General features: G+C 45.1%; 93 protein-coding genes (2 of these 93 running past the window's edge). 25 read left to right on the forward strand and 68 right to left on the reverse strand.

Annotation, left to right across the window (positions count from 1 at the left end):
- The 4 genes from AY633_RS09495 to AY633_RS09510 all read right to left on the reverse strand — a co-directional run.
- On the reverse strand, nt 1-829 hold the 5' portion of the coding sequence (locus AY633_RS09495; protein ID WP_068488139.1) for an aldo/keto reductase. Its footprint begins 158 nt before the window's first position; only the first 829 of its 987 coding nucleotides appear in the window; the start codon lies at nt 827-829; its stop codon lies beyond the left edge, outside the window.
- Between the two features lie 118 nt (nt 830-947).
- Nucleotides 948-1,469, reverse strand: coding sequence for a VOC family protein (locus tag AY633_RS09500; protein WP_068488140.1), 522 nt, complete (start codon nt 1,467-1,469; stop codon nt 948-950).
- 49 nt (nt 1,470-1,518) lie between these two features.
- The gene (locus AY633_RS09505; protein WP_068488141.1) at nt 1,519-2,490 is read right to left on the reverse strand and encodes a Gfo/Idh/MocA family protein; all 972 of its coding nucleotides are present in this window, start codon (nt 2,488-2,490) and stop codon (nt 1,519-1,521) included.
- Nucleotides 2,487-3,461, reverse strand: coding sequence for a sugar-binding transcriptional regulator (locus AY633_RS09510; RefSeq protein ID WP_260804552.1), 975 nt, complete (start codon nt 3,459-3,461; stop codon nt 2,487-2,489). The genes AY633_RS09505 and AY633_RS09510 overlap by 4 nt, the downstream gene beginning before the upstream one ends.
- 179 nt (nt 3,462-3,640) lie before the next feature.
- On the opposite strand from AY633_RS09510, the gene arr reads away from it, so the two are divergent.
- The gene (gene arr / locus AY633_RS09515; RefSeq protein ID WP_068488142.1) at nt 3,641-4,057 is read left to right on the forward strand and encodes an NAD(+)--rifampin ADP-ribosyltransferase; all 417 of its coding nucleotides are present in this window, start codon (nt 3,641-3,643) and stop codon (nt 4,055-4,057) included.
- 91 nt (nt 4,058-4,148) lie between these two features.
- Here arr and AY633_RS09520 read toward each other — a convergent pair whose 3' ends face one another.
- Nucleotides 4,149-5,138, reverse strand: coding sequence for a bile acid:sodium symporter family protein (locus AY633_RS09520; RefSeq protein ID WP_068488143.1), 990 nt, complete (start codon nt 5,136-5,138; stop codon nt 4,149-4,151).
- Nucleotides 5,135-6,538 (reverse strand): FAD-binding oxidoreductase, encoded by a 1,404-nt coding sequence (locus AY633_RS09525; RefSeq protein WP_068488144.1) that lies wholly within the window; start codon nt 6,536-6,538, stop codon nt 5,135-5,137. Before AY633_RS09525 ends, AY633_RS09520 begins: the two co-directional genes overlap by 4 nt.
- A gap of 566 nt (nt 6,539-7,104) precedes the next feature.
- Between AY633_RS09525 and AY633_RS09530 the strand changes: the two genes are divergently transcribed.
- A complete protein-coding gene (locus tag AY633_RS09530; protein ID WP_082799227.1) occupies nt 7,105-7,821 on the forward strand; it encodes a FadR/GntR family transcriptional regulator in 717 nt (238 codons plus the stop codon).
- Nucleotides 7,822-7,963: 142 nt separating this feature from the next.
- Here the strand turns inward: AY633_RS09530 and AY633_RS09535 are convergent, their stop codons facing one another.
- A complete protein-coding gene (locus AY633_RS09535) occupies nt 7,964-8,410 on the reverse strand; it encodes an SRPBCC family protein (protein ID WP_068488145.1) in 447 nt (148 codons plus the stop codon).
- Between the two features lie 201 nt (nt 8,411-8,611).
- On the opposite strand from AY633_RS09535, the gene AY633_RS09540 reads away from it, so the two are divergent.
- On the forward strand, nt 8,612-9,451 hold the full coding sequence (locus tag AY633_RS09540; protein WP_068488146.1) for a DUF4097 family beta strand repeat-containing protein: 840 nt from the start codon (nt 8,612-8,614) through the stop codon (nt 9,449-9,451).
- 67 nt (nt 9,452-9,518) lie between these two features.
- Nucleotides 9,519-10,715: a cytochrome P450 family protein gene (locus tag AY633_RS09545; protein ID WP_068488147.1), complete on the forward strand. Its 1,197-nt coding sequence runs from the start codon at nt 9,519-9,521 to the stop codon at nt 10,713-10,715.
- Nucleotides 10,716-10,804: 89 nt separating this feature from the next.
- Here the strand turns inward: AY633_RS09545 and AY633_RS09550 are convergent, their stop codons facing one another.
- A complete protein-coding gene (locus AY633_RS09550) occupies nt 10,805-12,307 on the reverse strand; it encodes a phytoene desaturase family protein (protein WP_068488148.1) in 1,503 nt (500 codons plus the stop codon).
- A 231-nt stretch (nt 12,308-12,538) separates the two neighbouring features.
- Here AY633_RS09550 and AY633_RS09555 point away from each other — a divergent pair, with 231 nt between their 5' ends.
- Entirely contained in the window at nt 12,539-13,132 is a 594-nt protein-coding gene (locus AY633_RS09555; protein WP_068488149.1) for a class I SAM-dependent methyltransferase, read from the forward strand.
- A gap of 113 nt (nt 13,133-13,245) precedes the next feature.
- Here the strand turns inward: AY633_RS09555 and AY633_RS09560 are convergent, their stop codons facing one another.
- From AY633_RS09560 to AY633_RS09580, 5 genes are all read right to left on the reverse strand, one after another.
- The gene (locus AY633_RS09560) at nt 13,246-15,072 is read right to left on the reverse strand and encodes an ABC transporter ATP-binding protein (RefSeq protein WP_068488150.1); all 1,827 of its coding nucleotides are present in this window, start codon (nt 15,070-15,072) and stop codon (nt 13,246-13,248) included.
- The gene (locus AY633_RS09565) at nt 15,069-16,793 is read right to left on the reverse strand and encodes an ABC transporter ATP-binding protein (RefSeq protein WP_068488151.1); all 1,725 of its coding nucleotides are present in this window, start codon (nt 16,791-16,793) and stop codon (nt 15,069-15,071) included. The genes AY633_RS09560 and AY633_RS09565 overlap by 4 nt, the downstream gene beginning before the upstream one ends.
- The gene (locus tag AY633_RS09570) at nt 16,778-17,263 is read right to left on the reverse strand and encodes a MarR family winged helix-turn-helix transcriptional regulator (protein WP_068488152.1); all 486 of its coding nucleotides are present in this window, start codon (nt 17,261-17,263) and stop codon (nt 16,778-16,780) included. Before AY633_RS09570 ends, AY633_RS09565 begins: the two co-directional genes overlap by 16 nt.
- A 175-nt stretch (nt 17,264-17,438) precedes the next feature.
- Nucleotides 17,439-20,234 carry an EAL domain-containing protein gene (locus AY633_RS09575; protein WP_068488307.1) on the reverse strand — a complete coding sequence of 932 codons (2,796 nt, stop codon included), beginning with the start codon at nt 20,232-20,234 and terminating at the stop codon, nt 17,439-17,441.
- Between the two features lie 355 nt (nt 20,235-20,589).
- Nucleotides 20,590-21,486: a hypothetical protein gene (locus AY633_RS09580; protein WP_260804553.1), complete on the reverse strand. Its 897-nt coding sequence runs from the start codon at nt 21,484-21,486 to the stop codon at nt 20,590-20,592.
- 387 nt (nt 21,487-21,873) lie between these two features.
- Between AY633_RS09580 and ade the strand changes: the two genes are divergently transcribed.
- Complete coding sequence (ade, locus tag AY633_RS09585; protein WP_068488153.1) at nt 21,874-23,601, forward strand: adenine deaminase; 1,728 nt, start codon at nt 21,874-21,876, stop codon at nt 23,599-23,601.
- A gap of 289 nt (nt 23,602-23,890) precedes the next feature.
- Here the strand turns inward: ade and AY633_RS09590 are convergent, their stop codons facing one another.
- From AY633_RS09590 to nagE, 6 genes are all read right to left on the reverse strand, one after another.
- Nucleotides 23,891-24,859, reverse strand: a complete 969-nt coding sequence (locus AY633_RS09590; protein ID WP_068488154.1) for an NAD(P)-dependent alcohol dehydrogenase — start codon at nt 24,857-24,859, stop codon at nt 23,891-23,893.
- A 237-nt stretch (nt 24,860-25,096) separates the two neighbouring features.
- A complete protein-coding gene (locus tag AY633_RS09595) occupies nt 25,097-25,831 on the reverse strand; it encodes an SIS domain-containing protein (RefSeq protein WP_068488155.1) in 735 nt (244 codons plus the stop codon).
- A gap of 74 nt (nt 25,832-25,905) precedes the next feature.
- The gene (locus AY633_RS09600) at nt 25,906-26,628 is read right to left on the reverse strand and encodes a GntR family transcriptional regulator (RefSeq protein WP_068460708.1); all 723 of its coding nucleotides are present in this window, start codon (nt 26,626-26,628) and stop codon (nt 25,906-25,908) included.
- Between the two features lie 5 nt (nt 26,629-26,633).
- Nucleotides 26,634-27,374 (reverse strand): glucosamine-6-phosphate deaminase, encoded by a 741-nt coding sequence (gene nagB / locus AY633_RS09605; protein WP_068488156.1) that lies wholly within the window; start codon nt 27,372-27,374, stop codon nt 26,634-26,636.
- Nucleotides 27,371-28,540, reverse strand: coding sequence for an N-acetylglucosamine-6-phosphate deacetylase (gene nagA / locus AY633_RS09610; RefSeq protein ID WP_068488157.1), 1,170 nt, complete (start codon nt 28,538-28,540; stop codon nt 27,371-27,373). The genes nagB and nagA overlap by 4 nt, the downstream gene beginning before the upstream one ends.
- A 63-nt stretch (nt 28,541-28,603) precedes the next feature.
- A complete protein-coding gene (nagE, locus tag AY633_RS09615; RefSeq protein ID WP_068488158.1) occupies nt 28,604-30,511 on the reverse strand; it encodes an N-acetylglucosamine-specific PTS transporter subunit IIBC in 1,908 nt (635 codons plus the stop codon).
- A gap of 295 nt (nt 30,512-30,806) precedes the next feature.
- Here nagE and glcT point away from each other — a divergent pair, with 295 nt between their 5' ends.
- From glcT to AY633_RS09630, 3 genes are all read left to right on the forward strand, one after another.
- Nucleotides 30,807-31,649, forward strand: coding sequence for a glucose PTS transporter transcription antiterminator GlcT (glcT, locus tag AY633_RS09620; RefSeq protein WP_068488159.1), 843 nt, complete (start codon nt 30,807-30,809; stop codon nt 31,647-31,649).
- 185 nt (nt 31,650-31,834) lie between these two features.
- Complete coding sequence (gene ptsG, locus AY633_RS09625; protein ID WP_068488160.1) at nt 31,835-33,886, forward strand: glucose-specific PTS transporter subunit IIBC; 2,052 nt, start codon at nt 31,835-31,837, stop codon at nt 33,884-33,886.
- A gap of 108 nt (nt 33,887-33,994) precedes the next feature.
- The gene (locus AY633_RS09630; protein WP_068488161.1) at nt 33,995-34,786 is read left to right on the forward strand and encodes an endonuclease/exonuclease/phosphatase family protein; all 792 of its coding nucleotides are present in this window, start codon (nt 33,995-33,997) and stop codon (nt 34,784-34,786) included.
- Nucleotides 34,787-35,164: 378 nt separating this feature from the next.
- On the opposite strand, the gene AY633_RS09635 is transcribed toward AY633_RS09630, so the two are convergent.
- Nucleotides 35,165-36,103 carry a Gfo/Idh/MocA family protein gene (locus AY633_RS09635; protein WP_068488162.1) on the reverse strand — a complete coding sequence of 313 codons (939 nt, stop codon included), beginning with the start codon at nt 36,101-36,103 and terminating at the stop codon, nt 35,165-35,167.
- A 317-nt stretch (nt 36,104-36,420) separates the two neighbouring features.
- Here AY633_RS09635 and AY633_RS09640 point away from each other — a divergent pair, with 317 nt between their 5' ends.
- The 3 genes from AY633_RS09640 (at nt 36,421) to AY633_RS09650 (ending at nt 40,282) form a co-directional block, all read left to right on the forward strand.
- Nucleotides 36,421-37,857, forward strand: coding sequence for a carbon starvation CstA family protein (locus tag AY633_RS09640; protein WP_068488163.1), 1,437 nt, complete (start codon nt 36,421-36,423; stop codon nt 37,855-37,857).
- Nucleotides 37,858-37,993: 136 nt separating this feature from the next.
- Nucleotides 37,994-38,611 carry an SDR family oxidoreductase gene (locus tag AY633_RS09645; RefSeq protein ID WP_068488164.1) on the forward strand — a complete coding sequence of 206 codons (618 nt, stop codon included), beginning with the start codon at nt 37,994-37,996 and terminating at the stop codon, nt 38,609-38,611.
- Between the two features lie 39 nt (nt 38,612-38,650).
- Nucleotides 38,651-40,282 (forward strand): FMN-binding glutamate synthase family protein, encoded by a 1,632-nt coding sequence (locus AY633_RS09650; RefSeq protein WP_068488165.1) that lies wholly within the window; start codon nt 38,651-38,653, stop codon nt 40,280-40,282.
- 122 nt (nt 40,283-40,404) lie between these two features.
- On the opposite strand, the gene AY633_RS09655 is transcribed toward AY633_RS09650, so the two are convergent.
- From AY633_RS09655 to AY633_RS09700, 10 genes are all read right to left on the reverse strand, one after another.
- Nucleotides 40,405-41,052, reverse strand: coding sequence for a vWA domain-containing protein (locus AY633_RS09655; protein ID WP_068488166.1), 648 nt, complete (start codon nt 41,050-41,052; stop codon nt 40,405-40,407).
- Nucleotides 41,053-41,401: 349 nt separating this feature from the next.
- On the reverse strand, nt 41,402-42,388 hold the full coding sequence (locus tag AY633_RS09660; protein ID WP_068488167.1) for a macro domain-containing protein: 987 nt from the start codon (nt 42,386-42,388) through the stop codon (nt 41,402-41,404).
- A gap of 226 nt (nt 42,389-42,614) precedes the next feature.
- The gene (locus AY633_RS09665; protein ID WP_068460688.1) at nt 42,615-43,391 is read right to left on the reverse strand and encodes a 3-hydroxybutyrate dehydrogenase; all 777 of its coding nucleotides are present in this window, start codon (nt 43,389-43,391) and stop codon (nt 42,615-42,617) included.
- Between the two features lie 32 nt (nt 43,392-43,423).
- Nucleotides 43,424-44,707 (reverse strand): GntP family permease, encoded by a 1,284-nt coding sequence (locus tag AY633_RS09670; RefSeq protein ID WP_068488168.1) that lies wholly within the window; start codon nt 44,705-44,707, stop codon nt 43,424-43,426.
- Between the two features lie 424 nt (nt 44,708-45,131).
- Entirely contained in the window at nt 45,132-46,625 is a 1,494-nt protein-coding gene (glpK, locus tag AY633_RS09675) for a glycerol kinase GlpK (RefSeq protein ID WP_068488169.1), read from the reverse strand.
- Between the two features lie 35 nt (nt 46,626-46,660).
- Nucleotides 46,661-47,500, reverse strand: coding sequence for an MIP/aquaporin family protein (locus AY633_RS09680; protein ID WP_068488170.1), 840 nt, complete (start codon nt 47,498-47,500; stop codon nt 46,661-46,663).
- Nucleotides 47,501-47,816: 316 nt separating this feature from the next.
- A complete protein-coding gene (locus tag AY633_RS09685; RefSeq protein WP_068488171.1) occupies nt 47,817-48,101 on the reverse strand; it encodes a putative quinol monooxygenase in 285 nt (94 codons plus the stop codon).
- Nucleotides 48,102-48,104: 3 nt separating this feature from the next.
- Nucleotides 48,105-48,782 carry a type 1 glutamine amidotransferase domain-containing protein gene (locus AY633_RS09690; protein ID WP_068488172.1) on the reverse strand — a complete coding sequence of 226 codons (678 nt, stop codon included), beginning with the start codon at nt 48,780-48,782 and terminating at the stop codon, nt 48,105-48,107.
- A gap of 96 nt (nt 48,783-48,878) precedes the next feature.
- Nucleotides 48,879-49,688, reverse strand: coding sequence for a TspO/MBR family protein (locus AY633_RS09695; protein ID WP_068488173.1), 810 nt, complete (start codon nt 49,686-49,688; stop codon nt 48,879-48,881).
- 143 nt (nt 49,689-49,831) lie between these two features.
- The gene (locus tag AY633_RS09700; protein WP_068488174.1) at nt 49,832-52,102 is read right to left on the reverse strand and encodes an excinuclease ABC subunit UvrA; all 2,271 of its coding nucleotides are present in this window, start codon (nt 52,100-52,102) and stop codon (nt 49,832-49,834) included.
- Between the two features lie 294 nt (nt 52,103-52,396).
- On the opposite strand from AY633_RS09700, the gene AY633_RS09705 reads away from it, so the two are divergent.
- The gene (locus AY633_RS09705; RefSeq protein ID WP_068488309.1) at nt 52,397-53,443 is read left to right on the forward strand and encodes an aromatic acid exporter family protein; all 1,047 of its coding nucleotides are present in this window, start codon (nt 52,397-52,399) and stop codon (nt 53,441-53,443) included.
- Nucleotides 53,444-53,517: 74 nt separating this feature from the next.
- Here AY633_RS09705 and AY633_RS09710 read toward each other — a convergent pair whose 3' ends face one another.
- From AY633_RS09710 to AY633_RS09720, 3 genes are all read right to left on the reverse strand, one after another.
- The gene (locus tag AY633_RS09710) at nt 53,518-53,796 is read right to left on the reverse strand and encodes a toxin-antitoxin system YwqK family antitoxin (protein WP_068488175.1); all 279 of its coding nucleotides are present in this window, start codon (nt 53,794-53,796) and stop codon (nt 53,518-53,520) included.
- Between the two features lie 134 nt (nt 53,797-53,930).
- Nucleotides 53,931-54,437: a YfiT family bacillithiol transferase gene (locus tag AY633_RS09715; protein ID WP_068488176.1), complete on the reverse strand. Its 507-nt coding sequence runs from the start codon at nt 54,435-54,437 to the stop codon at nt 53,931-53,933.
- Between the two features lie 107 nt (nt 54,438-54,544).
- Nucleotides 54,545-55,219, reverse strand: a complete 675-nt coding sequence (locus tag AY633_RS09720; RefSeq protein WP_068488177.1) for a metallophosphoesterase family protein — start codon at nt 55,217-55,219, stop codon at nt 54,545-54,547.
- Between the two features lie 219 nt (nt 55,220-55,438).
- On the opposite strand from AY633_RS09720, the gene AY633_RS09725 reads away from it, so the two are divergent.
- Entirely contained in the window at nt 55,439-55,861 is a 423-nt protein-coding gene (locus tag AY633_RS09725) for a GNAT family N-acetyltransferase (RefSeq protein WP_186008763.1), read from the forward strand.
- A 75-nt stretch (nt 55,862-55,936) separates the two neighbouring features.
- Here the strand turns inward: AY633_RS09725 and AY633_RS09730 are convergent, their stop codons facing one another.
- The 3 genes from AY633_RS09730 to AY633_RS09740 form a co-directional block, all read right to left on the reverse strand.
- Nucleotides 55,937-56,791: an SDR family oxidoreductase gene (locus AY633_RS09730; protein WP_068488179.1), complete on the reverse strand. Its 855-nt coding sequence runs from the start codon at nt 56,789-56,791 to the stop codon at nt 55,937-55,939.
- An 87-nt stretch (nt 56,792-56,878) separates the two neighbouring features.
- Nucleotides 56,879-57,721: an aldo/keto reductase gene (locus tag AY633_RS09735; RefSeq protein ID WP_068488180.1), complete on the reverse strand. Its 843-nt coding sequence runs from the start codon at nt 57,719-57,721 to the stop codon at nt 56,879-56,881.
- A gap of 221 nt (nt 57,722-57,942) precedes the next feature.
- Nucleotides 57,943-60,696 (reverse strand): M14 family metallopeptidase, encoded by a 2,754-nt coding sequence (locus AY633_RS09740; protein ID WP_068488181.1) that lies wholly within the window; start codon nt 60,694-60,696, stop codon nt 57,943-57,945.
- Between the two features lie 413 nt (nt 60,697-61,109).
- Here AY633_RS09740 and AY633_RS09745 point away from each other — a divergent pair, with 413 nt between their 5' ends.
- Both AY633_RS09745 and AY633_RS16730 read left to right on the forward strand, forming a co-directional pair.
- Entirely contained in the window at nt 61,110-62,567 is a 1,458-nt protein-coding gene (locus AY633_RS09745) for an amidase family protein (protein ID WP_068488182.1), read from the forward strand.
- 355 nt (nt 62,568-62,922) lie between these two features.
- Nucleotides 62,923-63,033 carry a putative holin-like toxin gene (locus AY633_RS16730; protein WP_222101831.1) on the forward strand — a complete coding sequence of 37 codons (111 nt, stop codon included), beginning with the start codon at nt 62,923-62,925 and terminating at the stop codon, nt 63,031-63,033.
- Between the two features lie 195 nt (nt 63,034-63,228).
- Here AY633_RS16730 and AY633_RS16625 read toward each other — a convergent pair whose 3' ends face one another.
- The 7 genes from AY633_RS16625 to AY633_RS09775 form a co-directional block, all read right to left on the reverse strand.
- Nucleotides 63,229-63,381, reverse strand: a complete 153-nt coding sequence (locus AY633_RS16625) for a hypothetical protein (protein ID WP_186008764.1) — start codon at nt 63,379-63,381, stop codon at nt 63,229-63,231.
- 152 nt (nt 63,382-63,533) lie between these two features.
- On the reverse strand, nt 63,534-65,192 hold the full coding sequence (locus AY633_RS09750; protein WP_068488183.1) for an SWIM zinc finger family protein: 1,659 nt from the start codon (nt 65,190-65,192) through the stop codon (nt 63,534-63,536).
- Between the two features lie 170 nt (nt 65,193-65,362).
- Nucleotides 65,363-66,700, reverse strand: a complete 1,338-nt coding sequence (locus AY633_RS09755; RefSeq protein WP_068488184.1) for a uracil-xanthine permease family protein — start codon at nt 66,698-66,700, stop codon at nt 65,363-65,365.
- 248 nt (nt 66,701-66,948) lie between these two features.
- The gene (locus AY633_RS09760; protein ID WP_068488185.1) at nt 66,949-68,256 is read right to left on the reverse strand and encodes a glycosyltransferase; all 1,308 of its coding nucleotides are present in this window, start codon (nt 68,254-68,256) and stop codon (nt 66,949-66,951) included.
- A complete protein-coding gene (locus AY633_RS09765) occupies nt 68,246-70,285 on the reverse strand; it encodes a glycosyltransferase family 4 protein (RefSeq protein WP_068488186.1) in 2,040 nt (679 codons plus the stop codon). Before AY633_RS09765 ends, AY633_RS09760 begins: the two co-directional genes overlap by 11 nt.
- A 290-nt stretch (nt 70,286-70,575) precedes the next feature.
- A complete protein-coding gene (locus tag AY633_RS09770; protein ID WP_068488187.1) occupies nt 70,576-71,031 on the reverse strand; it encodes a hypothetical protein in 456 nt (151 codons plus the stop codon).
- 146 nt (nt 71,032-71,177) lie between these two features.
- A complete protein-coding gene (locus tag AY633_RS09775; RefSeq protein WP_068488188.1) occupies nt 71,178-72,497 on the reverse strand; it encodes a short-chain fatty acid transporter in 1,320 nt (439 codons plus the stop codon).
- Between the two features lie 303 nt (nt 72,498-72,800).
- Here AY633_RS09775 and AY633_RS09780 point away from each other — a divergent pair, with 303 nt between their 5' ends.
- Together AY633_RS09780 and AY633_RS09785 are read left to right on the forward strand one after the other, a co-directional pair.
- The gene (locus AY633_RS09780) at nt 72,801-73,700 is read left to right on the forward strand and encodes an oxidoreductase (RefSeq protein ID WP_068488189.1); all 900 of its coding nucleotides are present in this window, start codon (nt 72,801-72,803) and stop codon (nt 73,698-73,700) included.
- 259 nt (nt 73,701-73,959) lie between these two features.
- On the forward strand, nt 73,960-75,489 hold the full coding sequence (locus tag AY633_RS09785; protein ID WP_068488190.1) for an FAD-dependent monooxygenase: 1,530 nt from the start codon (nt 73,960-73,962) through the stop codon (nt 75,487-75,489).
- A gap of 94 nt (nt 75,490-75,583) precedes the next feature.
- Here AY633_RS09785 and AY633_RS09790 read toward each other — a convergent pair whose 3' ends face one another.
- The 3 genes from AY633_RS09790 to AY633_RS09800 form a co-directional block, all read right to left on the reverse strand.
- Complete coding sequence (locus AY633_RS09790) at nt 75,584-76,141, reverse strand: hypothetical protein (protein ID WP_068488191.1); 558 nt, start codon at nt 76,139-76,141, stop codon at nt 75,584-75,586.
- A 296-nt stretch (nt 76,142-76,437) separates the two neighbouring features.
- Nucleotides 76,438-77,742 (reverse strand): PQQ-dependent sugar dehydrogenase, encoded by a 1,305-nt coding sequence (locus AY633_RS09795; RefSeq protein ID WP_068488192.1) that lies wholly within the window; start codon nt 77,740-77,742, stop codon nt 76,438-76,440.
- A 384-nt stretch (nt 77,743-78,126) separates the two neighbouring features.
- A complete protein-coding gene (locus AY633_RS09800; RefSeq protein ID WP_068460628.1) occupies nt 78,127-78,453 on the reverse strand; it encodes a hypothetical protein in 327 nt (108 codons plus the stop codon).
- A gap of 222 nt (nt 78,454-78,675) precedes the next feature.
- Here AY633_RS09800 and yfkAB point away from each other — a divergent pair, with 222 nt between their 5' ends.
- On the forward strand, nt 78,676-79,806 hold the full coding sequence (yfkAB, locus tag AY633_RS09805; protein ID WP_068488193.1) for a radical SAM/CxCxxxxC motif protein YfkAB: 1,131 nt from the start codon (nt 78,676-78,678) through the stop codon (nt 79,804-79,806).
- A 194-nt stretch (nt 79,807-80,000) separates the two neighbouring features.
- Here the strand turns inward: yfkAB and AY633_RS09810 are convergent, their stop codons facing one another.
- Complete coding sequence (locus tag AY633_RS09810; RefSeq protein ID WP_068488194.1) at nt 80,001-81,182, reverse strand: DUF3800 domain-containing protein; 1,182 nt, start codon at nt 81,180-81,182, stop codon at nt 80,001-80,003.
- A gap of 110 nt (nt 81,183-81,292) precedes the next feature.
- Nucleotides 81,293-83,323: a Piwi domain-containing protein gene (locus AY633_RS09815; RefSeq protein ID WP_068488195.1), complete on the reverse strand. Its 2,031-nt coding sequence runs from the start codon at nt 83,321-83,323 to the stop codon at nt 81,293-81,295.
- A gap of 500 nt (nt 83,324-83,823) precedes the next feature.
- Between AY633_RS09815 and AY633_RS16870 the strand changes: the two genes are divergently transcribed.
- Both AY633_RS16870 and AY633_RS16875 read left to right on the forward strand, forming a co-directional pair.
- Nucleotides 83,824-83,982: an OsmC family protein gene (locus AY633_RS16870; protein ID WP_313903507.1), complete on the forward strand. Its 159-nt coding sequence runs from the start codon at nt 83,824-83,826 to the stop codon at nt 83,980-83,982.
- A gap of 26 nt (nt 83,983-84,008) precedes the next feature.
- Nucleotides 84,009-84,275, forward strand: coding sequence for an OsmC family protein (locus AY633_RS16875; protein ID WP_313903508.1), 267 nt, complete (start codon nt 84,009-84,011; stop codon nt 84,273-84,275).
- Between the two features lie 90 nt (nt 84,276-84,365).
- Here the strand turns inward: AY633_RS16875 and AY633_RS09825 are convergent, their stop codons facing one another.
- The 9 genes from AY633_RS09825 to AY633_RS16465 form a co-directional block, all read right to left on the reverse strand.
- On the reverse strand, nt 84,366-84,695 hold the full coding sequence (locus AY633_RS09825; RefSeq protein ID WP_068488196.1) for a hypothetical protein: 330 nt from the start codon (nt 84,693-84,695) through the stop codon (nt 84,366-84,368).
- Entirely contained in the window at nt 84,665-84,799 is a 135-nt protein-coding gene (locus AY633_RS16825; RefSeq protein ID WP_260804554.1) for a hypothetical protein, read from the reverse strand. The genes AY633_RS09825 and AY633_RS16825 overlap by 31 nt, the downstream gene beginning before the upstream one ends.
- A gap of 291 nt (nt 84,800-85,090) precedes the next feature.
- Entirely contained in the window at nt 85,091-85,870 is a 780-nt protein-coding gene (locus AY633_RS09835) for a hypothetical protein (protein ID WP_068488198.1), read from the reverse strand.
- A 12-nt stretch (nt 85,871-85,882) separates the two neighbouring features.
- Complete coding sequence (locus AY633_RS09840; protein ID WP_068488199.1) at nt 85,883-86,251, reverse strand: hypothetical protein; 369 nt, start codon at nt 86,249-86,251, stop codon at nt 85,883-85,885.
- A gap of 237 nt (nt 86,252-86,488) precedes the next feature.
- Complete coding sequence (locus tag AY633_RS16735) at nt 86,489-86,869, reverse strand: DUF6998 domain-containing protein (protein ID WP_222101832.1); 381 nt, start codon at nt 86,867-86,869, stop codon at nt 86,489-86,491.
- A gap of 106 nt (nt 86,870-86,975) precedes the next feature.
- On the reverse strand, nt 86,976-88,847 hold the full coding sequence (locus tag AY633_RS09850) for a PDDEXK-like family protein (RefSeq protein ID WP_068488200.1): 1,872 nt from the start codon (nt 88,845-88,847) through the stop codon (nt 86,976-86,978).
- Between the two features lie 168 nt (nt 88,848-89,015).
- Complete coding sequence (locus AY633_RS09855) at nt 89,016-89,921, reverse strand: restriction endonuclease (protein WP_068488201.1); 906 nt, start codon at nt 89,919-89,921, stop codon at nt 89,016-89,018.
- A gap of 108 nt (nt 89,922-90,029) precedes the next feature.
- Nucleotides 90,030-91,298, reverse strand: coding sequence for a hypothetical protein (locus tag AY633_RS09860; protein WP_068488202.1), 1,269 nt, complete (start codon nt 91,296-91,298; stop codon nt 90,030-90,032).
- A gap of 18 nt (nt 91,299-91,316) precedes the next feature.
- A complete protein-coding gene (locus AY633_RS16465; protein ID WP_068488203.1) occupies nt 91,317-92,363 on the reverse strand; it encodes a hypothetical protein in 1,047 nt (348 codons plus the stop codon).
- A gap of 599 nt (nt 92,364-92,962) precedes the next feature.
- Here AY633_RS16465 and AY633_RS09870 point away from each other — a divergent pair.
- Both AY633_RS09870 and AY633_RS09875 read left to right on the forward strand, forming a co-directional pair.
- The gene (locus AY633_RS09870) at nt 92,963-93,457 is read left to right on the forward strand and encodes a hypothetical protein (RefSeq protein ID WP_068488204.1); all 495 of its coding nucleotides are present in this window, start codon (nt 92,963-92,965) and stop codon (nt 93,455-93,457) included.
- Nucleotides 93,458-93,656: 199 nt separating this feature from the next.
- Nucleotides 93,657-95,039 carry a hypothetical protein gene (locus tag AY633_RS09875; protein ID WP_068488205.1) on the forward strand — a complete coding sequence of 461 codons (1,383 nt, stop codon included), beginning with the start codon at nt 93,657-93,659 and terminating at the stop codon, nt 95,037-95,039.
- A 113-nt stretch (nt 95,040-95,152) separates the two neighbouring features.
- Here the strand turns inward: AY633_RS09875 and brxL are convergent, their stop codons facing one another.
- From brxL to AY633_RS09925, 10 genes are all read right to left on the reverse strand, one after another.
- On the reverse strand, nt 95,153-97,210 hold the full coding sequence (gene brxL / locus AY633_RS09880; RefSeq protein ID WP_068488206.1) for a protease Lon-related BREX system protein BrxL: 2,058 nt from the start codon (nt 97,208-97,210) through the stop codon (nt 95,153-95,155).
- A 16-nt stretch (nt 97,211-97,226) separates the two neighbouring features.
- Nucleotides 97,227-99,785 (reverse strand): BREX-1 system phosphatase PglZ type A, encoded by a 2,559-nt coding sequence (pglZ, locus tag AY633_RS09885; RefSeq protein WP_068488207.1) that lies wholly within the window; start codon nt 99,783-99,785, stop codon nt 97,227-97,229.
- Nucleotides 99,786-99,859: 74 nt separating this feature from the next.
- Entirely contained in the window at nt 99,860-103,390 is a 3,531-nt protein-coding gene (pglX, locus tag AY633_RS09890; protein WP_068488208.1) for a BREX-1 system adenine-specific DNA-methyltransferase PglX, read from the reverse strand.
- A 13-nt stretch (nt 103,391-103,403) separates the two neighbouring features.
- Nucleotides 103,404-106,976 carry a BREX system P-loop protein BrxC gene (brxC, locus tag AY633_RS09895; RefSeq protein ID WP_068488209.1) on the reverse strand — a complete coding sequence of 1,191 codons (3,573 nt, stop codon included), beginning with the start codon at nt 106,974-106,976 and terminating at the stop codon, nt 103,404-103,406.
- A gap of 20 nt (nt 106,977-106,996) precedes the next feature.
- Nucleotides 106,997-107,563 carry a DUF1788 domain-containing protein gene (locus AY633_RS09900; RefSeq protein ID WP_068488210.1) on the reverse strand — a complete coding sequence of 189 codons (567 nt, stop codon included), beginning with the start codon at nt 107,561-107,563 and terminating at the stop codon, nt 106,997-106,999.
- A 12-nt stretch (nt 107,564-107,575) separates the two neighbouring features.
- A complete protein-coding gene (locus AY633_RS09905) occupies nt 107,576-108,166 on the reverse strand; it encodes a DUF1819 family protein (RefSeq protein WP_068488211.1) in 591 nt (196 codons plus the stop codon).
- Nucleotides 108,167-108,202: 36 nt separating this feature from the next.
- On the reverse strand, nt 108,203-108,436 hold the full coding sequence (locus AY633_RS09910) for a TIGR04540 family protein (RefSeq protein ID WP_068488212.1): 234 nt from the start codon (nt 108,434-108,436) through the stop codon (nt 108,203-108,205).
- 163 nt (nt 108,437-108,599) lie between these two features.
- Nucleotides 108,600-109,214: a hypothetical protein gene (locus AY633_RS09915; RefSeq protein WP_068488213.1), complete on the reverse strand. Its 615-nt coding sequence runs from the start codon at nt 109,212-109,214 to the stop codon at nt 108,600-108,602.
- Between the two features lie 66 nt (nt 109,215-109,280).
- Complete coding sequence (locus AY633_RS09920; protein WP_068488214.1) at nt 109,281-109,565, reverse strand: hypothetical protein; 285 nt, start codon at nt 109,563-109,565, stop codon at nt 109,281-109,283.
- A gap of 228 nt (nt 109,566-109,793) precedes the next feature.
- Complete coding sequence (locus tag AY633_RS09925) at nt 109,794-114,125, reverse strand: AAA domain-containing protein (RefSeq protein ID WP_068488215.1); 4,332 nt, start codon at nt 114,123-114,125, stop codon at nt 109,794-109,796.
- 298 nt (nt 114,126-114,423) lie between these two features.
- Between AY633_RS09925 and AY633_RS09930 the strand changes: the two genes are divergently transcribed.
- Nucleotides 114,424-114,783: a type II toxin-antitoxin system Phd/YefM family antitoxin gene (locus AY633_RS09930; RefSeq protein ID WP_068488216.1), complete on the forward strand. Its 360-nt coding sequence runs from the start codon at nt 114,424-114,426 to the stop codon at nt 114,781-114,783.
- A 1-nt stretch (nt 114,784) separates the two neighbouring features.
- A complete protein-coding gene (locus AY633_RS09935) occupies nt 114,785-115,129 on the forward strand; it encodes a type II toxin-antitoxin system RelE family toxin (RefSeq protein ID WP_082799231.1) in 345 nt (114 codons plus the stop codon).
- A 56-nt stretch (nt 115,130-115,185) separates the two neighbouring features.
- Here the strand turns inward: AY633_RS09935 and AY633_RS16630 are convergent, their stop codons facing one another.
- Nucleotides 115,186-115,343, reverse strand: the 3' portion of a protein-coding gene (locus AY633_RS16630) for a hypothetical protein (RefSeq protein WP_186008765.1). It continues 4 nt past the right edge of the window; the window shows 158 of its 162 coding nt (coding positions 5-162); its start codon lies beyond the right edge, outside the window; the stop codon is at nt 115,186-115,188.

Raw genomic sequence — 115,343 nt, forward strand, 5'->3', positions numbered from 1 at the left:
CCGTTGAAAATTGCAGCGCGGCATCTTTTAATTGCACGCCGTGGTTTTGAGCGACGTCGTTAAAGCGCGCCACCCGCTCTTTGATTTCCGGTGTGATTTCTGCGTAATCGAAATGGTCGCCGCCAAGTAAGGCACCGGAGTTGAATGCCGAACCGATGACCAGGCCGCCCTCTGTTTTCTCAGCTAGCGGCATCATACGCTCTAACGCTCGCTCATGCTGCAAAAGCGTATACTGCGTCGCAGACAAACTCAAATCAGGATGTGCGTGTTCTAATTCGAGTGCGACTTCGATTGGTGTCGTCGTATTGACGCCGAGCCCCCATGCTTTAATGACGCCTTCGTCTCTTAGGCGGTCGAGCACTTTGAAGGCGCCTGTCCGTGCTTCATCGAATTTCGTGACCCATTCATCACCAAGAAAGTCCGGCGAGATATCGTGCACATAGACCATGTCTAAGCGGTCTGTTTTCAGCCGCTTCAAGCTGTCTTCAATTGAGCGCAGCGTGCCTGATTCCGTGTAATCGGTCAGGATTTTATTCTTGCGGCCGAATTCAAATAGCCCTTCTTTGTCTTCTTCCTCATCCAGTACGATGCGCCCGACTTTCGTGCTGATTAAATAGTCGTCTCGCTCATAAGAAGACAAGATATCGCCGAGCCGCAGTTCTGCAAGTCCCGCCCCGTAAAATGGCGCCGTGTCGAAATAACGTATGCCTTCGTTCCAGGCCGATTCGATCGTCGCCATCGCTTCGTCTTCCGGTACTTCACGGAACATATTGCCAAGCGGCGCTGTCCCGAGGCCGAGTTTATGTTTGATTGTCACGCCGTTTTTCATCAGTGAACACCTCTTCTAATATGTATTGTTTTATTTGTCTACCCGCTGGACAAAGGGGTAAACGAAAGCAACCCGCTTTAGGCACTTGCTATTAAATATTTATATGCGTCTACGGGTGTCAATTTGATTGATCTGGCGTCCATCTTGTCGCCTCACTGTCTTTGGGATAATCGATTCCACTTGGATAAACGATCAACTCCACTAAACTTCCCCAAGGCGTTTTCCCGTAAACTCCACGGTTCCCTTTCCCATCTTCCACTCCTGCAAGCGGATGCGGTTCAGATAGCAAGCTTCCTCCAGCTTGCTGGATGCGCTCGGACGCTTCTTCGATATCATCTACATATAGGGCGAAGTGATGCAAGCCCATGTCTGCAATTCCAGCAGCCGGCTGGTTTGGGCTCGCTGCCAGTTCGAACAATTCGATAGATGGGCCATTGCCAAGGCGCAACAAGCGCATGTGAACGATTTTTCTACCGGAAGGCAGATCGAGTTGTTGTTCCACTTCTTCGCCTTCCATCGGCTGCTGCTCTGGCCGTTGCACATCATAACTAACCTGTGCTTCAAAGGCCTCCTTGAAAAAACGCGTGGCCTCCTCGATTGATGGCACCGTCATTCCGATATGGTCAATTCCTCTTGTCATGTTCTGTCATCCCTTCCGTTCAAATTTTTAATTACGCGCACAAGAGCTGTCATTCAAGCTCGTAACTTAAATTCCAATTTTCGCGTGTTTTATCCATCAAATGCATCACATCCACAGAAAGCGCCATGGCCCAATTAGTTTGTGGCTGAGCGATTAGTTCTGTCATTCTTTCGATTTCATATTGAAGGGCTTTTGAGCTATCGCCTGCTTCAATGGTTTCTACTTCCCCAGTAGCGGTGTACGTAATGGTGGCACGGTCTGCACGCGGAAAGTCATCCACTGTTATAAAACCGAGATCTCCAGCAACAATCCCGCGTTTCGGCATTTTCGCGCGCATCGCCAGACTGATAACCGCCAGTTCCTGCTGTTCAGTTTTCAATATAATCCCGGACTGTTCATCTACACCCGTTTCGTGCTTCTTGACTGTCGTATGTAATTCCTCTGGTTGAGAAGAAAGGAAAAACCGGGCGAAAGACAAGGCATATGTGCCAATATCCAATAGTCCGCCGCCTCCAAGATCGGGATTGAAAAACCGATTTTGCGAATCATTTTCTTTACAGCTGCCGAATGTCACATTGATGGTTTTCACTGTACCGATTGTTCCCTGTTGAATGAGTTCCTCCAACTTCTGATAAATCGGCATATAGAAGAGGGTCATGGCTTCGGCTAACACAACACCTTTGGCAGTCGCCAACCCGATGAGTTCATCTAATTGCCGCGCATTCATCGTGATCGCTTTTTCGCATAGCACGTGTTTTCCATGTTCTAAGGCGGACTTGATAAATTGGTAATGCAGCGGATGAGGCGTTGAAATGTAAACGACATCTACCCGTTCATCTTGAAGCATGTCGTCCAGTTTTTCGTAAACATTTTGCACATTTGAACGAGCCGCAAAAGCATTAGCTTTCTCTAAGTTCCTCCCCCAAACACCAAATATACTGCCATTCACTTCTTGTAATGCATCCGCGAATTCTTCAGCAATGCTTCCTGGACCGATTAATCCCCAATTGAGTGATTTCATTTACTGTCTCTCCTTTCGGTTTCTTGAACCTTCATCAATTCCTTAGCTGTCTGTTCGGTCGTCACCAATACGTCCAAAAATCCGGCTTCAAGTGCGACACGAATCGCCTCTTTTTTCCGCAAAGAATGGGCGATACCAATCGTACAGTCTGCCTGCTGCAGGTGCTGCATACTGACTGAAATTGTTCTCTTGGACAATTCCGTATGTAACACTTCTCCTGAAAACGTGTAGAAATTAGAGCAAATGTCTCCCGCAACTTCAGGTTTGGTGCCTTTTCCTTCAAAAGCTGGCCCGTAAAAGGCGCGCCAGTTGGTTCCATCGCTGATAAGCGGCGATCCTATCCCAACCACAGCAATGCTCAGTCTTTTCCATAGATCTTCAATTTCCTTGAAATGCTCACTGGCAGTTAAAGATTTCCTAATGTCAGCGTTCTCGACGATAGCCGGAACATCGATCAGCTTGGAGAAACCTTTCCATTTTCTTGCTGCATCATACACGATGCTATTTGCATGATAACGGCTTTCCATTTCCCCATCAGGCCCGCCGATCAACGGCACGCACATCACATTTCCCATTGAAGCGCTCGAATCCAATGCTTCCACCGTAGCCGCAAGAGCGGTTCCCCATGAAAATCCGACAGTATCTTCCGGCTTCACCCGTTCAGCCAAATACTTGGCACCAGCTTGGCCCAGCTCTTTCAGTTGATTCTCTTCAGAATGGCCTGGCCAATCGGGGACAATCACCACGTCTTGAAGTTGATAGGCTTCTTTCAACTTATGGGCTAATCCTGAATTCTGATAGGCATCATAATTGATGTGAATTTGGACAATGCCTTTGTCACGGATTTTCTTCAACATCCGACTGACCGTCACCCGGTTGATTTCTAGTTCCGTGGCAATTTGCCCTTGCGTTAAATTATCTTCGTAATACATGCGGGCGACTTGGTACAGCATCTTCAACTCGTCTGTCATTTGAATCTCACCACCTTTTGAACAAATGTTCAGTTGTAAGTACAAATGTACATTAATGATTTTAAATGTTCAAATGATTCTGCTTGCTACGTTTAATTTTACATTCATTCATCGAGTTTTTTCGGCTATGCCTGTCAATATCGTTTATACTCAAGAAAAACGCTGAGGAGGAAAATGTTTTGGACAACCATTCTGCTGCATTAGACCCCGGCCCCTTTTTCCACGGAACGAAAGCACAACTCGCAGTCGGAGATTTGCTGGAAGTGCACAAGCCTTCCAATTTCCAGGACAAGAAATCCAATTATATCTATTTCACCGCGACGCTTGAAGCCGCAAAATGGGGTGCTGAACTCGCTATCTCGGATTTTCCGGAGCGGATCTACGTCGTCGAGCCGACAGGCGAATTCGAAAATGATCCGAATTTGACCGACAAGCGTTTTCCTGGAAACCCGACACGTTCCTATCGTTCCAAAGAGCCTTTGAAGATCGTCGCCGAACTCGCTTCCTGGGAACGCCATAGCGACGAGCAGATCCAGCATATGTTCGACTCCTTAACGTCGCTTCGCCAACAAGGCAAAGCGATCATCATCGACTAAAACCAAAAATCGCCACAGATGAACTGGCACAGCTTGTCCTTTACGACGAACAAGCGGTGCCAGGTCTGTGGCGATTTTGCGTATGCGTTATTTAGTCAGAATCGACTACTGGCTTGATCCTTGAGGCGAGTTCCGGGTTTTCTTTATTAGGTGCTGCAGCTGGTTTTTTCGACCAGATTGTCGCCAGTATGGGTCCTGAAATATTGTGCCAGATGGCGCCCCATACACTTGGCAGCGCAGCGAGCGGACTGAAGTGGGCAGTTGCTAAAGCCACCCCCAGTCCCGAGTTCTGCATGCCGACTTCGAGTGAAATTGCACGGCGGTCTGTTTCGCTGAGGCCCATGAGCATCGCGATCACATAGCCGAGCGTCAAGCCGAAGCTATTATGCAAAAATACCGCGAGGAAGACGATAAAGCCGGAACTGATAACGTTTTGCGCATTGGCGGCAGTAACGGCCGTGACAATAATGAGAATCGCGGCCACCGAAATGAGCGGCACGACCGAAATGCTTTTCGCGACCACTTTCGGAAATAAGCGCTGGACAAGAATCCCGAGCGCAATCGGCAAGATGATCACTTGGATGATAGAAGTGAACATCGATACAGGATCGACCGGCAGCCATTGTCCTGCGAGCAATAGCAATAATAGCGGTGTCATGATCGGCGCCATCAAAGTCGACAAGGAAGTCATCGCGACCGACAAAGCCAAATTGCCTTTTGCTAAATACACCATGACGTTCGATGCCGTACCGCCTGGCACACAGCCGAGAAGTACAAGGCCTGCCGCAAGTTCAGGAGGCAAATTCAACACATATGCGATAGCAAACGCCGCCAGGGGCATGACAAGAAACTGCGCCGCTACCCCTACGAATACCGGCAGTGGGCTTTTGGCGATGATTTTAAAATCCACTGGCTTAAGTGTCAAGCCCATCCCGAACATGACGACGCCTAGCAGAATCGTAATATAGGCGCCAAATCCGATAAACACTTCAGGCAGGAAAAATGCCAGCAAGGCCGCCAGGATGACCCACACCGCAAAATACTTTCCAGCGATCGCACTCAATGATTGCAATACGTTCATTTCATCGTCTCCTTTGTCTCTATTTTTATGTTTTTGCCGGGATTCAATAGATTATGAGGATCGAGCGCTTGTTTGATTTTTTCCATGACCCCAAGCGCCGCTCCGTGTTCTTGTTGCTGATACTTTTGTTTGCCAAGACCGACGCCGTGCTCGCCTGTGCATGTGCCGCCGCGTTCGAGTGCATACTCGACGATGCGTCCGTTGAATTCCTGGGCACGCGCTACTTCATCAACGTCTTCCATATTCATCATGATCAGCGCGTGGAAATTGCCATCGCCGACATGGCCAACAATGCCGCCCGGAAGCCCGAGCGCTTGCAGGTTTTCCCGTGCATGGCCCACTGCACCTGCGAGTTCTGAAATCGGCAAGCAGACATCGGTGACCATCATCTTTTTGCCAGGGTAGCTGTGGATATAGGCATAGGCCAAAGTATGGCGCGCTTCCCATAATTGATTGCGCGCTGCGGTATCGGTCTCAAAAGCGATGTCTTCGCACGCATGCCCTTGAACGATTTCTTCCATGAACTCCACATCTTGCTGGAGTCCCGCTTCATTGCCATGGAACTCCAAGAACAAAGTCGGTTTTTCCAAGTAAGCGGTCTCATTGTAGTCATTCACTTGCCTCATCGACTGCTCATCAACAAGTTCCACGCGGGCGATCGGGATGCCTGCCTGCAAAATCGAGACGACCGCTTCGACCGCATCTGTCACGCTCGGGAAAGAAGCACGTGCTGCCGTAATGAATTCAGGAACGCCATATACTTTCAAGGTCAGTTCCGTAAAGCAGCCAAGCGTCCCTTCGGAGCCGACGAACAAGCCGTTCAAATGAAGCCCGGAAGATGATTTCGCCGCTTTATTGCCGGTATGGAGGATGGTGCCGTCCGCCATGACCACTTCCAAGTCGCGCACCTGGTCGCGCATGACACCGTATTTGACGGACGTCGTGCCGCTCGCATTGGTCGCCGCCATGCCGCCTAGTGTCGCATCCGCACCTGGGTCGACAGTAAAGAACAAACCGTGTTTTTTTAATTCCTTATTCAATTGCGTTCTCGTGACACCGGGCTGGACCGTGACAAGAAAATCCTCCGCATCCACATGCAGCACTTTATTCATTAAAGAAAAGTCAATGGTAATGCCGCCCTGTTCCGGAATGACATGGCCTTCGAGGCTGGAGCCAAGTCCGAATGGTATGATGGGAATCGCGTGTTGTTGTGACAGCTTCATGATACTCGATACTTGTTCTGCTGTTTCGGGAAATACGACGATGTCCGGCAATTGCATAGCATGGTAGGATTCATCCCTGCCGTGCAGTTCCTTGATTGTCTCATTGACACTGATTTGTTCGCTTGTTAGAAATTCCGCTAAATTGTGCAGGATCTTCTCCTGTTGAAGAATTGCCATTGCATTCCGCTCCTTTTTGGTTATTCACACGATATAAACTTAATTTCAAAATTATAATAGGGAAAAGCTTATTGAATCGTTCCAGGCGGACGCTTTCGGGCCCACAGGATGTGGGTCATGCAGCTGGCGCGACAGGACGTCGCGCAGCCAGCTGCCAGGGCACAGACTCATGTCGCTCCGTCGCTGTGCTCCGTTACTGCTCCCGCAGGAGTCACCGCCTTCCACTCTTAATAAATACTAATTATTAGATATGGAGCAAAACAGCGCAGACTCCTTGGGGAGCAGAAACGGAGAGGGCTTTCCAACTCCGTTTTGACAAAGTGCTGAACTAATCCCTGGGAAAGCTAGCTGCTTTGTGGAATATCGATTGCGATGCCTTACCAAAAGTCTTACACCAGCATGCATACACACCGATGCATCTTAACACCCCTGGAAATTGGTCCTACCAATTAAACCAATTATACATAATAATCTGAAAAGTTCAATGTGCATTTTCAGACATTTTGGATTTCTTTCGGTATGATAGAAAGAGACCCCATTAAACCAGTCAGCAGGGAGAGAGTTCTGTGTTAGTAAATCCGAAAAAACGCACCTATGAATTAGTCATCGAACAAATCCAAACATTGTGCTTGGAGAACAACATCCCCCCAGGCGGCCGGCTTCCTTCTGAGCGTGATTTGGCGAGCTTGTTCGGCGTCAGCCGCAATTCTGTCCGTGAGGCATTAAAGGGATTGGAAAGCAAAGGCTTTCTCGAAATCCGGCAAGGCGGCGGCAGCTTTCTCGCCGAGACCAAGCGCGATATACTCGGCAACGAGCTCGGCAGCCGCATCGATGCGGCAGAAATTCAATACATCGATGATATGCTCGAGCTCCGGCGGGCGTTCGAAGTCGAAGCCGCTTCTCTCGCAGCACAGCGAGCGACGCCTGAGAACTTGCTGGCGATCCGCGAAGTGCTCGGGCAAATGGCCTTGGCGGCGACTGATCCCGAACTCGGCGTCCAGGCTGATGTAGATTTCCACTTGCACGTCGCGAACGCGACCCAAAATCAATTATTGATCGACTTGATGGAAACTCTTGCAAAACGATTGGAAGAAAATATCCGGGCTACACGGCGTCATCGTTTTACCGAGGCTGAACGGCATCAGGAAACTTATCATGAACACGAAGAGATTTATTTGGCGATTGAAAGTGGCAATCGCGAGCGAGCTAGTCAATTAATGAATGAACATATCTCTCGCATCCGCTCGGAATTGCACCGCTCGATGGGACTTCCTCCCAAATAGAAAAGGCGCGGAGAAACGAATTCGTCTCTCCACGCCTTTTTATTTGCCAAGCAAGCTGCATAATCGTCCCAACGCACCTTCTTGCCACTTCGCTATCTCTTTCCCCAACCGATTGCCGCCGTTTCTTTTCCGCGAACGCCACTCAATCGCTCTCGCTAATATCCTTTAAATTCCGCAAAGTCTGCTCAACGGAGTTGTACATCAGTTTCTTGATGTAAATCGTATTCGCCAGTATTCCGAGTATGCTGCCGGGCAACTCGTAATCCATTTCAAACTGGACTTCTGTGCCACCGTCTTTGGGAATGTAGCGCCACGTTTGAGTGCCATCAAAAGCGCCGCTGAAAATGCAGCGCCAGATATAGCCATCTCCACTTGGAGCATTTTCCACGACCAATACGTGCAAAGCCAGGCTTCTCCCGAAAAAATAATATTTCAAATTCATACTGGTGCCTTTTTTGCCGATACCAATCAAGTCTTCCGCCTCGGACAATCCGGCATACCATTGATACCAGAGTTTTGGATTCGTGCCAAAGGTGTAAACTTCTCGGACCCGGCGATCGATGAAAATCGTATTGCTCACATTCCACATATCGGCATCCTCCCTTGCCATCTGCTTTCCGTTTAGCCAGCAACAGCTATTCTTTTTCCAGGTTCTTATATGTATAATATAGCACGTTTTACGCTAAATTAACTGACTTTTCTGATATTTATAGTAAAATAAATGCAACTGTCGTTCCATACATAAAACTGCCCTCCCTCATGGATATCCAATTGAAAGGAGACGCTCATCATGAAAGTTTTTTTAAGGGTATTGCTGATCATCGCCAGCTTGTTTTTATTAGGGATAGGCATTGTGCTATACCTTGTCTACAATTCGGGACCTGAAAGCCTGGAGGTGCTAGAAGAACGAAACTACGATGAAACCATTGATGCAATCGAAGTCCAATTGGAAAATGCACGGCTGGACATTAGGCCAAGCGAGGACGCTACCACCCACTTCGTACTTTCTGGCAACAGTGATAACTACAAGATGAATGAAGAAGTTACAGGTGGCCTATTAACGATCGAAGTGGAAGATCGCTCCCCGCTTTTCCATTTCGACTTTAATCGCTCTTTCGTGGTGGAAGTTTTCGTACCGGCTAGCGGCCTTTCCTCATTAACGGCAAATAGCGACAACGGGCGCATCGTTGTCAATGGCATCCAGACCGACGAACTGTGGCTCAGCACAAACAACGGGCGCCTTGTTTTGGATTCTGTAGACAGCGAGACAATTGAAGCAGAAACTGACAATGGCCGTATCGAAATAACAGCGACACAAGCCGATATAAACGCCCGTTCATCCAATGGCCGCCTTGTCTTCAGTGAAGTAGCTGGAGAACTGACTGCCCGCACAAATAACGGGCGCATTGAGTTGACTGCAGAGACGCTCGACTTGCCTATTGATTTCGAGACAGACAATGGGCGCATTGAAATCCAGACAGAGACAGAACCCGCAAACGCCCTCATCGAAGCACGTGTCGATAATGGCAGCATCGATATTTACGGACGTGACAACGAAGCAACTATATTCGGCGATGGCGATGTACTGATTCAACTGCTATCGAGTAACGGCAGGATTACGGTGGAATGAAAAGAATCGCGAATCGGCGAGTAAAAGCTGTCCGTCCAGGGGTATAGACTACAAAGGAGGCTTTTCAATGAACTTGCATGATCAAGACGAACAGAAATTATTCAGCCCCGAGTTCACCAAAAACCCTTACCCTGCCTACGAACGGCTGCGCGAAGAAGACCCCGTGCACCAGGTACGCTTTCCGGACGGGCAGCTCGGATGGCTCGTGACGCGCTACGCGGATGCAGAAGCCATACTGAAAGACCCGCGCTTTATCAAAGATTTTTCGAAGCTCTTTGGCGGCAGCATGGACGAGATGAGTGTATTCGCACAGAATATGCTGTTTTCTGACCCACCGGACCATAAGCGGCTTCGGGGACTCGCCCAAAAAGCCTTTACGCCGAAAATGATCGAAGGCATGAAGCCGCGCATCCAGGAAATCACCGACGAACTGCTCGATGGATTCGAAGGCCAATCGACTGTGAATTTGATCGACGAATTTGCTTTTCCGCTGCCGATCATTGTCATTTGCGAGATTTTAGGCGTGCCATCACAAGACCGCGATAAATTCCGCATTTGGTCGAACTCGCTTATCGAAGGAACGAGCGGCGAAGCGGGCGTTAGCGTCTATGAACATATGAATGAATTTATCCACTACCTCGGCGAATGGTTCGCCAAAGTTCGGAAGGAACCGGGCGACGACTTGATCAGCCGTTTGATCGAGGCAGAAGAAGCGGGCGACCGGCTGACGGAAAAAGAATTATACGGTTTGGTCTCCCTACTCATCATTGCGGGGCATGAAACGACCGTCAACCTGATCGGCAACACCGTGCTTACGCTTTTGAAGCATCCCGAACAGCAGCACGAATTATGCGTTCAGCCTGAGCTGATCGGCCCTGCCATTGAAGAGTCGCTGCGCTTGAACGGACCAGTCGAATTCAGTACGTCGAGATGGGCCGCAGAAGAAATCGAATACGGCGGGAAAACCATCCATCGCGGCGATTTGGTGATTGTGGCCTTGAACGCTGCGAATCACGATCCCGAACAATTCGACCATCCCGAACTGTTCGATATTCACCGCGAAAAAAGTGCTCATTTGGCGTTTGGCAAAGGCATCCATTTTTGTCTGGGCGCCCCGCTCGCACGTCTGGAAGGGCAGACGGCCATCGACGGGCTGTTGAAACGCTTCCCTGAAATGACACTTGCCGTTCCGGAAGATGAACTCGAATGGCGTCCGGGCATGATTGTCCGCGGCGTTCGTGAACTTCCAGTGAAACTGGTATAACCATAAACAGGCGGTGCCGAGGACTTTTGAAGGTCATCGGCACCGCTTGTCTTATGATCGTTCAATTTATGCGTATAAGCGACTTTCTTTTATTTGCTGGCGTTGTCACGTTTAATAATCTTGTCGCTTACTTGCTGGCCGCTCAATGTGACCATCGGCATGCCGCCGCCTGGATTGACGGTGCCTCCGACAAAATACAGATTGTCGTAGAGTTCGCTTTGCTTTTTGTGTTTGAATCCGCCGTTTTGATTCTTATCGGAAACTGTGCCGTAAATGGCGCCACGGTCCGAACCGTAAATACGCTCAATGTCATGCGGCGTCCAGACATCGCGCACCACGATGTTTTCACGCAACCCCTCAAGCCCCATGCGTTCGAGCTTGTCGATGACGCGGTCTTCAAATTCCCGGTATTGTTCCGGAGTGAACGGATTATCTTGGATATACGGAATATGCGGCAGGATTTTGATGTTCTCATGTCCTTCTGGTGCTTGCGTCGGGTCGGTTTTATTGACGTTAACGAGGTAGATCGTTGGGTCATCCGGCAACTCGTGGCGCTCGAACACTTTGTCCATCTGCTCTTTCAAATTGTCCGAAAAGAAGAAATTATGGTGGTTCAACTGCGGATAGGTTTTCTTGACGCCGAGATGCAAGACGAGCCCAGAACTTGCCGGTTCGTATTTCTTCTCGAGCCCCTCGACAAACTCATGCTCTGCCTTGACCATTTTCCGGTAGAACGGGATAACTTCCATATTCGATACGTAATAATCCGCTTTTTGGAAAGAGCCGTCTTCAAGTTCGACCCCTGTAATTCGGCCTTCAGCACTCGTTAAAGCACGGATGACGCCCATGCCGGTATGGATGTCGACGCCGATTTCACGGGCGAGCTTTTCCATGCCGCCTGCCAAATTGTGCATGCCGCCCGGTACGTACCAGCAGCCTTGCGCATGCTGCATGTAAATCATCATATTGAGGACAGCAGGCGCGCTGTACGGCGATGAGCCGACGTATTTGACATAATACGACAGCATATCGCGCAAATGAGGATTGCTGATGCGTTTCGAAATGGCGCTGTACATCGTCGAGGTCAAATCGAAGCCAGTCAAGGTCGCGAGGATGCCGTTTTGTGCGACCGCCTCTTTTGGCGACTCGAAACCTTCTTTCAAATAGCTGCGCTCAGTCGTCTCGTAAATTTTCTTCGCGTACTTGAGCAATGCGTAATACTCTTTCATGTCCTTTTTCGACAAAGCCGGATTTGCCCGCTCCATCAAATGAAGGTCATGGTACAAATCGATCACCGTGCTGTCCGGGAAAAACGAACGCCATTCGCGTTCCAAGCGCTGCATGGGCACATAATCCGCCATGTTCTTCCCGCTGCCTTTGAATAAGCGGTCGAAAATATGCGGCATCGTCAAAATCGACGGGCCCAGGTCAAAGCCGAAACCGTCCCGCTCCAGACGGTTCACTTTTCCGCCGATATGGTCGTTCTTTTCATACAATGCTACCTCATAGCCTTGTTGCTGCAGTGAAATCGCTGCCGACAAGCCACCCAGGCCGCCACCGATTACGATCACGGATTTTTTCGCCTTCCCCATATATGTACCGCCCCTTTTTCTTAGATATGTATCCTGATCCATACGAAAATGGTTCTATAGAGCTTTCTTCGCTCTCCCGCCATTATCCTTGTTATTCCCTTCATCATAAGCTTAAAAACACTACTTGTATAGTTTTTGTATAATCGTTTATTCCAGGAATAAGTTACACCTTAAACAGGAAAAGAGTATGGTATAGAAAGACGCCATCCAGTAAGAGAGGAGATGATCACAATGGCTGGATTTTTGCCCCATATATACGACACCGCCATGAAACCTTTGGAAAAAACCCGCTTTGAGAAGATACGCAAAAATCTCGTCCAGCAAGCACAAGGGCATGTGCTCGAAGTCGGCTTCGGTACCGGTGCGAACTTCCGCTATTATCAAGGGGCCGACCGAGTCGACGCCATTGAGCCGAATCCCGACATGAGCAAACACGCCTACAAGCGCATCCGAAAATCAAAGACGCCGATCCGCACTTACGAGGCCGTCGCCGAAAAACTGCCCTTTGCCGATAGTTGCTTTGATACGGTCGTTGCGACTTTGGTATTCTGCACGATACCAGACCCGGTAAAAGCACTCGAGGAAATCTATCGCGTCAGTAAACCCGGTGCCAAGATCCTGATGTTCGAGCATGTCAAAATGGACCAGCCGCTCATGGGCAAAACCCAACAATCCTTGACGCCTGTTTGGAAAAGACTATGCGACGGTTGCCACCTAGACCGCGATACACTCGATTTAGTGAACCGGTCGCCGCTCGAGATTCTCAAAGTCGACTCTTATTATGGGGGGTTGTTTTTGACCATCGAAAGCCAAAAACCTTTCTAGATTGAATGTTGGATATAGAAAAGGTTCTCTCTTTTATAGTTGAGAGCGAAATGTGGACTTCTTCAACACTCTGAAAAGCCCCTGTGCATGATGCACAGGGGCTTTTTTTAAAATTAGATGGCCACTTTTGCCGAAAACTGGCTGCGGTACAAATCCGCGTAAAACCCGTCTTCGTCAAGCAGCTGTTGATGCGTGCCTTGTTCAATAACTTTCCCTTGATCCATCACGAGGATCAAATCGGCATGCTTGATCGTCGACAACCGGTGCGCAATGACAAAGCTCGTACGCCCAGCCATTAAACGGTTCATTGCCTGCTGGATCAAGATTTCTGTCCGCGTATCCACACTGGATGTCGCTTCATCCAGAATCATGATCGGTGGATCGGCGAGAATTGCGCGGGCAATGGTCAATAATTGCTTTTGCCCTTGTGAAATATTCGATACTTCCTGATTCAGCACCGTGTCGTAGCCATCCGGCAAAGTTCGGATAAAATGATCGGCGTGCGCCGCTTTAGCCGCTGCCTGGATTTCCTCTTCAGAAGCCCCGATCTTGCCATAGCTGATATTGTTGCGAATTGTACCGTTAAAAAGCCATGTATCTTGTAATACCATGCCGAAATTATGGCGCAGCTCACGGCGCGACATCTCCCGCGAGTCCAGGCCGTCTATGGTGATGCGGCCGCCTTTTAATTCGTAGAAACGCATCAATAAATTGATCAATGTCGTCTTGCCGGCACCCGTCGGACCGACAATTGCCACCGTTTGCCCTGGCTGGACGTCAATATTCATCCCTTCAATCAACAAACTGTCGTCATAACCGAAGTCGACATCCTCGAATGCCACGGCACCTTTTGCCCGCGCCAATTCGGATGTGGCGACTTCTTCGACCTCTTCTTTCTCGTCCAATAATTCAAACACGCGTTCCGCCGCCGCCACTGTCGACTGGATAATATTGGCGATATTCGCCGTCTGGGTAATCGGTTGGGTGAATTGCTTGGAATAGGTGATGAATGCCTGGATGTCCCCAATCGAAATAGCACGCTGGATAACCAGCACACCGCCGACGATGCTGATCAACACATAGCTCAAATTCCCAATCAAGCTCATCATCGGCATGATAATACCGGAGATGAATTGCGCTTTGCGCCCGGCGTCATAGAGTTCAGCGTTGACCGCATCGAATTGCTCGTTCGATTTGGCTTCATGGCCGAACGCTTTGACGACTTGGTGGCCGGTATACATTTCCTCGACATGGCCATTGAGTCGGCCGAGATTTTTTTGCTGGCTGCTGAAGTATTTCTGCGACCGTTTCAAAATCGGCCCGATGACAAACAGCGACAATGGCAAAGACACGACCGCGATCAAGGTCAATAACGGGCTGATCGTCAGCATCATAGCCAGAATCCCGACAAGCGTCACGATCGAAGTGATAAATTGCGTCAAGCTTTGCTGCAAGGTGCTGCCGATCGTGTCGATGTCATTGGTCATGCGGCTCAAGGTTTCGCCATTCGGACGGCCGTCAAAATACTCAAGCGGCAATTTCTCCAGCTTTTTATTGACGTCTTGGCGCAAATCATAGACGGTATCTTGTGCTACGGTCGACATCATGTATTGCTGGAGGTAGCTGAACAAGCTACTGAATACATAAAGCCCAGCGAGCACGCTAAGAATTTGCCCAATCACGCCGAAGTCGATGCCGCCACCCGGTACGCCTTGCAATTGGCCATAGGCACCTTCGAATAATTCTGTGATGGCCATCCCCATAATTTTCGGTCCGACGATGGCGAAGACCGTACTGAGAATTGCGACGACGAAGACCGCCGCTAGTTTTTTCCAGCGCGGCTTTAAATAAGAGACAAGACGGCGGAATGTGCCTTTAAAATCTTTCGCTTTTTCCACCGGCATACTGGCTCCGGGGCGTGGAGGTCCCATTTGGCTCATGCGATCTCCTCCTCTGACAATTGGGATAGGGCAATTTCACGATAGACTTCGTTTGATTCCAAAAGTTCATCATGGGTCCCCATGCCGACCACTTGCCCATTTTCTAACACCAGGATGCGGTCCGCGTCGACCACTGTACTGACGCGCTGTGCCACCAATAGCACCGTGGCGTTTTTCGTCTCGTCTTTCAACGCTTTGCGTAGCTTGGCGTCGGTTTTGTAATCAAGCGCTGAAAAACTGTCATCGAAAATGTATAAGTCTGGTTTACGAATCAAGGCGCGGGCAATCGACAAGCGCTGTTTCTGTCCGCCTGACAAATTCGAACCCCCTTGTTCGATTTCCGCTTCGTAACCGCCGGCCATTCTGTGGATAAATTCCTCAGCTTGCGCGGTGCGCGCCGCCTGAGCCAGCTCTGCTTGACTCGCATCCTGCTTGCCGAAACGAATATTGTCGGCGATTGTTCCTGTAAACAGGACGGATTTCTGCGGCACAAATCCGATTTTCGAACGGATTTCTTGTTGGGGAGCTTCCCGAATATCAACTCCATTGACACGAATCGTGCCGCTTGTCGCTTCGTAAAAACGTGGCACCAAATTGACCAGCGTCGACTTGCCGGAACCAGTCCCGCCGATCAAGGCAGTAATTTCACCAGGCTTTGCGGTAAAGCTGATATTTGATAATGCCGGCTCAGACGCCCCTGGGTAATAAAACGACACATCGTCGAACTCTAAGGTGCCGCGTTCCCGGTCGGCTTTTTTTATGCCGTCATCTTGGAATGCTGGCTGCATCTCCAGGACCTCATTGATGCGTTTCGCTGACACTGCAGCTCGCGGAATCATGACGAACATAAAGGATGCCATGACAAGTGCAAACATAATCATCATGACGTATTGAATAAACGCCATTAAATCCCCGATTTGCATAGCTCCGTTATTAATGCGAATGCCGCCAAACCAAATGACGGCAACAACAGTCATGTTCATGACCAGCATCATGACCGGCATTAAAAACGCCATGACTTTATTGACTTTGATGGAGACATCCGCAAGCTCCCGGTTGGCTTTTTGCATCCGCGCTTTTTCTTCCGTTTCGCGGTTGAACGCGCGGATGACCCGTATGCCTGTCAGATTTTCACGCACCACCAAGTTTAAGCCGTCCAGCTGCTTCTGTACTTGCTGGAATAACGGCATGCCGTATTTCAAGATCAGCAGAATCGACACGGCCAAAATCGGCATCGCGCCGACAATGACTAAGGATAGCTGCGCATCTTTCGAAATCGCCAGGATTAAGCCCCCCACCAACATGATAGGCGCACTGATGACCATGCGCAGCATCATGATGACGACTTGCTGGACTTGTGTAATGTCATTTGTCGTCCGGGTAATGAGCGAGGCAGTCCCTACTTCATCAAACTCCTGCAGCGAAAATTGCCCAACGTGCTTAAAGACTTTTTGGCGCAAATCGCGGCCAAGCCCCATTGCCGCTTTGGCGGAATAATAACTGGCGAAAATGGCTGCTGCGGCACCGACTGCAGAAACCAATAGCATCCAGCCGCCGATTCTCCAAATATAAGGAATATTTCCTTGCACTACCCCATTGTCGATAATGTCAGCCATCAACGTCGGCAAAAACAGTTCTGCCATCGACTGGCCAAACACCAAAGCAATGACACCGACAACCACCCATTTATATGGACTCAGATTTTTTAGGATTTTGAGCATGTTATTGCCCCCTGTCGCTTCGTCTTAGTTAAACTGGCTGAAATGTTTCGATGCGCAGCAATCAGTTCCTTGATTTGACGCTCGGTAAACTGGCTGCTCGCTGTCTTGAACAATTGATGCAAGCCTTTTTCTTGCAGATGAAGCTCCTCGGCTAGCGCAAGTCCTGAATCGCTTAGTTCGAGGCACATCTCGCGGCGGTCTTTTTCCATCGGCTTCCGAATGACATAGCCTTCCTTGGCCAATCCGTCCACCGCCTGGCTCAATGTGCTTTTCGGCAGGAAAGTCTGGGCACCTATCGATTTTTGCGTTATGTTGCTGCAGCGGAAGAGCGTCATCACAATCGAGTATTGAGGAATGGACAGTTCTTTTTCTGCCGCCGACTGTTGGATGATCCGTAGCATGTTTTTTTGTACTTCGGCAAAAGACAGCATCAATTGCATATAAGTGGTTGTTTCGTTTTCCTCTTTCATATCGTGCCCCGCCTTTTTTAATCGTTCCAAATGGAACTATCTATTGTATTGACTTAAAGCTACTCCGATTGCCGCAGTCCGTCAATTTTGAAGCACTGGATTTCGTTGCACAAAAAAGCTCCGCCAGTTTGAACTGGCAGAGCTTTGAATGGAGACATGGTCTATTCTAGATGGTTTATAAATGCCTGGAATCGCTGCTTGAAATAGGCGCAACGCTTTCGACATATGCAGCCAATTCTTCCGCCCCTAAAGGTTTGCTATAATAATACCCTTGAATGTAAAAGCAATCTTTAGCTGACAAAAACGCCAATTGCGCTTTGGTCTCCACTCCTTCTGCAATAACATCCAAGCCCAAGTTTTGCGCAAGCGTGATGATTGTGCTCGTAATGGCCGCATTGTTTTTGTCGGTTAAAATATCGACCATAAAGGATCTGTCTATTTTCAAGGTATCGATTGGAAAGTTTTTCAAATACCCGAGTGATGAATACCCCGTGCCGAAATCATCCAAGGCGATTTTAATGCCCAGCATCTTGAGTTCCCTCATTTTGTCGAGCGTCATGTGGGTATTCCGGAAAATCTGGTTCTCGGTCAATTCGATGTGCAGAGATTCTGGATTTATCCCTGTCTGCTTTAGTACCCCTTCAATCATGGAAACCAAATCATCTTCTTCAAATTGTCGGCCGGACAAATTGACCGACACCGAAAGCTCTGTTCGGCCTTCGTCATGCCATTTTTTTAATTGAGCACATGCACATTCCAGCACCCATTTGCCGATAGGAACGATTAATCCTGTAGCTTCTGCGGTCGGGATGAACTCTACCGGGGAAATCATGCCTTTGGTTGGATGATTCCAACGAATCAATGCCTCGGCGCCAATCATGCGCTCGGTGCGGCAATCGATTTGCGGTTGGAAATGCAAGAGCAACTCGTTGTTTTCCAAGGCTTTATACAAGGCATTTTCCAAAAAGATGCTTTCCAGGTTCCGCGTGTTCATGTCGCTTCTAAAGAAATGATAAAACGTACCTGATTTTTCTTTGGATTTATACATCGCAGCATCCGCATTTTTGATCAGTACTTCTGCCGTTTCTCCGTCTTCAGGGAACGCGCTGATGCCGATGCTCGCTTTAATATGAACTTCATTTCCTTTCAAAACGAAGGGATCTGTAAATGAATCCACTAAGCAATCCACCAAATCCATCAACTCTGCCAAGCTGTCGAATCCTGGCAGCACGACAGTGAATTCATCCCCGCCTTGTCTCGAGACAAACGCATGATCCGGCATATATTGGCTGATGCGGTCAGCGACTTTTTTCAATAAAATATCCCCATAGCTATGGCCGAGGCTATCGTTGATGATTTTAAACCGATCCAAATCCAGATAGAGCACCGCTAACTTCTGTCCAGTCAATTTCGCTTTTTCGATTTCCTGGTTCAAAAAATAATCCAGCAACACCCGGTTCGGCAAATCCGTTAAATGATCGTAATAGGCGAGATGGGTAATTTCCTTCTCCAGTTGCTTTCTTTTCGTAATGTCGCGGAAGGTAACGACTTCCCCGATCATCTTGCCGTCTTCTTTTACAGCAGACACGACATACTCTACCGAAAAATCGACGCCGTTCTTTTTTCGGAACTTCAGATCCTGTTTCAATGACAACGATGCCGTCGACAACACATTATCTTTATTTAATATGACGCTATAGCATTGTCCGATCAGTTCACCTTTTGCATAACCTAATGCCGCTTCTGCCGCACGATTGCAGAAAGTGATTTTCCCCTCCAAATCAAGGCCAAAAATCCCGTCTTCTACGGAACTCAAGACAAGTTCATTTTGACGTCCCAAATTCTCCAACTGACTGATCGCCTTTTGCAATTCGTCGTTTTTCACACGGATTTCTGAAGTCCTCTCGTGAATGATCATTTCCTGCTTTTCCATAAACAATAAATTGGACAGGAGCGAAGAGGTCGCTTCCGCAATCGATTGGGCCAGATGAATATGCGATTCGCTAAAGACCGGATCTGATGTATCGAAATTTACGAGCACCATCGCCCCGAGCATTTCCCCCATCGTGACAAAAGGCAGGAACAACATTCGCTTAATGCCAAACATTTCGCAAACTTCTTGGTTTACCCGGCTGTCTTTTTCCACATCCAGAATATATAGAGGCTTCTTGGTCTTCATGACCGCTGCAAAAGCAGGATCTACCGAAGGGTCAAACTCCATCTCCTCATGCTTTTTCAGCCAATCTTCTTCCGTCCATTTGCTCTTATCACTTAAATAGGAGGGTTTCAACTTCGCACCGGCGACCGGATCGAGCAAGTGAACGCCGATATTGTCGATGTTCAAAACTTGTCCTGTATAGTGGAGACAAATGTCCAATACCTCGGGCAAGGTTGAGCTCAACGATAGGTCCCGCGTCAAATCCAACAACATCTGCTTTTCAGCCAACAAACTTTCTTTTCGCTTCAAGTTTTTGACATTCCGAATCGCGACTCCAGCCATATTGACATACGCTTCCACAGTCTGGATTTCATCTGCAGACAGATCCATCGGAATCCCGTAGTCAAACAAGAACACCAACCCAAATAATTCGCCCTCGTAAGAAATCGGGAGCGCCAATAAAGACTTGATGCCAAATCCCGCGACAGCCCGCGGATCGGGGCGCCCATCAGTTGACGTGTCTGGGATGTAGATGGTCTGTTGCGTTTCGATAACCTCTTTTGCTAGTAAATCATAATCCGTATCCACGACATGCATATCGAGCGTCATGCCGTTGATGACTTCCGGTTTCCCTACATATCCCCGGAATTTGCCATCTTCTTGCGGTAAGTAAATGCCGACAGAATCGCAACGCATTACTTCCTCGGAAATTGCCGTGACCACATGCTCCAGCAAGGGGCGCAACTCCAAGTTGGTGTTAATTAATTTGGTAATGTGGGCTAAGCGCGAATACCTTGTTTGATTTTTTCCCATCATATATACCGACCTCCAATAACTGGCTCATTGCTCCAGCACTTAAAACAAACAAGAGCTTTTTTCACACGATATTTGTGCCATTTCATTTAAGCTGGCATAGATTACTACTATATTACCTCAAAATCCACTAGCTAAAATAGTTACTTTTACCTTTTATTTCACCATTCACTAACAAAAGCACTTGTATATCCCTTGTGCTTTTATTTTTTAACAACTTTAACCTATTAGCTATGTAAAATTAATCGCAAATATTCCAAAACTATCATATTCACGCATACAATGGTCGAAAAAAACAAGCCCTCTGCATTTGCCTGTATGGCAATCGCAAAGAGCTTAAATAGGTTAAAAGTCATTAACGAGATGCTACTTCCGCAATAAAGCCTAGCAAAATGCCGATAACTTGTCCTTTAAATGCATCTGGTACAGACTCACCTGTTGGATTTCGATAATAAAGTCGATCATTTTCCTCTTGATAGACAAAACCGATTGCAGTCAACTTGACAATCAATTCTTCAGGCAAGGCTTTTGTGCCGGTCAATCCCTCAAGATAAGGGCCTGCATAGACGAACACATCCACATCATCAAGACTTGATTCCAAAAGAACCAAATCCTGTTCTCCCTTTACAATCCATTGCCCTTTGGAATTGATGGCAAGCTGTTTGCCTTGCAAGCTTGAAATTCCCATTAAATTAACGCCGAAGATTTGATTGACCAATAAACTCAATTGCGCTCCCGTTAGAGCATAATTCGATTGTTTGATATAGCGGTCCATGACTTCATTTTTCGGCATGTTCATGATGAACTCGTCTTTTTTGGTTGAAGTGGGATCTTGCTTCAAAGATAGGCGCAAAGTTTCCATGACAGGCGCCGGATAAATCGCCAGTTTGCTGCCATAGTCATTTTTTGAGACGAGGTCTAAATCAATATCAAAAACTTCCTCGACTGCGCACCGAACTTCCTTGCCTTTTACCTTTTTGCCAAACGAAGCCAAGTAATATTCCCACACTTTGATTTTTGGCAACTGGTTAATAACCGATATTGCATCATAGGAATCTGCATCCATCCCCATGGTTTCGCTAACCGCCTTTATCACTTTTTTGGAATAGTTAGCTTCTTGCAGATCTTGGACTTCGTAAACTTGTGAATGCTCTACTGCTGTGGTCTCATTTGCTAGAACACCACTGCTTGCCCCCGTCAATGCCATGATGGCCATCAAAGTATAAATCATCATTTTTTTAACATGATTCATTAACATTCTCCCCCTTTTAGCCTGTCGATTTTCGAAAACATTTAATAACGTTAGATAACCCTCAGGACGTTAAAGCTTATCGTAGTTATTTTATCATGATTCCTTCGAAATATGCATGCTAATAGGACTCATTTTATTGAAAATTACGGATTTTTTTACCAATCATGCGCAACAGGTCATGGAGAAAATCCTCAATCTCAGCTAAACCTTAAAAAAACCATTTATGTGGTGTAATTGTGTAGTGCACAGGGACATTTTCGATTTCCCTGTCACTAATGACGCGATTTACGCCGCTCGAATTGTGTGGTGCACAGGGACATTACACTGTAGAATAGAGCAAAACTATATCCAATCCCCACTCAATCAAACAAAGGAGCGTGCTGCCCCATGACAAAAGCCCAACTGAAAAACAGGATCGCCGTAGCCAATAAAGAGAAAAAAGCAGATCTTGTCATCCGCCATGCGTCGATTGTCAATGTCTTCACCAAAACCTTGACGACCGGAGATGTCGCGGTATGCGACGGCGTGATCGTCGGCATTGGCGACTATGAAGGCATTCAGGAAGTCGATGCAAGGGGCAAATTCCTTGCCCCCGGCTTAATCGACGCCCACGTCCACATCGAATCATCAATGGTAACGCCCCAGCAATTTTCGCAAATTGTCTTGCCGCACGGGGTGACAACCGTCATCACCGATCCGCATGAAATCGCCAATGTCAGTGGAGTGGCAGGACTTGAATTTATGTTGAAAGATGCAGAGTCAGCCTTGCTGGACATTAAAATGATGTTGCCGTCCTGCGTCCCTGCGACGCCTTTTGAAAATGCGGGAGCTCGACTTTCTGCGGAGGATTTGCGGCCTTTTGTCGGACGCGACCAAGTGCTGGGCCTAGCGGAAGTGATGGATTTTCCGGCTGTCCTCAATGGCGACGAGGCGATGCTCGACAAACTTTTGTTAAGCAGCCAAATTGACGGTCATGCGGCTGGCCTCACCGCTAACGACATTAATGTCTACGGCACGGCCGGCATTTTGACAGATCATGAATGTGTAACAAAAGAAGAAATGGCGATGCGCCTTGAACGCGGGCTTTACGTCATGCTGCGCGAAGGTTCGGTCGCAAAAGACTTGAACGCCCTTCTTGAAGGCGTCACCGAACAAAACGCGCACCGTTGTTTGTTTTGTACAGATGACAAGCATCTCGACGATTTAATCGACGAAGGCAGCGTCGATTACAATGTCCGGACAGCGATTCGCCATGGCATCAACCCCATCACAGCCATTTCAATGGCGACTCTCAACGCCGCCCAATGCTTCGGCTTGCATCGAAAAGGCGCCATTGCCCCAGGCTACGATGCGGATTTCGTGCTGCTTGATCGATTGGAAGACTTTATGATTGCTGAAGTCTATAAAGGCGGCCAATTAGCGGCGAAAGATGGCCGCTATACCGGCCCCGTCCAAGAAGCGAGCGATCCCTCAGCTGTCCACGATACGGTCCGCTTGCCCGAACTGTCTCTGGCAGATCTGCAAATTCCGATGGGCACCAGCACAAAAGCGCACGTCATCGGCATTAACCCGAACAAATTGATTACCGAGCATGTCATCGAAGACGTCCCCGTTGTTGACGGAAATTTTGTTTCAGACGCCGCAAGCGGCCATTTGAAAATCGCCGTCATCGAACGCCACCGGGCAACCGGCAATATCGGCCTCGGCATCGTCAAAGGGCTGGGCCTTCAAGATGGTGCCATCGCCACCACCGTTGCACACGATTCCCACAATGTAATTGTCGTCGGAACAAATGACGAAGACATGCTCATCGCCATCAACGCCCTTCACGAGCTGCAAGGCGGGCTCGTCGTCGTCCAAAACGGCCAAATCCTGGCCACCCTGCCGCTGCGGATTGCCGGATTGATGTCCAGCGAACCGTTTCCCGACGTCTACGACCAGCTAAAGGCAATTGACGAAAGCCTGTTGCAGATCGGCGCCCCGACCCATTTCAATGCATTCCTGACCTTGTCGTTCCTATCACTGCCGGTCATCCCCCACCTAAAACTGACCGACCGCGGTTTGTTCGATGTCGCCAGCTTCCGCCATATCGAAGTGGTCGTGCGGGAAGGGTAAAACTTGACCTTCGTCCCTGTGCACCGCGCAATTCAACTGCTGGCGCCTCTTTCAGAACGCTGATTTGACGGCGTTTTTGTTCCGATTGGCGCTGGTTTTGTCCCTGTGCACCACACAATTCAAGCAAAAAAGGAACACAGCTCTCGTATAATCGGGAGCTTTGTTCCTTTTTTTCTCACTTAGAAATTGTGTCTTACACAGGGACATTTTCAGTCCACATCATCTAAAAAAGCTGTCACAACAACATTCACCGCTCAGCGAATTGTGTCTTGCACAGGGACACATACGTTCAATGCACCATAACCACATTCCCTGCTTTCATCCCGCTCTCCACATAACGATGCGCTTGAGCTAGCTCGTCGAGTGGATACGTGCGATCGATGACTGCCTTCATCTGCCCAGCCGCAAACAACTCGACTAAATAGCGCAAATCATCGGCTTTATAATTCGCTACGCCCATATATACTCTCCCCGCGCCTTTTCTTCTCCCCTTAAATTTCTGCAGGACTTCGCTAAGGCTCGGATTGCCGATCAAGTAAATGCCCGTCGGTTTCAATGAACCCTTAGCTTGCGCGAATGTATTTTTCCCGACGATGTCAAAAATGACGTCATAAGTTTCGCCATTCGCCGTAAAATCTTCTCGCTCGTAATCAATGACCTTGTCCGCCCCGACCGATAAAAGCATATCCAATTTTTCCTGCCGGTCGATCGCTGTCACTTCAGCGCCTTCGTGTTTCGCAAGCTGGACGGCGATGGTGCCGATGCTGCCGCCTGCTCCGATGATCAATACTTTTTGCCCGGCTTGGACATTGGCTTTCCGGAGGAAGAATAATGCGTTCATTCCACCTGTAGGAATCGTGGCGGCCTGTTCATAATCAAGCTCGTCTGGCATACGGACAATCGCATAGCGCTCCGGCAAACAGACATACTCAGCATTCGCACCGAGCTTCATCCCGGTCGACCCGACTACACGATCGCCTATTTCGAAATGTGTCTGGCTCTCCCCGACCGCTTCCACCACGCCGGCAAACTCCTGCCCCAAGACTTTCATTCGCGGCTTGCGAGCACCGAATAGCAAACGCATCGGCAACCGTAAATAAGGGGGAAATGTAAAGCTGCGCATTTCACAATCTCCCGCCGTGACGGTAGATGCCAGGACTTTGATGCTGATTTCTTTGGCTTTTGGCCTCGGTTTTTCAAGTTCATGCAGTTCCAAAGTTTCCGGGGTTCCGTAACGCGTGCAGACCATCGCTTTCATATGCCTTCTCCCCTTTTCTACAATATGCCATGTCTTTATTGCACGGTTCTCTTGCAGTGGGCGAGCCCTTGTCCTTTCGATAATCAATCCGGCAATTCGGTTCTCTTCCATTTCTTACTTCTATCTTTGCCATACTGGTTCCTGCTTAATTGTGTCTTGCACAGGGACGCAACCAGACATAAACCCAGCAACACCGCCTTTTTCCCCATACGAATTGTGTGGTGCACAGGGACATTATCACGACAACAAAGGAATCCGCTCGCGGTACTTTTCGACAAGTCGATGATTGTGGTCGTCGGCGCCGTCGATATTGCCGCTCAAAAACACGGGCGGGTCGAATCCTTGGTCGGCCATTTGCTTAATCGCCTCAGCGAAGATGGCATTTAAAATCGTGGCTCCCACAACCGTTGAAGTGGGGCCGAATGGAACTTTTACTTTGTCGTAGGCAAGAACGGCGTCTCCGGCAACAGAATGATTGTCGATGACCAGATCGACAGCGTTGTATAGATGGTTTCCGCTGCTGTGGCGGGAAGGCTGGCTCCGGGAATAGTCTAGGGACGTCAGCCCGATCGAAAAGACATCTTTTTCGCGAGCGTGCATGGCCACATCGACCGGCACCGGGTTGCGTCCTGAGGTCGATAGAATGATCAGCACGTCTCCGGGACGGAAATCCTGTTCCGCTAGAAAGCTCGCGGCGTAATCGGGCTGCCGCTCTAATCGGGAGGACGTTACGGCGCCTTCATGAAGCATCAGCGGTTCGATCAGGATCGGATGGATGGGTACCAATCCGCCTGCACGGAAAAAAACTTCTTCCGTCAGAATATGCGAATGTCCGCAGCCAAATAAATGGACGATGTGGCCGTGCGCGATTGCTTCGGCTACTTTACGGGCCGCTTGTGCCATATTGTCTTTTTCACTCGCTTCAATCACTCGGAGCTTTTCTTGTATTTTTTCAAAGTATGCCGTTAACATTCATCCCAGCTCCCTTGTGTATTCAAATGAGTCATGAGATTTGCCCTCGATCAGTTCCGCGGGCTTCCAATTCCTCAACGTTGAATTTCAGAAATGAATTTATAGCGGTCTGCCCGGTAGATGCTGCGGACGACTTCAAACGGCTGCCCGTTCGTCAGGTAACTGGCTCTTTCTATCAGCAAAATCGCAGATGGGACTTGGATCTGAAGCAGTTCTGCTTCTTCCGGTTTCACGAGTGCCGCTTCCATGCGCTGGCTTGCGTGGCTGATCTTTAATTGCTGCTCTTGCTCAATCAACGAATACAAAGATCCGGTGAAGGTTTCTTGACTGAGTTGTGGGAACAACTTAACTGGGAGATAGGTTTTTTCAAGCGCCATTGGCTTATCGTCTGCATAACGGATTCGTTCTACATAAAATACCTTTTCCCCGTCCTCTAATTGAAGCTCTTTGGCAATGTCCGGGCCCGGCGTAATGGTCTCGAAACGGATCAGTTTATTGCCCGGCACCATACCGCGTGACTGCATGTCCTCGGTAAAGCTCGTCATGCCAATCAGCGGCTGCTCCACTTTTGGCGAAGCGACAAATGTGCCCCGTCCTTTTTCCCGGTACAGCAATCCGTCGTTTACCAAATTGGTAATGGACTGGCGGACGGTCATGCGGCTGACATTGAAAAGCTCCGTCAATTCGCGCTCAGACGGAATGGCGGCTCCTACAGGAAACTCGCCCTGCTCCATGCGGCGCTTTAGTTCATCTTCAATTTGAATATACATCGGTACACGTGATTGCTTGTCTAGCAACGGATTCACCGCCTTTCTTGTTGAACCAATTGATAAGCCTCCCGGTCGACAATCAATGTCACATTCGGATGCTTCCATAAAAAAGAAGCCGGAAACGCTTCACTGATTTCTTGGTCGAGCAAGCGCTTTACCGCTTTCGCCTTTTTTTGGCCGGAAGCCAGCAAAAGGATTTTGCCACTTTTTAAAATCGAGGCAATGCCTAAAGTAATGGCGTGCGTCGGCACTTCTTCAGCTGATGTAAAAAAACGGGCATTGTTCGCCCGCGTCGATTCTTCGAGCTTCACGCAATGGGTCAAGCTATGTTCTGAAGTCCCGGGTTCATTAAAGCCGATATGCCCATTCGTCCCCATGCCCAATATTTGCAGATGCGGCGGCCCGATCTTGTCGAATAAGGCTTCATAGCGGCGGCATTCCTCTTCGACTGGTTGGGCGATGCCGTCAGGAAGGTGGACGTTTTCTAACGGGATATCGAGCTGGTTAAATAATTTTTCACACATGAACGTGTAATAACTATTCGGATGGGTTTTGCCCAGGCCTCTGTATTCATCCAAATTGAGCGTTTGGACTTTTTGATACGAAATCCCCCGCTCTTTATGCCCTTTGATCATTTGTTCATAAAGGCCGAGCGGTGTGGATCCTGTAGCTAGCCCTAACACCGATTCACGGTTTTCTGACAGTTGCTGTTCGACCAATTGTGCGGCTGTCTTGCTCATTTCACTGTAATTATCGACTGTAATGATATTCATTGCAACTCTTCCTTTGCGTATGAAATATTTCCTCTGCAAATCGTCATCACGACATTCGCGTCTTCATCCAGAATCACCAAGTCGGCATCTTTCCCGTCTGCAATCACGCCTTTATGTTCAAGGCCGAGCTGTCTCGCGGCATTGGCAGAAGTCATCGCCGCAAGCTCTGCCCATGTGCAATTCGTGACTGCTTTGACATTCTTCACGGCCCCTTCCATCGTCAAGACGCTGCCGGCAAGCGCACCGTTTGGCAAACGCGCATCCTGTTCACCCACCTGTACGTCTTGTCCGCCTAAATCATAGGTTCCGGGTACGAGGCCTTTTGCCCGCATGGCGTCTGTGATGAGCAGTAAGCGGCTTGCGCCGATTTGTTCGTAGGCTAAGCGCACCGATTGCTGATGGCTATGGACAAAATCCGCAATCAGCTCCACGGACAAAGCTCTTTCCAGAAAAGCAGCCCCGACCACGCCCGGGCTCCGGTGATGAAACGGGCTCATTTGGTTATACAAATGCGTAACTTGACTCGCGCCTGCTTTTATCGCTTCTTGGACTTGCTCCAAAGTGGCATTCGAATGGCCAATCGATGCAACGACACCATCAGCCGACAACGCCTCGATAAACTCAATGCCCCCATCTGCCTCAGCAGCCACGGTCACTTGCTTGATACGCTTGCCGCTTAACTCTTGCCATTTTTTGAATAAAGCAAGAGAAGGCGGCGCAATATGTTCTAGCGGCTGCGCCCCTGCCATTTCTGAGGAAATGAACGGGCCTTCTAAATGTACGCCGAGCATCTCGGCTTGCTGGTCACTTGCCTGAAAAGCGCCGGCGTTTTGCAAAGCTTTCGAAATCGCCTCATCCGACTGCGTCATTGTCGTCGCCAGAAAACTAGTAGTGCCTTCTTTCGGGAGCGAACTCGCCAATCCATCCAAGGCTTCCGGCGTCGCATCCATCGTGTCGAATCCCGAAGCGCCGTGAATATGGACATCGATGAATCCCGGGAGCACTACCCAATTTTTTCCGCTTCCGTCAATCTCGATATCGGCTTTCTGGGAAAGATTCTGCCCGATGTCTTTAATTTTGCCGTCTTGTACAAAAAGATCGGCTGTCCGGTTTTCAGCTCCTGCACTGGCGACGGTGACATTAGAAATCAATACTGTTGGACTCACTTGAATCCCTCCTTAGAAAAAGCCGGGAAAATCATATGCGACCTCCCCGGCTGTTATTTCGATTTAGTTAATTTTCAAGATAGACGCCGTTCCTTGCTGCTGATAGCCGTTTTTCAACATATCCAGTTGTTGGCCCGATAAATTCGTGAAAACAACCGGCGTGATGACAGAAGGCGCATGGGCTTTCAAATAATCCAGGTCAAGTTTCAACAAAGCATCCCCCCGTTGAATCAACTGCCCTTGTTCGACTAACGACTCAAATCCTTCGCCATTCAATTTGACGGTATCCAATCCGACATGGATCAATATTTCTATCCCTGTATCGGTCTCGATGCCAAGCGCATGCTTGGTCGGGAACAAGGTGACCAGCCTGCCGTCCACCGGTGAATAAACTATATTTCCGGAAGGCTTGATCCCGAATCCTGGCCCCATCATTTCTTTTGCAAAGGCCTCGTCCGGCACATCAGATAAAGGAATGATTTCCCCTTCGATTGGCATCAGAAAATCCTCAGCCAATATTTCTTTCTCCATGCCTTGTTCATCCGGTGCGTTTTCGATAACTTGATCCGTGTTTTCCGGGGCAGGGTTGCCGTCTGCCAAGCGTTTCTTCATCGCATCCCCCAAAAATTCCACGGCGGTCCCGATGACCACTTGAACATTGGTTTTGTTCACTTTCATGACACCCATCGCACCGTGGCGTTTCAAGTCTTTTTCGTTCGTTTGCTCGGCGTCTTTTACGGTCACGCGAAGACGCGTTGTGCAATAGCCCACTGACGTCAGGTTACCGGTTCCGCCAAGTGCTTCAATCATATGGTACGCTCGTACGTCCAATTGATCGTCTCCAGCGTAGGCATTCCCGTCTTCTGCATCTTCGTCTTCACGGCCAGGAGTTTTCAAATCGAATTTCACGATCATAAAGTAGAAGATCACGAAGTAAACAATTCCGGTTACGAGTCCCATGACGAGCAGAAGGAGCGGATTCTGCGCCAATCCATAATTCAGCACATAATCGATCGCGCCCGCTGAAAAGCCAAATCCGTGATGGATATCGAGCGCATAAGCAACCATCATCGAAACGCCCGTCAATAATGCATGGATAACATACAATACCGGTGACAAGAACATGAATGAAAACTCAATCGGCTCTGTAATCCCTGTTAGGAAAGATGTGAATCCAATACTGAAAAACATGCCGGCCACTGCCGCCTTGCGCTCTTTTTTCGCAGCCATATACATGGCGAGGCACGCTGCCGGAAGCCCGAACATCATCACCGGGAAAAATCCGGAAAGGAACGGCCCGGCTGTCGGGTCGCCTTTTAGGAAGCGGTTGATTTCCCCGCGAACTACTTCGCCGTTGGCATCGGTGAACGTCCCGAAATCGAACCAAACGACTGTATTGATTACATGATGCAAACCGGTCGGCAACAACAGGCGGTTTAAGAAGCCATAAGAACCGACGCCAAACATCCCGGCATTTAAAATCCATGCCCCCGCTGCATCGATTCCGTCTTGCACCGGCGGCCATAAATAACCGAGCGCGCCGGCAAGAATCGTCATCGTCGCCGCTGTGACAATCGGCACAAACCGCCTGCCCCCGAAGAACGCGAGCCAAGTTGGCAGCTTCACGTCATAAAATTTGTTGTATAGCAATCCGCCGACAATACCGGAGAGAATCCCGGCAAACACACCCATATTAATGGATTCGTTAATGGTGCCGATCGCTGAAGTTAACACTAAATAAGCGATCGCCCCAGCAAGTGCCGCTCCCCCATTTCCATCGTGAGCCAATCCCATGGCAATCCCGATGGCAAAAATAAGCGCCAAGTTGTCGATAATTCCAGCGCCCGCTGCTGACAGAAACGGGATCCCCAGCAAATCATCCTGCCCAAACCGCAACAATAACGCTGCAGCCGGAAGTGTCGCGATTGGAAACATCAATGATTTACCAATCTTCTGTAGAAAACCAAACATTCTTACTCCACCCCTTTATGTGTTCTTGCTTCTCACTATAAAGCGAATATGTATAGTTGTCTATACCAATTTAAAGATTAATCAAAAAAATGTATTCGCTTTCACGAAATTGTGTGGCGCACAGGGACGCACACAACTTCCCAAGCCCCGAAAACCCTCTGCCGCCGCCATTTCCGAAAACTCCTCCTCAGCCGAATTGTGCCGTGCACAGGGACAAAGCTTGTCTTCCCAGGTCCATTTCCTGTATAACTTGAATTACGAGTATCATCGGAATGATGATTGAACGGAGGATATCATGGAACAGCTATTGACCATCGAAAAAGTATTGAACAACAATGTCGTGATCGCCCGCCATGAGGCCTATAAGGAAGTCGTCTTGATCGGCAACGGGCTCGGCTTTAATCGCAAAAAAGGCGATGTCATTTCGTTCGACCATGCTGACAAGACCTTCCTATTAAAAGACGAGGCGGAAAAGGAACAATACGTCAACTTGCTGCCGCATATCGACGAAAACCTGATTGCGTTTATCAACGACCAATTATTATATATTGCCGAACAGATGGGCACGGAGTTGAATGAACATATACACGTCGCATTGACGGACCATCTGTCTTTTGCCATCAAGCGCATCCAGCAGAACATGCAGTTTTCGAATTCGTTCCTGTTTGAAATCGAATCCTTGTACCCGAAAGAATACCAAGTGGCCAAAGGCGTGGTGAAAGCGTTCCAGAATCATATGGGCATCGTCTTCCCAGAAGGTGAGATTGGGTTTATCGCACTCCACATCCACAGCGCCGTGACCGATAAATCTTTGCGCGACATCAACAAGGATCACGCGCTCATTTCCCGCCTGACAGAATTAATCGAAGAAGGGCTGAAAGTTGAGTTGAGCAAGGACAACGTCAATTACCATCGCTTAATCCAGCATCTGCACCGGGCGATCGACCGTATCCACCAGGGAGAATCGCTGGGGGATGAAAATAAACTTGAAGCCCTCTTGAAAGCTGAATACCCGGTGTGCTATAATCTGGCTTGGAAGCTCATTAAAGTAATGCAAAACCAATTAAAAAAGCCTGTCGACGAAGCGGAAGTGCTTTATCTGACCATTCATCTGCAGCGCTTGACTCATACAAACTAATTCATACGTGTTACTGACTCGATCAGGCATGAGTATGAAAAGGTACAACGGTTAACCTTGGGGATTTCTCCCCTTTTTTACCGATGCCTTTTCCGCTCATGCCTTTTTTGTATGCTTTAGCTTCCGCGAGATACGCTCACCCTGTTTCATCCGCAACAAGTTTAACCAAAAAAGGAGGAAATTTTATGTCTAATGTATTCGGTACACTGCAAAAAGTCGGGAAAGCCCTCATGCTCCCTGTCGCACTCTTGCCTGCAGCCGGAATTTTGCTGGCATTCGGCACAAGTTTTTCACAAGACACTTTTGTGGAAGCGGTACCATTTTTCGGCACACCCTGGATCCAGTCCTTGCTCTTCGTCATGGCAGAAGCCGGCGGCGTCATTTTCGCCAACTTGCCATTGCTCTTTGCAGTCGGCGTCGCAATCGGTCTCGCTGGCGGTGACGGCGTCGCGGGACTCGCCGCGATCATCGGCTATTTAATCATGAACGTTACCATGAAAGCGGTCGGTGGCATCACCCCTGAAATGGCCACTTCCGACCCAGCCTATGCCATGGTTCTCGGCATTCCGACCTTGCAGACCGGCGTCTTCGGCGGGATTATCGTCGGAATACTAGCCGCGGCGATGTACAATAAGTTCTTCAATATCAACTTGCCGCAATTTCTCGGCTTTTTTGCCGGCAAGCGCTTTGTTCCAATCATTACCGCGTTTACCGCATTATTTCTCGGTATTGCTATGTACCTGCTTTGGCCTTTTGCACAAAGCGGCTTGAACTCTCTTTCTTATTTCATGCTTGAAACGAACCGCACACTTGCAGCATTCGTCTTCGGCGTAGTGGAACGCTCGTTGATTCCATTCGGGCTACACCATATTTTCTATTCACCGTTCTGGTTCGAGTTTGGCTCGTACACAAGTGCGGCAGGCGAAATCGTCCGCGGCGACCAACGCATCTTCTTTGAACAATTGCGTGACGGTGTAGATTTCACAGCCGGTACGTTCATGACAGGAAAATTCCCGTTCATGATGTTCGGTCTTCCAGCAGCGGCACTTGCGATTTATCACACAGCACGCCCTGAACGTAAAAAAGTCGTTGGCGGCATCATGGCATCAGCTGCTTTGACTTCATTTTTGACGGGAATCACTGAACCACTTGAATTCGCATTCCTGTTCGTTGCACCTGTATTGTTCGGAATCCACGCAGTATTTGCAGGACTGTCGTTTATGATCATGCATTTACTCGATGTTAAAATCGGCATGACTTTCTCCGGTGGCCTCATCGACTTCTTGCTGTTTGGCGTCATGCCGGGCAGAACGGAATGGTTCTGGGTGATCGTTGTCGGATTGTTCTTCGCCGTCATTTACTATTTCGGCTTCCGTTTCGCCATCACAAAATTCAATTTGATGACACCGGGACGTGAAGATGAAGAAGAAGACGAAGACAGCGACGCAGAAGTTGGCGAATTGCCATACGAAATCCTCCAAGCAATGGGCGGTCAGCAAAACATCACCCATTTGGATGCTTGCATCACTCGCCTGCGCGTCAGTGTAGAAGACAAAGGCGCAGTCGATAAAAAGAAATTGAAAAAACTCGGCGCTTCCGGCGTCATGGAAGTCGGCAATAACATCCAAGCGATCTTTGGACCTGTATCCGACAACTTGCGTGGGCAAATGCAAGACATCATGAATGGCAAAACGCCGCGCACAAAAGAAGATGTATCGAAGATCATGGACCAAACCAAAGACGCAGGCGATGCACCTGTACGCCTTGGCACAGTGGATTTTGGCATCCCGATCACAGGTGACATCCTGCCGATCACCGATGTACCGGATCAAGTCTTCTCTGGCAGAATGGTCGGCGACGGCTTTGCGGTCAAACCGGCTGAAGGCAAAGTCTACTCGCCTGTTAACGGTGAAGTCGTCACTTTGTTCCCCACGAAACACGCAATCGGTTTGAAAGCAGACGATGGAACTGAGTTATTGATCCATATCGGCATCGACACTGTCCACTTGAAAGGCGAAGGCTTCACGGCTCACGTCGAACAAAACGACCTTGTGGAACAAGGCCAATTGTTAATGGAAATGGATCTTGACTATATCGGCAAACACGCACCATCCATCATCACGCCGGTTGTCTTCACCAGCCTTCAAGAAGGACAAAAAGTGAACGTCAAAATGTCCGGCCACGTAGCCGCGAATACGAAAGACTTGATTGAAATCACAACTGGCGAAGAAGTCTAAACAGCTCTTCCCGGCTAGTCACACACCCGGATCCGTGCGAGTCTCTTCGCATCGGGCCGGGTTTTCTTTTTACAGATGCTTCACCACCAGTTTGAAAGGATGAACACGATGAAACTACTCACCTTGAATTGCCATGCCTGGCATGAAGAAAGCCAGATGGAGAAAATCCGTTATCTGGCACAAGCCATTGCCGAAAAACAATACGATGTTATCGCCTTGCAGGAAGTGAACCAGTCGATAGACGGGAAAGCAGAACGGATCGTCAAACACGACAATTACGCGCAGGTGCTGCTTCAGGAGCTCGAGCAACTCGGCGTGACAGGATACTCGATAGTATGGGGCTTTTCCCACCTTGTTTACGGCCGCTATGAAGAAGGTTCGGTCATCTTGACGCGCCATCCGGTGATCGAGGAGCATAGCTTCTTCGTCAGCCAAAGCACCGACAAGCATTCTCCGAAAACGCGCAAAATCGTTGGCGCGACGATCCAATATGCGGGTCAGCCCATAACATTTTATTCCTGCCATATGGGCTGGTGGCTCGATCCAATCGAACCGTTCCAATACCAAGCCGATCAACTATTGGAACATATGAAGAAAGAGGGCCACACGTTCTTGCTGGGCGACTTCAATAACGACGCCTCACTCGACCAGCAAGGCTATGCGTATTTACTGAAAAACGGCCTGCACGACACCTATACTTTGGCCGAAGAAAAAGACGCCGGCATCACCGTCAAAGGCAAAATCACCGGCTGGAGCGACAACAAGCAAGACTTGCGCATCGACTTGATCTTGTCCACCGAACCCGTCGCCGTCAAATCGTCGAAAGTCATCTTCAACAGCGACAATAAGCCATTGGTGTCCGATCATTTTGGCGTGGAAGTCCATGTGGAAATGAAGTGAAAGAATAAGTTAGAGTTTTGACGCAATTTGTTAGGGTTCACTCCAAAGGATATTTCACAAAACAGGGTAAAATTTTTATGACTCCCTTTAGAAACTGCTTATCTATAGCTAGCCAATTCAACATTTATCTCTATTGAACGGTACAGATGAAAATAGCGGAAGGCGGCGACTCCTGCGGGATAGCATGAGCTGAAGACCCTGGACTGAGCGTAGCGAAGGAAGCGGCTGAAGCCATGCCCGCGGAAAGCGTCCGCCTGAAGCGATTTCATCACTCTTTTTTGCTATTTCTAGCTCTCGAGTTAAACTCACCTCAAAAAACCGCTTTCTCCCTCCAGATATCCGGGGGGAAAAAGCGGTTTTTCGTTTGGCTATTGTGTATTAAAGCAATAGCTGTGTCACTTGCCGGGAAATTTCGTGCGTATTGATTGTGGATTCCATTTGCCCATCATGGACGCAGCGGATAAATTCATCGAGTTCGTAATACATCGTATCGAATTCGTGCGGGACGGAAATGTCTTCCGTCGTGCCGTCGCGGAATTTGATCAGCACGTGTTTCGGGTCGCTGATTTTGTCGATTTCGATGACGCCATTCTCGCCTTGAATTTCGCTCGGCAAATACGAATCTGAAATCTTCGAATACATGACGACCGCTTCACTTTCCCCGTAATCGAGAATCATGCTGCCTTGCCCTTCTGCCCCGGTCGACAACAGGTAGCGGTTGCGCAATACAGCATCCGGCTCACCCGCCAAATGGACGAGCGGCGCCAATCCATAAACGCCGAGATCCGTTTTCGCGCCGTTGCCGAGTTCCGGCTTAAAGGCATTTTCGATGATGCCTTCTTTGTATTTATCGTAGCGGGATGAATACTGATTGTAATGGAACACATAGCGGCGAATCGGCCCGATCTTGTGCAACTCTTCTTTCAGCCTTAGGAAAGTCGGCGTCACGGTCGATTTCATCGCTTCCATATAAGTCATGCCGGTTTTCTTTGAAGCCGCAATAACCCGATCCATCTCGTCAATTGTCGTAACAGCTGGCTTTTCACATAAAACGTGTACGCCGTATTGCATCGCAAGCAGGCTTTGTTCGGCATGGAACGCATTCGGCGAAGCGATATAGACCGCGTCAATATTGCCTTCTTCGAACATTTTCTTCATGTTCGTGTAGACCAGCTCCACCCCGTATTTCTCCGCAAACGCGCGACCCGTCTCTTCTGTTCGTGAATAAATTGCACCGAGTTGAAAATCCGGATGTTGCTTCGCTGCTTTGATAAACCGATCCGTGATCCAATTTGTGCCAATGATGCCAAATTTCATAATCCGTTCCCTCTTCTCTTTATATACTTCATTTCAAGCATAAGGCAATCGCGCCCTGATGTCACACGCTCTCATTTATCCTTATTTCAAGATAATGAATGTCGAGATTTTATACGCTGTATTGGAGATTGTCACACGCTCCTTAGTGCTCAAAACCTAATGGAGACGCTTACACATCCCTTCTTCTTAATAATTATCGATTTCTTTATTATAAATAAATAGAAATATTAGTTTTTTCGAAATATTATAGTTTATTTACGAGAAAAGATGCTATCATGTGTATACGATATATCACATACACCAGGAGGACGACGCATATGATTACATTTTTCGCAGCATTAGCTTTATTGATACTAGGATACATGTTTTATTCGAAATTCATCGAAAAGGTATTTGGCGTCGACGATACCACTCCAACACCTGCCTACGCACAAGCAGACAATATCGACTACGTGCCGATGAGCTGGTGGAAAGGCAATTTGATCCAGCTGTTGAACATCGCAGGACTCGGCCCGATCTATGGCGCTGTGGCTGGCGCGTTGTACGGGCCGGTCGCTTTCATCTGGATCGTTGTCGGCTGCATTTTTGCAGGCGGCGTCCACGATTACTTCTCGGGCATGATGTCGATGCGCCACGGCGGAGCTCAGTTCCCCACGCTCGTCGGACGCTACCTCGGAAAGAACGCCAAAGTCTTTATCAACGGTTTGTCGCTTGTCTTAATGCTTTTGGTCGCGGCTGCCTTTACAGCGGGCCCCGCCCAATTAATCGCACAAATCACGCCGCTTTCCTTTATCGCGGCGCTTGCCTTGATCTTCGCTTATTTCGTCCTTGCGACGATCTTGCCAATCAACCGCATCATCGGCCGCATTTATCCGCTGCTTGGCGGCATCCTGTTGTTTATGGCGCTTGCGGTAGCCGTAGCGCTCATCTTCTCAGGCAAGCCGATGCCGAACCTCACTTTCAGCAATTTGCATCCTGGCGAATTGCCGATCTGGCCGCTTTTGATGGTTACCGTATCATGCGGTGCGATTTCTGGCTTCCATAGCACGCAAAGCCCGATCATTGCCCGGACGATGAAAAAAGAAACCGACGGCCGTAAAATTTTCTACGGTGCCATGGTCATTGAAGGCGTCATTGCCCTCGTCTGGGCGGCGGCTGGCATGACTTTCTTCAACGGCACTGAAGGGCTCGGTGCGGCACTCGCAGCGGGCGGTCCATCTGGCGTCGTCAATGACATCTCGATCTCGCTCCTTGGTACTTTGGGCGGCATCCTCGCAATCTTCGGCGTCATCATCTTGCCGATCACAACGGGTGATACCGCGCTTCGTTCTTCACGCATGATCTTGGCCGATTTGCTGTCGAAGTTTACCAAAACTGACGGCACTTTGCGCATCCTATTGATCACCGTCCCGCTCGCCATCCCGACGTTCTATATGGCGACGATCGACTACACGTTCTTGTGGCGTTACGTCGGCTGGACCAACCAAGTGGTTGCAACCTTCATGCTGTGGACTGCGACGATGTATTTGCTCAAGAACTACAAACTGCATTGGATCAGCGGCGTACCCGCCATGTTCATGACAGGCGTCGTCTCCATGTACATCTTCTACGCACCGGAAGGCTTGAACATGGAATACCACATCGCCGCCATGATCGGCTCAGTCATCACGCTGGCTGTCGCTTTATGGTATGTGGCGCAGATTCTGAAATACCGTACTGCGAAGCAAGTGGATTCGGAATACGAAGCGGTTTAAAAAGAAGACGCTGGCATAATGCCAGCGTCTTTATTATTGCCATCTATCACCAATTAATTGTTTAGGAACGAATGGTTTCATTATCAGAATTCAAGGGGAAAGCTGAGTAATAACATTTTCAAAAAGGAGGGATTCGATGAAAGTATTCGTTTTTGGCAGCGGTGGAGATGTGGGTGAGTATTTATTGAAGAAACTTGCGCAAAAAAATCATCAAGCAGTCACTATAGCCGAATCAGCAAACCGTGCAGATGAACTGAAAATGGTCGGCGCAGCTGAAGTATATCTAGCCGCAGATACCAGCTATACAGAAGTCCTCGCAGGGTGTGATGCGATTATTTATATAGCTGGCACGAGCCCTCACGCTGGGGAAGACAACAATGTACTGGTTGACCATGAAGCCGTTACCCGTGCCATGGCAGCGGCTAAGCAACAACAAGTAGCGCGTCTCGTGTATTTATCTCCTGCGCGTGTAGACGAATCAGCCATATCGCAGAACACCGCTGGCAAGAAGATTCCAGAAGAACTGATGAAACTTGATGAATTCACCTACACCATCATCCATGCAAGCCGCGGGGTCCATAAACCTGGAAAAGGCATGATTGATATCATTGCTTCTAACCGCAAAAAAGCCGCCGACCTCCCTTTTGAAGATATTGCCGAAGTTCTCGTCGAATCACTCGCCAATAAGGCAACATATAACAAAACCTTGAATATTACACCAGGAATAATACCAATCAAAAAGGCATTGACTTAGTTTCGAGAAGACAAATTCTAAATAAAAAAGGTGAATTTTATGGGGAAAATATCGAAATACCTACCGACCGCTATTATAGGATCAACCGTAGCGGCTCCACTTGCATATATTGCTTATATTTATCAAAAAGATAATCACCAAAAACAACATGCCGTGCTCCGCAACTTCCCGCTGCTCGGTCGAGTTCGGTATATGGCGGAACACGTGGGCCCTGAACTGCGGCAATACTTGTTTTCCGGAGACAACGAGGGGCTTCCCTTTTCACGTATCCAATACGAAGATATCGTCAAAGCTGGAAAATACAATGACCGCCTTATCGGTTTCGGCTCTGACCGCAATTTTGCGGAGGATGGATTTTACATCCGAAATTCGCTGTTTCCGAAGTTGCGGACGGAATTGAGAATCGATAACAGCCATAAAGTTGCCACCTACCGATATGTCGTCGATCACGAAGGGTTAATATCGCGAAAAGAACATCGTGAAGAAATTTTGGCAGACCCTTATTATTTGCGTGATGAAGACGCGATCGTAATCGGCGAAGGTTATTGCCGTCATCCATTCACAATAAAAGGCCAAGTGGGCATGTCCGCGATGAGTTACGGGGCTTTAGGTGAAAACGCCATTACCGCATTGTCGAAAGGACTGGGTATTGCCGGAGGAACTTGGATGAACACCGGCGAGGGCGGCATTTCCGATTATCATTTAGCAGGCGATACAGACTTGATTATGCAAATCGGCCCTGGCCTATTCGGTGTCCGGACACCAGGAGGCGAATTTTCTTGGGAAGCGTTTAAAGAAAAAGCAGCCATGGAAAACGTGAAAGCCTTTGAAGTCAAACTTGCCCAAGGTGCAAAAACTCGCGGCGGGCATTTGGAAGGGAATAAAGTGACCGAAGAAATTGCGCGTATTCGTCTGATTGAACCCGGCAAAACCGTCAACAGCCCTAACCGGTTCACTGAATATGATTCGTTTGAAAAATTGTTTGCCTTTATTGAGCAATTGCGTGAAGTCGGCGGCAAACCGGTCGGCATGAAAATTGTTGTTGGTGATGTCGAAGGTCTTGAAGAAATGGCTCGAATCATGAGAGATACTGGCAAAGGGCCTGACTTCATTACAATCGATGGAGGCGAGGGTGGAACCGGTGCTACGTATCAAGAACTCGCAGACTCTGTCGGCTTGCCAATCATGACGGCTTTGCCGATTGTCGATGAACTGCTGCGCCAATACGGCGTGAGAGATCGCGTAAAGCTGATTGCATCCGGCAAACTGGTTACTCCTGATAAAATAGCAATGGCCCTTGCCCTGGGTGCCGACCTCGTTAATATCGCTAGAGGATTCATGATCAGTGTCGGCTGCATCATGGCGGAAGTTTGCCATACGAATACCTGTCCAGTGGGTGTCGCGACAACAGATCCTGATTTGCAAGATGGACTGATTGTCGGCGAAAAAATGTACCGGGTCGCCAATTATGTCATGTCTCTGCGCGCTGGCCTCTTTAACATCGCAGCTGCCACAGGCGTCGAATCTCCCACTTTAATCGAACGAAAACATCTCACCCATAAAGATATCCGGGGCCGTGTCTCCTCTGTTGGCAGTATGATTCATCAACTTGATCAAAAAGAAAAGCAAGAAAAACCTGTCGAAGATTTACCGCCAAAAAACAATCTATGAAAATGCAGCAGCCCTTCTACTATAAGGGTTGCTGCATTTTCATAGAACTTTTAAAAAATGGTTCGTATATTTTATAAGCAATTTCTGCACTTCCTGTAGCTTCAGTAGAAAGGTCGGAACGGTTATTTTTTTGCTCGAGATTTAAAGTCTTTCTCAATCTGCGCCTTCCACTCTCGCTTCACTTTCTTCCCGCTCCGGAATGAACTGACCGCTTCGCTCAACACTTGGTAATTCAACTCCGTTCCTTCCGCATCCGCATGGTAATCCACCGCAAAATCTTCGTCGACGCCAAATTTTTTGGCCGTTGCGACCGCGTCGATATTTGCACCAAGGAAAATAAATTCCCAGCCGGCCGCCTTTTTCGAGGCAATCATTTCATGGATTTTCTTATACGTGTATTCGCAGCTGGAATTCTCCAAGCCGTCCGTCGTAATGACGAACATCACCCGATCGGCTTGATGCTTTTTCAACGTGCCTTTTTGAGCGTTGCTAATTTTTTGGATGGTCGAACCAACAGCATCGAGCAAAGCGGTCATTCCGCCCACTTCATAATCGCCATCAGTCATCGGCGAAATACCTTCAAGTGAAATGCGATCATGAAGCAATTCGTATCCCTGATTAAACAGCACCGTTGTCACACGGACCTCGCCTGGAAGCTTACGCTGCTTGTCGAGCAAGGCATTGAAACCACCGATCGTATCTTTCTCAAGCCCCGCCATCGAACCGCTCTTATCCAGAATAAACACCAATTCCGTCGTCTCATTTTTCATCATCGTTTCCTCCTTCAGGTTACTTGCTACCCCAAGGATACGATTTTTCCATAGAAAAAAGGTCGCTTTGAAAGCGACCTTTTACCTGAGTGTTGAGGAAGTATATTAATCAGATATGAATAAAATAGGAACGTCTTTTTGAGATTTAACAATCAATGATCTCTCTTAGTATTTGGAGAGGCGTTCGCTCGACTCCAGTGGTAAAGTGAGACGACCGAGACCCCGCAAGCAGCGAAGCGGATGAGGAGGCTTGGGCGCGAGCCCACGGAAAGCGAGTGATAAGCTTCGGAAAATACGATTTTCTGGAGTTTCTCGACAAACTAAAAAAAGTCGCTTTGAAAGCGACCTTTTACGAACCAAGAAGCGCTTCATCAAAAGCAAACAAGGCTTCATTGATTTCAAAAATATTGTATTGTTCCCGCTCGATAAAATAGCGGACAATCAGATCAAATTTATGGCTGTTCGACAAGCGATAACCGGCTGTCCCGAGCAGTTCCTCGGTCTCGTCTAGGTCTAGTTCAAGCGCAATCGCAAACGCCAGAATGGTCTTTTTCTTCGGCGTATAGCCTGGGGAATTTCGGATTTTAGAAAACAGCTTTTTGTCGAGATTGGCCTTTTTGTAAGTCTCGGCATCGGTCATGCCCCGCGCATCTATGAACCTGAATAACCGCTGCGAAAAGGATTCATCCAAGTCTTCCAAAAGCTCTTCTAGGCTTATTTGCGACTCAAGCACCTCTCGCAGCTCATGTATCGGGCTTTCTACTAATCGCTGCTTGCGGTAACGGTCAGCTGCTGATTCCAAGACCGCCGCTTCCTGTTCATTGATAAAGCTTTCAATCGATTCGTAAAGCTTCTGGCTAATACCAAACGACTGCTTGTCCAAGACGACTAGATAGATATCCATATCATGTTCCATCAGGAATGTATCAATCTCCTCTGCCGCCACCCGCAATGCCGGTTCTTTCGGATAGCCGAAAATACCGGTCGAGATAAGTGGAAACGCAATCGACTCACAACCAAGCTCGACCGCGAGTTCCAGTGAGTTGCGGTAGCAATTGCGCAGCAGTATTTCCTCATTGCGCCCGCCGCCTTCCCACACCGGACCGACTGTATGGATAATGTACTTCGCATCAAGTGCAAAGGCGTCGGTGTGCACAGCTTCCCCGACTGCACAATGGCCAATCCGGTCGCACGCTTCCTGCAATTGCTTCGGCCCTGCCGCACGGAAAATCGACCCGCACACGCCACCGCCCATTTTCAGGCTGGAGTTTGCGGCATTAACGATTGCGTCAGTTGTCATTTTGGTAAGATCGTTGCGCACGATTTGCAGTGGCATGGGCTCATCCCTTTCTAGTTCTTCTCTCTTTTTATTCTACCACCCGACCTGTCCCTGTGCGCCACACAATTTCACGTACCCAGAAGCAAGACACAGCGCGGGATTTTGGCTTGACGAACGGTTTATTGTCCCTGTGCACCACACAATTCAAAAAAACTCCCGCCAGGCATTAAGCCGTGCGGGAGTTTCAACTGCCATCGCCAGAATGACTTCTGGCAGAGGGTTTTTATTGAGCCGTGTAACCGCCATCGATGACGATTGTTTGGCCTGTGATGCTTTTCGCTTTGTCGCTTGCCAAGTACAAGGCGCAATCAGCGATTTCAGCGACGTCAAGCAAGCGTTTTTGCGGGACGAGCGGCAAAAGTACTTCTTCTAGTACTTTTTCGAGTGGCACATTGCGCGTCTTAGCCAAATCGGCCATTTGTCCGCGGACGAGTGGCGTGTCGACATAGCCTGGTGCAACAGCGTTCACTGTAATGCCGTGCTCTGCGCCTTCGAGCGCTGCTACTTTCGTCAAACCGATGACGCCGTGCTTCGCGCTGTTGTAAGCCGCTTTACCAGAGAAGCCGATCAATCCGTTGATAGACGAAATGTTGATGATGCGGCCAAAGCCTTGTTCTTTCATGATCGGGAAGACCGCTTTCGTCAACATGAACGGTGCTGTCAACATGATTTTGATCATCAATTCGTATTTCGCTGTCGGGAATTCCTCGATTGGCGAAACGTGCTGCAAACCAGCGTTGTTGATGACGATGTCGACGCGGCCGTAAGTGTTTTTCGTTTCCGCTACCAAGTTTTGAAGATCTTCTTCGCTTGTTACATCGGCTTTTACGCCAATGGCTTCAAATCCTTCGTTTCTCAAAGATTGTGCAGATTCCTGCAGCACTTCATTGTTGATATCCGACAAAACGACTTTCGCTCCGCTTTCTGCGAAATGCTTGCCAATTTCGAAACCGATGCCGCGTGCGGATCCTGTAATCACTACTACTTTTTGCTCTACCATATTGAATTCCTCCATTATTGTTTATTCTATTCTTAAACTAAACCAATACCGCCCAAGATGATGCCGACGATGACAGCGATCGTCGGGATGACCAATGCCACCACGAACACATCTTTGTAAGTTTCGCGGTGCGACAATCCTGTTACGGCCAACAAAGTCAGCAATGCGCCGTTATTCGGCAGGATCGAAGCGCCCGATGCCACAGAAGCCATCCGGTGGAAAACTTCCGGGTTGATGCCCGTCGTTTGAGACAGGTTGTAGAATGTATCTCCCAAGGTGCTGAGCGCAATGCCCATGCCACCTGAAGCGGACCCCGTGATCATCGCCATGACTTGAATCGCCAATGACTGGGCGACCAACGGATTATCCGACACATTGAGCAACCAGGAAGTGATGTTGTCGAATGCCGGAACGATCGCAATGACGGCACCGAATCCGACAGCCGCACTGGTATTTAGGATGGCCATGACAGATCCTTTAGCACCTTCATTAATCGAGAAGACGAATTTCTTATAATGCTTCACGTTAATCAACATGATCGTGACGATCCCGAGCATCAGCGCGTAAATCGGCTGCAGGTTGACAATATTCAAGAATACGACGACCACAATAAGCGGAACGAGCGACAACATCCAGTTCGGTGTCGCCACCTCTTCCTCTTTCGATGCACCAGCTTGTTTGCGAATTTCAAAGCCCTCGCCTTTAGCTGACAATTTCTTCTCGCGATACGCCAACCAAGCGTAGCCGCCAACCGCCATGATCAATGTCGTGACGATACCGATGACAGGTCCTGCCATTGGTGTGGTGTTGTAGGTATCCATCGGGATCAAGTTTTGAATCTGTGGAGTACCTGGCATTGACGTCATCGTAAACGTGAATGCTCCGAGTGCGAAAGTTGGCACCAGCAATCTGCGTGTTACATTGGCCTCACGGAACAATTCAAGCGCAATCGGGTAGACCGCAAAGACGACTACAAACAAGCTGACGCCTCCGTAAGTCAATAATGCGGCTGCGATCAAGACGCCTAGAATAGCGCGCTTTCCGCCAATCAGCTGCGTAACCTTCTGTGCAACTGCTCGCGCGGCTCCGGTCTCTTCCATCAATTTCCCGAACACTGCCCCTAAGAGAAAGATCGGGAACCATTTCTGGACGAAACTTACCAAACCGCTCATATAAGTTTCTGTATACGTGCTATAAACATCGAGCCCGCTGAGCAAGGCTACAACGCCGGCCGCTAATGGGGCCACCCAAATGATCGACCAGCCCAAATAGGCAAGCGCAATCAATAAAATTAATCCAATTAAAATGCTTAACATCTGTTCTCACTTCTTTCTATATCTTTAGCCCTTCACCGTAGTGAAGCAATGCCCATTATACACGAATAAAGATATATTGAAATAGATATAACTCAACTTTGTAAATGATAAAAAATTTTGATATTTCCGTTATAGCCAGTGTTTATCTTATATATTTATTATCAATAGTATGTATTCATAAAAAGAATAGTTTATCGGAATAACTGTTTTCAGATCTGTCCCTGTGCATTACACAATTCAATACCCTTCCCATCGCCGCGAATCGCGCCATGAGAAGGAATGCAGGAACTCCCGGAAAAACTTCGCCCCTGTGCATCACACAATTTGCCCACAAAAAAACCCTGCCAACAATATGTTGGCAGGATAAAGATGAATCTAATATAAATTGTCGTGAATAGTCAGAATTGTGTCGTGCACAGGGGCATTATTTAAACACACGCGTAGCTTCTACTGCTTTCTGCCAGCCGGCGTACAGATTTTCACTTTGTTCAGCCGGCATATCTTTCGTGAACGTACGGTCGATTTGCCATTGCTTCGCGATTTCTTCTTTGCTTTCCCAGAAGCCAACAGCAAGACCAGCTAAGTACGCGGCTCCGAGGGCTGTCGTTTCTTGGACGACTGGGCGCTCGACTGGCACGTCGAGAATATCGCTTTGGAATTGCATCAGAAAATCGTTCGCTACGACTCCGCCATCGACGCGCAAGGTTTTCAGTTCAATTCCTGCGTCTTCGATCATGACGTCGACGACATCTTTTGTTTGGTAGGCGAGTGATTCAAGTGTCGCGCGGATGAGATGCGCTTTTGTCGTACCGCGTGTTAGGCCGAAAATGGCGCCGCGTGCATCCGTGTCCCAATAAGGCGTGCCGAGGCCGACAAATGCTGGCACCATGTAGACACCGTCTGTTGATTCGACAGACGTAGCGTACTGCTCGCTTTCAGGCGATGTGTTCAGCAATTTCAAGCCGTCGCGCAGCCATTGAATTGCAGAGCCGGCCACAAAGATACTGCCTTCTAGCGCGTATTCCACTTTGCCGTCAATGCCCCACGCCAAAGTCGTCAATAAGCCGTGATCGGAAACGACGCCTTCTTCCCCTGTATTCATCAGCATGAAACAGCCAGTCCCGTAAGTATTTTTCGCCATGCCTTTTTCAAAGCAGGCTTGTCCAAATAGCGCGGCTTGTTGGTCACCGGCGATACCGGCGATTGGCACTTCGTGGCCGAAGAAATGATAATTGACGGTATTGGCATAGACTTCAGACGATTGACGCACTTCCGGCAGCATGCTTTTTGGCACCGTCAGGATATCCAGCAATTCCTGATCCCATTCCAAATCGTAAATATTGTACATGAGCGTGCGGGAAGCGTTGCTGTAATCGGTGATATGCGCAGCGCCGCCAGACAATTTGTAGACGAGCCATGTATCGATTGTGCCGAACATCAAATCGCCGTTTTCCGCTTTTTCGCGTGCGCCTTCGACATTATCCAAAATCCATTTCACTTTCGTTCCGGAGAAATATGCATCAACGAGCAGGCCGGTTTTCTTGCGGAACAATTCTTCATGCCCTTGTTCTTTCAACTCAGCGCAAATGTCCGCTGTTTGTCTGGATTGCCAAACAATCGCTTTGTAGATTGGTTTTCCGGTATGGCGGTCCCACACAACTGCCGTTTCGCGCTGGTTGGTGATGCCGATGCCAGCTACTTGGCTTGCTTCCACATCCGCTTTTCTCAACGCTGCTGCCATACACGCCAAAACGGACGTCCAGATTTCATTCGCGTCGTGCTCGACCCAGCCCGGTTTCGGGAAAAATTGCTCAAACTCCTGCTGGCCCGTGCCTACGATTTCGCCTTTGTGGTTGAACAATACTGCACGTGAACTCGTTGTACCTTGGTCAATCGACATAATATAATCTTTACTCATCAATGATTCCTCCTCGAATGGTGTTGTGATGATGGTTATTTGTCGTCCACTAACGTTTCTTCAATGTCATTCGCTACAGTATGGCCTTTTTTCAATTCAGCATTCGCGGCTCCGATTAAAATGACAGCCATCACGATGCTCAATCCCCAGAACAGCAAGCTATAATCACTGGTGAAAAGTGCCTTGTAGAAAACCGCGCCATAAATACCGCCAAAAATCGGCCCGACGACCGGTACCCAAGCATAGCTCCAGTCCGAACTGCCTTTTCCAGGAATCGGCAGCAAGGCGTGCGCAATGCGCGGCCCGAGATCACGCGCCGGATTGATGGCATAACCAGTCGTGCCGCCGAGCGACATACCGATCGCAATGATCAATGCCCCGACAATCAGTGGATTCAAGCCATCTGTAAAGTCATTGGCGCCAATGAACAATAAGCCCATGACCAAAACGGCCGTACCAATGATTTCACTGACCAAGTTCGAAAACGGGCTTCTGACAGCCGGCCCTGTGGAGAACACCGCCAATTTCGCGCCTTGGTCTTTTGTGATTTTCCAATGAGGTAAGTAGTTCAAAAAGACAATTCCTGCGCCGATAATCGCGCCAATCATTTGGGCAAGAATGTATAGTGGAACTTTTGCCCATGGGAATTCCCCAACAGACGCCAAGCCTAATGTTACTGCCGGGTTGATATGGGCTCCTGAAAAACTGCCCACCGCGTAAACGGCCATGGTAACGGCAAGTCCCCAGGCAATCGTGATGACGATCCACCCACTGCCTTCTGCCTTGGAGTCTTTCAAGACCACGCCGGCCACTACGCCGCCCCCGAAAATAATCAAAATCATGGTCCCGATCACTTCTGCTAAAAACTCTGACATCGCTTAACACTCCTTTTCCTTTTAAAGCCACAGCTGGATAAACGTCCATAAAAAAATCCGCAATTAATGAAAGCTCTTCTTAATAGAAGTACTCATTAATGTGCGAATCTCCGGGTCTCCAACACAGCTCTGAACTTGTTATCTTTAAGTTATACTTAAAAGAAAGCGCTGTCAATATGTTTTCTGAATTTTTGTGTAAATATTACAAATACCGGCTCGCCATTTATCATTTTCCCATAATAAAAAGCAGGACTATCCGATGAGTTATCGGATAGTCCTGCTTTTATCTCTCATATACAAATATGATTTCTCCAGCTTACAGCACAGTCAGTTTGAAAACTTCCCGTGCGGAAACCAAGTCAGCGATATTGTTGCGGTATTCCTGGTAATGGTCGGAAGCAATATGGCTCTCGAGTGCGTCCATGTCCTGCCATTTTTCATGAAGAACGAAAGTGTCGTCTTCGATGGATTGATGAAGAACATACGACAAGCATCCGGCTTCTTGCTTCGACGCTTCCTGAACTTTTTGCAACTCAACTAATAAGCGATCGGCCAATTGTTCTTTCGGCTTGAGAATCGCCGTAACGGAAATCGTCTCCATTACTTAATTCTCCTGTTGGCTTCTGTTAGCTAATGCTTTTACCAATTCGTCGCCCAAAGCTTCAGCAGAAAACGGATCGCGGCCAGTCAACACTTGCTCGTTGCCCCATACCACTTTCTCGTCTGCCGTATAATTCGCCACTTCGCTCATTTTGCCTTCGAGGCTGAATGGCAAGATTTCTGGAAGGCCTTCTGGTTCGACAGCTTCCGGATAACCGGTGACGTCAAGTCCTGCAATAATGCTTTGGCCATCTGGGCGTTTTGTGAAGACCAACGGCGCCGGTCCGTGGCATACCGCTGAAACGATATTGCCATTGTCATAGACATCATTGATGATTTTGTGCAAAGTTTCGCTTTCCGCAAGGTCGTACATCGCTCCGTGGCCGCCCACGACGAACACGACATCGTATGCAGAAGCATCGACGTCTGAAAGAGGCGTCGTGTTGTCCGCTAAGCCGGATTCATACATTTTTTTGTATTTGCCTTCTGGGTCATACTCTTCCATCAAGCTCACCTGGTCAAGTGTCGGCTTGCCGCCTTTTGGTGAAGCTAAGTCTACTTGATGTCCTGCATTTTGCAAGATCTCCATCGGCGCGAACAATTCCTCTGCCCACCAGCCGGTTTCGTAATTATTTTCTGTATCTTTATGTCCACTTGATAATACTGCTAATACTTTTGCCATTGATAGTTCCTCCTCTGAAATTTCATTCTGCTACTAATTCTTCCCGAATTATCTCAGACTCAAACAAACTTACAATTCTTTAAATTTTTTTCTGTCTCATACAGACTGTTTCGGAAAAAGAGATTTGCCATTTTTCAGGAATCTCCAGACGACGGCTATGAGGAAAATAGCGATGCCTGCCAATAAAACGCCTTGAATAGCACCGGCCATTTCCGGATCGAGCATCCCGCTCGCATATGCGCTATAGATGCCGAAAAATGCCCAGGCAATCGGGATCGGGAACGCCGCATTTTTGAAGCGCGCCAAGTAAAACAGCACAAAGCCAATCGCCACCCCTAAAATGACAAGCGTCCAAATCGAATCGGAAATGCCAAAGCCGTCCCAGCCCAACTGCACGAGAGACAGCGAAATGTTAACGATCGTCGCAATGAATACCCAGGCAGCGTACAAAGTGAAGGCAAGCCCGGCAAGTGTCGACGGAACTTCAAAGCGATGCTTGTAAATTCTCTCGATAATGAAGAGCAAGGAAAACAGTAATCCGGCAATCAATAATGTCGACAAGCCAATCCATTCATAGGAGAACACAACGATCCACCCCATATTGAACAACGAACTTATGATAAATAAAGGCGAAACCAACAGCACCAGCCGGCTGACCCTTTCGTCCTTATATTTAATCAGTAAATACCCTAGCGTAATTAATAGCAGCGTATAAATGACACCCCAAATCGAGAACGTAAACGGCGCTGGTGAAATGAGCGTCATGTATTTATCTGAAATGTCCTTTTGTGTATTGCCGTTAAAGAATCCAGAAGACCCGAGATAATTGAATCCAAGCGTCGCAAAATAAGCGATGATGTTCAAAATGGCAAACAGCCGCGTTTTCTTTAATGTGTTTTGGTCCATGGTCGTTTCCTCCTCGAAATTTCATTCTTTTGCTGCTGAAAATTGTGCGGTGCACAGGGACATTCACACACCAAAACCCCGCTACAGAAAGGTTTCGTTCTGCCGAATTGTGTGGCGCACAGGGACAGCGTGCTGCTGCCGCCCTATCCTTCCACGCCAGCTCTCAACCATTTCGCCGTCAGCGTGTCCGCTTCGAGCATGTCTTTCGGCGTGCCTTCAAACAGCACTTCGCCGCCTTTTTTGCCGCCGCTTGGGCCCATTTCGATGACCCAGTCGCTCGCGGCAATTAAGTTTAGGTTATGCTCGATGATGATGACCGAATTGCCTTTGTCGACAAGTCCTTGGAAGACGTCTAACAAATGGTCATTGTCTCGCGTATGCAAGCCGAGAGAAGGTTCATCGAGCAAATAGATTTGCCCTTCTTTTTTCAAGTGGCTTGCCAATTTTAGACGCTGCACTTCTCCACCGCTCAAAGAGCCTGTCGTTTGTCCGAGCGTCAGGTAGCCCAGGCCGACATCTTTTAAGGTATCTACTTTTTTGACGATTTTCGGCATTTCCAAATACTCGTTCGTTTCGTCGATCGTCAGCTCCAAAATCTCCACGATGTTTTTTCCTTTGTAGTGATGAGACAAAGCTTCATCGGAATACCGCGTGCCGCTGCACGCTTCGCATGTGACCGTCACAGGATCCGCAAACGCGACGTTAGGTGTCGTGACGCCTTTTCCTTCACATACTGGGCACGCGCCCAATGAATTAAAGCTGAACAATCCCGCCGGCTGCCCGGTTTGTTTGGCCATGATTGAACGAATGTCGCTCATGATGCCCATATACGTCGCAAGTGTCGAACGGCTGGACGTGCCGATGCTGCCTTGGCCGACCGCGATCGTGTCGGGATAATTTTCTGTAAAGGCACCGAACATCAACGAACTTTTTCCAGAACCGGAAACGCCGCATACGGACACCAAGGTGTTCTTCGGAATTTCCACACTGACATCTTTCAAATTATTATCAGAAGCGTGTTTGATCGAAAATGCTTCTGCCGCTTTTCTCGGCTGTTCGTTTACCGTTACTTTATGATCCAAATCGGTGATGGCGGAAGCTTTTTGCAAGCCTTCCTGCCCGCCTTGATACACCACTTCACCGCCGCCACGGCCTGCGCCTGGCCCCATTTCGATAATTTCATCTGCCGTTTTGATAACTGCCAGATTGTGTTCGATGACGACGACTGTGTTGTAATTGTCGCGTATACTTTTCAGCATATGCGTCAGCATGTCGATCTCCTCAGGATGCAAACCGGCACTCGGCTCATCGAAAATATACGTGATATTGTTCAAGCTGCTTCCTAAGTGGCGCGCAATTTTCACACGCTGGGCTTCGCCGCCTGATAAAGTGCCCATCTTGCGCGACAAGCTCAAATAACCGAGTCCCAAATCCACCAGCTGCTTGACGTTCGGATGGGCTTGCTGGGCAATCGATTTGCCGATCGGGTCGTCAATTTTCTCCAGTTCCCCGAGCAGCTCCGTTAATTCCAAGCGGTCATAATGGGCGATGTTCAAGCCGTTGATTTTACATTCCAGCACCCTCGGATTCAGTCCAGAACCTTCGCACGTCGGGCACACGCCATGCGTCGACATCGCCAACACATCTTCCTGGGACGTTCTCTTCAGTTTCGTCAGATCGCGATTGATGTACAGGCGAATAAACCTTGGAATGATGCCATCCCATTCGATTTGCGTCGTGCCTTCTTTGTAATAATACGTACCAAATACTCGCTCGCCTTCGGGTGGCCCGTACAGCAATAGATTGTATTGATCTTCTGAGTAGTCCTGGATGGGCAAGTCCGGGTCAAATAAACCACTGTCCACCATCCATCTGCCTTGCCAACCTGGTGGCGCCAAAGGCTTGAATTGCACCGCCAAATTCCGCAGCGATTTCGTCTCATCGATCATCTTACTAATATCCGGCTTTACCACTTCCCCGAAGCCATTGCATTCTGGGCAATTGCCGAACGAACTCTCCACCGAAAACTCCGTCGCCGAACCGATAGACGGGCTGCCGACGCGTGAAAATAGTAACCGGATCAACGGATCGATATCCATATACGTTCCCACGGTCGAACGCGAATTGCCGCGCACCGGCTTTTGTTCCACGACGACCACCGGGCTCAAATGCTGCATTAAGTCCGCATGCGGCCGTTCGTACCTCGGCATCTGGTGCCGGATATACAGCGGATAATTCAAAGTCATCTGCCGTCTGCTTTCTGTCGCCAAGGTGTCAAAGACCACCGAACTCTTCCCAGAACCCGACAGGCCGGTAAAGACGTTGATTTTTTCTTTCGGGATATTCAAATCGATGTTCTTTAAGTTATTTTCCCGCAGTCCTTTTAATATGATTTCATCTCGTTTTTCTGGCATGTCACATTCTCCTTTTCCAATCCGATCAAGGGATTACGCTTCTATATAAGAGCGTTCCCTGTTTCGAGGCGGTTCACACCCCCCTTGTCCCTGTGCACCACACAATTCCCACACAATTAGACGTATCCGTCAATGCGGATACGTCTAATTGTGTGATGCACAGCTACAGCAAGGCGCTGAAATCCACCCGTTGCAAGGTTTTCTGCTCTCAAATTGTGTGGCGCACAGGGACACACACGAATGCTATACTAAAACTACAGAATTCTACGAAAAGGAGTCCGTGCTTATTTTATGATGCGATCTTTACGATTTAACGGCAGCCGAATAGTCAAAACCGGTCTCGCCATCTTTTTAACAGCAACGATCTGTGTCTGGTTTAACTGGCCACCAGTTTTTGCAGTCATCACAGCTATCGTCACGATCGAGCCGACCGTCAGCGATTCAATCAAAAAAGGCTTGGTCCGGTTTCCGGCTTCCGCGATTGGTTCGGCCTTTGCCGTGCTCTTTATCACCTTGTTCGGGAACTCCCCGATTACCTATACGCTCGCCGCAGTCGCGACGATCTTGGTCTGCTTCCGTCTTAAGCTGCATGCCGGGCTATTGGTCGCGACTTTGACGTCTGTTGCGATGGTGGAAGTCATTCACGACCACTTTCTGTTTTCGTTCTTTATCCGTTTAGGAACGACGACGATCGGTCTCGTCGTTTCGACTGCCGTCAACATGCTCGTCTTCCCGCCGAACTACAGCACTGATATTTTAAAAAGCATCCATAGCATCAGCGGGCGGGCCGGCAGCATGCTCGAACACACTTTCCAAACCATCCTGTTCCATCCAGAGGCGAACCTGCAAGAAGATAAAAAAATCGCCAAACAATTGACGAGCGAAATCCGTAAGACGGAAACCTTGATTCATTACCAGCGCGACGAAGCAAGCCTATACCCGTGGGTCCGCAACCGGGAAGCTGAGATGCAGATGGCGGAACGGCAATTGCTGTTTCTCGATAATTTCGAATACCACTTGAACGCGCTGCTCCGTGTCCCGTTTCAGGAAATCAAATGGACACAAGCAGAACGGGACATCATCATGGCAGCCGTCACTGCGCTGGCTAATGACCTCGGACAGTCTATCCACTTCGACCGCGAAAAACACGAGAAGCAATTGCGCAGCATTCACAATTTGTTCTGGGAAAACAGCAAGCAGGCCGTCCGAAGCGACCAAGTCCAGCCCGCCATGTTTCCCCCGGAATTCACGATTCTTTACGAACTTCTCACAATCTACGACTTGGTCGATAAGTTTTTCGACCCGAATAGCGTCAAAGCAGTGCAAGAAGCGGAGAAATGAACAAAGGCCCCACCGGAAACTGAGGAGTTTCCGGTGGGGCCTTTTTCGGTTGAATTGTGTGATGCACAGGGACATTATTTATCCCGATTCGTCACCTTATACGTTTCGCCCTTGCTGTTGTAAGTGATCCACTCGCCTATCGGTTCACCTTGTTCGAAATGGCCTGAGCGTTTTAAGGTCCCATCGGCTCGGTACCATTCCCAGTAGCCCTCTGGCTCCCCATCAACAATCTTGCCTTTGGACCACATCGTTTTCCCGTTGGCATGGTATTTGATCGTGTAACCATCAATCACTTCGAGCTTCTTTTCCTTCACACCGTTTGGTTTCACTACATCACATTTTTCCTCGTCCATGATGGCTCCAACTCCTTCCGGATGAAATGTCTGCGCCTATAAATTGTATGGCGCACAGGGACAGCCGGCAACCGAAACCTTACTATTCCAACGATTTTGCCCTTAGAATTGTGTGATGCACAGGGACAGTTAAATCATCCAAGCGCGATCCGAATATGCGCCAGATGATGCTCTTCGTGCCACGACAGTTTCGCAAGAGTTTCAGCGACGCGAATCTCACCATCCGTTTCGTGAATAAAAACACGATCCAATTGTGCTCCCGTCACATAGTTGCCGAGTGCCACGATCCGCTCGTTCAATCCTTCTAGCATGCGGATCGAACTTTCCACCGGCAGACGATTATCCGGCAGATACGCCCATTTATCCTGGTCGAATTCAGACACCGTCGGCTGGTATTCCGTCAGCGCCAGCTTCAGGCGCTCATACAACGCTAATTGCGAATCCGCCACATGATGCACAAGCTGGCGAACCGTCCAACTGCCATCTCTATATGTTTTGTTCAAGTCTTCATCACCCAAGGAATCCACCAGTTCACGAAGCCGCGTCGTGTAGCTACCGATTTCTCTAAGCCATTCATTGACTTCTTCAGCCGTCACCTCATCTGGCACTTGCAGTTGCCCGATTGGAAATTTCACATCCATTTATGTAACCTCTTTTCTCTAATTGTGTGGTGCACAGGGACGCGCTCGAATTCAAATGCCGCTGCAGCAAGGTTCTTCCCCTCGGAATTGTTTCTTGCACAGGGACATCATCCCTTCTCCACAGCATACACCCGCTCACTTGGCAGTTCCAAACAGTTCAACTGCCCGCCGTATACCGCGCCTCCATCAATCCCGATGATGCGGTTTTCGCCGAAGTAAGGACGGTAATCCGCTGTCCCTCTCATTGTATAGCTCGGCGTATGGCCGAACACGACCTTTTTGTCGCCTGAATAGCCGCGGTAAAATTCATCGCGAATCCACATCAAGATGTATGGATCTGTCTCTTCGACCGGCACTCCTGGCTGGACACCTGCATGGACGAAGAGATAATCATCCGTCTCGTAGTAAAACGCCGTGTCTTTTAAAAACTCGACATGTTTCCAAAACAATTCCCTCGATGGCAACGTCATGCCTTCGATCGAAGCGTCGTAGCTCTGCAAAGTCGCAAGTGCGCCGTTGCGCAGCCAGTTTCCCGCTCCAGCAGTTTCGCCTTTCGCTGCTTCGAGCATCATTTGATCGTGATTGCCGCGCAGCACAATGGCGCCTTGTTCTCTCAATTCGACGACCCGCTCCAGTACGCCTTTCGAATCCGGCCCACGGTCCACGTAATCGCCAAGCAAAATCAGCTGGTCGTTTGCCGGGTCGTAGCCCGCTTTCTCAAGTACTTTATTAAATAAGCCCAATTCTCCATGAATGTCACTGATCGCCAAGATTCTTTTCACCGGACACACTCCTTCGCTTTCGAAACTTCTCTCTGCTTTGGATTTTCCCGTTTGAAATGGAAGGAAACCTATTTCCCTTTAACTGCTTCCTGGCATCCGCAGCAACAGGTATACTAATAATGAATGACAGCAGATGGCTAGAAGCTTTTTGGCGCCATCGCTCGAATGAAGAGCTCAAGACAGAGGAGTGGAAATCAGTTGGAATTTCAATTTACCCCCATGACCGTGGATTATCTGAAGGAAATCGATTCGTGGAATTACAAAGGCTTTGTGGAACAAGTCCTGATGACGCCTTATTTCAAATCAATGGAGGAAACCGGCCAATTGATCGGGCCTGGCGGTTGCGATGGGTTTGTGGCCTTGGCGGATGGCCAGCCAGCCGGATTGTTTGAATTCGTCGTGGCAGATGATTCGCTCGAAATTGGTTTAGCTTTAAAGCCGGAGCTGATCGGCCGCGGTTTTGGAGCCGATTACGTGAGACAAGGAATCGACTTCGGGCGCCGCCATTATCAAACAGAGCTGCACAGTGTTATGTTAACCGTCGAACCCGCCAATAAAGCCGCAATCCGCGTGTACGAAAAAGCCGGATTTGAAAAGCTCGAACAAAATGAAGACGGCCTTGCCATGAAACTGTCCTTGTAATGCCCCCCTGTCTAGGCAGCGCCTCTCTATAAGCAGGCTGCCTGGATGGGGGTTTATCTATTCACTAGCAAAAAGTCAGTTGGTTTCTGGCCGGACGCTATCAAAATAAGCTTCCCAGGATTGATGTTCTCTTCCAGTTGCTTCCCGGTAATGGCTCTCGTTGTCAAAATCGCCGCCATGGATGCCTTGGTAAATCCCCGTGACGACCGTACCGATAAATTCGCCAAGTTCCGCGATTCTTTCTTGCTTGAATTGTTCCGCACTGATGGCCGTGTATGTTAACTGGGCGTCAAATGCCGCATTCAAATAAGTCGCCAGTTCGTCCTGGCTGATAGCGTTTCCGTGCAAATTATAAATCTTCGCATGATGCCCGTCTTCTGTCAGCAGTTTCGCATAAGCATAGGCGAGTTCCGTTCGTGTCGTGTAGCCGCATTTGCTGTCGCCGGCGCAATTTCGGATGCCGCCTTCTTGGACATAGCTGTCGATGTATTCCACGTCCGGCTCGATGTAAATCCCGTTACGCCCAATCACCCATTCGAGCCCGCTGGCCATCACGTCTTGTTCCGTTTGCCGGTTACTTTTCACGATCGGCGAAAAGGCCGTCTGCTCTTCCGGCCCTTGGATACTTGTGTAGACTATTTTTTTCACGCCACACTTTTGCGCCGCTTGAATGACATTGCGGTGCTGCGGAATGCGCTTGTCTGGCGCATCCATGCCCGATACCAATAATAAAACATCGACGCCTTCGAGCGATTGCTCCAGTTCCTCGAGATGATTGTAATCGCCCGGCCGCACCTCGACGCCTAAATGTGCCGCTTTTTCAGGTGTTCTTGCCAGTCCAATCACTTCTTCTTTTGGGTGAAAGACAAGGAGTTCTTGAATGATTGCTGCCCCTAATTTGCCGCTCGCCGCTGTCACTGCTATTTTCATCTGCGCATCCTCCTTTGATTTCACTGTCCCCGAACCCACTTGTTTAGAATAAGCCATTTGGTCAGCTGCTATAAGTTGAGCGCCTCTCTAAAATTCCTCATGCGTCGCCGGGTCCATATCAAACAAACGGCCATCTGGGCGCGACAACTCCGAAATCGCCGCCATTTCGCTGTCATTTAATTCGAAATCGAAAATGGCCAGGTTTTCACGCTGGCGCTCGGGCGATGTGGAACGCGGAATCGACACCGAGCCGATCTGGTATTGCCAGCGCAGCACCACTTGTGGGACCGTTTTGTAATGGGCTTCGGCAATCTGGCGAACGGTATCATTCGTCAAGATATCCTCTGCCCTCGCGATCGGGCTCCACGATTGCGTTTGGATATGGTGCTCGGTATGCGCTTTGCGCTGATGCGCCTGGTTGAAAAACGGATGCAGTTCCACTTGGTTCACGCTCGGCGTGACGCCGGTTTCTTTGATGATGCGCTCTAAGTGCTCAGGCAGAAAATTGCTGACGCCGATTGAGCGGACGAGTCCCCATTTCTGTGCGTCGATCAAAGCTTGCCACGCTTCCACGTACGTGTCTTGATTGGGCAGTGGCCAGTGGATCAAATACAGGTCGAAATAATCCAATTGCGCGCGGAATAGCGATTCCTGGATCGCCACTAAGGCTTTTTCGTATGTGTGATAGCGCCCCGGCAGCTTGGACGTCACCCACAGCTCTTCTCGTGGAATGCCGCTGCGCCGAATACCTTCGCCGACCGCGCCTTCGTTTTCGTAGTTATACGCCGTATCGATCAAGCGGTATCCCGCGTTGATGCCGCTGCTAACGGCGTTCGCTCCTGCATTTCCCCACAGTCCGTATGTACCGAGCCCTGTTACCGGCAAAGTCGTGCCGTCATTTAGTGTCACTTCTGGAATTGCTTTTGCCATTCGCTTCCACTCCTCTCAAGTATATTTTCAGATTACTCTTACATATATGCGAATTCAAATCATTCGGCTTCCGAAATTTATTTAGCGAATAAAAAGAGATCCGCTCCATTGTCGAATGGAGCGGATCTCGAATTGTGTCTTGCACAGGGACGCCGCGTCACACAAACGCTGCTACCTCAAGGTTCTTGCCCGGAGAATTGTGTGGTGCACAGGGACACGTACTACTTCTTCTTCCCTTTCCCTTTCTCCACAACCTCAGCTTCAACACTCACTGCATCGTAAATCGAATTCGCAATGAAGCGATAGCTGTGTTCAGTATGGGCGCGGAACGCCAGAGAGTTCGCAAACAAGTTAAACTTCGTCTCTCCCTGTTCTGCCGTAATGGCCATCGTTTGGCCAAGAGCTTGTTCATAGCCAGGCCACCAGCCGGCGAGGTAGAAATCGTCGCTGTCCTGGAAGCTTGCGAGAACTTCTGCGCCTTCAGGAACGCCGGAAATCCATGAACCGGTTGTGACATAAAGGTTTTCTTGTTCTTCGTATCCAGCAGTCAGCGGATGCTCCGCGACATTGGCTTTCACGAGTCCTTCGTGTCTGCTTCCGGTGCTCGCATACGCAAAGCCTGGCAGCAAGCCGCTCTTGCTCACGGCGTTCAACGCAGGTGCACCGATCCCGACGAAGGTTTTGCCGCTGACTTGCGCGGCATTGAATGAACCGCTATCGCTGACGATGACATCCGCTTCCGCAGCATCCGTCAATTCAAAGCCAAGCTCGCGCAGTGAGAAGTCCAATTGCGCAGAACCGGTTGCCGCAACGCTCGGTTGCTCGAGCATTTCGGTGTCCGCATTTTTGCCATTGCCGAATACTTGTGTTTCAAAATAATAATCATCGGCATACGGGCGAAGATCGTTCGTCGCTACGACGAAATCACCAGCTTCCGCTTTGCCTTTGCTTTCCGTCAACACTTCCACAGTCTTGCCATCAGCAAGCAACGCGTTAACGACACGGATCGCATCGTTCGTCGAATTCTCGAGAATTTGTTTTGGCGGATTTCCTTTTACCGTACTTGTCGGAACGACCGCTTCTTCAAGTTCTTGAGTCTTTCCATCAAATGCATTCTCAACACGAACTTCTTCCAAATCAAAGCCTCTCAAGTCCGAAAAATTAACAACGATCGGGTCATACATCGCATCCCAATCGGACACGTCATCGCCTTCATAAAGCATGGCGTTCGCCAAGCCGCGTTTCGCCTGATCCATCGGCACGATGAATGTGCCTTTTGGATAAGTCACACCGTCCGCTTTTACCGGTTTCACGGTCTTTTCCACTTCCACGCCGTTGCGAATTAAATAATCCGCCATCTTATACGCTTCCAATGCATTCTTCTGGTTTTTGTCATCTGTCGGAATCACGTAATAATCCGGGAAGAAGTTTTCATTGTCTCCGCGGTCGCGGCCGATCACTTCACCTGCCGCGTTGACGTAATATTCATCGACGGCACGATTATCTTCTCCGTCCACGCCGCGTTTAAAAATCTCCAATTGCTCTTTATACAAGCGGTCTTTATTGTCATGCACATAATTCGCCGCGCCAAGCCCGCTGCCAACGAGTGCATTATAACCGTCCTGGCCGAGTTTCGGCACTTCGATCGTATGGCCGAGCGACCCGTGAAGCATCGCATAAATCGCCGTGTAGGCCGGCGTCATATCATCCCAACCCGAGCCATAACCGTCTTTGGCAATGAAATAAGACGTCAGCTCTGAATTCGCGATACCGGCATTGCCCATGGCATTTGCTTGTTCCATCATATTGTCGATCAATAAATCGTATTCGAAATTCGGGTTATGCGGCGGTGTTGCCGGTTCGATCAAGAACCCGTCCACATAGCCGTGGAAATCCACAAATGATAGTGGCGTCCATTTCGACAGCACTTCATTCACTTGTTGCGTTTCCACTTGCGTTTGGTACGCATTGTCTCGGTTCAAGTCAAAGCCCTCGGCGTTCGCGCGCGTGTTGGCCGCTCTGCCGTCCGGATTGCTCGTGAACATATAGAGGAAAATCGCATCATCGAGCACTTCGTCGACGTTCAAATTCTCTTCAAATTCCGTGTCGCCGTCTGTATTCATGAATTCCACTTCGTCTTCTAGTGCGAATTTCTCTAACAACTCGACTTGCACATCCACACCTTCCACTTCGTCCGGGTGGATATTATTGAACCAGATCGGCACTTGGTAATCGCCCATCGTGTCGTTCTCGAGTTTTTCAATCAAGCTCTCCGGATCTTCAAGCGCAGTCGGCAAAGTTTCATTCAAATACTGATCAACCGCTTCCTCGTCGCGAGCCAAAATGACGAAATGAATATCGCGCCCTTCTGTCGTTTTGCCGACGGTTTGATATTCGAGATAGCGATCGTTGTTTTCGTCTTCTTCAGCAGCTTCGAAAATCTCATCGATCGCCGGTTTTAATTCATCGTAAAACTTGAACTCATCGTAGACGTTCAATTCGACGGTCGCTGCCGCTTTTTCGCCGCTTGCGGAATCAACCAGCGCGAGTTCATAATCGCCGATAAATTGCTGGTACTGCGTACGGATCGTCCGGTTGGATAAATCATCCGTCCCGTACAATAAACCGAATTCCAGCACGGCCGTGATTTGGTTCGTGCCTTCCACAAAAGAAGGTTCTTCCACGACGGTGATAAACGGGTCGCCATTGTAGCTTTGGCCTTGGGTCCATTGCTGCCATTCAGATAGCGGCTTTCCGCCAAACTGGAATTCGACATCTTCCAAATCGACCCCTTCGCCTAAATCAGCCGATACTTCGACAGTGCGCGCTTCGGTCAATGAAAAGACCGAACGGCTCACTTCAAGCTGGTTCGCCTGTTGTGTCGCGCTAGCCCCCGTTTCATTTGCAGCCATTGGTGGCACAAATGCTGACAATACCAGCACTGCCGAGAGCCATCCTGCAAAAACTTTTTTCATCTACTCAACATCCCTTCGTTCATTAATTTTTTATTACCAGTTTTCAATATAACAGAATATTTCGTAATCCGAAGTAGACAAAAGGAGTAATTATTAAAAATAGGACTTTATTCCAGTTAATGAACTATTCCTTCCGCGACTAAAAAGGAACTAATTGTGTGGCGCACAGGGACATCGCTACACGAGAACCCTGATACAACAGGTTTTACACTTTTGAAATTGTGTCTTGCACAGGGACACGCCCGTCGAATTGTGTCTTGCACAGGGACGCCTCGATATACAAACCCTGCCACAGTAGTCTTTTCACCTCCAGAATTGTGTCGCGCACAGGGACACGCAAGCAAAACTTTATGCAAAATTAGGAATTCATGTACAATTAAAGAAAATACACCAAACCAGTAAGGAGCCTACATATGGAAACAAGCACTTTCAAACTGATCGAAGCAACAATTGAAGATATCCAACAAGCATTCCGCGAACAAAAACTGACCTCTGTCGAATTAGTCCAAGCCTACGTCGACCGGATCGAGGCGTTCGATCAAAACGGCCCGAAAATCAATTCCGTCCGGGCGATTAATCCAGACGCCTTGGCAATCGCAGCCGAGCTGGACGAAAAATGCGGACAAGACGGGCAAGGCCCGCTGTACGGCATTCCGGTGTTACTGAAAGACAATATCGAAACAAAAGACCCGATGCCGACGACTGCTGGCGCCATCGCGCTTGAATACAATTTCGCAAAAGAAGATGCGTTCGTAGCGAAGCAATTGCGTGATGCTGGCGCCATCATCCTTGGCAAAGTGAATTTGAGCGAATGGGCATATTTCATGTCGCAAGACGGCCCGAGCGGTTATAGCTCGCTCGCCGGCCAAGTAAAAAATCCGTACGGCATCGATGTTTTTGAAGCAGAAGATGTCGGCGGCTCGAGTTCTGGGACGGGTGCTGCCATTGCGTCGAACTTCGCAGTAGTCGGTATCGGCACGGAAACCTCAGGCTCGATCCTCAGCCCATCCAGTGCCAATTCCATCGTCGGCATCAAGCCGACTGTCGGGCTCATCAGCCGTTCGCGCATCATCCCGATTTCTGAAAGCCAGGACACCGCCGGACCGATGGCACGCACTGTGAAGGACGCCGCGATTCTCTTAGGCGCGATGACTGGCGTCGACGAACAAGATCCGGCGACACTGGGGAGCGCAGCATGCGCACTCAGCGATTACACGCCACATCTCAAAGCAGACGGTTTGAAAGGTGCCCGCATCGGCGTCGATCTCGCGTTTTTAAACAATGAAGCACCGGAAGAACGTGCCATTATGGACGCGGCCATCGAGCAAATCAAAGCACTTGGCGCCACCGTCGTTGAACTGACGATTCCACAAAAAGATTTCGAATCGGACGTGTTATGGTACGAATTCAAGCGCGGCGTTAACGACTATCTCGCCACGACACCAGACGATGTTCCAGTCAAATCACTCGCGGATGTCATCGAATTCAACAAGCAAGACCCCGAGCGGCGCATGAAGTTCGGCCAAGCCGTATTGGACAAAGCCCAAAGCTTAAGTGACGACCCGAACGACGCGACGTATTTGGAACACCGCGAAATCGACTTCCGCTCTTCTACTTCAGAAGGCATCGATCTCGTCATGAAGCAGCACCAGCTTGACGCACTGCTATTCCAAAACAACCGCGGCGCAGCGATGCCGGCAAAAGCCGGCTACCCGTCGATTACCGTGCCAGCCGGCTACATAGCAGATGACCATCCGGTCGGGGTCACGTTCAGCGCGCAGGCATTCAGCGAAGCGCGCTTGATTGAACTGGCTTATTCTTACGAGCAAGCGACGCAGAAACGGATTACACCGAATTTGGAATCGTACTGAGTTTTTATCTGCTAACTCAAAACCCCCTGCACTGAACAGTTGGTATTTGGCATCAACCATTCAGTGTAGGGGGTTTTTATAAATGTGTCATTTGAGTTCTCAAAATATCGAGTTTGTACTTTCTTTCGAGAAATTTCTTAATGAATTTTATTAGAAAATCTTATTATTCATAAAGGGTCAAGCTTGGCTTGCATGTATGCCGTCTTGATCTTTCTTATATTTAATGAATGCGGTACAAGTTTCATCTATTTCTTCTAAGATAGTAAACTCACTATCTGGGTGATAAAATAAGAAATGCAGCTACATAAAGTGGACGGGCGGTTGGCACTCCCTTGAGAAAGGGGGTGTTTAGAATATGGTGACTTACGATGCTATGAATATGCTATTTCAATTTGGTATATTCCTCACTTCAGCTTTGACCGTTGGAGTCGCGATCATCGCACTTGCCATCAACAAAAAGAAGTAACCGCCTTTTCCCTGCCAGGATTGTAGGTGGTTACTCTTTGCTTAAAACATCTTCACTTTGGCCAGCCGCACTTATACGGCATGTACTGCATCGACCGGGTGTTAGCGCACTCGGTCTTTTTTTATGTCTAAATTATAGCATATTAAGTTTTTCGGTTCTATTATTTAATAGTTTATTAACAGGCTCTTTTGGATCTTATCTTATACCCATTAATGCTGAGGCTTTTGCTTTTACATCTTTAGTAATTGAAGGATGTTTTGAAGCAATGACTTCCTTTAGAGCTTTCTCTTTCCCACCATTTTTAAAAATGGTAATAGCTGAAGAATCCTGATGAAAATGCCACTGCATTTGATGCACTATAATAACCGCTCTCTACTGAGCGATCGGCAATTGCCGTTACTCAGGTTGAATTGTGTCTTGCACAGGGACGTTGCACACCACAAACCCCCATACATCAAGGTTTTTGCCAGCAGAATTGTGTGATGCACAGGGACATTCACTTATTTCAACTCCACCTTCCCCAACTCATCCAACAACGCAGGCCGCTTCGGATACATGAACTTAATCTCCTCGACTAACCCCGTTGCTGCTTGGGCACCAAGTGCGGTTTGGAACGACTTGATTTTCTGGCAGGCGGTCCAATAGGCTTTGCGGTTGGACGCCTGGTCGATCAGCCGGTAAATATAAGCTGTGTAGATTTCATTCACTTCATGCGGATAATCCGCCAGCAGGTGCGGATACAGCTGCTCGATTGCGGAGAGGTCCTTCCGGCAGTAATCCAGCAACTCGCCCAATTTCTGTTCCTCGATAAGGATTTCAAGATACAACGCCCGACTTCGCGGGTTGCGTTTCATTTCATCTAGAAGTATCGACAACTTCTCTGGCCATTGCCCGGCATCCACCAAACTCTTCAGTTTAAAGTAATATTCTTCCTCGCCTTCTAGCGCAAATTGAAAGCTGAGGTCAATCATCTCCGCTGTGTTGCCCATTCCTTCGTAAGCTTTGAAACGCAGCTTTTTCCATTCATACATAAGCCCCGCAAAATTCGCATCCAGTCTCTCCGACTCTTCACAAACTTGAAGGGCTTTTTCAAACTCTCTAGCTTCTAATGCCTGCCACATCTGCGCTCTGCGGATAGCGGGGTAGGCATGAAACTTGGTGCAAAACGCATCGATCGCTTCTTGATTTCCTTGTTGTTGCAGCACCCAAAGCTGATAGCCGCGGAACCGTTCTTCTATATAACGGTACGTTTTGTTTTGCATTTCCTTGCTGGTAATTAATTTTTCAATAAAGTCATAAAATTTAACGGAAAAGTCACCTTTTTCACTCCATTGCAAGACGGCTTCCAACAAACCGCTCGCGGCATCGGTAGTGTCTTGTTCCAGCGCAAACAGGATATGCGGATACAACAGGGCAAGCACGCGGTCGACCGTTGCTTCGTCCACTTCTCCCGGCCACTCGGCCAGCGCCACATAAATCTTCTCCAAACTTTCGTAAATCGCCGAACTGATCTCTCCAGATGAATCGTCCGCGATATGCAGCATACTCGTACATTCCCGGACAACGAGCAAACTAAGTCGGATGATCTTTTCGGCATCTTGCCTTGAATCCAAGCCTTCCAAAAACTCAAGCACTTCCTCCACACCCTCGAGCGCTTGATCTATCCGGTTCCATTCGATAAATTCATTGCGCACAGCATGGTAAGCTGCTATCCGGATCAGCTGGCGCGCCTTTTCTTCGTCCATCTCGCCCGTCTCCAAAAATTTCTCTTTCAAATAATGATGGACAGCCGGTTGCTTCTCCATCACCTCTTCTAAAATTTTCAGCAGTTCCGCTTTTTTCAGCGTCTTTAATTGCGCCATTACATCCACTGCAGAAGAACCGTTCACTTGTTTGTATTGACGAATCGCCAAGCATACCGCCACTTCGTGCTTGCATAGCGAATCCGATTCGAATGGACAGGTGCAATACGAGCCGACAATGGTGCCGTCTTTTCTGACATTGATCGACACTTCGTAGTCCTCTGTGCCGCTCACGATCGCATTCCACCGATTCGTCGCCACTTCTGCCAACTGCTCGACAAAACCTTGTTCGAAATAATCCACTCCGCGCTTATAAAGCTTTGCGGGAACGGTCTTTTTTAAGTTATTTAAGTTCATGAGAATTCCCCCTGCCTTGATTATAACCTGCAGGGATTCAGATGAAGAAACAAATACAAAAATCACACCCGCTATCTTGCTGCAGCGGGTGTGATCTTGTATCGCATATGGATTTCGTGAGCCATTCCACTTTTCGTGTTCTAAGAATCAACACATTGAAGCGGGTTCATCTATGCTTCTTCTTTCACGGACTCCTCAGGAATGATCAAGTTCAAGGCAATCGCCACAAAACAGGCGATGGTGATGCCAGAGCCGCCGAACAATAACTTGATCACTTCCGGAAACCCATTCATCGCATCGGGCACTTGGCTTAAGCCGATCCCAAATACTAAAGACAAGCCAATGATGATCTTGGCTCTTTCATTTAACGGCTCGGACGTCAAGATCGCGATACCGGTTAAGGTGATTTGAGAAAAGATAATGACCGTGGCCCCGCCAATAACTGCTGGTGGCATGGTCGAAATTAACGCGCCCACCTTAGGAATGAGCCCAGCCAAGATCAAGAACCCGGCGCCAACTGCGACGACATAGCGGCTCATGACTTTGGTAAAGGCGATCATCCCTACGTTTTGGCTAAACGAGGTATTCGGCAGCGAGTTGAAAATCGCTCCGAGAGAAGACGTAAAACCATTAGCGATGACAGAACCGGAAAGCTCCTTTTCGGTCGGCTCTCTATCGGCTCCCCCGGTCGTCATCGCGGTCACATCCCCGACGGTCTCAACAGATGTCACGATGAACATGATCATCATCGGGAGGATCGCCCCCCAGTAAAATTCTATTGGAAAATAGAACGGTTGCGGAACGGAAAACCAGCTCGCTTCTCTCATGGCCGTAAATTCAACCATCCCCAGTGGCAAAGCCACTAAATATCCAATAATAATACCGATTAAAATAGAGGAAGTTTTCGCCATTCCCGTTGCATATCGATTAAGAAATAACACAATGGCCAATACGAGTAACGCCACTAGCCAGTTTTTAGCTGAGCCAAAACTTTCAGACCCACTGCCGCCAGCCATCGAGACAATACCTGTCGGCAACAAAGACAAACCGATCGTCAAAACAACTGTACCGGTGACGATTTTCGGAAAGAATCTCCTTACTTTCTTGATGAAGAATCCTAAAGCGCCGCCAAACAACCCGCCGATCAGGCTGGCACCCAATAATCCACCGATGCCGTAGGAGCCGGCAATGACGAGATTGGTCGGCAGAAACCCAAAACTCGTCCCCATCACGACCGGCAGCCGTGCCCCGACCATCCAGATTGGGTAACATTGGATGATCGTTGCAATGCCTGCCATGACCATGGCACTTTGAATCAAGATCGTTAAATCCGCTCCAGTGATGCCGACTGCCCCCGCAATGATAATCGGAACGGCCACGTTTCCTAAAAACATCGCGAAAATATGCTGCAACCCTAAAGGGATGGCTTCTTTTAATGGAGGTACGCCATCCACATCGTATTTATTCGTATTCTTCACCTTCGTGTCAGCTCCAACTACTTCCTTCATACAACACCTCTTTTCCATTTTCTTTGGCTATTCGTGCTATCTTCGGTTAGACAGGACTCTGCACTTCATGCGGACGCTTTCCGCGGACGAAGCGCTAAGCCTCCTCGTCGCAAGCTTCCGAGGGGTCTCATCACTCCGTTCTTCCGCAGGAGTCGCCGCATTGCGCTCCGAGTCCTTGAGATATTGTTTGCGAAAAGTCTAATAGTTCGTGACTCTCCTTGATTTGATTCCCCCACTTACTAGCCAGCCTATATAGAATCAATCTCCAATATCTTTTTCACCGCATAATCCGCGCCTCTGTCTCTCGAGACATTTCGCCAGTATCGTAAATTGTCTTTAGAAACCTCTTCTAACTCATTCAATGCCGTGGCCAATTGTTCCTTGCTGAAATTATTCGGATCCAGCACTTTTCCTAAATTATGCTTTTCGATGTCGTAAGCGATATTAAACTGATCGCTCGAAAATGGCAGGATGACCATCTCTTTTCCGTGGTACATCGCTTCCGTTAAGGTGTTGCAGCCCCCGTGGAAGACCACGGTGTCGACATACTGCATCAGCGCCACTTGAGGGATAAACCCTTCGATGATCGTATTCGGCGAACTGTATTTCTGAAGTGCCTCCGCATGGCTTCCTGCCGAAACAATCAACAGCGCATCCGGATGGCTTGCTCTCGCCGACAAGATCAGTTTTTCCAGCACGTCTTTCCGGTTCGATAAAAACGTCCCCAAGCTGATCATGATTTTCTTTTCGTCAGTCTCTATTCGTTTCATCCACTCTTCATCTAAAGCCACCGCTTGGAATGAATTCCCGATAAACAGCTCTTTCGGGTTTTCTTCGTGTTTTTCGTTATCGTTGAAATCAAAATAATTGTAGATGACCGCAATTTCCGACACTAAGCTAAACGCATTGCTGATGGGGTCGATCGATTTATTTTTCGTGATGATACTATTGAACACTTCCGTAAACTCTTGCTGTGTTTGGGTGGACACTTGCTTGAGCTTCGCCAAATCGCCCTCTTCGACCGTGATCGCCTCGGGCCAGTTTTTCGGCACGTTGAAATACCGCCCGTCTCGTGGAATGGTGTTTGGATGGGGCGGGCAGAACGTCACAAACGGCAGCCCCAAGAAATATAAGCTCAGCGTAACTGAATAAGACAGGATATCGACGACATAAAGATCCACATCCAGGGAATCATCGATGACTTTAATATTGTCGATCAACTTTTGCGGGTTATACAGCATATCCGCTTTTCTATGGTGGGACTGCGTGATCAGTGTTTCCACTGCACCTTTTTTGGTCGACTCGAAGAATTCTTCGAGTCTCATTCTCTCCGTATCCGGTTGGACGGTGTCTTCACTTGTCCCCGTATTTTTATTGGCACTGATGTCGATCTCGTAGAAATTCAAGTTATCTTCCAAAATCTTGTCCTTAAATTCGATGCTGCAGCCAAAAGTCACTTCTGCACCGTGTGCTTGAAAACTTTTCGCCAACACGAGCAAGGGGTTAAAATGCGAGTAAAAAGGAGGACTGATAAAGAAGATTTTTCTATACTTCATTGGCAGTTTCTCCTTCTAGGGACAAATAAAATGACACGAACTCTTTTGAAATGTTTTGAATCGAAAAGTGTTCATCCACTGTTCGCTGTCCTGCCGCTTGAATTTTTTGAATGGCTGCTGGATCAATTAAAGAATCATACAAATGGCTTTCGGTTTCTTTCGCGATCGTTTCCCAATTGCTGGTGTCGATCAAAAATCCATTTTCGCCATTCCTCATATAACTTTTCACTCCGCCTTTGATTGGGCCGAGCGTTAGGAAGCCCATCGACATCGCTTCTAATATGGCGATGCCAAACTCTTCTTTGACACTTGAGCACAGATAGATATGCGGATAGTCAAAGTCTTTCTTGATGATCGTCCGTTCAAGCGAGCGGATGTCCCCATTCGACATGGCCCCTTTATGGATAAACCGGCCTTTGAACTCAGGATGCTTTTGCACGAAATCCTCGAAGAACTCCATCACCATTTTTTCTTCTGGACTCGGGTTTTCTAAGTCTCCTCCGATAATGAGAAGATTGTGAGTGTCTGAGAGCTTGGAGTTTGCCCACGCTTTGAGCAGTTCCATCTGCCCTTTTAACACGGCCAATCTCCCGACATTCAAGATGATAGGTTTTTCAAAGAAAGCTTTATTGGTTTCACTCCATTCCGCAAGTGGGTTGGGAGAGTTCTCGATGTCTTCTGCATCCATCGCTTGGGCGGTGTGTATGCCTTCACCGATCATTTTGATCTTGCTATTTACAGCCTCGTCCTGAAATTGAGGGAAATAGACTGCCAGTTCTGTTTGCACATCTCCGTTGCCGATTCCGACGATTCCGTCGCTTGTGTGGATCAATTCATCGCCTATTTTGATTTTGTTGAGTTTTTCAATCAGCTCGTTAAATTCTAGTGCTTTTATGTGCCCCGCTCCATCAAACATATTTCGGTGCGGGTCTGGCGTTAGCGTAAAGACCAGTTTGCTGTCTAACTCCTTAGCTAAATGAGCCACCGCTTTCGACGCATTGTCTAAAAACCGGATGTGAAAGACGTCCGGCTCTATATTCGCCTGTTTCAAGAAATGGGCGATTTGCCGTTTGATAAAGAGCTCTCGTTTAATAAACTTGTCTGATCTGGACTGATCCAAATAGATCGGCAATCGGATAAAGACGTGTTTATCGCCGTGAAAGCTGATAAACGGCTTGGTGGATGCTTGCGTGATTGTAATCGTAAACACATGGGCAATCTGATCATCTTTCGATACTTCTTCACCCAAGGATTTCAATAACACCGCTAAGCCGCCGTTGTTTCCTTTGCCACTATCTTCAAAATCCCCGTAAAACATCGACTGCAAAATCGACGTGCCTTGCTTATCGAACGTGCCATCGCTCTGGAGAAAATCCAAATAACTATCCACAAACACTTGGTTGTGGTCGTTTCGGATGTGCTCGTCCACAACGGCGGGATCCATCGTTTCCAGTGGAGACAGACTCATCAAGGCATTCATTCCTTGGATTTTGATGCTGTCCGGGTAATCAAGGGCCAATAATTGGGTTAGGGCATCTATAGATTCCTGTTTGTTAAAACGCTCCACATAGTCCAGCAAGATCGAAACGATTTCGAAATCCTGTCCGTATTGCTGAAGCATCGAACCGATCTCGTCATCACTTAACAAATCCAACTCACATTCAATGCACAGATCCACAACATGATAAAGCTTTTGACTATCGACTTGCCGGGTGACGAGTAAGTCTTTTATTTTTCTTTCTATAGTTGGCTTAATCTCGTCGTTGAATAAAGTCAAAATCGCATCGACGATAAATCGGTCCGTAGTGGGATGCTGTCCTAAAAAAGCCAGTAATCCATCAATGTCCTTATCGTCTAGCTTCTTGTTCAGCTCGAGTTGCTTGATCATTCGAATGTGCTCGATCACTCTTTGTTCATCGGAACTAATAGCCGTGCCGTTATTTATGTACTCCTCCAAAAATTGAAGTGGGTAACTGTCATTGCTTTCGTGGCCGTAAACTTGATTTCTGAACTCTATGAATTCGTTCATTTTTCATCCCCCGATGCTTTCAGTAGATTAGTTTATCCCTACTCTATACCACCAGGAGTGATACTATATGCGCATGCAGTTCTCTATTCTTTTTAACACAACGAAAGATGCCAACTATTGCCAAAACTATTGAAGCAATTAGGGGCAAATTTACTTTGTTCCTTATACAATATGTCTTCATATCCATCACGGAATGCAGGGCAATAAAAAACCACACCCGCCAAGTCGGTTTGGCAAGTGTGGAAATCTAGTATGTGTTTGAAAGCTGAGCCATCTGACTAGGCTGCGTATTATTTATGCACAGCCGCAATCTCTTCCATCAATCCGACCCAGTCGTCTCTCGTGAAATCATACAACTCCAGCTCGGTTTTTCTCAACACCATATGGATGCTGTCGAATTTGTCGTCCGACCGGAAGCGCCACCAGCTTTTCGCCGTCGACGTCTGCGTTCCTGGCTCATAATACGTCAAAGTGATTTCCGGATCGACGATGTCTTCTACCCGGTCAATGTCCAATAGGTTATGCGGAAAATCGATATAAAGGCCGAGCGCCGATTTATGAGGCGTGATCGAGCCGATTTTGTATTCTGATTGTGCGTCCCGCTTCTCAAGCGCCTCACTCCACGGAACCGGATTGTCGCTCAGGATCAAGGTCCGTCCCTCTTCATTTGTCTCCACTCGGCAATTTGGCAAGCTGTTGAAGACATCTGTCATTTCGTTCATTTTTTGTTCGACCATTTTATTCATTTGGCAATTCATCCTCTCAATTCATCTAGCTACTTGCCTATTATTCTATCACGTTCACCAGGCGGCTCTTTGTTTCACTTCCTTAAATTAAAAACGACCTTGTACCAAGCATGTTCTATGCCTCGTACAAGATCGCTCGTTTTTCATTATAAGAACAATAAGCCCAATCCAATCACGACACCGCTCACAACTAAGACGATGACGCAAAAGCCCATGATGTCTTTTGCTTTGAGCCCGGCTATGGCGAGTGCCGGCAAGGCCCAGAACGGCTGGATCATATTCGTCCAAGCGTCGCCCCATGCTACCGCCATGGCGACTTTCGCCGGTTCACTGCCAAGCATTTCTGCCGCTTCGAGCATAATCGGCGCTTGGACAGCCCACTGCCCGCCACCGGAAGGCACGAAAAAGTTCACGAGCCCAGCGCTTAAGAACGCGAATAGCGGGAAGGTGTCGGCTGTGGATATGCTGACGAAGGCTTCTGAAATGACCGCTGCGAGTCCTGATGCTGTCATCATGCCCATGATGCCTGCATAAAACGGGAACTGGACGATGATGGCGCCTGCGCCTTTGACCGCTTCTTGAACAGCGCTCAAATACTTGCTCGGCGTCCCGTGGAACAAGATGCCGAGGAACAAGAACATGAAGTTGACCAAGTCGAGCGTTAACGCAAATCCGTTGTTGACGAAATAATAAATAATAAATGCAATACCTAAAGCGCCGATGACCATCGACAAGATCCAGCTGTTCTCCAAACGCTCCGCTGGGGTCATGTTCCCTTTTGACGGAACGTCTTCAACCGGCGGATCGACCAGTACCTGTGGGTCGACAGTTACTGCGTCTTCTTTTTTCGGCATCATCAAGCGGTTCAATAGCGGTACGATAATGACCAAAGCCGCAATGATAATCAAATTATAGCTGGAGAAAATGGTTTCCGACGTCGGAATAATCCCGATCGCGTCCACAAACGGATGCCCTTCTGTCGCGATCGATAACGGAATCGACCCTGAAAAACCAGCGTGCCAAATCAAAAATCCGGAATACGCACTCGCAATCAATAAGCGGTAATCGACATTTTCGACACGCTTCGCCAATTCTTTCGCAAACAAAGCTCCGATGACCAAACCGAAGCCCCAGTTGATCCAACTCGCCGCAAGCGACACAATCGTCACCCACAAAATCGCACTGCCTGGCGACTTTGCAAAACTCGCCAGCTTCCCGAGACCCTTCTTGAAAATCGGGCTGCTCGCCAGCACGAAGCCTGTGACGAGTACCAATACCATTTGCATCGAGAACGCCAAAAGCGCCCAGAAGCCCTCACCCCAAAACGCCACCATCTGTACAGGCGACGAATCCGTTAAGCCTAAGCCTAACCCGAAGACCACAACCGTCAAAATGATGACGAATAAAAACGGATCGGGTAAATAACGCTCCATTAAATTGTTCGAAAATCGTGTAATCGCTTTCAATTCTTATCTCCCCTTTGCCAAAATGTTCACTGCACTTCCAATGCTACCTCATTTAAGCCGGTTCGTCTGCGGGAAACAGGAAAAAAGAGGGCACGGTTTTGTCCCTGTGCACCACACAATTTATACACAATTTATAAAGTTGCATAAACAGAAAAACACCTCCCAGAACAGCCGCCCCGGGAGAAGGTAAAATGAATGCCCCATAAATTGTCGTGTATTGTCAGAATCGTTTAGAATTGTTTCGTGCACAGGGACGCAAGGGTACAGATAGATAGAGAGAAACTAACATTAGGAGCTGAGCTTGTGGAATACAATACAATAACAGAAAAAACGGCCATCATCACGGGGGCCAATAGCGGACTCGGGTTGGAAACGGCCAAATCGTTCGCCCGTCTAGGCGCCCGGATCATTTTGGCGGTCCGCAATCTCGATAAAGGAACAGCCGCGAAACAGGAAATTCTAGATGAATCTCCTGAAGCCACGATCGAGGTAATGCAGCTCGACTTGTCTGATTTGGAGAGCGTACGCGCTTTTGCAGAGACTTTCACTAGCCGCTTCGATTCACTCGATTTGCTGATTAACAATGCGGGCGTCATGACGCCTCCTTATACGAAGACGAAAGACGGTTTTGAGCTGCAGTTCGGCAGCAACCATCTCGGGCATTTTGCGTTGACGGGACGGCTTTTGCCTTTGCTGCTCCGCACCGACAATTCGCGTGTAGTGACACTGAGCAGCTTGGCGCACCGAAATTCCGCCATTTACTTTGACAACCTCGACGGCTCGAACGGTTATAAAGCGATGAAGTTTTATGGCCAAAGTAAATTAGCGAATTTAATGTTTGCGACTGAACTCGATGAGCGGCTCAAGCAGCACGGTGTATCGACGCTCAGTCTCGCGTGCCATCCCGGGATTTCTGCGACCAATCTATTTAAGATCGGGAACCGGGAAATGCCTCGCATTTTCAAAGGACTCCTGCACCGCTATTTGCAGCCGGCGACGATGGGCGCACTCCCGACTGTCTATGCCGCAACGGAAGCTGACCTAACCGGCGGCGAATACATCGGGCCGGACGGCAAAGGCCGACGCAAAGGCTATCCGGCTCTAGAGCAACCGGACCCGGCAGTGAACGACGCGGCTGTTCGCCAGAAACTATGGGACGTTTCCGAAAAATTGACCGGCGTGACGTTCAACTTCAGCAAGTAACTCTTATCAAATTAACTACGTCCAGACACAAAAGCGAGCGTATGCGGCCTCCTTCGGGAAACACCGCATACGCTTTTCTGGCACTCAATTTAATCGCTGATGCTTGAAACCCCTTCATTAAGGATATAGTAGCTGTACAATGTTTTTTCGTTCGGTATCACATACTTTGTTCTACTCCAAATTTTTTCACAATCAATTTCAGAAGACACTTAAAACGGAACCGAACGACAGGCGTGATACTCATTAGGAGGTCTCTATCATGAACCCACAAATTTTAATCGTCGGAGCGGGCCCCACTGGCTTGGCTCTGGCCTATAGCCTGGCGCGTCAAGGCGTGCCGTTTCGCATCATCGACCGCAATGCAGGCACCGGCACCGCCTCCCGCGCACTCGCTGTCCATGCGCGCATACTAGAGCAATACGACCAGCTCGGCCTTGCCAAACGCAACATCAACTGCGGGCATCCGATTTTGTCGCTCGATGTCAGCGACGGACAAAAAGTGCGAGCCCAATTGAAATTCCATGAACTCGGCAAAGGATTAAGCCCGTTTCCGTTTATCTTAAGTTTGCCGCAAGACGAGCACGAAAAAATTCTCGTCGACGAATTAAGCAAAATCGGTGTCGAAGTCGAATGGAACACGTCCCTGCTGTCATTTGAAGATTCAGGAGATGGTGTGAAGACTGTCTTGCAGCAGCAAGGCCATTCAGAAGAAACCGCCGAATTCGCTTACCTATGCGGATGCGACGGCGCCGGCAGCATGGTCCGAAAAGGACTCGAACTGGACTTTCCCGGCGGCACCTACAAGCAATTGTTCTTTGTCGCCGATATTGAAACCGCAAAGCCCGTAGAAGACATGGAAAAGATGGACATGTACATGGACAATGACGGCTTTATGCTTTATATGAATGTCCGCAATGCCTATACGAAACGGATCCTCGGCATCGTGCCCGAGGAATTCAACGAACGCACCGATGTCGCCTACAGCGAGGTCAACGACTATATCGAGAATAAAATCCGCGTGTCGGCCGCCAAGGTCAATTGGTTTTCTACTTACCGCGTCCATAACCGCGTCAGCGAGCGCTTCGCCAAAGGGCATATTTTTATCCTCGGCGACGCCGGCCACTTGCATAGCCCGACCGGCGGACAAGGCATGAACACTGGCATTGGGGACGCCATCAACCTCGGCTGGAAACTCGCAGCGGTCGTTTTGGAAAAAGCCGACGCCAAAATACTCGGCACTTATGAACAAGAGCGCATCGCCTTTGCGCGCCGCTTGATCTCAACGACCGACAAAGCATTCCAGACCATCGTCAATCAAAAATTGCCCGGCACTTTACTCCGAGAATATGCCGTGCCGTACGTCTTGCCGTCCGTCTTTAAATTTGCGTTCCCATCCAAAAATGCATTCAAGGTCTTGTCGCAAATCCACATCAATTACCGAAGCAGCCTCCTAAGTAAAGGAAAAGCCGGCAAAGTGTTCGCCGGCATGCGCTTGCCGTGGGTGGAAACCGCAAACGGCGACAACTTCGCGCCGCTGCGCTCGGTCGATTGGCAAATCCATGTATACGGCAAAGCAAAGCCCGAGCTCACCGAATTTGCGCGATCGCAGTCACTTGAACTCCACGAGTTTCCTTGGGAAGCTAGCATGAAAGACGCCGGATTCAAGCAAGACGCCATGTACTTGATCCGGCCGGATGGCCACGTGGCGCTTGCGACCGATGGGCAATGGCTGCGCGTGTTGAATATGTACCTAGACGCTTTTGAAATTAAGGCGTTTGGAGCGAAATAAGATAGCTGAACAAATCAAAATGCCACATCCGCAGTATGGCTGCAGATGTGGCATTTTGTGGTGTAGATCGTTGTGTGCAATTATGACAAGCCCTTTAATTTTTTTGGTATTCTTCAACCAAACGTTCCAAGTTAACAAGGATCATGTAATAGTTTGACGGTAAATGAGACACTTTCTCTTCGATGTTAGACCGTGAGCTTAATTCAGGGTATATAATTTTTTGTAATTGATCTTCCACTTTCTTAAAAAAATCTGTTAAAGCGTTTAAGTATTGCAAAGAGTTCGCGTCAATATTTTCATACACTCTCGATAATTCTAAATTTCCTTGGTATTGATCTTGAGCTTCCAATTCCATTTTTTGCAATTGATTTAGATTCACTTTTTGCATCTCATTTGACCGTAGCCAGTTTAAATCTACTGTCTCTAGAGTAACCTCTAATTGATCCAGAAAAATATCATCCGAATTTGCATTATTGAGCATACTTTCTATTTCTTCAAATTTGCTATCGTATTTATCCGTAAAACCATGCTGAACGGTGACGGATTTTGTGTAGCCGATGGGTGAAAAAGGATACACATAACCGCTAACACTTATAACTAAAGTTAGGAATAGGGCAATGCTTAAAATAAGTAGAATAATTTTCTTTTTCAATTCGGCTCACTCCATAAACCAGTATATGGAACATTCAACTCTATTTAACTTTAACTAATTTTCTAATAATTGTAAACATTAATATTATTTGTGGTTTTTAGCGGTTGCTAGACCGTCAAAAATGATGTGTAATAAGTAAAACCTTGCTCTATAAATTCGTTTACACAAGATATTTTACGCTCTCCCGCGTACTGTCAGAATCCTTACTATTCTCATTTGTACAAAAAACAAAAAAGCAGGCCGTCACGAACTTCCGTGATGGCCTGCTTCTTTACTATTTACTGATCGCCGACAACTTACTCTGCTGCAGTGATCTGGTAGATCGAACCGCCATCCGTGCTGGCAATAAGTGCGCCGTCTTCTGTGACAAGAATGTCGCGGAAACGTTCGACTTCATCAGTCAATAGACGTTCTTCGCCGACGATCATATCGTCTTCAACAACGACACGGACAATATAGTTCGGCGCTAAGCCACCGATGAACATATTGTTCTCCCATTCAGGAATGGCGTCATTGTCATAGAATGACATGCCACTTGGCGCACTCGTTGGATCCCAATAATATCTTGGTTCCACAAAGCCTTGCTCCTCGTGTTCTGAAACGCCATCATTAACGAATTCACCAGAGTATTCGAGGCCATAAGAAACAACTGGCCATCCATAGTTATTGCCTGGTTCAATGATATTCAATTCGTCCCCAGCTTGCGGGCCGAATTCGACAATCCATAAGTCGCCTGTTGCCGGGTTATAGTCGATACCTTGAATATTGCGGTGACCGTAGCTGTAAATGCCATCGAGCGCGTCTTCATCTTCCACAAACGGGTTCGACTCGACTGGTTCTCCGTCTTGTGTAATGTGAATGACTTTCCCTAAGTAAGCATCCAATTCTTGTGCACGGTCGCGGCTTTCGACATCTGAACGTTCACCTGTCGTTAGGAACAAGTTGTCTTCATCGTCAAAGATAATGCGCCCGCCATAGTGGAGTGTGCCTTCATATGCCGGAGTTGCTTGGAAGATCACTTCAAAATCTTCGAGTGAAGTTTCATCTTCTGACAACATCCCTTTACCGACAGACGTTACCGTACCGCCTTCAATGTCTTCGGAAAACGTCAGAAAGACCATTCGAGATTCCTCAAAATCCGGTGCCACCGTGACATCCAACAAACCGCCTTGGTCTTCGTTATTCACTTCTGGTGTTCCTTCGATTGGATCTGACACAGAACCGTCTTCCAGGTTGACGATCAACAGTTCCGCCGCATCTCGTTGCGTCACAAGTATGCGGTTGGTCTCAAACTCTTCCATGCCCCAAGACACGCCAAGACCTTCAACGACCACTTCTGTATCGAGTTCCGTTTCCGTCTCTACTGCCGGTGCTCGTGTTTGTTCCGGGAACGCTGGTTCAAACTCCGTCACTTTCGGTTCAGTTTCCGCACTTTCATTCGTGCCCTCTTCAGTACCTTCACCAGAGCTTTCTTCTGTTGGCGCATCCGAGTCATCCGTTGACCCTTCATCTGAAGCCTCATCATCGCCACATGCTGCTAAAACCATGGAAGACATCAGCATCGTACCGAACATCATTCTCGACCACGTAATTTTCATCATCATGTTCCTCCCCGTTTCTAAAATTTTAAACCGAATCTATTTCGAATTCCGTTTATTGAAATCAACACCAACAATTGGTTCAGAATTTCATACCGTCACTAAAATCCCTTGATGCTAATACTTTTCCCTTCAAACTATTCTAGTAAACTAATTTTTGCAGAATAAATGAATTCGTAGCAGTTGCGACTGCCAAGCAATGGCTGTGTGTTGAATATGTATCTGGAGGCTTTTAGGATTTTAGCGTTTGAAAGCCGGCTACCCGCCACCATCCACTCACAAACAAAAGCCGTATCCAGTAACCTTTAAGGTTTCTAGATACGGCTTATTTTATCTGCAATTGCAGCCCACGAATCAGTTTTGACACAGGGCGATGATGTATGTGAATCAGGCATGTAATTTAAAACGTTTGGCCTTGCCGTGCATATGTTGTCTAGCTGAGAGGTCCTTTAATTCGGCGATAATGACCTTCGGGTTGGAAGCGCCCAATATGGTCGATATATAACTCACTTTAAATGTATAGGTCGATTTCAAGCGGAAATTTCGATACTCGGGCGAATCTTCCGTCGTCGTCCAATAGAAAACATTGCCTTCACTATCTAGTAAAGAAACGACCCGGTGTTCGTCGTTTTGAAAGCAGGACAAAAATTCAAGATCCCGTGTATAATCCATCCCTTTTTCGAATCCGTTCACTTCTTTGATTGCCAGCACCATCGAAACGCACCTCATTCCATAGTGGTATACTTTTAATATATCAGAACAAACGTTTGATTACTAGTAAAAAGCTCAAAAAAATAGAATTTTTAGTTAATAAAGTGATAAAAAAAGAAATAAAACTCGTCCATTTACTGCATGACGCCTTAAACAAGCTCTTGCGTGAGCCACCTGAAAAGCGCATACTTAAGTGTCGAAAAAATGAATAGGAGTACGATACATATGGAAAAACAGACCACATCACGTAAACAAATCACCCCTCAATACGATCCATGGGAAGCGTATATGGATATCGAAGACCACGGGAAATTGACCCTATCCAGCATCGAATTCACCACGACTTATTTATGCAATATGCGTTGTGAACATTGTGCGGTTGGCTATATGCTTGAGCACAAAGATCCGGACGCGCTGCCAATCGAGCTGCTGTTTTCGCGCCTCGATGAAATCCCTCATTTGCGGACCATCAGTTTGACGGGCGGAGAGCCGATGTTTTCGAAAAAATCGGTCGCCAATTATGTCTTGCCTCTTTTGAAATACGCCCATGCACGCGGCATCCGCACCCAGATGAATTCAAACCTGACGATGCCGCTGGACCGCTATATGGAAATCGCTCCTTATTTGGATGTCCTGCACATTTCCCATAACTGGGGCATCATCGATGATTTTGTCGATGGCGGATTTGCCAATATGGAACGCAAGCCTTCCCGTGAGCGGCGGGCTGAACAGTTCCAGCGCATGATCGACAACAGCCGCGCACTCGCAGAAGCAGGCGTTATGGTGTCGGCGGAAACGATGCTGAACAAGCGGACATTGCCTCACCTGAAGAGCATACATAAGCAAATCATTGAAGAAATGAAATGCGCGCGCCACGAAGTGCATCCGATGTACCCAAGCGATTTCGCCAGTCAATTGGAAGTGCTGTCGCTCGATGAAACGAGAACAGCGATCCACGAATTACTGGATGCCCGCGATGAAAACGTCTGGATGCTCTTTGGTACCTTGCCGTTTTACCCGTGCAGCCAAAACGACGAAGACATTCAACTCCTGAACCGCATCTACTCAAGCAAAAACGTCACCGTTCGCAACGACCCGGACGGACGCTCACGGCTCAATGTGAATATCTTCACCGGCGAAGTCATCGTCACCGATTTCGGCGACACACCCGCGATGGGCAATATCCAGCACGATTCACTGCCGGCGATGCTTGACCGCTGGCTGGAGCGGCCATTAGCCAAAACGATCGCCTGCCACTGCCCAGCCGCCAAATGCCTCGGACCGAATTTATTGGTGAAAGATGCCTACTACCCAGACATCGATTTCACCGCCCAAAAATCAAGAATTATCGTTTAAATGATAAACCCGATCTGGCGTGGAAACTTTACGCAGGATCGGGTTTTTGAGTTTTAAGGGAGTTAAGACACCCGCCTAGGGAAATATTGGTGCGCCTCATTCAGGTCCAGCAACTATGCTAGGTTTTTCAATCAATAAAATTCAACTTTAAATTTGAATTTCTTGATGTCGTTATTAGAGAACATTATAATTATCTAGTCAAAAATATATAATGTAGCCAAATCATTTTTTGATTGGTCTGCTGTCTCTGCTATCTGTTCAGCATTATAATTTAGTACCTCGATATTAAGTAATTCGAATAGATAATCAGCAAATTCATCTTTTGCATTTAGATTGGCTTCGGGATTTTTTTGTTGATGATTTATCTTTCTATTAATTGCTGCTGTAAATAAATCAGCTACTTGTATTAGTCTACTCATTTTAGAATCCAATGAATGAAAAGCATTTAATTTCACCTTTTCATCATAATGTATTTTAAAATTATCAATTAAAGATTGCTTTATTTGATTTATCCGAAGTGCACTCTCACCATCTTCTTTATCCTTAAAGTAAGCTACTTGTTTCGGCAATTGAATTCTTCCACTTTCGCTTTCATGTTCCATCCCAATTCTAACTAACTGATAAAATAATTCTGTATTTAAATCATCTATAGAAATATTAAGTTTAGTTTGATTTACTGCTAGAGCTTTATACCCTACCATGTGACCATTACTAATAGCGAAGTTTACAAAATCTTTATAAGTTTGAAGATTGTTGCCGTTATTTTTTAATTTATTGAAATGAAATTCGTCAGGAAACGAAATATCTTCTTGCTTTCTTTGTTGAGACCATTCAACTAAACTACTGTTAAGTTCTCCTTCGTTTGCTAGAATCCATACACTACCTACAATTGCAAACTCATCGTTTTTTCCACTTTCATCCGCATATATTGAAATATAATCAACTGCGGGTTTAGTTGCTATTTGAATTTCTTTCTGGATTTCCTCATTGTCCCTTCTAAATCTTCTAACTTTCTTATCACCTTGGAATAAGCGGTATTCATTTTGAATTTTAGCGCGTACTCTTGCTATAGAGGTTAATCGTTCGAGTTCAAATAATTTCTCAAAACTTACAGATCCTCCTCGATGTTCTTGAAATATCTCCCAATACTTAATCATAAGAGCAACATCTGAATTTCTTGTTTCAGGATATTTATTTAATATAGTTGCAATTTTAGTTATCAAATGTTTAGTATTTCCTTGTTGTACAGCAATCCAAAGCTCTTCACCTTTTTTTATACGCTCTGCCTCTTTCTCTTCATCTACTAAAATAATCTCTTCTTCGTTTATTACTTCATTATCCATTTCTTCCAAGACTTCTTCTAATCCTTTATTCATAAAACCACTCCCAATTTAGATTTACACATAAAGTAATGACATAGTAGTTTATTTTTAATTTCTACTAACCAAGGGGCAACCAACTATATTTCTTGCAAACTTGTACTAAGTTATACAAAAGGCAAATGAGTCTCATTAGTAGTACGTGCGGCAACCATGCCTCGCTGATAAAAAGTTGAACTTAGATCTGCATAATGGGTAGTAGCCGGAAGTCTCGTTTTGTTCAACGCATGGACGTGCATGAAGGATAATGCATATACATCGCTTATAACTTGCTCAAAACTTAACGTACTCGTTTTTTGAACTACTTTAATCGGAAGAGCCATACCGATTTGTTCTCGTGGATTCGTTGCACATAATAACGCTTCTTTGCCTCTAAAGTAATAAGTGCCTTGACGTGTTTCCATTTTATTATCCTTTGAGTCATAATAAGCCATTCGACGTTTAGGGGATTTAATCACTTCTACAATGTCGAATTGAATCCCCTTTGCTCCTAGCACCTCTGAGATTAGTTCGGTGTTTTCTCTCCAAAAACCATCACGGTGAATAGTTACATGTTTAGGCAATTCATCAAATTGAACTTTATATTTATGAAGCACTTCATTGAGTGTATCTTTTAGAAGTTCATCACTAACTTTTTCTCCCGCATTTGCTCCACCAACTGCTGATTGCTTTATTAGGCGTCCATCATTTCCTATAACGTTAATGATGCCTGCTGTACTGCGGCCTTTTTCGTGGCTGACATCAAGCCCAATAAAACAGTCAGAATTTGTTTTTTTATTCAAAACCCATGGTTGCATTCCGCTCTTCACATACAAGCCTAATAATATATTGTAGAAAGTATAAGACAGGTTTCTATCATTTTGAACGCTTAACGCTATCCTTTTAACAGCTTCATCATCTTTTGGATTAAATGAAAGTTCCTTATTACTGGATAACATCTTTTGAAATTCTTTTAATCGCTCAACAGAAATAACTTGTGAAGAAATATCCCAGTTTCCCCCGAATTGTTTTTTAAAAGGTTCATACAGTTCAAGATGAGGCACACTCAGTACAGCTAAAACAGTCGTGTTTTTAAATACTGCTTCATGCTCTTTTATCTGCCAGTCAAAATTCTTGAAAAATTCCTGGTTCAACTTGCCACTTATACTCCTTGTTTGGTTACTAATATCAATTTTGACTCCATGTTTTCTAGCAATTTCTCTTAAGATGCAGAAATACTTATACACAAAAACCTTATCTATTGATTCGTTTAGTGTTGTTTCATCTACAAAGAGACTTACTGTCATTTCCCCGCCTTTATAAATTTTTCCGTTCTTTAATCCATAAACTGGCCACTTTTGCGGCTTATCAAATAAGACAGTCGAATCTTCCAATTTCTTTATTTCATAACCATTATTTTTCGCTAAAAATGGTTCAGGAGAAAAGGTTAAGTACTTTACGCTGTTTAAAATATCCAACGAATCTTCCATTGTCTGTTTCATGCGAAATAATGGTTTAAGCCTAATCACTTTATTTACTGCTGAAATTTCATTTGCCTTCATTGATTTGTAACTGCACACAGGTTTTAAAAACTGTGCTGCCATCACAATTAATTTGCCATCTCGCGTTTTCACATGAGCAACCTTTGTACTTTTCGAGAGTAGACCGATTTTAAACTTTTGACCTTTTTGGTTAAAATATTCAACGATGGATTGATTCATTAAAGGAGAATTATCATAAACTCCATAATCAGCCAAATGATCAAAAAAGTATGTGTAATTACTATAGGGATTTGAGGTATCTACTAATTCCAGTTGATCTTTTATTACCCCATTTCGTTCAATCATTTGTTGAAGGGTAATAGTATACTCAAATTTATGAGTAAGATTAAATCCAATATGTATCTTATTATCGATAATATTTACATGAATAGATAACGCAGGGTATACGAGTACTTCACCAGCTTTTTCCCCTTGTTTTTTCTGCAAATCATATCCCACTTGCTTTAAGTCGAGGCGATGGGTCCCCGCCTTTAATAAACTCGCTTTGATAAGTTGTTCTAACAAACCACACTCAAAATTACTATGTTCATCAATAATGCGGTAGTCATATGACTTTGCTTCATAACCTGCCATATCCTTGATCTCAGCAATAGCCATAATACTGCTTTCCCGATAGATTATGACATTGTTTCTATTCTTCCATTTAAGTGTTCTGCAAATTTCTGAGACTCCTTTATATCGATCATCTTGATTTTCTAAAGGAAAATTATAAATGTGGACTTTAATGGTGTTTGCTTTTTCATTTGCAACTGCTTCTGTTATATAAGCTTCCGTATTCTCGCCTCTTTTACTATTATTTACCTAAATATACGATTTAAAAGTCAGAAAGTTTCAGTAACTCCTTAAAACTTTAGTACTTTATAAGATGTCGCACTTCATATTCTTGAGTTTCTAAATACAACTCTATTAATATTAGAATATTTTTCTTGGCATCTCTTAACAGAGTGAAACAATTCCCAAACATTTTCTACAAGTGTAAACGCCGGTTATTTTCCCCATTATGGTCGGAATAAAATTTCTCACTTGAGTTTTTTTCAATTTGAAATAATTAATCAATAATTGAACCTTTATGTTCACCATAGAATAGAATTGTTGAAATGAAGACAAAACAATTAGTGAAAATGGAAACAAGCGGAAATTGGGAAGGGAAATTGAAAACGTCTATTTATACAAGGGAGTTCGCACCTTTTATCGTTGGTGAACCGAAACAGTTAGGAAGCACCGATGAAGGGCCGAATCCACTTGATACTTATTAGGTGGATTGACTGGCTGCACATCCGTTATGATCGGCTTAATTGTGAAGGAACAGAACTTTTCGTATGACGGCATCGAGTTCGAAAACAGTGGTACTATCGACGCACGCGGCATGAGAGGCCTTGAAGACGTCTCTACCCATTTCCAAACAGTCAGTTTTGAAGCGATTTTTTCAACAGATGAAAGCGAGGAACGTCTGGAGGAATTGAAAAATGAAGTCGAAAGAAGATGCCCTATCTACAATTTGATTGTGGATGCTGGGATTGCGATTGAATCCAAGTGGTATAAAAAATAATATTATTTACTATCTTTATAAATAAACCAAACCCCAAATGGGAGCCACTTTCAAGTGTCCCTCATTTGGAGTTCGGTTTAAACTCTATTCTTATGTTCTTTTGTTTTCTAATAAGCTCTTGGCTACAAGACTCCCTGCGCCAACAGCGACTGATGCAACGACAGCGAACACCGCTTTCGAATGAATCCGATTTTCCGCTTCTCTATTCTCATTAAAATGACGCTGATTTTTCTTTTCTTCTTCCATCTTATCAATAATATTTGCTCTTTGTTTATAGAGCATCAACTTTTCTTCAGTGTCTGTACAGTTCATAATCTCTTGATTAATAGCAGTTAAGGTTACTTCTAGTGCTGAGAGATATTCGGAAGTGGAAGCTTGATCTGCAGTTGTTACTTCTTTCTTGATTTCCCCTGTTTCCAAAACTTTTTTCCAAGGTCAGCCAAAATTTTCAGCAGCTCTTCCTTGGACTTGAATGGAGAATTTCTTGGCATTGATTTATCTTTATTTGGTTTGTCTTTTTCCATTTCATCCTCCTGATTAGATTTGTCATTTAAAGCTAGCACTTTACGTATAAGTTTTAAGATTAACTCTGTTACGTCTCTAATTAATTCCATTCACTTGTTTAGCACGAAAAGACTTTTAATTCCCCCTTTATTTGCAGTAATAACCTCAACAATAGCTTCTTTCTTAAAACGAGCCATTATCACCTGTTTTTATTATAATCTGCTTTCATTCATTCCCTAATTACTTTTACCAAAAATCACTTTTCACTCACGGTGACTTTTTATTTTAATTTATTTGGAATATATCGAAGTCTAAATTATTTCTAGTTGTTTTCTTGTTTCAAGGAGTTTGAACCCTATTTCATCAATTTTTATTTTATTCTTGTAATAAACTAAATCCTCTTTCTCCAGCTTTAATAGCTTGTATGCCAGATCCTGGGAGTGAGGGGCAACTTTTTTATTTAATTGCCCGGCTGCTATCGCACCAGTAAGAGTACCGATAGGCGCTCCAACCACTGCTCCTACTCCTGCAAAGGAAGCGCCCGTCGCCCCTCCTGCCAACCCTCCTACCGTACTGAGTGTAGCTGTTACTCCAAATTTAGACATTAATACTAACACTTTAGCAGCAGCAATATTCGTTTTAACGTTTTTTGAAATTCCTTCGAAATCATTGTTAACTGCTTTAACATCTAATAACAGTCTTATTCCAAGTAAAATTTCTGAAATCCATGGAATAAGGTCCAAACCTTCCGGTAAATCAATTCCCATTTGTTGCATGGCTTCACTAACCTCACTCATCGATCCTTCTATAAACGCATAACTATCTTCAAACTCATTTATCATCCCACTATCAAATTCAGCAATAGTTTTTTCTATATTTTTTCTAGTAAATTCATTTAAAGGCTCCATTAAATCTCGTGGACCTAACTTATCTACGCCAAAAATTTCAAATAATCTTTCTTCATTCATCCTTCTTTTTAATTCATCAGATTTATTAAATAACTTGTTTATTAATCCACTTTGTAAAAAAACTCCTCCTTCTTGAAACAAGTATTCCCCACTCATATTCTTTAAATGACTTGGAATTTTCAATATCTCCCACTCCTAAAGTAACGCTATCCCACTAAATGCTAAGGCAATAATCGACAAAACAAAGCTGACATGAGTCGCTTTTAATCCTTTACCACTATTATCGGTTAACTCTAAAGAATTCACGATTTCTTCAAGATTTTTTATTCGATTGCTTTGTTGCGAAATTTCCATTGATAATGTTTTATATTCGGTTATTAAATTTGCTATTTTAGAAGCATTCATCTTCGATTCTTCGTCTTGTAATTTCATCCCGTCCATTAGTATTGCAATCTCATTATTTAATTTAAGTAATCGATCGACTAAAACGGCATTAATCTTCTCTTGTTCTTCCCAAAACTTCACTTTTTCTATTATCTTTACTTCTTCAATTGAAGGTTTCATAAGCCAATTCTCCATTCCAGCTTTTTTGACTTTTTATCTTTCTTTCAACGCCCGAATAATTACCGCCCCAAGTTGACGTGTATTACAAGGATTACCATTCCCATTCACAATCGGAATCGACAGCGCATCCGCAATCCTCCTTAGAACGGGCTTCACCACTTGATGCTTCCGCTCCCCTTCGTGAACTTCGATACTGCCACTTTCGAGTTCTTTGATCAGGTAGTCATGATAGTGGGCTTACTTAGACACTTTGATCTGCTCATCGCTGCGTACTTTCTCATCGACGTTAAAGAGCTTCGACATAGCGATGGAAAGTTTTCCGTCTGGCCGTTCCGTCATCAGTCGCTTTGCTTCGTCAATCGGAGCATCCAATAAAATCTTTAGTTCCATTTCTTCCTGGTTAAACCGCAAGATGATGACGCGGTCCGCTAAATCCAAAGTATTCGGATTAAATGCCACGAACCCGGTACTGCCAATTCGCGCGGTCGTCTTCACTGAAATTCGCTCATTGTCTTTCGTCACGACGTCATAGCCACGTTCGTTCACTGCATCCGCCATATTGCCGTTCGTGTACATGGCGACATACAGCTCGCCCATGCGCCCAATCAAATGGCGCAATTCTCTCGGATCTGCTCCCCCAACTGATTTCTCGCTCGAGCCAGCTCATCGCTTCCCCGAGTGATTGGATGATCTGCACTTGTGTCAGTGCCATTTTGTATCCCCCTTAGATATCCGAACTCGACATGCTTACTGCCTCAATCTTCGCCAACAATTCCTGATGGCGCGGATGCTGAAAGAGTTTAGTCATTTCCTCAGCCACTTGTTGTGCGTCTTGCCAGTCTTCGATTACTTTAGTATTTGAATAAAGCCTTGTATAGGCAGCTGTTCTTAACTTTGAAACTGCCTTGAAAGTTACTCCTAGCATCTCCAACTCACTGATCAATGCCACTCTGTCTTCTCCTTGTAGTGGTCCCAGTTCGAGTACGAGTTTTAGCCTTCCATCTCGTAATTGGTCAAACCAGAATAACAGTGCACCGTTATGCCACCACCAGTCAAACCGACTCATGCCATACCGTTCTTCTATTCTCGTAAAGGCGGGTACTACAAAGGATGGGTTTCGCCAATGATAGTTCCGCTCTGCCTCCGCAATATGGTGCGTAGCGCAAAATAAGTCGAAAGCTTCTTTCGGTATTGGCGGGACAGTTGATTTGTTCAAGACTTTTTCCAGTTTGGATTCCGTTATTTCTTCTACTTCCTCCACAGCAGCTCCCATTACTTCAACCGACTCCGCAATCTTCCGGAACAAGTCATTCAGCTCTGGTGCATCATATAACACGAACATGCTCTTGAGCACTTCCTGCTTGGATGCCCAGTCGCCGACATCTGTCCAAGCCGTATAAATTCTGGTGTACTTTTTCCCTTCTTGCTTGCCGCTCTGCTGGAAGCTGACACCGCGCTTCTCCAACTCCGTCAGCAAGCGAAGCCTCTCTTCATATGGAATCGGCCCGACTTCCACGGTAACTTTCAAGCGCTCACCGACTTGCCGTTCGAACCAAATGATGAACGCCTGGCCGAGCCAATACGCAGATGCCGGCTCCCCTAACGTCTCCTGGAAATCAAACCAATCCGGCAAGACGAAGTGGGGAAAACGAATATGCGCCGCATAGGTTTCTTCCGGCATGTCCGCTTCTTTAACAAAGTCGAGAAAAGCTTCCCGAATGACATTTCCGCCGATATTGAAGACAAAATCGATGGTCTTTTTCTTCGCCTCATAGATTTTTCGCAGTGCTGTTTTCTCCGACTCATCCAACTTGGCAAGCTGCTTATACAGGCCTTTATAGACCGCCTGTTTCTTGAAATTATCATTCTGGCTCAAGAACAGGAAATCGATGGCGTTTTTATTTTCCTCATACACTGTCAGCGCCAATTCCACCGATTCCGCGTCATGGACCAATTGTTCTTTCAAGACTTCTATGTAAAACGATAAAAAATCATAAATGGCATCCGCGATCGTTTCTTTCGAGAACTCAAGTTGCTGCTCGATGATTTCGAGCACATCCTCATATCCTAGGAGTAAATAGCTGTCATCTGACGGTTCATCATTTGCCAAGGTCAAGAAGATTGGCAGCACCGTATAGCCAGCTTCTTGGAACTCAGCTTTAGCGTAAGCCAAATAATCCACGAGCTGTCCGTTCGACTCACCGGCATGGAATTTGTTTTCGATAACGAGCACCAGTTTCTGCGACGGCACATGGACAAGCAAATCGATCATCCGGTTCGTATGCGTCTTCACTTCCCGTGACACTTCCGCATCATGGAATGAACTATAGAGAAACGAGAAAAAGTCGATTCCGTCCCCTTTTCCTTCGTTCTCCGCACGCATCACAAGACGTGTCAGCAATTTCTTCAAAAAGAAGCTGCCCAGTTGATGCGTCTCATTCGGATTGAGCAGCCAAGCCAAAATATTCGAGTGGCGGATTTCAAACTGATCCACCCGCAACACTTTCAACGGATTGAACTGATGGAACTTCTGGTGCAGCCGTGCGAATTCTTTGGAGTGTTCGAGTTGTGCGATTTGTTCTAGAGAGTGGGTCATAGTAAGCTCCTCAAATTTTGGTGATATTTTCCTTTAATTTTATCATTTCCCTCAAATATTTCAGTATAATTTCGAATATATAGAAAAGAACTTACGAATCGACATCGTAAGTTCTCATACTTAAACTCTTTTTATCCCTAGCATCATCTTTATATATGTTCTATAAAATTATTCGCTTTCAAAAAAATCTTCATCTACTTTTTTAATAACAAAGGACTCTTCTTGGCTAACCCCGATATTGTAGGCGAACATATAATCAGTCAACGCATCCCCATCAATTAAAATAATCTTTTTATCAATCATATTCACATAATCTTTAGCACCCTCGGAAAAGTTAGATGTGGTGATAAATACACCTTTTTTAGCACGCTGGCCGTCTAGACTTCCAGCAAATTTTTGAAGTTCTGGACGGGTGACAGTATTTTCCCAACGTTTTGCTTGGAGATAAATCATATCGAGACCAAGAACATCTTCTTTAATTATGCCGTCTATTCCTTCATCGCCTGAGCGGCCGATCGCTTGGCCAGCATCTTTCATTGAACCACCATACCCCATTGCGACCAACAGCTCTACCACTATTCTTTCAAAAAACAGTGGGGTCCCGCTCTTCACTTTCTCTAACAGTTCTTCTTTTATCTCATCTTTTAGGACTGCATAACTTTGCTCGATTTTTTCCAAAGGTGTAATGGAATTATCATCAGGATTCACTTTAGGTGGAGCAATAATTTTTTCTTTGTTTTTAAATTCACGAAACTCTTCATATTGTATGAGAAAGGCATTATCAATAGCTAAAACTCGTGGATTCTTTAACACATCCAGCCCTGCTTCTGTAATAACAAAGACTCCTCTACGGACGATTTTCAATAATCCCGCTTTCTTCAGGTAGGTTCTCGCCCAGCCAATGCGATTATGCAAGATCTTCTGCTTACCACTTGGCAGCAATGCTTCTCTCTCTTCTTCTGATAAGTCAAATTCATTAGCTAAATGAATATAAACGTCACGCAAAGTGTGTTCGTTTCTATCTCCAAGAAGTTTCAATAATGGGTACATAAATTCTTGGTATCCTGGAATCATAGTTGCCCCCCTGTTCTGATGAGTTTTCTTAAATTGCCGATTCTCTTTGCATATTGCAATGTATTTCCTCTTCATTTTTATAATTCTTGATGATGCATTAAACACCTTCTACATATTCTCCCACTCTCGATTTATCTGTTCCCTATTACTTATAATCTTTTCCGTTGTTTTATCACGGGTGCTTATTACAGACATTTGTATACTTTGTTTGGTAAATGCGATTAATTGCGGATAGTTAAAAGCAAGAGGATTTCCTTGATTCATAATTATCTTCAATGCATTCCCACCCGTAGCCGCACTATGTGCAGTAAACAAGAGTTTTTGCAAACGGATTTTATTGTGGATTTCTTTTAGATCTTTTGAATAAGTAAGTGTAAATGGATCGCTTTTCTCCAAAGTGAGCTTGTAGTATATCCTTGTGCACAACTCAACAATTCCAGGCACGGTCCCCATCGAAATGAAGTGCCTTAAGTCATAGCCTTCTAAGTACATATAGCGCGCTAAGTCTGCTACTGTTCTGTCTTTTTCACCGAATTCACCAAACTGAAGAAGTTGAGTCAATCCCCACCCGGGAGCCGGAACTCCCATTTTGGTACACACATCCGATAAAATGTGGCTTATCCATAAAAATGGAGCGAATACTATATTTTCAAAAGTTGCATTTTGATATTTTTCAATAGGAATGAGATGGATTGCTCCTTTTGAATCGATAAGAGAAATCCGTCCGTTGACTATGTCTAAAACTCCGAATAATAAACCGAACAAAGGATCATGGCCTAATGACATTAAGCGGTGTGTTTTAGATGAAAATCCGGAGACTTCTCTATCGTAATCAGTAAAAGCTTTTTTAGTGCTTGCATCAAAACTGACTTTGCTATTCTTTTCAAGGTTTGATAGAAACCCATTTAATTTTCCATCTTCATTAACTCCTAGTGATCGTAACCAAGTGGTCAAACTACCACCTTCTTGTGTGTACTTTCCTAGATAGGTCACGTCTTTGGGAATTTTGACTAATAAAAGATCCGCCAATGCTGCAATAGCTCCTATAATTGTTGCCAAGATGTAATCTAGTTTGGTCATTGAAGGCAGCAGTTGAAAGTTGCTATGTACTTCCTTCGTAATGCTTTCCTCAATCTCTTCTGACCGTTCAAGGAAATACTGGTTGGAATAAACTTTGAAAGGATGTTCGCTAGATTGAGGAGATTCAGCAATAAAAGAAGGATCTATTTTGGAAAGTCTTCGTTCTAATTCCTTCAATAGGTCGGATTGTTCTTCTGCATTATCATCAAGCCTCTCCATCGTACTCGATAAATCACTCATGGAAGTCTGCATATCATTTAGTTCTTCACTGAAATCGATGATTCTTTTCTTCGGCATCTTCATCACTTCCTTAGTTTAAACAGCTTTGCTGTGAATAGTATAAGCAGCTTGAGAATGCTTCAAAGATCTTTCCAGATACATGATAGATTTAGTTAATTGCTTTATGCGTTCCATGTTATCGCCTTCTTTTAACTGCAAATCCGTTAATTGCTCTCCTAATTTCCCGATCACTTGTTTTTGGGCTTTAATCATTTCTTGGGCAAAGCGCATGTCCTTTTGGCTTGAAAGGATAATTTCTTTCATAATCACTTCCAATTTGGCTCCTTCACGAAGTGCATAATCAGACGATTTGGTCAGCATAGAAGCTAATGTACCTCCACTCAATGCCCCGAAGATACCGCCGCCTCCAACCACAACAGCAATTCCGCCCGCCATACCCATCCCACCAGCAGCAACAGCACCTCCACCGATAGCTGCCAGTCCTGCATTTGTTGCAGCGGCACCAAATAAACCAGCTGGCGCAGCAAGTCCACCAATCAATGGCGTAGCTAATCCGGCAGTGATGATCATTAGAAAAGCACCTAACCCTGCACCGACAACAAATTTTTTCTGCACACCGGACAATGACCTAATAGATTTTTTGAATGTTTTTTGATATTTAGATACAAAGTCTTCATCAATATCCAATAAGTTTGAAAAATATCTTATATGCTTTTCTTGGTCTTTAAAGTTCATCAATTTTCTTTCTATGAAATTAAATTTCGTTTGATCTTCCTTTTTTTTATCACTAGAAGCTTGTTCGATTAAAGGGAAATATGGAGAGAATAAGGACAACTCGAGCACGATTAAGTACAGAGGTGTCCTCAATTGCCCGCCTTCTTTTGATATATCTAAACATTTTTCTGTTAACAGTGCTTTATCCTTTAGAAGTTCCGTTTCCCCTATGGACTTAGTGAGTAGATCATGTATCCCTTGCTCCCATAATTTGAGCCATTTCTTCTTCTTATCAGCTGTAGTATCATTTTCTTCACTATCAATATCTTTAGCAATCAAGTATCTTTGCAAACTAAAAAGCAAAATCGTTTGCTCCGAATCCAAACCGAATTTATCCATCATGTCCATGAAAATTGCTCCTTTGAGTTACGTAATCATTTCCTGACTTATAGGTGGAGATATTTTCATTTAACTTTACCATCTGATAAGACAGAACGGCAGATTATTTTGAAATTATCCATAAATTGAAAGGAAATCATTTATAATAATGATATTCTGAAGAGGAATTAGTAGCTCCAGATGATATTTCCAATGCAAAAAAATTGCAACACAGCCTCCTCTCTTTTTGCCAATGGAAATTTCAAATTCAACAAATAAGAAATGTGCATGCAATATTTTGTCTAAGGAAAGTATACGAATAGGAAAGTGTCCATAAATATGTATTGCAATTCACCAGAATTTCCAAAAATCAATTTCTAATATTTGTATAGAATATACGGAAAACTCAGAGCCATTTCAGAAGTTATAGAATAGATTGACTTTCACCCTTATCCCGACCAGTCCAAATATAGTTTATGGGGGTATAAAAATGAATAAGACATACCCTACATCCAAATGTAACGAATGTGTAATATATATAGAATTTAAATTTATGTCTATATTCAAAATAATTTCGAATTCCGTCGGTGACAGGAATGTAAAACGATAAAATAATGAGGTGAATCAGATTGGGTAAAATCACTATTAAAGATCTTGACGAAGAAGTTCTTCTTCAAGAAAAAATGGAAACAAATCAAAAAGAAATTGAAGAAGCGAGAAAAGCACTACTTGATGTAATTGATAAACAAGCGGAACTACTGAGAAGAAAAATTGAAAAGTATGTTCCTATTATGAAATTTATCCGCGCTGAAAAGTTCTACATGGAGAACCCGAATGTAACTCCTAAAAGCATTAGGGGCGCTGTTCTTGACTATGATGCATTTAATGATAAGACCTATACTTACGATGTTGAAACCGGCTGGATTAAGGAAATTGACATGAAGACTGAAGAAATGAAAACAATTCCTTACAAGAGATTCGTTATGGAGCGGAATCTTGACAACGCATTAGTTGGGCTTGACTACTTGTTAATCATTCAGGATGAAATCAAGAATGATATTGAGCAACAAAAAGCCGAGCGGAAACAATGGTTAAAGGAACAAGAAGACTCTATGTATATGTGAGAGAAACCCGCTCTTTTATTAAATATAGCGGGTTTCTTACGAAAAATTATTTTAGAGTATAAAAAGTGTTTGCACAGGGACACGCTTTATGAGAGGATATCCCATCCTCTATCTAATCAGAATACATTTTATGCTCTTAAATATTAGTAAGGTTATAACAAGATGTTACTTTAAAAACCTTTGTTAAGGAGGAAATGGTATGGGCTTTACGGTAAATAATTTAGAAGACATAAAGAAAAGTTTACAAACTATTGATCATGAACCTGAGTTCATAGCCCTTGTATTATATAAAAGTGAGCATGATACATTTAAGAATTCATTCCGCAGAAATTTCTCCAACTACCATTTGCAAAGTGGTAAGCAAATTCATTTTTTTGTTTTTGATAATATTGTATCCAGATATACAAATAAACATACTTTGTCTACAACGGTAAACGAAAAAGTGGTAGATACTATAAAAAACAAATTTAATTTAAAAAATAAAGATTTACCAGCTGTAATTTTGACTAAAAACGTAGATTATTCAGAGTACGCAATAGTTAGTTTTTATGACTGCCAAAGTAACGACGAAATAAATGAAATACTAGAATACATCTTTGAACCATTTTCTTTTAAAGAGAATACACATGAAGTCGAATATAAAATCAATTATATTAAAAATAAGTGGAATAACATTTCCTTTCAAAGCTTTTCACCTGACTGGATGGAATTTGGTCTCTATTCCGAAAAGGTATCTTTAAGAAATAAATTACTAGCTGCTCTTGAGGAAGCCACTTTATTATTAGCAGACTTAAGAGACAAGTTAGACGCTATTCAAATTGAGCATGATAAATTACTTTCTAGGAAGAAAGAAGCTATGGGAATTTTGACCGAAAAAGATTATAGTATTTTAACTGATCAAATGTTTAAAGTACAAAAAAACCTTGCGGTTCATTTATCGGAAAACTATGAACAAAACCTTGAGAATTCAGATTTAGTTTTAAATGGTCTTGAGTCAGATTCAATTGAAATGATAAATTCTTGTTTACTTCTTTCAAAAAACCTTGTCTCCTTAGGAGCTAAAAGTTTTGATTACACTCTTTTTGTAGCTGGATATTGGAAAGCTCTTGAAAATGAATTAACTATAATAGTTCGTGACGTGCTTTTATATTTAAAAGAATACACCAATACTATTCCTTATAAAGAAAATGTAGTTTTAAAAAAAACAGAAGACTATAATCTTTCATGGAAGTATAAAAATAATAATAAGGTAGTTAAGATAATCAAAAATAACAATGTAGAAGATTTAACTTTGGGCTCTGCAAAACTTATATTGCAAAATTACGCTAAAAATGATTATGGAAATCTATTTATTCAAAAAAATTCAAAAAATTCTCTTCAAAAGAGCTTTGAAGAGTTTATTCCCAAATTAAGTACTCTTGTTAAACTAAGGAATGACTATAGTCATAAGAAAATTATGAACGAAGTTACGTACCAAAAAATATCTAGGCTCGTTTTTGATGAAAAATTACTCGATAAAACTATTGAATTAAAGATGATTGCTAAATCCTTACCCTCTTTAAGCGATGATGAAAAAGCATAAATGTTTAATGTTCTTATTTAAAACGTAAGCATCACTTTTTGTCATTTTGTAAATTAATAATAAATATAGAAAAGACATTCAGTAAAATACTAAATGTCTTTTTCACAAACTATTCAACTAACCCCAAGCGCTTTATAAACCGCATCAATAGGATCCGAATAAAACACCGGCTGCACTTTAACCAATAAATCTGGAGGCACAGTTTGCAGATCCATGACTGATGCAGCAGGAATTAATACTCTCTTCGCCCCTGCATCAACACAAACCTGCAAGACGTTGGCGAATTCTTCTACTTTCGCGATAGTGCCGCCTACTGTCATGTTTCCGATGACGACTGTACTTTCCTGGACTGGCTTCTCCAGTGCTCCAGAACATAGACCAATTAGTTCAGCTATTGCCAGTTCGTCTGTTAATCCAATCCCCTGCAAGTCACTAATGTGCATCAGATAATCTTTCGTTTTAATGGCGATTGTATTACTGATGCTTTTGCTGTTGGCTGTGAAGAAACGGAAGGCAGTGTCTAAGCTTTCCTTTGCTTCGCGAGAAGAGCCAACACCTGATTTATCGAACTTACCAGTACCGCTTACTACTTGGTTTTCGAGTTTATAAATACCGATCATTCCGGAGTTTCCATGCCCTGCGACATATACATGCCCCGGTTTCCCCAAGCCTTCAGGAATCAGTTTTCCGCCGCCTTGTTCTGGCACGGAAGTGTATTCTTCCTCTAAGGATTCTTTGTCGATATAGGAGAACATAACATCGTAAAACTCCATGCCACCGACTTTCTTCAGCTGTTCTTTTACTCTGCGACGGCCTTCTAATGCATACTTCAAAATTTCTTCTATATCATCTTTTGTATAAATGCCATTTGGATAAATCAGTTTTACCATGCCTGATACAGTCTTACGTACAGCAATCGTATCACGCTGGTTAAGGTTATTCCCTAATTTAAAGTAACAATCTAAAGAATCGGCAAACGAACGCTTACGCATTTCACGGAAAAACTCAGCAATATAGTCCACTATAAATCCATACCGATCAGTAAAGAAATCCGGACGCATTTTCGGGATTTCCCATCCCGGCAAATAATAATGCATACGATCGAAGAATGCGGAATCGTTGGCCATTTCTTCTGGGAACGGCGCAAAGAGATGGGAAGTCTTCAATAAAACATCGACGCTTTGGTTGATGTTACCGACGAATACCATGGAAGCACTTGCATTCTTTTCTTCTTTTCCGCGAGCAAACGAACCGGATGCCATATAATCTTTCATAATCTGTATGCCGTCTTTATCTTTGAAACGGATGCCCGCTACTTCATCAAACGTGACACAATCCCACATGCCGACAAGGCCGATTTTCCGTGAAGTCATATTGTAGAATAGGTTGGCAACTGTGGTTTGACCGCCTGACACCAAGATTGAGTTTGGAGAAATCTCTTTATAGACGTGTGATTTACCGGTGCCACGGGGACCCAATTCGCACATATTGTAATTGTTTTCGACAAGAGGCACTAAACGAAGCAGTAAATGCCATTTCACCCGGTCACTTAGTTGCGTCGGTTCCATACCTGTCGAACGAATCAACGCATCTATCCATTCATCTTTCGTGAATTCCTTCCGCCCTTCAAAGACTTCCTGCATGTCCATATTCGGCATTTGAATCGGTTGCAAGCTACTTACGTTAAACGGATTATTGTTCCGGGCTTCCTCGTCGTAATAATAGTCGACTTTTACCATGCACCAAATCCCACCGACCAATAGCTTGTCGAATTCTTTAATGAAATTCGATCCAATAGGAACTCCTTTTAGGCCAAGGTTAGAAAACTCAGCTTCATAAATATCCAATTTCGGATTCAAGGAAACTGTCACTTTATCAATTATCGAATACTGGCCAAGTTCCCGGATCCGTGATTTAATTTTTTCAGCTTCATCTGGACGAACAAAATTGTCGGAAAGGATTTTTTTAACCCGCTCGACTCCTTCGTTGATGCTTTCTTCATCATCTGTTGCCGCATACATGCCCAGTAAATACTCCAACACATATACGGGCACATTCGCACCTTCTTTAATCAACTTGGTTAAATCTTTCCGCACGACACGTCCCGCAAAAACATCATTGAGTTTTTTATCTAGATCTGAAGTTGATGTCATCTCCGCTTTCTCTTCCATTTATTCACCTCCCTGGTTAGAAATCAAAATCGCTGACAATCCCCAAATTTATTGAGAACGGCACTTTATCTGTTGCTACTCCTGTTTCAATATCTTTGATCATTAAGTAATATGTCTTGCTGCGATCATAAGTGATACTTCTTAATACAAATCGCAATTTAAAAGTACGTTCGCTCGGATTATCGAACGGACGATCTCCGATAATCGTTTCCTCATTGGAAAGCACATTGCCATTTTCATCTTCCATATAAATCACAACAGTACGAGGAATCATTTTATCTTCCACTTTTTCAGTCTGGAAGAATTCGAGATTAAAAATGCTATTCGTTATTTTCCGAGTTGTATTAGTTAGTTTAATATCGACTTTTTGTATAGCTTGAGATCCTCGTTGACCTGTTCGTTTGTTCTTAAACGACACGACTGGAATGACGACTTCCTGCAAGCTAGCACCACCATGTACAAAATTGACACCGGAACCTTGAATTTTATAACGGATTGTCGCATTTGGAACATAAGCGGTCAACTGCTGCTCATTCTTCACAATTGAAGATAAATCTATAGCCAATTGCCCCGATACTTCCCGCTTTTCTTTTGAAAGGATATAACGGCGTTTTGTTTCCAGTGCTTCGATAGATTCTTTTACCATTTTATCACTTTCTTCTAAAGCATCCCGTTGATACAAGAACCCGTGGTCGGCCGTAATATAGATATTCGTGCCACCCAAATCATCCTTTATGATTTTCACTAAGTCAGAGAGTTGGTTTAATGCATCTTCTACGCCTTTAAACGTATATATTTCAGTGGAACCATTGTCCCCCATGGCATCAATTGTATCGTGATAAAGGTAAATCAGTTTTTTTCCTTTGAAGTTCTCTCTACGCGCTGCTTTATTCATCGCAAATACTTCCTGGAAATGAAAAGCGATACTGTCCTCAACTTCGGATTCGAGTATTTTTTTCCGGTTTTCAATCCCAGACGAATCTCTGCCGTCGATCAGAACTTTTCCAGTTGCATCAAAATCCAAATTCCTGTGTGGCAATAATGCTGCCATTCCCAGTTTCGTTACAGAAGGAACGACTCCGAGCATGCTTTGTATTTCCGATACTCCTGTGGTTTCAGCTTTCAATCGTTCAGCCATTTCTACGCCTACTTCATATCTCATGGCGTCAGAAATAATGACAAAAACTCTGTCATTGTTTCGCATATGAGGAGCTATCACAGATGAATAGAAATCCTGCTGACGGCCAACTCCCGGCAATGTCCATCGTTCGCTCATTTCAGTATGGACAGCTTGAGACCAATGAGAGCTCAATTCTCCCATAAACCAATTTGAGTACAAATTTTCTATCATGATTTTCAGCTTTTTCAACAATTCGTTGTCTACAGCCTCATCATAAGCTACATAGAATTTGCGATAATACGTATCCATCTGATAATAATCTTTCGTATATGCTTCATAAACATTTGCAACCTGAGATTGCGGAATGCCCTGACTGTGCTCATGATAAAACTCATACATCTTCACAGTATAGAAAAGGGCTTCATATATAGCTTCGAATTGCTCATAATAATGTTTCACTCTACGGAGCTTGATTAACTTTTTATATTCCTCATAATCTTCGAGCTTTTCTATCAAGCTATTGGCAATATGAATAATGATTGCCCGGTCGATATACGGAAAGACATCCGCTTGTTTAACTTTATCCAACGGAATCTCATTTACCGTCTTCGGTAGGTTGATTTCTTGTTCCACCATCTCAATATAGTTATTGAATTGAACATAATCACTTTTATGATGCATCCAATGATCGATGAAGACTAAAGCATTTGTTTTACTGCGTTTTGCAACAAAATCATTAAGCTCAGTTAGATACTTCTCATCGACTGAATAGCTGAATGCCGTTACCGATAAATGAATAAATAAGGTCTTTAAGGTTTTAACTTCCCGCTCATAGCCACAGTAATTCGCAACATATGACCAGAATACCTCCAGATCAAAGAAGCGCTCTATTAATGAAAGGTATTTATTCTCTGTATCATCCAGCGTGTCCATCAAAATGGTTTTCAATACGTCTTCAAAATTCGGTGTCTTCAAATTGCATAGCACACTCATAATCGACAATTCAATCAGTTCTTCTGTAAACGATTCAATACCGAATGCCGCAAACTTTCTGAAACGATCTTTGTTGTTAAAGAAACGCTCGTATTTTTTCACTGTCGCACGTAACGACGGATCTATATGTAAATCACTCAAAATAAATGATATACGGTCTGCATAAAAAGTTTTAGAATACATGACGGTATCCGCCAACCAATTTTCTTCTACTCCCAAGTCCAAGTTCGTATAAATTAAGTACGAAGAAGTCGGATCATCCTCCTCCAGCAAATGTTTCGTATAAAACTGATTTCTGTCAGTCAACGAATGGATTTTGACTCCATCTATTTCGAGCGGTTCAATTTCTTCAGTAAATTCATTATCTTTATCCACCCAAAATACAAGCTTTCGCTGTTCTTCTTCTTTCAGTGGCTCATTAAAGATGTCCGATAGCGCAGACACAATTTGTCCCATGTTCATGGCAGTCACCTGCTTTCTCTTCACATTATAGAACAAAGATACATCAGAAACCTCCGATGTATCTCTGTTGGTTTTTATATTTTGGCAACCAGCCCTTCAAACTTGGCATAGTTGACTGTAACACCATCATCCAAATCAATTTCAATTTGCTGATCGGCCATGTGATGCAACTTCTCATCGTAAGCTTTCAGCTCGTCGATTTTTTTATCCAAATATTTCAATTCTTTTTTAGCACTAGTAATTTCTTTAGTTGTAGAATCTCCATTAATAATATTCAACAAATCCTTCTTCTCTGCATCCATACGAGTTTGCACTTCGTGCAAGTAGTCAGTGCGGATACGTGAAAGTGTTGTTTTATCATAACGGTGCATATATATGAGACAGTTAAAAGCCTTTTCTTTTCCTGAAGTAAATAACCAGTATAAAGGACGTTTTTTATAAACTTGTAAATGATCTTTATAAAAATCATTTATAATATATCGACGTAATGTTTCTCTAGCAGTTTCATTCTTATTACGACCTATTGTATCTGCTATAAAGTTTAAGTTTTCTTCTAAATCTGCTTCGTCATAGGCTACCTGTAGAAATTCAGCTATTCTTATTATAACATCATCTTCAGAATGGATATTTGATAAAACCGGTACTATATTATCACTATCCGGTTGGAAATTTTTGTAATTTCGATCATCGAATTTGTCTCCTGCAAAAATAAGTCCTTCTGCATCTAAAGAATATCTTCCAAACAAACAACCAATTGCATAAGAGATGAAACTTATAATATCTCTATTTAAATTAGCTTTTCTTATTGTAATATTATTATCATCTACCTCAGCCGTCATTTCATTATTTAAACCATATAACTCAATAAAGTTCTTATTAATTTCTTCTTCACTTTTTTTCATATAACTATAGGCTTTTTCTGTATGGTCTTGCCAATTTAGATACGATTCTTTTATCGTCCGAGAATTCCCTTTATATTTTAATAAAGGATGATTACTGAAATCCCAAGATGTTTCAAAAGAATCCCAATCATCTTTTGCAATTTCAATTAATTTTAATACTTCTGAATTAAACTGTTCATTGCCTAGTAATTTTTCATAATTTGGCAATGGCAACCTAACAACATCCGCTATTTGCAAATTGATTGTTGGATTCAAAAGTTTGAGTAATTTTTCCGCTGGCTTTGAATTCATCAATCCCAATATAAATAATCGCTTATTTTTGTCTGCAAATACTCCAGGTCCCCCTGAATCATAAATAAACCCTTCGGGGATCCATCTCATACTAAATGGTCCGCTTGTTATATAAGGGAAACCTACCGATGGCATAAAGTAGTAATTTATATTAACAATGGTCCGTGTATAGGATTTATTAATCGTTTTTGCGAAGTTTATTACATCTCTCCCCGCATGCTCCCAGTTAACTAAAAATTCTTGAAAGCCATACCACTTTCTATACCCGCCACCTTTGCTATAAGGAAACCATTTTGCATTTGATTGTAGTGCATCCTTAGCATTTCGAGCATTTTTATAAACCTTGTCTTTAGAAACTTCTGGCCAAAATCTTAAAAACTGTTTGTTATCAGAGGTCGTCATCCCTCTTTTTACTTCTGCAAATTCACCAAGAGGCTCCCCATTTTTGAAAATTTCAATAATTGATTTACTTGCCCAATAAGCTATTGGACTTCCAGGAATATGAATAAAATTATCTTGTATAACTGAATATCGATAAGGGACTGATGCATCTTGTACAGCTTTCAACGTCTGAATCGGTTGATTTATTGCTCCTTTAAAATCTGAAAGATTTATATATTCTCCATATATTTTGCTTTTATAGTTTCTTAAAGTAAATGAACAAATTGGGACTGTGGCCCCGTCAAAACCTGAATACTCTAATTGGATCAAGCTACTAATTGTTCTATTAGTAACAATATTATTACGCAATTTTTCAAAAGAAGAGATGAACATCCACACAAAAGGAGACATGAATCCTATTTGTCCATTATTTTTCGTGATATCAAAGCTATACTCAATAAATGCTGAAAACAAGTCAGTTTTAACGTCTGAATAATTTTCCTCTAAATAATTGCCAACTTCAGAAGTCAGGTATCTGTTACCAGCATATGGCGGATTTGTGATGAAAACATCATATTGTTGATTCATTAATTCAGCTTGCTTTATTAAAGACTTAAAAAGCGGTAATAGACGCTTTTCCATTTCTAATTCAAACAAGTTTCCTGATTGTTGCTCAATTGTTTTTACTCGAGCATTTAATAATTTAACATCAAGAATTTTAATTTTAATTAACGAACCGATTGCTTTTGCATGTTTGAATTGATTTAGAAAACCCTTTATGACCTCATAATTTTCACCTGAAGATTCACCAGCTAAAAATACTGTTTCTTCATCTGTTAATTTATTAGTTTGTTGAATAGCAACAAGGTTCATTTTAAGTCCTTCTCGTTCGATATTTCGTAAGAAACGTTTATTATATTCCATTGCTTTCATCACTATCGAAAAGCTAGCCAACTGGAAAGAACGATCATCAATGTCCAAACCATATAAATTATTTTCAATTATTAAGCGAGGAATTTCTCTTTCCATATAGCCAGATTTACTGTAGATTTCATACAAGACATCAAACATATAAACAAGAATATGCCCACTCCCCATTGCTGGATCGAAGCATTTAATCTCCTCAATTTTCAATTCTTTATTGATATAAGGGGCTAGTTCTTCATCGAAATCAAATTCATCATTCTGATTTTCTAAATAGAATTCCCATCCCTGTATCAAATCAAAATGTTCAGGGTGTGATTCAATCCAATAGCGCCCCAAAGCATTCTGCACCATATAACGAACAATCCATTCTGGAGTAAACAATTGTGTTGCAAACGGTAATTCTTCTGCTTTATATCTCTTTTTAGCTCTTATCACTCTCTCATTTTCTTCGGAGATATAGTATTGATAGAGCCAACCGATAATTTCAACTTCCTTCCAGTCATCTTCAGGTATAACTCCTATGTTCGTCATCTGACGAACATAGGAATCTGTACCTAATAACCCGTCTGGAAAAAGAATTTCGGTATAATCATCAATTGTCTCAAACATAAATGGCATATAGCGATTCAAGTCATTGCAATGCTTGATAACCAGATATTTAAAAAGCTCTTCATCATTATTATTAAGTTTCAGCTCATATACATATTCCTTGTCCAAATCTAAGTCGAGAGTTAAAGCCTCATTCATCACATCTGGTTCTGTGCTTCCAGGTTTTGTTGAAGATAACACCCTAACTTTTGTCGGCAAATAATCATTTACTTCCATAAAACGCAGAGCTGTGAAACGGTTAAACCACGTATACGCAACTTCTTCCATCACTCGGTCAAACCCTATGTCTCGGATTCGAGAAATTAACGTATTCCGTTGCGCTTTTTCTTTCTCTCTAAGCTGTCTGCCATTTATAAAGATGGCGTCTGAACTTTCAATAGTTGCTTTTTCAATACCTTCAGAAGTAATCCCGATTTTCCTTGCTTGAAGTTCAACTCGTTCAAGCAGCTCTCTTCTGGCTTCCGTAGCAAATCTCTTTAAGGCTGGTTTATTCACTGCTCTCCCCCACTTACTTTCTGAATTCTATTTGTTTATTATTTCTTATCGCTGTCTTCAATCTTTGAGACAAGTTTTCAAGATAGTGATCTACTTCTGCTTCAGTTGTTAATGGTGTTGGACTGATTAATTCTAGTACTTGAATAAACTCCTTCTGCACCGGAATATCAGTTGACCCTTTCCCATCTTGAATAGTTCCACCTTCTTGTTCTTTTCTTTTTCTTCGTAACCATTCTTCAATCTCTCTATTGATTTTATTCTCGGCCTGTACTTTGAAGTTAGAACTTCTAAGGATACTCGATTCCACTCGATGAATGTCAGTATAAGAATCAAGGTCTTCTAGTAATTGTTTATAGAAGTATGTGATCTCTTGCTTTGTTTCATCACTAACACCATATTGGCTGGAGAAGGAAGCAATGCTTTCCTTGTCATCTGCAATTCCACTTTCAGCATTGCTCTTCTTCTCTAATAAAACTGTCTTTATATGCTCTTCAATCTTATAAACCCATTCAGGTATGTTTTTAATTTCTCTGTATGGAAGTGGATCATCCAAAACCGATGCTAATTCTTTCACTGTAGATTCAATTTCTTTCCCATTCAAATAGACTTGGTTTTCTTTGTATTTTTCGAAAACCGCTAAGCCTTGATCGAAAATTCGTATTTGATTGCTGCCGAAAAAACTTTTCACTAAAACGATATCTTCTTCCCAGTATGCAAGATCATCTTCCAACTCTTTCAGTTTCGTGAAAAATGAAGCATTGTCTAATCCGTTGTGGAATTGATTAAAATATTCCAGACCTTTGTCTAACAGGCTTTTTCCTGGATACTTTTCACCTTCATACTTACTCTTCAATTCATTTATTTCTGCAATTTGCTGCTCGATAAGAAATCGCAAATCTTTAACTAAACCATCTTCATCATCAGCTAAATCAGTTTTATTAAAAATATCTTTAGCCACTCGTTTTGCTGTGCGAATCAAAGTTGCAGGTACTTCTGCTCGAATAAGGATAATTGCTTTATCTGCATCAGCCGTCTTAGTGAATATTGAAACTAATGTATTAGCATTCTGTTCTAGATCCATATATTCAGCATTATAACGCACACGAATACGCTGTTCTTTTAATAGTGTTGCAATCATTGCTGCAATGTCCAATTGTCTCCAACCATATGGTTTGTCCTGAAATCTATCGTAAATGATTTTTATCCGGACTTGTTTTTGGATGTCACTTTGTAAAGTAATAAAATCGAAAATTTCCTTCTTGGCCAACTCATTAGGATAAGTTCCAATCGTATCTTCGAAAGAAATTTGGTCATTGTCTGAAGCCATGATATGGATGAGTCCTCTTTCATTCTCCATATGCTCTTTTACATAGTTCAGCTTGGTGTATATGTTATCTACGAGCATTTTAAACGCCGCATTGAACTTCTCTTTGACAGTGGACCCTTTAACTTCTACTTTGTCCCCATTAATAAAGAAAGTTCCGCTCTTAATCGCGTCTTCCAATAAAGCACGGCTTCGGTTTTTACGTTCACGTGCCTCAGCCGTTTTATTGTTCAAGATATTTTGAATGTTTTCCGGAAGTTGTGTGATGTTCTTTTTCTTACGATAGCTTTCGATTCTTAACGCTTCTTCAATTTCCTCAACATATAATTCACTGCCTCCGAGTTTCACAATTATTTCTCCACTGCCACTCGTCATCATCATTAGTTCCTGTTCGGACTTCTGATAATGATCGGAAAGAGGGGAAATAATTTGAACTCCAATACTTGATGATTGATTGCCGTAATTTTTCTCGTCCATCTTTTGATTAAAAGAGAAAAGATATTCTGAAGAATAGCGGAATTTTTTCTCATCATATAAGTCTTGGAAAACGTAATCAGCTAATTCTCGTTTCACAAGCTCTTCATCGACATTCAATGTTTTAATTTCACGGTTAATGTCTTGCTCATCATCAGTTAAGAACAAATAGAAATCGCCGTTTTTTTGAATCAATGTTTGAGAGATCAGCTTGCGGAGTGAAACTTTGATTTTCTCTTTTAACGCCAATTTATCTTCATCAATGTTTGTAATCATTAAAGTTGCCAGGTTATCGATATTGGCCGGCAGCTCTTTAATGTATTTCACCATGAACAAGACTTTCAATAGTTCCATATTGAAATGATCATCTTTTAATGCAGGGTTTTCATACGCACCTTCGATAACACGAGAAACAGTAGGGTTTAAAAACTCTTTAACAGTCTCATAAAAGGAAGGGAAAGGAATCAGGAAACCTTCCTCTTCTGATTTATATCTTAATGCTGTTTCTTTATAAGCAGACAACATAGAACGTTCGCCTTCAGAAAGACTTTTGCCCGAAGAACCGTGTTTACGAATTTGTTCAAAAACGTTCTGCAGTAATTTAAATTGATAGGGAACAAATGGATAGACATCCGCAAATTCCTGCTCGTTGTCATATCCGCGCAAATCAGCCGTGCTTTCTCGGAAGCTGATCAAATTTTTCAAAATGGCACTTTTTTCTGGATAGAGCAATTTCAATTTGTCATTCACATAGTCCTTTTTCAAAAGGATACGCTTCTTCAATACTTCATCTACTGAAATTGAAGAAAGTGATAGCCTTGTATCGAAGCGCCCTTGAATTCGCGAAAAGTCGTCCCCTTTTACTTTGACAATGCTGTCTATGCTTTCCTGTGAAGTGACCATGACCCATGCTTTTCCTTTTGCATGTGTTCCTAGCTCTTCCGTAAGAGTTTGTAGATTCAACATCAGGCTTCTGCTATCCCCGATATATTGGCCGATTTCATCCACCAGGAATATCAGGTGGAAATTAGGGCCTTTTTGATCGATATATTCTTTTACATCTTTCGCAAACTTTTCGATGCTGATTTCATAATTATTAACGCCATTATCAAACCAGTTGCCAGCAGACTCTTCCGTCATATCTGTAGCTTCCGAAAGTGCAGAGACAATGTAATCTCTATCAAAATAGAAACTGTTACGACGGTCTTCCCACGACTCGCCAGCTAGGTTTTTGAATGATTCTTTGAAAACTTCATATGTACCTTGTTTATCCAAATATTTTTCCATTTCAGCTACACCAGAGATGTCACCGTAATATCCTCTATGTTCGTAAAAGACTTTCATAAATACGCGCAGGATTGCATCTTCTTTTGATTTATTATCAAGTTGTGCCTTTGCATCAATATTGAAAAGAATTGTCTCGGTTTCGATGCCAGCTGTTCGCTGCATATTCGCCAACACAATTGGATCTTGAATTTTTTCATCAAAAAAGTCTACTGCAGTTCTGTTTTGAATTTCTTTATTTTCTAAAAGGTAGGAAAGTATTTTAAGGAAATGTGATTTACCCGAACCAAAGAATCCAGAAATCCAGACGCCCATTTTATCAGTTGAGCCATTCACGCCCCTTTGATAATTTTCGTAGAACTTGGAGAGGTGCTTTTGTAGTTCCCGAGTAACCACATATTCATCCAATTCTTGATAGATGCTGTCGTCATCAGTCTGAGCAACTTTAATGACTCCGCGTATGTCTCGTTCTATATCTTTCTGAAACATGTCTTTCAACAACATAAAATAACCCCCAAATTTATTTAATCAACCAACCGGAATGCGCGGTAATAATTATCATCTTTAAATTTACCGAATAAATGCAAATCCTGTTCACTGTATTCACCTGGATAAAACATGATGACAGGCGTCTTGTCTATCACTTCTTGCAAATTGTTCAATATGTTATGTGATCGGACAAACGGAAACACTTTTCCGACGCCTGTCAAAATGACAATATCGTGGCCATCCATCTGTTCTTTTATCTTCTGCAAAAATATTTGAGGATTTGCAAACGTAGTAAGAGCTTTAAACAAAGCGTCTTTTCCTTGTTTTTGCTCCATCTCAAATATTCGGTCGAAGATTCTTTTTTCTTTTGTGATTTCTATAAGTAACTTATAAAGATCGAATTCGATTATTTTTCGTTCCGAGCCTTCGTAGTTGAATTCCTTTTTTATGTGCTTCACATAATCCCGGACAACCAATTCGTCTTCCGGTTTGTAATCGAACACGTAAAAACTGATTTCATTTCCAAGACCGCGTCCTTCAATAAATTTACCTTCTTTGATTTTCGGAATGATCTTGTCGAGCCTTCGGTTTAGATTAGCCATGTTGTATCTCCCTTATCCACCCATTGCATGAATATATTTGCTATCCCCGATATGGTTGATATGTTCTTTTAAATAATCATCTATTATTAAGCGGTTCAACTCATTGCCTTGTCTTTCTTTTAAGATGCCGCTTTCAAACAGCACGAGTAAGTAGGTGCTTTTTAATTTGGTTAACGTTAATTCGCTCCAGTTAGCAAGTTGTGCGCTTTGTTCTGATTTCACAGTAAAAAATATATTAATGTCTTTTTTTTCAAGTTCAAAATTATTGTTATGCAGTTTTTCGCTAACTACTTCATTCATAAACTCATAGAATAATAAATCAGTTTTCATAATTGCATATAGGTTAATTACTTTACTCGTTTCTAATGACCCTTCAATTAGAAGTTTACCTAGTTTTTGATCAATAACTTCTGCTCTCTTTATTACCGAAGTCAATGCGCGTTGAATACTGCTTTTTTTCGAACCTTGAAAAATATTCTCTTCATACACTTTTTTTCTAATGTCATTGGTAGATAAGCCATCCATTTTCAACTTCATAACTTGTTTTAATTCAAATAACAAATAACCCGCGCCGTGTAAAGATGCTCTGTATTGTGTTTCCATTTCAAATCACTCCGACCTTATTACAACTTAATAGATTTATATATTTAGAATCCGTTCCACTATTATCAACCTTCTTTTTCCACAATGTTGCTGAACTACTTTAGTAAAGCTTTGGTCTTTAATCAATTTTTCTTTATTATTTTTATGTATATTGCATACGCTCTCAATAAGCTTTTGTTCTGTAATGTCCTCTCTCCAATATGCATCAACTAATTGATTTAATGCTGTGGCCAAATCTCGTTGTGTCCGGTAAAACATTTTAATCTCCACATAGTTCCCCTCACATTTAACTTATACTTAGCTCTTATTTTACTTTAGTTTCAACTTAATGCAATCAAGTTTAAGTAATGTGATTGTATAGCGAAAGAATATTTTTATATGAATTAATCTAAGAAAAAACCTGTGAAATTTTTTAAAATTTCACAGGTTTACTTTAATTATGAGTAATACTACTTATATCTGTTAAGAATTGCAGACTGTTTTTCTTATCTCTATTCAATTCACTTGATTCGGATTGAGGAATAAAAGATGGTATCAAGCTCCCTAAAATTGGCGGGATATACGATGGCATCGTAGTTTGACAAAAAATTTGCACACCCGTACTTACAATTCCAAATGATGGGGCGATCCATTTTTTTATTTCACTTTCTAATTCAACTAATGAATCCAAATATGCAGATTTATAATGTATATCGGTATTATCCAAATACAGATTTAACGTATTATGAAACGCTGCTTTTTTAGTTAAAAAACCTTTATCGTTACGTAAATCTAATAGTTCTTTAATTTCTATTTGATCAATTCTCTCTGGCAACTTTAATTGAATCATTTCCTTAGTAAACAGATCTTTTCGTTCTTTTCTTAAATCTAATCCCCGGTTTTCCGGGAAGAGATCAGACAAGAAATCACTGGCCTGTCGAGTATCAGTAATTGTATCTTTATTTTCGGAATCACCGATCATTTTGGTTAAAGCATGCATATAAATATACGCTACTTCTTTAGCTACTTTTACACCGTTATTCGTTGGATGACCCAGATCATGCTCCACACAAAAATTAAGCCACCTAGGAGAAAATTTCTGATCAAAAATCTCATAGTTATGGTTCTCTTTATTCTACAAATAGGAAATGGATATTCCATAATCCAATATTGAAGAATCATCAAAGAACTTCTTCACTTGTTTAATAGCAACCTTTGATGACTCATTTCTATATAGATCGTACGAATCTCTATTAGTTATAAATCCCCCTTCCTCAATTAACTGTAAAAATTCATCTGAAATATTCTTTTTCCCTGCATTTGGAATAATCGAAGTTAAACTACCAATGTATAAAGTAGCGAACTTTAACCAATTGGTATCTTGCACTTCAAAGTAAGGATAATAAATCAAAGATTTCATCTTTACACCCCTTTAATTTTTATAGATAGATTCATTAGAATAAGATTATTCAGAAAATCGAAGTAAGAAGAATGTTCTACCTATTGCTATAGGGTCCCTCATTTCTTTCATATCATCTTACCTCGGCATCTACTAAATATAAATTTGGCAACGAATTTTTCATTTACTATTAACTTACTAAAAACTGCTTTCTTTAATGTTCAAGGTTTCATCTAAACCCACGAACTGTCAATCTCTAACCGCTTCAATCCCCAGCTCATCTAACTGAACCCACAAACTCTCCAATGCTTTTACTTTATCAAAGTAAAACTCGCGTCCGCGTACACGCCAAAATTTCCAGCCTGCCCGCTCCAGGGATTCCTGGCGTCTCATATCTTCTTCGAATTTCTCTGGGCCGTGCCATTTCTCTCCGTCGCATTCGACGGCTAGGCGGTCGCGCAACCCTTCGACAACGAGGTCGATGCGGTATTGACCGACTTTCACTTGTGGTGTGACTTTATAGCCGCGTGCTAAGAGCATGCGGAGTACGTCGACTTCAAATGGTGAGTCGCATTGCTCTTCTAGATCCGCCACTTGCTCATTCAGGCGAGTCGGGTTCATGCAATAGCTCAGCAAGCGGTAGCGCAAGTCTTCCGTGTTGAGATCTTCCAGATCCACTGAGTGGTACAAGCGCATCTGGTTTTTCGCGCGGCTTGCGGCGACATTGAAACGCTGCTTGTCCGAGGTTTTTGTCAAGGCCATAAATCTACGGTTCGGTGCGGTGACCATGGACAGGAAGATGATGTCGCGCTCGTCCCCTTGCAGCGTATACGGATTTCCGCAAATGATTTTGCGTTCCACGAACTCCCGGTCACCGATTTCCTGGCGAATTCTTGTTTCTAGCAGCTTGTGCTGCTGGTTACCGAGGAGGGTGATGACACCAAAAGTTTGACCTTTCAATTTCGGGTCCTCGACCATTTCTGCCATGTCGGCAACGATTGCATCGATTTCCGCTTCGTTAATGTCTCGCTGCTCGCCGATGACACCGTCATTCACTTTAATAGCAGTGACCGGCGGATCGATTTTCTCTTCATCGAGCGGTAAGCGCAACGGAATCATTTCTCCGCCATAGCTCATGTCGTTGGAGAACTGGATAATTTCCGGCACGCAACGGAAATGTTCGCGCAGCATGAGCTTGCCTTCTTTCGGGAAAGTCTGCTCAGCAATCTCGTACAGCGACAAGTTGCCGTCAAACAAGTCGGCATTTGGTATGCCTTTCAAGTGGCGGCGTACCAATTCGTAGACATCGTCTTGTTTGGTGCCGATTGATTGCGGGCTGATCTGTTCATCATCTCCAACGACGACCACTTTCTTGCCGCGAAGCAGCACATTGACTGCGAACAAATCGCATTGGCTGCTTTCATCGAAAATGATGACGTCGAACTTCTCGTTTGTCACCGGGAAGTTCTCCAGCACTTGGTTGATCGGCATAATCCACACAGGGATGGCACTTTGAGCGGTTTTCATTTCCTCTCTTGCGCCTTGCAAGTTGCGCTTGGCGGACTTTCCGCTGCCTTTTCCGAAACGCTTGATATACGTTTTCCATGCAGACAAGGCCCGTTTTTCTTCTTCAGTGATCCGTTGTACTTGGTTCTTCCAAGTTGACGCACTAACGATTGAGCGGACCAAGCGCTTCTGTTCTTTATGTTCTTCTTCCAGCTGCTTTTTCAACAGAGTGATGTTCATGTCTTTCGTTTCATCGAGCCACGACTGCAGTTTTTTCAATTCGAATGCTTCTAGATGGTGTTCCGGTTTCTCGACAGCTGATCCGACAGACAGCTCATACAATTTCGCGGTCAGTGGCAAAGTCTCACCGGATTGTCCGACCAGTTCATAGAAACGTATAGCTTTCGCCTTGGTCAGCTGTAATTGCTCCAGCTTCATCAACAGCCCGTCCCATTTCGCCGTATCTCTATTGATATAAGCTTCCTTGAATTCCTGCATGACCGGATGCATATCCGTTTGCGCACTCAAGGTCTGCAATTTGCCTAGATCCTGCTTGTACTGTTCTTCCCATTTCAAGTACTCGACCCGTTTGATGACGAGATCCAAGTCTTTGCTTAATTGCTGGCACTCGTCAATTGAATAGAGGTCGACTTTGTATAAATTGTAGCGCGTCAGCTTGGATTTTAATGCTTTGGTCGAATCAGCCGTTTTCATGATGAGCTTCAATTCGGCCAAGCGCTCTTCGAGTAAATGCGGGAAGCGTCTTTCTTCGACGTCGATTGTCGTGTGGCCGATCTCTTCCATATTGGCATTTAACAAGCGCGCGGATTCTCGCTTCACCCATTCGTGTTCCAAATACATTTCCAGTACTTCGATGTCGCCGAGCGTTTTGATGGAAGCATCGTTTAATACGGGGTCTTCAAACAAATATTTCGTTTGCTTGCCTTTGGTCAAAAAGAACAGGAAGTTCGGCTTTTTGCCGTTTTCAAGCGGTTCTCTCGCAATGGAAACATCCGCTTTCAATTCTTCCGCACTCTTGTTTGGCAGCTTCACTTGGTATGCGACGAGTTTATTGTAAGAAGCGAATAATCTTTCATTGGCTCCGGATAGTTTCTCTATGAGCTCACGCCATCTTGCTTCTCGAGGGCCACCTGCTTTAACATCATCTAAAATCAAACGGAAAGGGCCATTTTCTGTAATAGCAGACATTCCAATGATTTTATCGAGTTCTTTTTGGAGGATTTTGAGTTCATTTTCTTCTAGCGGGTATTTATATTTCTCAAGGATTGCCTTGCCTTGTTCATTTGCATGTTCTAATTGCTTTTCTGCATCTAGGAAAGAGGTGAAAGACGAACTGTTTTGGATGTCAGACCCGACTTCAGGAAGCAGTTCTTTATGCAGCGGCAAGTCTTCTTGTGCCAACTCTTTTTTCAATGCCCATAATTCGGTGAAGTCTACATTGTTTAACGGGAAGGTTTGGTCCATCGTCAACTCATCTTGGATCCAGCTGTAATCGATCTCCGATTCGGCTAGACGTTTTGCTACGTCATATTTGAATAGCTTTTCTCCTTTGTATTGGAGAATGGTCCCTTCTTTTTCAGCATATGCTTTCAATTGGTTTTTCAATGTCGCTTCATCGCGTCTACTTTGTTTTAAGGCATCCTTATCGCGTGCGATTTCTTTTTCCAGGCGATCGACATCAAGTTCGCCCAGCTTCTCGCCGATGACGCGGATCGATTGCTCAATTTCCTGTAGCGATTCACGTCCGCCGCCAAGCACCGGCACGCACAAGTCTCTAATTTCTTGAGGGATTTTGTTTTTCAATACTTTCAACGGACTTTCTTTTTGACTGGTAATGAGGATCTTTTTGCCTTCAGATAAAAAGTGGGAAACCAAGTTTGCAATGGTGTGGGTCTTCCCAGTTCCAGGAGGCCCTTGTACAGTTACGCCTTGATGATGCGAAATGCGCTTGATGATGGCCTTTTGCTGTTCATTGGATTCCAGCGGAAAATAGAGGATATCGTCTTCAAAATTGTTTCCTCCGTCGGTTTCTGCTGTCGAGTTTTCTTCAGGAGCATTTTCGACTCGTTCGCCGATAATGGAAGTGACTGTATCCGGTAGTTCCAGTTCATCATTGGCAATGCCGTCAATGATTTGGGTTAAGTCGTCCCGCAGCACTCGCGCATTTTTTGTTCTCAGTGAGAGCATGTGATGAGTATAAACAGATGGATGTTCCATTGGCGTCTTAGCTGTTTGGCCGTCGATGAACCTTCCATTAGCATCAAAGGTTTGAATGAATTGCGTGAAGAAGTCATTCATATCTTCTGTGATTTCACGTGTCTGGACGTCTCTCCACAAACCATTGATCGTTTGAACATTCGGAATGGATATACCAGAGAAGATTTCGCGCTCCACAACAACTGCTTGATCGACGAGTTTCACAACAATAATCCCTTTTACAGAGTCCAAATCCAGTTCCACTTTGCTCGTTAATAGCGGCGAACGGATTGTGCCGATTTTTGGGTCTGGATGTTTCCATGTAAAGAGGCCTTTGCCATAAATGAACTCCAAGGACTCCCCTTCTTTTTCAAGCTGGGTGATGAGATCAAAAAATTCTTCGTATTTTTCTAGAATGTGTTTTTTCTCCTTTAAATTCTCAGCCCATTCTTTCCACTGGGCTGTCCAAGTCCCATAAGAGTGTATGCGCTTTTTATCATCGATAAACAGTTCTTCTTTTTTCCCACCATTCGCTGTCTCTACCTTTTTCCCTACTACATAAGAAGGCTTTTGATTTTCCTTTTTCGGATCAAAGCTCAACCAATCTTTAAATATGGCGTGAGGCGCTGGAGGTGTCTTATCTTTTTCAGTGATTGTCGGCCTATGGATCTCCATTAAGTTCTCTTCGTTATGGCATTCGTCAAATACGAAGCAGCCTTCCAATAGCTTCATGTCATCCAGGTTCCAATTCTTCTCATATTCCGAGTAATCCCGGATGATCTTCCCTACCAGATTATTCAATGCGAGCATATACTCGAAGAAATTTTTCGCTTTATCTGTAGCAGTGATAGTTTCCAAGATGAACACCTCTTTTCATTATTCTAATGTCTCAGCTTCTGTTGACTTTAGAGGCTAATCAATTGATATTTTAATACTATTATTATTATCATGTGCCTAATTTTACCAACAAGATCGGCTTTTCACAAGGCGACATGACAACTTCTGAATGAGAAACCGAAGTTTCATTTCCACTGTAGTTGATTAACTTCGCAATTAACACGCCGTCATATTTAACGTAAAAAATAGCGGTATATTTTACTGTTAAATATTTAGTGAGCTTGCTATAATTAAAGCAAATATAAAGGAGTTGAACCTTATGGCCACTGACACTCCCAAAAAACCGCAATTTAACGTAGACCAGATTACTTCTGCTTCCAAGGCAGCCAAACAATTGGCTCACATACGAGCTGCAGCTAAAAAAGAACCCCAGTTCATTTCCGCCAATAATACAATCGATTCTGTAATTTTAGACTATGCACAATACGAAAAAATGTACCAAGAGTTAGAAACGTACCGCGAACTGAATTGGTATGAAGAGATCGCAAGAAGAGCAGCTGAAGCTGAGGCACATCCTGAACAAACGATTCCGCTTCGGGAGGCTGTTGGAGAAGAAAGCTACACACGAATCATGGCAATCGATCCAGACGACATCTCCGATGACGAGCTGTTCGAGTAATATGAGCGAGGACAATTTTGTTTTAACCTTTCATCCAAAAGCACAGAAAGAATACAGTAAATTGGACGGAAGCAGCCGCAACCTGGTTGACAAAGGCCTAGCCAAACTAAGATTTCGTGCTGATGAAATCGGTAAGCCTCTCTCTAATAAACGCAGCAGCGTGTTGACGGGTTGCCGCGAATTGAAATTCAAACAGGCCGGATTGCGGGTCGTCTATCGGTTAACTGGAGAAAAACAAGACCAGCTGGAGATCGTCTGGATCTTGTCTACAGGAAATCGGTCAGATGAGGAAGCCTTCACTGATTCTGCAAAGCGCTTGAAAGAAATGATGGATAGAAAACGCTAAAAAGCTCGCAGTTGCTGCGAGCTTTTTGAATGTCTTTTATTCATATTTGTTCTTTATTAATCCTCTTCCTCTTCTTCCCCTTCACCATCTTCTGTTTCAGTCATCGTATCCTCAGCGCCGTCGTTTTCTTCGAGCTGATCTGTTTCCGGTTCGCTATCGCCTGAGCATGCGGACAATGCCAAGCCGCTCGCGAAGAGGATGGCTGCGAATTTTT

This window comes from Planococcus maritimus (assembly GCF_001592825.1).
GTDB lineage: Bacteria > Bacillota > Bacilli > Bacillales_A > Planococcaceae > Planococcus > Planococcus maritimus_C.

Bases quoted from the DNA above. Each gene is read 5' to 3' on its own strand.
- AY633_RS09810 (WP_068488194.1), bottom strand. From the start codon at position 81,182: ATGAATAAAGGATTAGAAGAAGTCTTGGAAGAAATGGATAATGAAGTA.
- AY633_RS09550 (WP_068488148.1), bottom strand. From the start codon at position 12,307: ATGGGGAAGGCGAAAAAATCCGTGATCGTAATCGGTGGCGGCCTGGGT.
- AY633_RS09725 (WP_186008763.1), top strand. From the start codon at position 55,439: ATGACCGTGGATTATCTGAAGGAAATCGATTCGTGGAATTACAAAGGC.
- AY633_RS09785 (WP_068488190.1), top strand. From the start codon at position 73,960: ATGAACCCACAAATTTTAATCGTCGGAGCGGGCCCCACTGGCTTGGCT.
- AY633_RS09875 (WP_068488205.1), top strand. From the start codon at position 93,657: ATGGGCTTTACGGTAAATAATTTAGAAGACATAAAGAAAAGTTTACAA.
- AY633_RS09730 (WP_068488179.1), bottom strand. From the start codon at position 56,791: ATGAAAATAGCAGTGACAGCGGCGAGCGGCAAATTAGGGGCAGCAATC.
- AY633_RS09660 (WP_068488167.1), bottom strand. From the start codon at position 42,388: ATGCCACTGCAAATCGTGCGCAACGATCTTACCAAAATGACAACTGAC.
- AY633_RS09815 (WP_068488195.1), bottom strand. From the start codon at position 83,323: ATGGCTATTGCTGAGATCAAGGATATGGCAGGTTATGAAGCAAAGTCA.
- AY633_RS09765 (WP_068488186.1), bottom strand. From the start codon at position 70,285: ATGAACGAATTCATAGAGTTCAGAAATCAAGTTTACGGCCACGAAAGC.
- AY633_RS09635 (WP_068488162.1), bottom strand. From the start codon at position 36,103: ATGAAATTTGGCATCATTGGCACAAATTGGATCACGGATCGGTTTATC.
- pglZ (WP_068488207.1), bottom strand. From the start codon at position 99,785: ATGAACATGGGACAAATTGTGTCTGCGCTATCGGACATCTTTAATGAG.
- AY633_RS09905 (WP_068488211.1), bottom strand. From the start codon at position 108,166: ATGGAAACACAATACAGAGCATCTTTACACGGCGCGGGTTATTTGTTA.
- AY633_RS09770 (WP_068488187.1), bottom strand. From the start codon at position 71,031: ATGAATAAAATGGTCGAACAAAAAATGAACGAAATGACAGATGTCTTC.
- AY633_RS09855 (WP_068488201.1), bottom strand. From the start codon at position 89,921: ATGATTCCAGGATACCAAGAATTTATGTACCCATTATTGAAACTTCTT.
- AY633_RS09555 (WP_068488149.1), top strand. From the start codon at position 12,539: ATGGCTGGATTTTTGCCCCATATATACGACACCGCCATGAAACCTTTG.
- AY633_RS09655 (WP_068488166.1), bottom strand. From the start codon at position 41,052: ATGAAAAATGAGACGACGGAATTGGTGTTTATTCTGGATAAGAGCGGT.
- brxL (WP_068488206.1), bottom strand. From the start codon at position 97,210: ATGGAAGAGAAAGCGGAGATGACATCAACTTCAGATCTAGATAAAAAA.
- AY633_RS09700 (WP_068488174.1), bottom strand. From the start codon at position 52,102: ATGCCAGAAAAACGAGATGAAATCATATTAAAAGGACTGCGGGAAAAT.
- AY633_RS09500 (WP_068488140.1), bottom strand. From the start codon at position 1,469: ATGACAAGAGGAATTGACCATATCGGAATGACGGTGCCATCAATCGAG.
- AY633_RS09920 (WP_068488214.1), bottom strand. From the start codon at position 109,565: ATGAAATCTTTGATTTATTATCCTTACTTTGAAGTGCAAGATACCAAT.
- AY633_RS09535 (WP_068488145.1), bottom strand. From the start codon at position 8,410: ATGTGGAATGTGAGCAATACGATTTTCATCGATCGCCGGGTCCGAGAA.
- AY633_RS09715 (WP_068488176.1), bottom strand. From the start codon at position 54,437: ATGGATGTGAAATTTCCAATCGGGCAACTGCAAGTGCCAGATGAGGTG.
- AY633_RS09860 (WP_068488202.1), bottom strand. From the start codon at position 91,298: ATGCCGAAGAAAAGAATCATCGATTTCAGTGAAGAACTAAATGATATG.
- AY633_RS09570 (WP_068488152.1), bottom strand. From the start codon at position 17,263: ATGAAAGAGGAAAACGAAACAACCACTTATATGCAATTGATGCTGTCT.
- AY633_RS09545 (WP_068488147.1), top strand. From the start codon at position 9,519: ATGAACTTGCATGATCAAGACGAACAGAAATTATTCAGCCCCGAGTTC.
- ade (WP_068488153.1), top strand. From the start codon at position 21,874: ATGACAAAAGCCCAACTGAAAAACAGGATCGCCGTAGCCAATAAAGAG.
- AY633_RS09595 (WP_068488155.1), bottom strand. From the start codon at position 25,831: ATGTTAACGGCATACTTTGAAAAAATACAAGAAAAGCTCCGAGTGATT.
- AY633_RS09755 (WP_068488184.1), bottom strand. From the start codon at position 66,700: ATGAAGGAAGTAGTTGGAGCTGACACGAAGGTGAAGAATACGAATAAA.
- AY633_RS09740 (WP_068488181.1), bottom strand. From the start codon at position 60,696: ATGAAAAAAGTTTTTGCAGGATGGCTCTCGGCAGTGCTGGTATTGTCA.
- AY633_RS09685 (WP_068488171.1), bottom strand. From the start codon at position 48,101: ATGGAGACGATTTCCGTTACGGCGATTCTCAAGCCGAAAGAACAATTG.
- AY633_RS09750 (WP_068488183.1), bottom strand. From the start codon at position 65,192: ATGAACTTAAATAACTTAAAAAAGACCGTTCCCGCAAAGCTTTATAAG.
- AY633_RS09795 (WP_068488192.1), bottom strand. From the start codon at position 77,742: ATGATGAAAATTACGTGGTCGAGAATGATGTTCGGTACGATGCTGATG.
- AY633_RS09850 (WP_068488200.1), bottom strand. From the start codon at position 88,847: ATGACCCACTCTCTAGAACAAATCGCACAACTCGAACACTCCAAAGAA.
- AY633_RS09745 (WP_068488182.1), top strand. From the start codon at position 61,110: ATGGAAACAAGCACTTTCAAACTGATCGAAGCAACAATTGAAGATATC.
- AY633_RS09510 (WP_260804552.1), bottom strand. From the start codon at position 3,461: ATGACAGACGAGTTGAAGATGCTGTACCAAGTCGCCCGCATGTATTAC.
- glpK (WP_068488169.1), bottom strand. From the start codon at position 46,625: ATGAGTAAAGATTATATTATGTCGATTGACCAAGGTACAACGAGTTCA.
- AY633_RS16465 (WP_068488203.1), bottom strand. From the start codon at position 92,363: ATGGACATGATGGATAAATTCGGTTTGGATTCGGAGCAAACGATTTTG.
- AY633_RS09565 (WP_068488151.1), bottom strand. From the start codon at position 16,793: ATGCTCAAAATCCTAAAAAATCTGAGTCCATATAAATGGGTGGTTGTC.
- AY633_RS16875 (WP_313903508.1), top strand. From the start codon at position 84,009: ATGATCGGCTTAATTGTGAAGGAACAGAACTTTTCGTATGACGGCATC.
- AY633_RS09935 (WP_082799231.1), top strand. From the start codon at position 114,785: ATGAGCGAGGACAATTTTGTTTTAACCTTTCATCCAAAAGCACAGAAA.
- AY633_RS09840 (WP_068488199.1), bottom strand. From the start codon at position 86,251: ATGAAACCTTCAATTGAAGAAGTAAAGATAATAGAAAAAGTGAAGTTT.
- AY633_RS09525 (WP_068488144.1), bottom strand. From the start codon at position 6,538: ATGGCAATTCTTCAACAGGAGAAGATCCTGCACAATTTAGCGGAATTT.
- AY633_RS09670 (WP_068488168.1), bottom strand. From the start codon at position 44,707: ATGTTAAGCATTTTAATTGGATTAATTTTATTGATTGCGCTTGCCTAT.
- AY633_RS16825 (WP_260804554.1), bottom strand. From the start codon at position 84,799: ATGGAAAAAGACAAACCAAATAAAGATAAATCAATGCCAAGAAATTCT.
- AY633_RS09520 (WP_068488143.1), bottom strand. From the start codon at position 5,138: ATGAACGTATTGCAATCATTGAGTGCGATCGCTGGAAAGTATTTTGCG.
- AY633_RS09630 (WP_068488161.1), top strand. From the start codon at position 33,995: ATGAAACTACTCACCTTGAATTGCCATGCCTGGCATGAAGAAAGCCAG.
- AY633_RS16625 (WP_186008764.1), bottom strand. From the start codon at position 63,381: ATGCAGTGGCATTTTCATCAGGATTCTTCAGCTATTACCATTTTTAAA.
- AY633_RS09695 (WP_068488173.1), bottom strand. From the start codon at position 49,688: ATGGACCAAAACACATTAAAGAAAACGCGGCTGTTTGCCATTTTGAAC.
- AY633_RS09590 (WP_068488154.1), bottom strand. From the start codon at position 24,859: ATGAAAGCGATGGTCTGCACGCGTTACGGAACCCCGGAAACTTTGGAA.
- brxC (WP_068488209.1), bottom strand. From the start codon at position 106,976: ATGTTGTTGAAAGACATGTTTCAGAAAGATATAGAACGAGACATACGC.
- AY633_RS09930 (WP_068488216.1), top strand. From the start codon at position 114,424: ATGGCCACTGACACTCCCAAAAAACCGCAATTTAACGTAGACCAGATT.
- AY633_RS09680 (WP_068488170.1), bottom strand. From the start codon at position 47,500: ATGTCAGAGTTTTTAGCAGAAGTGATCGGGACCATGATTTTGATTATT.
- AY633_RS09505 (WP_068488141.1), bottom strand. From the start codon at position 2,490: ATGAAATCACTCAATTGGGGATTAATCGGTCCAGGAAGCATTGCTGAA.
- AY633_RS09735 (WP_068488180.1), bottom strand. From the start codon at position 57,721: ATGGCAAAAGCAATTCCAGAAGTGACACTAAATGACGGCACGACTTTG.
- yfkAB (WP_068488193.1), top strand. From the start codon at position 78,676: ATGGAAAAACAGACCACATCACGTAAACAAATCACCCCTCAATACGAT.
- AY633_RS09650 (WP_068488165.1), top strand. From the start codon at position 38,651: ATGGGGAAAATATCGAAATACCTACCGACCGCTATTATAGGATCAACC.
- AY633_RS09560 (WP_068488150.1), bottom strand. From the start codon at position 15,072: ATGAGCCAAATGGGACCTCCACGCCCCGGAGCCAGTATGCCGGTGGAA.
- AY633_RS09580 (WP_260804553.1), bottom strand. From the start codon at position 21,486: ATGAATCATGTTAAAAAAATGATGATTTATACTTTGATGGCCATCATG.
- AY633_RS09900 (WP_068488210.1), bottom strand. From the start codon at position 107,563: ATGGCTAATCTAAACCGAAGGCTCGACAAGATCATTCCGAAAATCAAA.
- nagE (WP_068488158.1), bottom strand. From the start codon at position 30,511: ATGTTTGGTTTTCTACAGAAGATTGGTAAATCATTGATGTTTCCAATC.
- AY633_RS09540 (WP_068488146.1), top strand. From the start codon at position 8,612: ATGAAAGTTTTTTTAAGGGTATTGCTGATCATCGCCAGCTTGTTTTTA.
- AY633_RS09760 (WP_068488185.1), bottom strand. From the start codon at position 68,256: ATGAAGTATAGAAAAATCTTCTTTATCAGTCCTCCTTTTTACTCGCAT.
- AY633_RS09710 (WP_068488175.1), bottom strand. From the start codon at position 53,796: ATGGACGAGGAAAAATGTGATGTAGTGAAACCAAACGGTGTGAAGGAA.
- AY633_RS09640 (WP_068488163.1), top strand. From the start codon at position 36,421: ATGATTACATTTTTCGCAGCATTAGCTTTATTGATACTAGGATACATG.
- AY633_RS09705 (WP_068488309.1), top strand. From the start codon at position 52,397: ATGCGATCTTTACGATTTAACGGCAGCCGAATAGTCAAAACCGGTCTC.
- ptsG (WP_068488160.1), top strand. From the start codon at position 31,835: ATGTCTAATGTATTCGGTACACTGCAAAAAGTCGGGAAAGCCCTCATG.
- glcT (WP_068488159.1), top strand. From the start codon at position 30,807: ATGGAACAGCTATTGACCATCGAAAAAGTATTGAACAACAATGTCGTG.
- AY633_RS09690 (WP_068488172.1), bottom strand. From the start codon at position 48,782: ATGGCAAAAGTATTAGCAGTATTATCAAGTGGACATAAAGATACAGAA.
- AY633_RS09575 (WP_068488307.1), bottom strand. From the start codon at position 20,234: ATGGGAAAAAATCAAACAAGGTATTCGCGCTTAGCCCACATTACCAAA.
- AY633_RS09800 (WP_068460628.1), bottom strand. From the start codon at position 78,453: ATGGTGCTGGCAATCAAAGAAGTGAACGGATTCGAAAAAGGGATGGAT.
- AY633_RS16730 (WP_222101831.1), top strand. From the start codon at position 62,923: ATGGTGACTTACGATGCTATGAATATGCTATTTCAATTTGGTATATTC.
- nagB (WP_068488156.1), bottom strand. From the start codon at position 27,374: ATGAATATCATTACAGTCGATAATTACAGTGAAATGAGCAAGACAGCC.
- AY633_RS09665 (WP_068460688.1), bottom strand. From the start codon at position 43,391: ATGGTAGAGCAAAAAGTAGTAGTGATTACAGGATCCGCACGCGGCATC.
- AY633_RS09645 (WP_068488164.1), top strand. From the start codon at position 37,994: ATGAAAGTATTCGTTTTTGGCAGCGGTGGAGATGTGGGTGAGTATTTA.
- AY633_RS16870 (WP_313903507.1), top strand. From the start codon at position 83,824: ATGAAGACAAAACAATTAGTGAAAATGGAAACAAGCGGAAATTGGGAA.